Source organism: Cytobacillus sp. OWB-43, from assembly GCF_034651445.1.
GTDB classification, from domain to species: domain Bacteria; phylum Bacillota; class Bacilli; order Bacillales; family Cytobacillaceae; genus Cytobacillus; species Cytobacillus kochii.
In genome coordinates this window covers 172,363-257,098 of the sequence record NZ_JAYEFF010000002.1, presented here as the reverse complement: position 1 = coordinate 257,098, position 84,736 = coordinate 172,363, and the positions used below count along the sequence as shown (strand labels likewise).

General features: G+C 37.9%; 75 protein-coding genes and 1 pseudogene (1 of these 76 cut by a window edge). 57 read left to right on the top strand and 19 right to left on the bottom strand.

Annotation, left to right across the window (positions count from 1 at the left end; genetic code table 11):
- Positions 1-226 precede the first annotated feature (226 nt).
- Positions 227-1,147: an NERD domain-containing protein gene (locus U9M49_RS11070; RefSeq protein ID WP_322909815.1), complete on the bottom strand. Its 921-nt coding sequence runs from the start codon at positions 1,145-1,147 to the stop codon at positions 227-229.
- Between the two features lie 121 nt (positions 1,148-1,268).
- Between U9M49_RS11070 and U9M49_RS11065 the strand changes: the two genes are divergently transcribed.
- The 5 genes from U9M49_RS11065 (at position 1,269) to U9M49_RS11045 (ending at position 10,868) form a co-directional block, all read left to right on the top strand.
- On the top strand, positions 1,269-3,269 hold the full coding sequence (locus U9M49_RS11065; RefSeq protein ID WP_322909814.1) for a hypothetical protein: 2,001 nt from the start codon (positions 1,269-1,271) through the stop codon (positions 3,267-3,269).
- Positions 3,270-3,299: 30 nt separating this feature from the next.
- Positions 3,300-4,676, top strand: coding sequence for an MATE family efflux transporter (locus U9M49_RS11060; protein ID WP_322909813.1), 1,377 nt, complete (start codon positions 3,300-3,302; stop codon positions 4,674-4,676).
- A gap of 102 nt (positions 4,677-4,778) precedes the next feature.
- On the top strand, positions 4,779-6,791 hold the full coding sequence (locus tag U9M49_RS11055; RefSeq protein ID WP_322909812.1) for a penicillin-binding transpeptidase domain-containing protein: 2,013 nt from the start codon (positions 4,779-4,781) through the stop codon (positions 6,789-6,791).
- Between the two features lie 158 nt (positions 6,792-6,949).
- On the top strand, positions 6,950-7,159 hold the full coding sequence (locus U9M49_RS11050) for a hypothetical protein (RefSeq protein ID WP_322909811.1): 210 nt from the start codon (positions 6,950-6,952) through the stop codon (positions 7,157-7,159).
- Positions 7,160-7,673: 514 nt separating this feature from the next.
- A complete protein-coding gene (locus U9M49_RS11045; protein ID WP_322909810.1) occupies positions 7,674-10,868 on the top strand; it encodes a fibronectin type III domain-containing protein in 3,195 nt (1,064 codons plus the stop codon).
- A 363-nt stretch (positions 10,869-11,231) separates the two neighbouring features.
- Here U9M49_RS11045 and U9M49_RS11040 read toward each other — a convergent pair whose 3' ends face one another.
- Positions 11,232-11,657, bottom strand: a complete 426-nt coding sequence (locus U9M49_RS11040; protein WP_322909809.1) for a hypothetical protein — start codon at positions 11,655-11,657, stop codon at positions 11,232-11,234.
- Between the two features lie 315 nt (positions 11,658-11,972).
- Between U9M49_RS11040 and U9M49_RS11035 the strand changes: the two genes are divergently transcribed.
- The 6 genes from U9M49_RS11035 to U9M49_RS11010 all read left to right on the top strand — a co-directional run bounded on the left by U9M49_RS11035 (position 11,973) and on the right by U9M49_RS11010 (position 18,352).
- Entirely contained in the window at positions 11,973-12,668 is a 696-nt protein-coding gene (locus tag U9M49_RS11035) for a response regulator transcription factor (protein ID WP_322909808.1), read from the top strand.
- The gene (locus tag U9M49_RS11030) at positions 12,665-14,047 is read left to right on the top strand and encodes a HAMP domain-containing sensor histidine kinase (protein WP_322909807.1); all 1,383 of its coding nucleotides are present in this window, start codon (positions 12,665-12,667) and stop codon (positions 14,045-14,047) included. Before U9M49_RS11035 ends, U9M49_RS11030 begins: the two co-directional genes overlap by 4 nt.
- Positions 14,048-14,124: 77 nt before the next feature.
- Positions 14,125-14,865 carry a PepSY domain-containing protein gene (locus tag U9M49_RS11025; protein ID WP_322909806.1) on the top strand — a complete coding sequence of 247 codons (741 nt, stop codon included), beginning with the start codon at positions 14,125-14,127 and terminating at the stop codon, positions 14,863-14,865.
- Between the two features lie 97 nt (positions 14,866-14,962).
- Positions 14,963-15,502, top strand: coding sequence for a PepSY domain-containing protein (locus U9M49_RS11020; protein WP_322909805.1), 540 nt, complete (start codon positions 14,963-14,965; stop codon positions 15,500-15,502).
- A 232-nt stretch (positions 15,503-15,734) separates the two neighbouring features.
- Positions 15,735-16,913, top strand: coding sequence for a glycerate kinase (locus tag U9M49_RS11015; RefSeq protein WP_322909804.1), 1,179 nt, complete (start codon positions 15,735-15,737; stop codon positions 16,911-16,913).
- Positions 16,910-18,352: an SLC13 family permease gene (locus U9M49_RS11010; protein WP_322909802.1), complete on the top strand. Its 1,443-nt coding sequence runs from the start codon at positions 16,910-16,912 to the stop codon at positions 18,350-18,352. The genes U9M49_RS11015 and U9M49_RS11010 overlap by 4 nt, the downstream gene beginning before the upstream one ends.
- Positions 18,353-18,441: 89 nt before the next feature.
- Here the strand turns inward: U9M49_RS11010 and U9M49_RS11005 are convergent, their stop codons facing one another.
- Complete coding sequence (locus U9M49_RS11005; RefSeq protein ID WP_322909801.1) at positions 18,442-19,209, bottom strand: SGNH/GDSL hydrolase family protein; 768 nt, start codon at positions 19,207-19,209, stop codon at positions 18,442-18,444.
- 222 nt (positions 19,210-19,431) lie between these two features.
- Here U9M49_RS11005 and U9M49_RS11000 point away from each other — a divergent pair, with 222 nt between their 5' ends.
- From U9M49_RS11000 to U9M49_RS10940, 13 genes and pseudogenes are all read left to right on the top strand, one after another.
- Entirely contained in the window at positions 19,432-20,184 is a 753-nt protein-coding gene (locus U9M49_RS11000; protein ID WP_322909800.1) for a YveK family protein, read from the top strand.
- Complete coding sequence (locus U9M49_RS10995; RefSeq protein ID WP_322909799.1) at positions 20,159-20,854, top strand: CpsD/CapB family tyrosine-protein kinase; 696 nt, start codon at positions 20,159-20,161, stop codon at positions 20,852-20,854. The genes U9M49_RS11000 and U9M49_RS10995 overlap by 26 nt, the downstream gene beginning before the upstream one ends.
- Positions 20,855-20,952: 98 nt before the next feature.
- Entirely contained in the window at positions 20,953-21,714 is a 762-nt protein-coding gene (locus tag U9M49_RS10990) for a tyrosine-protein phosphatase (RefSeq protein WP_322909798.1), read from the top strand.
- 196 nt (positions 21,715-21,910) lie between these two features.
- Positions 21,911-23,731 (top strand): nucleoside-diphosphate sugar epimerase/dehydratase, encoded by a 1,821-nt coding sequence (locus U9M49_RS10985; RefSeq protein WP_322909797.1) that lies wholly within the window; start codon positions 21,911-21,913, stop codon positions 23,729-23,731.
- Positions 23,732-23,747: 16 nt separating this feature from the next.
- A pseudogene (gene galU / locus U9M49_RS10980) lies at positions 23,748-24,587 on the top strand (UTP--glucose-1-phosphate uridylyltransferase GalU).
- A gap of 490 nt (positions 24,588-25,077) precedes the next feature.
- A complete protein-coding gene (locus U9M49_RS10975) occupies positions 25,078-26,193 on the top strand; it encodes a DegT/DnrJ/EryC1/StrS family aminotransferase (RefSeq protein WP_322909914.1) in 1,116 nt (371 codons plus the stop codon).
- A complete protein-coding gene (locus tag U9M49_RS10970) occupies positions 26,193-26,837 on the top strand; it encodes a sugar transferase (protein ID WP_322909796.1) in 645 nt (214 codons plus the stop codon). The genes U9M49_RS10975 and U9M49_RS10970 overlap by 1 nt, the downstream gene beginning before the upstream one ends.
- Positions 26,834-27,451 (top strand): acetyltransferase, encoded by a 618-nt coding sequence (locus tag U9M49_RS10965; protein WP_322909795.1) that lies wholly within the window; start codon positions 26,834-26,836, stop codon positions 27,449-27,451. Before U9M49_RS10970 ends, U9M49_RS10965 begins: the two co-directional genes overlap by 4 nt.
- A gap of 3 nt (positions 27,452-27,454) precedes the next feature.
- Positions 27,455-28,747, top strand: a complete 1,293-nt coding sequence (locus tag U9M49_RS10960; protein WP_322909794.1) for a glycosyltransferase family 4 protein — start codon at positions 27,455-27,457, stop codon at positions 28,745-28,747.
- Positions 28,722-30,041, top strand: coding sequence for a nucleotide sugar dehydrogenase (locus tag U9M49_RS10955; RefSeq protein WP_322909793.1), 1,320 nt, complete (start codon positions 28,722-28,724; stop codon positions 30,039-30,041). The genes U9M49_RS10960 and U9M49_RS10955 overlap by 26 nt, the downstream gene beginning before the upstream one ends.
- Before the next feature lie 23 nt (positions 30,042-30,064).
- Complete coding sequence (locus tag U9M49_RS10950) at positions 30,065-31,174, top strand: glycosyltransferase family 4 protein (protein ID WP_322909792.1); 1,110 nt, start codon at positions 30,065-30,067, stop codon at positions 31,172-31,174.
- A 157-nt stretch (positions 31,175-31,331) separates the two neighbouring features.
- Positions 31,332-32,633: an O-antigen polymerase gene (locus U9M49_RS10945; RefSeq protein WP_322909791.1), complete on the top strand. Its 1,302-nt coding sequence runs from the start codon at positions 31,332-31,334 to the stop codon at positions 32,631-32,633.
- A gap of 335 nt (positions 32,634-32,968) precedes the next feature.
- The gene (locus U9M49_RS10940) at positions 32,969-34,180 is read left to right on the top strand and encodes a hypothetical protein (RefSeq protein ID WP_322909790.1); all 1,212 of its coding nucleotides are present in this window, start codon (positions 32,969-32,971) and stop codon (positions 34,178-34,180) included.
- Positions 34,181-34,541: 361 nt separating this feature from the next.
- Here U9M49_RS10940 and U9M49_RS10935 read toward each other — a convergent pair whose 3' ends face one another.
- The 3 genes from U9M49_RS10935 to U9M49_RS10925 all read right to left on the bottom strand — a co-directional run bounded on the left by U9M49_RS10935 (position 34,542) and on the right by U9M49_RS10925 (position 37,138).
- Positions 34,542-34,862: a DUF4387 domain-containing protein gene (locus tag U9M49_RS10935; RefSeq protein WP_095371666.1), complete on the bottom strand. Its 321-nt coding sequence runs from the start codon at positions 34,860-34,862 to the stop codon at positions 34,542-34,544.
- A 20-nt stretch (positions 34,863-34,882) separates the two neighbouring features.
- Entirely contained in the window at positions 34,883-36,265 is a 1,383-nt protein-coding gene (locus U9M49_RS10930; protein ID WP_322909789.1) for an acyclic terpene utilization AtuA family protein, read from the bottom strand.
- A gap of 129 nt (positions 36,266-36,394) precedes the next feature.
- Positions 36,395-37,138, bottom strand: a complete 744-nt coding sequence (locus tag U9M49_RS10925) for a GntR family transcriptional regulator (RefSeq protein ID WP_322909788.1) — start codon at positions 37,136-37,138, stop codon at positions 36,395-36,397.
- A gap of 181 nt (positions 37,139-37,319) precedes the next feature.
- Between U9M49_RS10925 and U9M49_RS10920 the strand changes: the two genes are divergently transcribed.
- Positions 37,320-38,681, top strand: a complete 1,362-nt coding sequence (locus U9M49_RS10920; RefSeq protein WP_233435189.1) for a TRAP transporter large permease subunit — start codon at positions 37,320-37,322, stop codon at positions 38,679-38,681.
- A gap of 10 nt (positions 38,682-38,691) precedes the next feature.
- Positions 38,692-38,961 carry a hypothetical protein gene (locus U9M49_RS10915; protein WP_095371670.1) on the top strand — a complete coding sequence of 90 codons (270 nt, stop codon included), beginning with the start codon at positions 38,692-38,694 and terminating at the stop codon, positions 38,959-38,961.
- Positions 38,962-39,331: 370 nt separating this feature from the next.
- On the opposite strand, the gene U9M49_RS10910 is transcribed toward U9M49_RS10915, so the two are convergent.
- A complete protein-coding gene (locus U9M49_RS10910; RefSeq protein ID WP_322909787.1) occupies positions 39,332-40,018 on the bottom strand; it encodes a metalloregulator ArsR/SmtB family transcription factor in 687 nt (228 codons plus the stop codon).
- Positions 40,019-40,136: 118 nt separating this feature from the next.
- Between U9M49_RS10910 and U9M49_RS10905 the strand changes: the two genes are divergently transcribed.
- Complete coding sequence (locus U9M49_RS10905; protein ID WP_322909786.1) at positions 40,137-41,042, top strand: DMT family transporter; 906 nt, start codon at positions 40,137-40,139, stop codon at positions 41,040-41,042.
- A gap of 44 nt (positions 41,043-41,086) precedes the next feature.
- On the opposite strand, the gene U9M49_RS10900 is transcribed toward U9M49_RS10905, so the two are convergent.
- Entirely contained in the window at positions 41,087-41,911 is an 825-nt protein-coding gene (locus tag U9M49_RS10900; RefSeq protein ID WP_322909785.1) for a hypothetical protein, read from the bottom strand.
- Between the two features lie 386 nt (positions 41,912-42,297).
- Here U9M49_RS10900 and U9M49_RS10895 point away from each other — a divergent pair, with 386 nt between their 5' ends.
- From U9M49_RS10895 to U9M49_RS10865, 7 genes are all read left to right on the top strand, one after another.
- Positions 42,298-43,500: an acyl-CoA dehydrogenase family protein gene (locus U9M49_RS10895; protein ID WP_322909784.1), complete on the top strand. Its 1,203-nt coding sequence runs from the start codon at positions 42,298-42,300 to the stop codon at positions 43,498-43,500.
- A 106-nt stretch (positions 43,501-43,606) separates the two neighbouring features.
- A complete protein-coding gene (locus tag U9M49_RS10890; RefSeq protein ID WP_095371675.1) occupies positions 43,607-44,629 on the top strand; it encodes a methionine ABC transporter ATP-binding protein in 1,023 nt (340 codons plus the stop codon).
- On the top strand, positions 44,619-45,281 hold the full coding sequence (locus U9M49_RS10885; RefSeq protein ID WP_322909783.1) for a methionine ABC transporter permease: 663 nt from the start codon (positions 44,619-44,621) through the stop codon (positions 45,279-45,281). The genes U9M49_RS10890 and U9M49_RS10885 overlap by 11 nt, the downstream gene beginning before the upstream one ends.
- Before the next feature lie 13 nt (positions 45,282-45,294).
- Positions 45,295-46,176, top strand: coding sequence for a MetQ/NlpA family ABC transporter substrate-binding protein (locus U9M49_RS10880; RefSeq protein WP_322909782.1), 882 nt, complete (start codon positions 45,295-45,297; stop codon positions 46,174-46,176).
- Between the two features lie 14 nt (positions 46,177-46,190).
- Positions 46,191-47,576, top strand: coding sequence for an LLM class flavin-dependent oxidoreductase (locus tag U9M49_RS10875; RefSeq protein ID WP_322909781.1), 1,386 nt, complete (start codon positions 46,191-46,193; stop codon positions 47,574-47,576).
- A gap of 12 nt (positions 47,577-47,588) precedes the next feature.
- Positions 47,589-48,581 (top strand): aldo/keto reductase, encoded by a 993-nt coding sequence (locus U9M49_RS10870; RefSeq protein WP_322909780.1) that lies wholly within the window; start codon positions 47,589-47,591, stop codon positions 48,579-48,581.
- Positions 48,582-49,754: an acyl-CoA dehydrogenase family protein gene (locus U9M49_RS10865; RefSeq protein WP_322909779.1), complete on the top strand. Its 1,173-nt coding sequence runs from the start codon at positions 48,582-48,584 to the stop codon at positions 49,752-49,754.
- A gap of 108 nt (positions 49,755-49,862) precedes the next feature.
- On the opposite strand, the gene U9M49_RS10860 is transcribed toward U9M49_RS10865, so the two are convergent.
- On the bottom strand, positions 49,863-50,321 hold the full coding sequence (locus U9M49_RS10860) for a hypothetical protein (RefSeq protein WP_322909778.1): 459 nt from the start codon (positions 50,319-50,321) through the stop codon (positions 49,863-49,865).
- Between the two features lie 172 nt (positions 50,322-50,493).
- On the opposite strand from U9M49_RS10860, the gene U9M49_RS10855 reads away from it, so the two are divergent.
- From U9M49_RS10855 to U9M49_RS10795, 13 genes are all read left to right on the top strand, one after another.
- The gene (locus tag U9M49_RS10855; RefSeq protein ID WP_322909777.1) at positions 50,494-51,216 is read left to right on the top strand and encodes a GntR family transcriptional regulator; all 723 of its coding nucleotides are present in this window, start codon (positions 50,494-50,496) and stop codon (positions 51,214-51,216) included.
- 171 nt (positions 51,217-51,387) lie between these two features.
- Complete coding sequence (locus U9M49_RS10850) at positions 51,388-52,452, top strand: ABC transporter substrate-binding protein (protein WP_322909776.1); 1,065 nt, start codon at positions 51,388-51,390, stop codon at positions 52,450-52,452.
- Between the two features lie 15 nt (positions 52,453-52,467).
- Positions 52,468-53,535 carry an ABC transporter ATP-binding protein gene (locus tag U9M49_RS10845; RefSeq protein WP_224936671.1) on the top strand — a complete coding sequence of 356 codons (1,068 nt, stop codon included), beginning with the start codon at positions 52,468-52,470 and terminating at the stop codon, positions 53,533-53,535.
- 4 nt (positions 53,536-53,539) lie between these two features.
- On the top strand, positions 53,540-54,454 hold the full coding sequence (locus U9M49_RS10840; protein WP_322909775.1) for an ABC transporter permease: 915 nt from the start codon (positions 53,540-53,542) through the stop codon (positions 54,452-54,454).
- Positions 54,451-55,251: an ABC transporter permease gene (locus U9M49_RS10835; RefSeq protein ID WP_224936669.1), complete on the top strand. Its 801-nt coding sequence runs from the start codon at positions 54,451-54,453 to the stop codon at positions 55,249-55,251. The genes U9M49_RS10840 and U9M49_RS10835 overlap by 4 nt, the downstream gene beginning before the upstream one ends.
- Positions 55,252-55,264: 13 nt before the next feature.
- A complete protein-coding gene (locus U9M49_RS10830) occupies positions 55,265-55,588 on the top strand; it encodes a (2Fe-2S)-binding protein (RefSeq protein ID WP_224936668.1) in 324 nt (107 codons plus the stop codon).
- On the top strand, positions 55,578-56,636 hold the full coding sequence (locus tag U9M49_RS10825; protein ID WP_322909774.1) for an NAD(P)/FAD-dependent oxidoreductase: 1,059 nt from the start codon (positions 55,578-55,580) through the stop codon (positions 56,634-56,636). The genes U9M49_RS10830 and U9M49_RS10825 overlap by 11 nt, the downstream gene beginning before the upstream one ends.
- Before the next feature lie 32 nt (positions 56,637-56,668).
- Positions 56,669-56,998 carry a (2Fe-2S)-binding protein gene (locus U9M49_RS10820; RefSeq protein ID WP_251162254.1) on the top strand — a complete coding sequence of 110 codons (330 nt, stop codon included), beginning with the start codon at positions 56,669-56,671 and terminating at the stop codon, positions 56,996-56,998.
- On the top strand, positions 56,998-58,071 hold the full coding sequence (locus U9M49_RS10815; protein WP_322909773.1) for an FAD-dependent oxidoreductase: 1,074 nt from the start codon (positions 56,998-57,000) through the stop codon (positions 58,069-58,071). Before U9M49_RS10820 ends, U9M49_RS10815 begins: the two co-directional genes overlap by 1 nt.
- Before the next feature lie 966 nt (positions 58,072-59,037).
- Positions 59,038-60,054 carry a LytTR family transcriptional regulator DNA-binding domain-containing protein gene (locus U9M49_RS10810; RefSeq protein ID WP_322909772.1) on the top strand — a complete coding sequence of 339 codons (1,017 nt, stop codon included), beginning with the start codon at positions 59,038-59,040 and terminating at the stop codon, positions 60,052-60,054.
- A gap of 14 nt (positions 60,055-60,068) precedes the next feature.
- A complete protein-coding gene (locus U9M49_RS10805; RefSeq protein WP_322909771.1) occupies positions 60,069-60,794 on the top strand; it encodes a hypothetical protein in 726 nt (241 codons plus the stop codon).
- A gap of 106 nt (positions 60,795-60,900) precedes the next feature.
- Positions 60,901-61,389 carry a small multi-drug export protein gene (locus tag U9M49_RS10800; RefSeq protein WP_233435191.1) on the top strand — a complete coding sequence of 163 codons (489 nt, stop codon included), beginning with the start codon at positions 60,901-60,903 and terminating at the stop codon, positions 61,387-61,389.
- 110 nt (positions 61,390-61,499) lie between these two features.
- Positions 61,500-61,688: a DUF6440 family protein gene (locus U9M49_RS10795; protein ID WP_095371690.1), complete on the top strand. Its 189-nt coding sequence runs from the start codon at positions 61,500-61,502 to the stop codon at positions 61,686-61,688.
- Between the two features lie 48 nt (positions 61,689-61,736).
- On the opposite strand, the gene U9M49_RS10790 is transcribed toward U9M49_RS10795, so the two are convergent.
- The 4 genes from U9M49_RS10790 to U9M49_RS10775 all read right to left on the bottom strand — a co-directional run bounded on the left by U9M49_RS10790 (position 61,737) and on the right by U9M49_RS10775 (position 66,257).
- On the bottom strand, positions 61,737-62,051 hold the full coding sequence (locus U9M49_RS10790) for a hypothetical protein (RefSeq protein WP_095371691.1): 315 nt from the start codon (positions 62,049-62,051) through the stop codon (positions 61,737-61,739).
- 4 nt (positions 62,052-62,055) lie between these two features.
- Positions 62,056-63,372, bottom strand: coding sequence for an acyclic terpene utilization AtuA family protein (locus U9M49_RS10785; protein ID WP_180316917.1), 1,317 nt, complete (start codon positions 63,370-63,372; stop codon positions 62,056-62,058).
- A 16-nt stretch (positions 63,373-63,388) separates the two neighbouring features.
- Positions 63,389-64,681 (bottom strand): CitMHS family transporter, encoded by a 1,293-nt coding sequence (locus U9M49_RS10780; protein ID WP_095371693.1) that lies wholly within the window; start codon positions 64,679-64,681, stop codon positions 63,389-63,391.
- A gap of 220 nt (positions 64,682-64,901) precedes the next feature.
- Complete coding sequence (locus U9M49_RS10775; protein WP_322909770.1) at positions 64,902-66,257, bottom strand: sigma-54 interaction domain-containing protein; 1,356 nt, start codon at positions 66,255-66,257, stop codon at positions 64,902-64,904.
- Positions 66,258-66,545: 288 nt separating this feature from the next.
- On the opposite strand from U9M49_RS10775, the gene U9M49_RS10770 reads away from it, so the two are divergent.
- Positions 66,546-66,995: a GNAT family N-acetyltransferase gene (locus U9M49_RS10770; protein ID WP_095371695.1), complete on the top strand. Its 450-nt coding sequence runs from the start codon at positions 66,546-66,548 to the stop codon at positions 66,993-66,995.
- A 142-nt stretch (positions 66,996-67,137) separates the two neighbouring features.
- Here the strand turns inward: U9M49_RS10770 and U9M49_RS10765 are convergent, their stop codons facing one another.
- From U9M49_RS10765 to U9M49_RS10750, 4 genes are all read right to left on the bottom strand, one after another.
- Positions 67,138-67,533 (bottom strand): 5-carboxymethyl-2-hydroxymuconate Delta-isomerase, encoded by a 396-nt coding sequence (locus U9M49_RS10765; RefSeq protein ID WP_322909769.1) that lies wholly within the window; start codon positions 67,531-67,533, stop codon positions 67,138-67,140.
- Between the two features lie 13 nt (positions 67,534-67,546).
- Entirely contained in the window at positions 67,547-68,299 is a 753-nt protein-coding gene (locus U9M49_RS10760) for a fumarylacetoacetate hydrolase family protein (RefSeq protein ID WP_251162244.1), read from the bottom strand.
- Positions 68,296-69,087, bottom strand: coding sequence for a fumarylacetoacetate hydrolase family protein (locus U9M49_RS10755; protein WP_416337096.1), 792 nt, complete (start codon positions 69,085-69,087; stop codon positions 68,296-68,298). The genes U9M49_RS10760 and U9M49_RS10755 overlap by 4 nt, the downstream gene beginning before the upstream one ends.
- 298 nt (positions 69,088-69,385) lie before the next feature.
- The gene (locus tag U9M49_RS10750) at positions 69,386-70,273 is read right to left on the bottom strand and encodes a LysR family transcriptional regulator (protein WP_224937288.1); all 888 of its coding nucleotides are present in this window, start codon (positions 70,271-70,273) and stop codon (positions 69,386-69,388) included.
- A 156-nt stretch (positions 70,274-70,429) separates the two neighbouring features.
- Between U9M49_RS10750 and hpaI the strand changes: the two genes are divergently transcribed.
- The 5 genes from hpaI (at position 70,430) to U9M49_RS10725 (ending at position 75,859) form a co-directional block, all read left to right on the top strand.
- Positions 70,430-71,359 (top strand): 2,4-dihydroxyhept-2-ene-1,7-dioic acid aldolase, encoded by a 930-nt coding sequence (hpaI, locus tag U9M49_RS10745; protein WP_322909768.1) that lies wholly within the window; start codon positions 70,430-70,432, stop codon positions 71,357-71,359.
- Between the two features lie 27 nt (positions 71,360-71,386).
- A complete protein-coding gene (hpaE, locus tag U9M49_RS10740; RefSeq protein WP_095371700.1) occupies positions 71,387-72,907 on the top strand; it encodes a 5-carboxymethyl-2-hydroxymuconate semialdehyde dehydrogenase in 1,521 nt (506 codons plus the stop codon).
- A 12-nt stretch (positions 72,908-72,919) separates the two neighbouring features.
- Positions 72,920-74,392 carry a 4-hydroxyphenylacetate 3-monooxygenase, oxygenase component gene (gene hpaB / locus U9M49_RS10735; protein WP_322909767.1) on the top strand — a complete coding sequence of 491 codons (1,473 nt, stop codon included), beginning with the start codon at positions 72,920-72,922 and terminating at the stop codon, positions 74,390-74,392.
- A gap of 13 nt (positions 74,393-74,405) precedes the next feature.
- Positions 74,406-75,395, top strand: a complete 990-nt coding sequence (gene hpaD, locus U9M49_RS10730; protein ID WP_095371702.1) for a 3,4-dihydroxyphenylacetate 2,3-dioxygenase — start codon at positions 74,406-74,408, stop codon at positions 75,393-75,395.
- Between the two features lie 227 nt (positions 75,396-75,622).
- Positions 75,623-75,859: a hypothetical protein gene (locus tag U9M49_RS10725; protein WP_322909766.1), complete on the top strand. Its 237-nt coding sequence runs from the start codon at positions 75,623-75,625 to the stop codon at positions 75,857-75,859.
- Between the two features lie 109 nt (positions 75,860-75,968).
- Here U9M49_RS10725 and U9M49_RS10720 read toward each other — a convergent pair whose 3' ends face one another.
- Positions 75,969-76,886 carry a nuclease-related domain-containing protein gene (locus U9M49_RS10720; RefSeq protein ID WP_233435370.1) on the bottom strand — a complete coding sequence of 306 codons (918 nt, stop codon included), beginning with the start codon at positions 76,884-76,886 and terminating at the stop codon, positions 75,969-75,971.
- Positions 76,887-77,124: 238 nt separating this feature from the next.
- On the opposite strand from U9M49_RS10720, the gene U9M49_RS10715 reads away from it, so the two are divergent.
- Positions 77,125-78,435 (top strand): short-chain fatty acid transporter, encoded by a 1,311-nt coding sequence (locus U9M49_RS10715; protein WP_322909765.1) that lies wholly within the window; start codon positions 77,125-77,127, stop codon positions 78,433-78,435.
- 46 nt (positions 78,436-78,481) lie between these two features.
- Here U9M49_RS10715 and U9M49_RS10710 read toward each other — a convergent pair whose 3' ends face one another.
- Complete coding sequence (locus tag U9M49_RS10710; protein ID WP_322909764.1) at positions 78,482-80,239, bottom strand: ABC transporter ATP-binding protein; 1,758 nt, start codon at positions 80,237-80,239, stop codon at positions 78,482-78,484.
- A gap of 120 nt (positions 80,240-80,359) precedes the next feature.
- Between U9M49_RS10710 and U9M49_RS10705 the strand changes: the two genes are divergently transcribed.
- The 3 genes in view from U9M49_RS10705 to U9M49_RS10695 are tightly spaced (at most 30 nt apart) and all read left to right on the top strand, a layout consistent with a single transcriptional unit that may run on beyond the window.
- Positions 80,360-81,820: an ABC transporter permease gene (locus U9M49_RS10705; RefSeq protein WP_322909763.1), complete on the top strand. Its 1,461-nt coding sequence runs from the start codon at positions 80,360-80,362 to the stop codon at positions 81,818-81,820.
- 13 nt (positions 81,821-81,833) lie between these two features.
- On the top strand, positions 81,834-83,333 hold the full coding sequence (locus U9M49_RS10700) for an ABC transporter permease (protein ID WP_095371708.1): 1,500 nt from the start codon (positions 81,834-81,836) through the stop codon (positions 83,331-83,333).
- A gap of 30 nt (positions 83,334-83,363) precedes the next feature.
- Positions 83,364-84,736, top strand: partial view of an ABC transporter substrate-binding protein gene (locus U9M49_RS10695; RefSeq protein ID WP_322909762.1) — the 5' portion only. It continues 427 nt past the right edge of the window; the window shows 1,373 of its 1,800 coding nt (coding positions 1-1,373); its start codon is at positions 83,364-83,366; its stop codon lies off the right edge, out of view.

Here is an 84,736-nt window from a genome sequence, read left to right as displayed (position 1 = left end):
CGTAAAAGGCAGATACGCGCAAAAGGGAAAGGAAAGAAAACCGGAATTGCGCGCAATAGGCAGATACGCGCAAAAGAGAAAGAAAAGAAGCCGAGAAATGCGCGTAAATGGTGGATACGCGCAAAAGGGAAAGGAAAGAAAACGGGAATTGCGCGCGTGTAAGATATCAAAAAGGTAGATGCGTAATCGTAACAAATGGTTTTTCCTCTTAGATCCTAAGTTACAGTCAATATTTGTTTTGTTTATAATAAGTAGATTTTCCTAAGCCATGACTTTCAAATTTGTTAAGCATGAAATAGTTAATGAATCTCTTACTAACCTCTTCATCAATCCAGTCAAAAATATTAGCCGTAGTTACCTTACGTTCTGGAAAAAGTGCCATATAATCTTGAATATTGTTTAAGACAGTATCGTTGACTGTAGCAGAGTGATGACATTTCATGCAGGAAAATGTCTTTTTATGTTTTCTTTTCATCTTCCCTCCACAAACCCCGCAAAATAGCCCTTTCGCCATCTGATCAAAGTGATATTCAGGTTTATGGAGCAAGTGGATATTGTTTATGTGATTTGTTAATAAGGTATCAATGATTTTTGTGTGCATCCGTTGGGGTGAAAAGGTTTGTTGTTTGAGACCATCCGAGAATTCAGGGATTTGTCCTGGAAGAATGAGTTGTTCTTGATGAGAGGCACCGTAGAGGATAAAAGTAGGGTGGACGAAAATAAGGTAATAGTCAAACGGCATGTTAAGTTGGTACTTTTTTAAGAATTGATGGAATAAGGGTTCGGCACGTTTGATCTGGTTGAGGGGATTCTTCATTTCTTTGTGAGAGGGACTATACCACTTATCTCCATTTACTGAAAAATTTCCTTGGAAGTTTTTTACTTCAAAAAGTACTAGTTTGTTTTGGAGAATACAGAGGGCATCAATTTGAATAGTAGATTGGTTCACTTCAAATTGAAGATCATATAGAATCGGGATGTTCTTCGGGAGTTCATTCAGATAGGTGGCCCAATTCTTCTCACCATTATAGCCTTTTTGTAAAGATTGAAGATAGTACGCAGATTCTGGAGGTAATTCGGTGCGACTGTGGATTGCTCGATAAAAACGGAGAGTAGTCGAAGCTTCGAGTGGTTTATAAACAGTCAAAAACATCATCCTTTCTTTTCCAAAATTATAACCGATAAGAGTGCCACTGTCATTCTTTTTCACCAGTAAGTCCAGTCCTTCATATGTTATAAAAGGACATGCTCAGATAGGAGTGAACATGATGGTTTCGGTTTCAACTTTTGCAGAACTGCAAACGGCAATTAGTAATCAAGAGGATGTTATTACGGTTACGGATAGTTTTGATCTTGAAACAACTCTATCAATTAACTACACAGTGGAGATAAGTGGGGAAAATACATCTATTATCTTGACCAGACTTACGGGGTTTACAGGATACCTTTTTAATGTTGCTACAAATGGGAACCTACTTTTGCAAGGTTTAACTATAGATGGTAATAAACAAAATACTGTCGCCTCTTCGATTGTTTTTTGTACAGGTACGGGTATTGTAACGCTTAACGATTCATCCTTGCAAAATTCTTCTGTGCCAAGGGGAGGTGCCTTCTATCTAACTGGATCTGCTATTTGTAATGTAAACAATTCAACCATTTATAATTGTGATGCCTCAGAGTTTGGTGGAGGTATATATATTGCTTCAAGTGCACATGCGAATATCACCGATTCAATGTTAGTGCAGAATGTTTGTGCTAGCTTTGGTGGAGCTATTTTTGTGAACCAAGGAAGTGCCACTATTAATGGGTCAGTTATCTCCAATAATATCGCGACCGTTGGTGGGGGCATTTACTTTAATACAGGTACAAGTTTTACTATTGCTGATACGGATATTATCGGGAATCAATCAACAGAACCAACTGATACGAGGGGGGCAGGTGGGGTCTTAATCAACCCGGACGTTATTGGAAGCTTCATGAGAGGTAGCATCGCAAACAATACTGCGTTAAAAAATGGAGGCGGCTTGTATATTAACCAGCGATCTCAAATCGCCTTTAACGATGTTTTGCTAACTGGAAATTCGACATCAAGTAATGGTGGAGCTTTCTTTGCTAACATTAATAGTGTGATAAATATCGTTAACTGTGAAGTGGCGGACAATATTGCCAGTAATGGAGCTGGTTTATTTATCAATTCAAATGCAACGATTACTCTATCTCTTTGCCGTATTTTCTCTAATCAAGCCAACCTTAATGGCGGTGGGGTATACTTTAATAATGAAACAAGTACGATATTCGACCAATGCACGATATTCGAAAATATTGCTGCTAATGGTGGAGGTGTGTTTGTCAATTTAAATGCGGGGCTTCAAATCATGGAGAGTATCATAAGAAATAATCGGGTAACTGAAAGTGGCGGCGGTGTGTTTGTTAATGATATTACAGAAGTCGTTCTCACTAATATTCAAGTAACTGATAACTATGCTGGTGAAACAGGTGGAGGCATATTTACGAATACAAATAGCCAAACAAGGATAACAGAATCTCTAGTTGAACGTAATGAAGCTGCCCTAGTTGGCGGAGGTATTTTTAATACAGGTGAAATTTCTTTTGTAGGTAGTAATAGTGTTGGGGATATTGGTGTGAATATGGCTGAAACTGCACCAGGTATATATAATGGTGGTATTCTACTCATGCAAGATCAGCTTGGGGATGCGAACGGGCTTTATATTGTTGGTCGAAGTAACGTAGCCTACATTACCGCACCGCTTATCCAAGGGACTGTTGTGCAATTAGATTTAACCAATTATGTCACACCAAATGATGCTGGTACACCAATCGTAGTTGCTGAATCGACCGCAACTTATCCGATCTTAGTACAATCAGATGCGGATAAATTTTTTAAGCCGACAACCGAGTTTGAGGATTGGGTGATTCGTTTAAGTGATGACAATACGCAAGTCCTGTTGGTCAGATTACCTAATGATACAATTACTTATCAAAATATATTTAGAACGGTGAGTCCAAACCCACAAACGTACACAGCCTCAGAACTGCCAATTATATTAAATCCACCAGGACCAGTACGTGGTTACCGATTTGTGAATTGGTATAATACTGCGGGGCAGGTGGTAACGGTTATTCCAGCAGGGACAACAGGGGATCTTATTCTTTATGCAAGGTGGGCTCCAGCTAGTGATATGTTATCATCCACTTCTGATGTTCGATTGAAACAACATCATTCCAGTGCTAAAATAAATAATCGTTAAAATCAGACGAAACAGGAGATAGAATACAAGATGTATCATGCAGAAACGTGGAATGAGAAAATTAAGCTATTTTTGCAAGTGCTATGGCCGATTATGGTGACGCAAATAGGGCTATATGCAATGAATTTAACGGATACGATGATGTCTGGCCGCGTTGGAACGGATGATTTGGCTGGAGTGGCAATTGGGTCCAATATATGGATGCCGGTATTTACAGGGATTAATGGGATTATGCTTGCTATAACTCCTATTGTGTCGCATTTACTAGGACAAGGTAAAAAGGAGAAAATATCCTATAGTGTGACACAAGCGTTATACTTAGCTGCTATTATTGCTGTTATTATACTTTTAATCGGTATTTTTTTCCTGGAGCCGATTTTAAGTTTAATGAGCTTGGCTCCAAATGTTGAATATATTGCTTTTCATTATTTACTTGGCTTATCAATCGGGATTGTGCCGTTATTTTTATACAATGTGCTAAGGAACTTCTTTGATGCACAAGGATTCACACAAATCACGATGATCATTACCATATTAGCGGTACCAGTAAATATATTCTTGAACTACTGCTTAGTGTTTGGTCACTTTGGTTTTCCAAGGCTCGGCGGAGTTGGTGCAGGTTATACAACGGGCTTTACGTATTGGTTCATTCTAATTATTAGTATATTGATCAGTTTTAAAATCGGTAAAATAAGAAACTACAAAATTGGGAAAGTTTGGTTTAAGCCATCAATAAAAGCATGGAGAGAACAATTATCCATTGGAATTCCAATAGGATTAACAATTTTCTTTGAATCTAGTATTTTTGCGGTTGTGACCCTTTTAGTTGGTATGATGTTTTCAACGATTACAGTAGCAGCCAACCAAGTGGCGTTTAGTTTCACTTCCTTATTATTTATGATCCCTCTTAGTCTATCAATGGCGATGACAATTATGATCGGGTACTCTGTTGGGGGCAGACGTTTAGACAACGCAAAAAAATACAGTTTGCTTGGTGTTATAGGTGGAATGGCATTTATGGGCTTTGCTTCTATCTTCTTGTTGTTCTTCAAAGAACAAATTGCCGCCATCTATTCGAATGATCCACAAGTGATTTTACTTGCGGCTAACTTTTTTGTGATTGCTATTTTTTATCAGATTTCAGATGCTGCTCAAGCGGGGTTACAAGGTGTCTTACGAGGCTATAAAGATGTGAAAATACCATTTATCATTGCTTTTATATCCTATTGGGTGATTGGTATTCCAGTTGGCTATGGTTTAGCTGCCTTTACAGAGCTTGAGGCATACGGTTTTTGGATTGGTATTTCCGTAGGGCTAACTGCAGCGGCAATCGGTTTCTACATTCGTTTGAAAACCATTCATCATAAGGAAAAGGAAAAACAAGTAGGAATATCCGAGCTGTCATAAAGGCTCGGTTTTTTTGTTCATAAAATGTTCTCATGAAACCGTTGTTCTATATATGGTATGAAAGTGACCGTAGTGTTAAAATGGTTGATGAGGGGGAGAGACATGAAAAAGATAGTCTATTTATTTGTGGCCATTACGGTTTTAGCCATTCTTAGCGCATGCAATAAAGAGGTTGATCCAGAACAACGGTTATCTCAATATATAGAATATTGGAATAAAGAAGAGTTCGCAAAAATGTATGGCATGCTCTCAAAAGAGGCAAAGGAATCAGTTAGTGAAGAAGACTTTGTCAGTCGCTATGAAAAAGTATATACAGATTTAGGCATTGCTAACTTAGACATTTCACATAAAAAATCAGAGAAAGAACAAGATACAGATCAGCAATCATTACAACTACCCTTTTCGGCAAAAATGGATAGTTTAGCAGGAGAGATTGCCTTTGATCATCAAGCAACATTAGTTAAAGAAGAGAGAGACGATGAGGAAAATTGGTATATTGAATGGGATACGACTTATATTTTCCCTGAACTTGGCCCGAATGATGAAATTACATACAACACAGTGAAGGCAAAACGGGGAGAAATTGTCGATCGTTCAGGCGATCCACTTGCTTTCAATGGGACGATTTTAGAAATCGGCATTGTCCCAGAACAAATGGACTCTGAAGATGAAACGGTTAAGCAAGTGGCAAAATTACTTGAGATCTCAGAGAACTCTGTTAAGGATAAACTAGGCGCGAGTTGGGTACAGGCAAATCAATTTGTGCCAATCAAGAAAATTGCGACGAATCAAGAAGAACTATTAAATAACTTGATGAGCATACCAGGTGTATTAAAAAAGGATATTGAAGGTCGAGTATACCCTGGCGGCGAGGCGGCCTCACACTTAATTGGTAATGTCGCTCAAGTGACGGCTGACGACTTAGAGGAACACGAAGGAAAAGGATATGGCAGTAATGATGTCATCGGACGCCGTGGCTTAGAGAAAGTATATGAGGAAAAGCTGCGTGGTTCAAATGGTGTCTTAATTGGGATTAAGAAAGAGGACGGTTCAGAGGTAGTAGTGGCCGAAACACCAGTAGAAAATGGTAGCAACGTTCAGTTAACCATTGACCTCACATTACAAGAGGACTTGTATAAAGAACTGGATCATAAGCCAGCCACTGCGGCCGCCATTGACCCTGTTACTGGTGAAACATTGGCCCTTGTCTCTAGTCCAGGGTTCGATCCGAATCAAGCAACACTTGGATACTCTGCCTCGCAATTAGAAGAACTAGAAGAGAGTGGTGATAATCCATTCTTGAACCGTTTTCAACACACGTATGCACCAGGTTCCGTGATTAAACCAATTACAGGTGCGCTTGCACTAAAAGAAGGAGCCATTAAACCTGAAGATACAATAGAAGTGAAGGGCTTGCAGTGGCCGGATGATAATCGCTGGGGTGATTACCGAATCACAAGGGTAAGCGATCCTGGAAAGCCAGTCAATTTCGATTTGGCGATGATGTATTCGGATAATATTTACTTTGCAAGGGCAGCATTAGAGCTAGGAAAAGACAAATTAACTGCTGGGTTAAAAGAATTTGGCTTTACAGAGGATATTCCCTTTGCCTATCCACTCGAATCTTCTACAATCGGCGAGCTGGATAAAGAAACATTAATTGCCGATTCCGGTTACGGGCAAGGACATGTTGAAATGAGCATCCTTCACTTGGCTACTTCTTATACACCTTTTATCAATAATGGGTCAATGATTAAACCGATCTTGCTCCTGAATGATGAAGAAAAGAGCCAAGTGTGGAAGGAAAATATAATTGATGAAGCTACCGTTAAAACTGTAGCTGAATCGATGAATAAAGTAGTGAACGAACCAGGCGGTACAGCACGTACGGCACGTATTGAAGGCTACCCGCTAGCAGGGAAAACGGGGACAGCGGAACTGAAACAAACCGCTGATGAAGAGGGTAAAGAAAACGGCTGGTTTGTTGCCTATAACCCGGATGACCCTCGTCTCCTTATCTCAATGATGGTTGAAGGTGTCGAAGAACAAGGTGGCAGTAAAATCGTCATCGAAAAAGTGAAAGATACATTTGAGAAAAACAAAGATCGTTTCTAATAAAGAACAAAGTTGAAGGTTGGGACTCGGTGGTTCCAGCCTTTTGTTATTTTTAGATGCTTGATGTAATAACATGGGGGTGTAGTGGAAAAGAGAGGGGTGCTGCGTTGAGGGGGGGTGTGTGGAAATGTACTAAAAACCGGAGAGAGCAAGAAAAGATGGTAGGAAAAGCCGAGAAGCGAACCAAAAATCAGAGAGAGCAAGAAAATATCGTAGGGAAAGACGAGAAGCGAACCAAAAACCAGAGCGAGCCAAAAAATATGGAAGGAAAAGCCGAGAAGCGAACCAAAAATCAGAGAGAGCAAGAAAATATGGTAGGAAACAGCGAGAAGCATACCAAAACCGGAGCAAGCAAGAAGAAATGGTAGGGTACGACGAGAAGCGAACCAAAAACCAGAGCGAGCATGAAAATATGGTAGGAAACGCCGAGAAACATACCAAAAATCAAAGTAAGCCAAAAAAAATGGTAGGATAACGGACAGAATCGCCTCAACAGAGCTTATCCCAATGGCTACCAACCCGATCCACGATTCTCCTTTCTCGAGGAGTTACCTTTCAAAAAATTTTATCACTCCTATAACCACCCCCAACCGATCAAATCTTCGAGAGAGATAAGCAGCACATGCCGTGACTACATCGTAAATCAACGATCAAAACATCCTCTGACGTATCCCGCGCAATCGCTTATCAAACAAGTACTCCGGTGATTGGGATAGCAACCTAGCCAAGTCATGTTTCGACAAAAACCTTTATTTTCCTCAAGGGATGATGTCGAAAAATATTTTATCGTAAGTATCTATACAAGCCCATCTATTCGTTATATGATACATCTGTATTGAAAGGAATATATTTCTAAAAATAGAGAGAATAGGGGAATTGGGAATGAAAAAAGCTATCCATCTACTTTTATCCATGATGCTCGTTTTTTCTTTCATCCCTGCATCCGTTCTAGCGGAGACAGAGAGTACGGAGGAAACACCGACTTCACCAGGAACAACTGATGTGGAAAAACCATTAGATATTCAATTGCAAAATCCAGAATATATTGATGGGCAAGTGAAATTGAAATGGCGAGTGAAATATGAAGAATCTGCAAATGAGAATGCAGAATTGTTCACCCTCGTTAAAAACGGAGAACGTTCGGTTCTTGCCAGCCAACCAGAAATGAGTCAAGAACAAACTGGGGAAGATGGCGTTTATCGTATATATGAATTGATTGATTCTGAGGTGAAACCTGGAGATACAGTGACTTATGCGATTGCGCAAGGTAAGGCGCAAAGTAACGAAACAACGTTAACGGTTGAAATGCCGGTTGTAGAAGAGGAAGCTAGCGAAGAGTCACCAAAAGAAGATGAAACAGTTGTTGAGGAAGAAGAACAAGTTGCGGATGAAGAAGCAGCAGTAAAAGATGAAACTGTCCCTTCCTTAAATATTGTTGCTCATAAGATAACTGATACAACAGCTGACATTTCGTGGAGTTTAGTGGATGTTGATGAATTTAGATTATACGTTGATGGCAATTTAAAAGAAGTCGTTTCACCAAATAAAACAACCTATGCATTAACGAAATTAGCCCCTGCTACTACATATAAAGTGAAAGTAGAAGGTGTTCAAAAAGGTAGTGTAGTATCTTCAGCAGAGGTAGAAGTAACAACATCGGCAGTACCTACAGGAGAAGTTATTCCATTCGAAGACAGTACTCTTGAGCAAGCAATTAAAGATGAATTAGGGTTAAAGCGCGCTATTTATCAAGCTGACTTAGACCGTTTAACCAGTCTATCAATCTCGAATTTATGGGTAACATCTATTGAAGGATTACAATTTGCGACAAATTTAGAAACATTGCATCTCGGTTATAATGACATTGCTGATTTAACACCAATCAAAGCATTAACAAAGTTAAAAGACCTTGATGTCACAGGATTAGCTATTAAAGATACAAGTATTTTTAGTAAAAGTTTAGTGGAATTAAATATCTCTCATACTTCACTAGCCAACCTGGATTTCCTAAAAAAATTAACGAATCTTCAAACAGTTTATGCTTATGGTCTGCCTTGGATTGGTGAAAATGCTGGGGCACAAGCTGTACTGAAAGATTTAACTGCAAAAGGCGTAACCGTGTACAGCAATGAAGCAGATGATGTAAATATGATGGTAGAGCGTGGATTTGTCAATGAATCAAGTATCCAAGTGTATTGGAGTTACTGGCCTGAAGCCAATTTCAATTTGTACCCAGATCATTATATTGTTTCTATTGACGGGAAAGAAACGAAAGTATCTGGTTTAGAAGAACATGTATTTAAGAACTTAAAGGCAGATACAACCTATAATATCGTTATTAAGGCTTACGACGGTAAACAATTAATTGGTCGGGCAACAATGGATGTGAAAACGGCAAAATTACCTGAAGGAAAAAAAGTGTCGATTAAGGATAAAGGGTTAAGAGACATGATTAAGATGACTCTTGGCATTAGCCGTGACATATATGAAAGTGATATGAAAAATTTAACTTCACTGTATGTTGATTATGAAGGTGTTCGGAATTTAGCTGGACTAGAGCTGGCTACAAACCTTGAAGAGCTATCGATAACAGGGAACCCAGTCAGTGATCTAACAGCGATTAAAGGCTTGAGTAAGTTATCGGTATTATTTATTGATGACACGAAAGTGAAAGATTTAAAACCATTGTCGGGCTTAACAAACTTGAATATGCTTGTTGCTTCCTACAATCCTGGACTCGATTTATCACCAATACAAGGTTTACCTAACTTACAATCGCTTTCAGCAGATAGCAATGGATATAAGAAGCTCCCTGTTTTGCCAAGTAGCTTAATCGAATTATCACTATATGATAATGAACTAACAAGTCTTAAAGGAATCGAAAAAGCAGCCAATCTGCAATACTTAATCGTATCGGATAATCCAATTAGTGATTTCAAATCACTAGCGAAATTACAGTTACTATTCTTACTTGCAGATTATACAAATATGACGAATCTTGATTGGTTAAATTCTGAGAATGCTCATGTTTTACAAGGTCTTATTATTTCGGGTAATGCTATTACTGACATTACGCCACTTAAGAATGGTAATAATCTATTATTCTTAGCAATGGATGAAACAGCTATTACGGATATTTCGCCATTACTAGATTTACCTTACTTAGCTATTGTCTCTTTCATCTCGGTCCCAACGCTTGACATTTCGGAAGGATCGAAAGCGATGGAAGTGATTAAAGAATTAAGAATGCGCGGTGTGGAAGTTTTCTATGAAGAAGAAATGGGGAACTTAAGCTTTACCTCTTTAACAGCGACGCATGATTCAATCTATGCAGAATGGGAATATATTGGGGAAGAAGAAGTAGCAGATTATGAATTGTATATAGATGGTGAATTAGTAGATACAGTACCTGGAACAGAATCTAGTTATGTATTTACTGGACTATCTCCGGGAACGCCGTATGAAGTTGCTATTGCAGCACTAAATGCGGATGGAGAAGAAATTGAAATTTATTTCGATTATGTATTCACGATTAGTGAAGATCTTTACTTCACAAAAGTAGAAGCAACAGAGGACTCTATTGAAACAGAATGGATATACGATGGTGAAGGAGCAGTCTATGAATATGAAATCTCTCTAAATGGAGAAGAGTATGAAATCGTGGATGCAGATACACTCTCGCATATTTGGACAGAACTTGAGAAAGACACAACATACACTATTGAATTGATGGCCTATGACGAAGAATATGAAATCCTTGGTTATACTTATGCAGAAGCAACAACAACAGTAGATGAAGACGGAACGGGCGAGGGCAACACCCCTCCTCCACCAACGAAAAAACCAGACCCAGGCAATGGTAATAAAAAACCAACTGATGGTAAAACACCATCAGATGTCATCAAAGGGAAAAAAGAACAAATGAAATCTGGCGCCAAACCAGAGGAGAAAACAGGTAAGTCTCTACCAAATACGTCAACCAACAGCTATAACTATTTAGCAATGGGTATGACGATCTTACTAGCAGGTACCATCATGTTATTCCTTGCAAGGAAAAAACACCCGTCAGTGAAATGATGAACAAAGAGTGACCCTAAAATGGTGTCACTCTTTATTAAGTTCCGGCGAACAATGTGAGGAAAATTAGTTTCTATTGTGTTTGTTTTGCTCTAGCCTCTTTACAACCAAACACATGAGCATAAGTTATACCTATACCTTTGGGGAAAAGGTATGGGCAAAGCCAAAATGCGAACAACAGGTATGAAGATGTGCAAGTTACCTAGAAACAATTGGTTTGAATCGGATAGGAAATCATGGCGCGAATTTCCTTAAACTTCTTTCATGCCATAGAAATGTATAAATACTTAAAGAATAACCTCAAAGGGTCCGGTCGACTTTCATTACTTCCACCTGCTATTAGTGTCTTTTCTGTCATTCTTTTTATGGTAATATTTGGTTGAAAACTTCTCCGCCATTACCGTGAATTTTTATCACTTTAAGTCGATTTGTTTTCTTGATGAAGATAGTTTTATATTGTTTTTCACCATTTTGCTCAATAATAAACACGCGTTTACTTCCAGTATCTGACTCTTTTGTGAAGAGATAATCTTGATCACCGATTAGTTCTATGATTTTGCCGTATTCTGGTAATGAAGACAAATACTTTTCGTTAGAAATCTTATCATTTGCTATGTTTTGTACAGGGACTGAATGGTTACCTGATTTTGAGTTTGCCTCTTTTTCATCAGATGATTGAGACACTTCATGGGTCTTCTCTTTATTCATGTCCGATTCCTCACCGGAATTACTGTTACAAGCAGAGAGGAGCAGTATCCCAGTAATTAGTGCAAGTTGCCATTTATACATGATGCAATTTCATCTCCTGTAAATATAATTTTAATTAACCATAACAAATGCTCCGGTTAAATTCATCCAATAAAAGTCTCAATTCAAAAACAAACGATTGTACTAGATAAGTCCTTTCAAAAAAAGAAAGCTCATATTTAATTGCCTCTTTTAAAAAATGATGAGAAATGAGCCATTTGGCCGTTTAATAAACACGGATTTTAACAGAAACTGGGGTTGAAAGGTATTAATATAAATATATTCATAAAGTAATAGAATCTTAATAAAAAGAATCTACAATCAATCATAAAGTGGATTGTAAAGGGTGGGTATTTAATGGACAAAAAATCAATTCTCGTCATTGAAGACGAAGAAAAAATTGCACGGTTATTAGAATTAGAGCTGGAATATGAAGGATATGAAGTGACGAAAGCGCTTGATGGGTTAGAAGGATTCCATACTTATAAAAGCAAAATATGGGATCTCGTATTATTAGATATTATGCTTCCGGGGATTAGCGGAATAGAGTTGTTAAGAAGAATTAGGGCTAATGATAACCATACACCGGTCATACTTTTAACTGCGAAAAGCTCAGTTGAAGACAAAGTCTCTGGATTAGATTTAGGTGCGAATGATTATATAACAAAGCCTTTTCAAATAGAAGAGTTGCTGGCCAGAGTCCGTGTGGCATTCCGAAATAAAGTCACTGAGGAAGTAGAAAATGAAGAAGATGTGCTTACGATTGCTAATTTAAAAGTGAATGAGAAAACAAGAGAAGTTTTTCGTGGGGATACATTTATTGAATTGACACCGAGGGAGTTTGATTTGCTTGTTTATTTATTGGTAAATAAACGACAAGTACTGAATCGTGATCAAATTGTTGAAGCAGTCTGGGGATATGATTTTATTGGTGATACAAATGTTGTTGATGTTTATATTCGATATATAAGGAAGAAAATTGACGTTGAAAATCTCCCTGCGCTTATCCATACGGTACGAGGTGTAGGTTATGTAATAAGGGAGATGAAATGAAGTTAAAAAACAAAATCAATCTATATACTTCTATCTTGTTCCTCATATTACTAATCGTCATGAATATCTCTATTTATTTGCTGTTTAGCAATATGATGATGAATAGTGAACTTGACCGTGGGAAACTGGAATTGGAAAGAAATGCTGCTGAAATCGATCAGTCACTTGCCACGGTACCAATGGACACGTTACTTCGGGCTTATATTCCTATCGACGGTATGGTTCGTATCGTTTATGAGGATAGCCAAAAAGCAGCTAGTACATTTGTGGATCCTTCTTTTAATAAAGAGGCTCATAACATAGAGAAATCATTTAGTTCCTCATTAAATGTCGAGATTAAAGAGGGTGAAACCTCATATACTTTTGGTTCGATTCCGATTATTTTGAGCAATGGTGAAATAGCTAACCTGCAAATCGCCAAAAGCATTGTAAGAACGACAGAAAATTTAAAAGTATTACGGTTGGTTTTAATCATTGTAACCTTAGTTGCGATGATTCCAGTTATTATTTCTAGTAGGTTATTAGGCAACCTTATTATTGCGCCGATTACTTCAATGATTAAGACGATGAGTGAAATTAGAGAAAGTGGGAAATTTAAACGGCTGCCATTAAATAAAGATTCCAATGACGAATTGCATGAAATGGGTACGACTTTTAATCATATGATTGATTTACTCGAGGTCAACTTTGATAAGCAAAAACAATTTGCTTCAAGTGCTTCCCATGAACTAAAAACACCACTAACTGTAATTGAAAGCTATACCAGTCTTTTAAAAAGACGAGGATTGCATGATGAGGAACTTTTTAAAGAATCAATTGAAGCGATTCATTCTGAAGCCATTAGAATGAAAAATTTGACAGAACAACTATTACTCCTAGCACAACATAATCAACAATGGAATATAGAAACAACCAAAATTAGCCTAAGCGACTTTTTGGTAGATTCAGCAAAAGCTTTCCAGAACGGCTACAATCGAAGGATTATTTTTGAAAGTGAAATTGATGGCAATGCGTCCATTTACTCAGATGAACAAAAGTTAAAGCAATTACTTTTTATATTCCTTGATAACGCAAGAAAGTATAGTAATGATGAAATTACAATCACTTTGAGTGAGAATAGTAACGAAGAAATACTTATTCATGTTTCTGACCGTGGAATAGGTATAGATGAGAATGAGCTTCCCAAAATATTTGAACGTTTTTACCGTATTGATAAAGCAAGGTCCAGAAAAACAGGAGGAGTCGGACTTGGACTTTCTTTAGCGAAGGAAATTGCCGAGGCTTTAGCCATTGAGATAAAATTACAAAGTGTTGAAAATCTAGGAACAACGGTTACCATGGTGTTTAATAACGAACATAGGAAAACAAAAATTAATTAATCGATCAGTGCTTTCTCATTTTCTTTTAATTTTTTTATTAGATAATAAAGGAAAGGGATATAGAATGGAGGATAATAATGAGAAGAAAAGGGTTATGGATTACTCTTGGGTTAGTTGTCATCGCAACCTTTATTATTATTGTTACATGGCAAGGAGTAACTACTTCTGCGAAAACAATTACTAAAGATGACGCCCTTGCCTTAATTGAGGAAAGGTATAAAGGCAGCAAAGTAACAAATATCGAATTACAACAAAGTGCTTATCACATAAAAATGACGAGAGAAAGCGGAATATATGAAGTTTCTTTAAATGCAGAAAATGGAGATATAATATCTTTAAAGAAACTTGGAGATAACTCAAGTGGCGGTGATGATCGTAATAAAACGATAAAGAATGAAAAGGAAATAGAAAGTATCTTATTACTGTCAAGCGATGATATTTTATCTATTAGTAAAAAAACCGAAAATCAGAAAGATGTTTATGTAGCTAAAGTTCTGGAGAATAAAGAGGAGTATATTGTTAAAGTAGATGCAGTAACAGGTTCAATTGTTTCAAAAGATAAAGCTGAAAAACCTAAAGAAGAAAACCCGGAAGAAGGCAAACAAAAAGAAGAAGATCGTCCAGTGGCTATTTCTAAAGATGAAGCAATTAAAATCGCGTTGGAACATGTAAAAGGGGCAGTCGATGATGATATCGAAATTGAAAATATTGGAGGCCAAACTTATTATCTCATTGAAATTGAAACCGATGATGATAATGAGGCAACCGTACAAGTTCATACTTTAACAGGGAAAGCTACTATTTCATTTGATGATTAATCTTACTTTTTAGCAAATTCTAATGTTACTCACCTCATTCCTTAATCTTACGCAATTATATTATAAGTAATCAGAAGATTAAAGGAGGATATTAATCATGAAAAATAAAATTTTTGTTGGTTTAATCATAACTGGTGTAATTATGGGTGGAGCGGTTGCTGTTGGGGCTACAAATAATGATGAAACAAATGCTACTTCTATCAATACAGAATTAGATGAAAAAGTATCTCAGGCCGGAGAGGCGGATGTCATTGCCATCAGTAAACAAGATGATGGGGAGAATCAATCTGACGATAGGGGATACGATGACGATAACGATGATGTACAGGACGTAAAAGTAGATGCCTCTTCAGGTGATTCTATCCAAAGGGATCAAGGTAATGAAGATGATGATATCGAAAGAGATAGAGACGACGCTAACGATGATGATAAGCAATTAATCAAGCAACGGATCATACAAGAAAAAGATGCGATAGCAATTGCAGAAAAGGCGTCTAACGGTAAAGTGAATGAAATTGAACTGGATGAAGAAGATGGTCTCATTGTTTATGAAATTGAAGCTGATTCCAAAAAAGGCGAAGTGGAAATAGAGATGAATGCAAAAACTGGAGAGATAATAAAAAAAGAGTTGGATTAATGAGGCCTGGCATGTATTTGGTGAGAACCATTTACATGTCTTTTTTATTTCGGTTGATTATTTGGGTTCATTCTTATTGATTTCTAATCTAACTATCATGGTTCTTACATAGAGTTCTCATCTTCAAAAACTAGTATAGAAGATAACAAGGAAAGTGAAAAAGCTTAGAAGTGACGGATTTAAATGGAAATGGCTCATTTTCCTAATAAAAAAATGACTTGGAGGCAGTAAAATGAAAATAGTGATTATCCCATCTGGTTTTAAGGAGTGTTTGGAAGCTGAGGAAGTAGCGAGTGCGATTGATAAAGGGATCAGGCGTTTTGATTCCGCTGTGGATACGCATGTTATTCCAATGGTTGATGGTGGAGAAGGTTTTGTCAAAACAATTATTAAAATTAAGAAAGGTGAACTTAAATTTATTGACGCCACAAATCCTGTAGGTGAAAAAGTACAGACATACTTTGGGTTGTATGAGGAAAACAACGTAAAAACAGCCGTAATTGAAATGGCCGCTATTGCTGGGCTTAGAATGGTTCCTCTTCACAAACGTAACCCTTTAAATACTCATACTTATGGTGTAGGAGAATTAATTTTAGCTGCCTTAGAATCAGGAGCGACTCATATTTTATTTGGCTGTGGTGATTCGGGTACATCCGATGGTGGGGCGGGTATGGCACAAGCGTTGGGTGCTAAATTTTATTCTCAAAATCATCAACCAATAGAAATAACGGGAGGGGGCTGCTTAAGTGATATTGCATATATGGATTTAACCAATATAGACCCAAGATTATCTCAAGTACAAATGCATGTCGCGTGTAATTGGCATAATGTACTTTGTGGTCCAAAGGGGGTGGCGCACGTATTTGCACCCCAAAAAGGAGCTTCCTTACTAGAGGTAGAGATATTGGCTAATGGTTTATCGCACTTTGCTAATTTAATAGAGAAGGCTACGGGGCATGATGTGAAAACGCTACCAGGTAGTGGCGCATCTGGGGGGTTAGGGGCAGGGTTAGTGGCATTTGCAGGTGCAAAACTATTTCCACGTTATGAAATTATTATGAAATATATTCAAATTGAAGAACATCTAGAAGGTGCTGACCTTGTATTAACTGCGGAAGGGTGTATAGATAGACAGACACCAAACGGGAAGATTCCTGCGGAAGTTGCTAGATTAGCAAAACAATTGGGCATACCGGTGATTGCAATTACTGGGTCCATTGGAAAGGATGCATGGGTAAACTATACAAGTGGGATTGATGCTTATATGAGCATTATTCAGAAGCCAACTTCATTAGAAAAGGCGATGGAAGACGCAGCAAATTTAATTGCTGATTGTGCAGAGGCAGCTGTACGTCAAATTCAGGTTGGCTATCGTATTGCTGAAAGGAAATTGGGTAAAGGTATCATATGAAATCTAATCGTTTACTAGAAAACAAGCAACAATCTACTAAAACATACTTAACTAAGCTGCCAAATGTAACACAAATCATCGTCATTCTTCTCTCATTTGTGTGTTCATTTATTGTTTTCACAGACAATATAGCTTATGATGCAAAGGTTTCTATGATTGTTTTCATTATTACACTAGCTTTATGGGTATGTACAAAACTTCCTGCCGCTTATGTGGCTTTAGGTGCATTACTATTACTCATTTTATTAAATGGTGCAAATACAGATGTGCTCTATTCGTCCTTTTCTTCGGAGATCATTTGGTTGATGATTGGTGCTTTTATTATTGGAGAAGCATTTAGTTCTTCTGGTCTATCTCTTCGAATGACACGAGTGATTATTCATAAAGCTAAAAACACAAACCAACTATTATTGTATTTGATGTTGTCTCTGTTTCCATTGGCTATCTTTATTCCTTCCACTTCCGGCAGGGCGGTACTCATGTTGCCAATTGTAAGAGAAATAGCGAATCTTGTTAAGAATAAGCAACAAAGAGAAATCATTGCATTGTTCGTACCAGTCATTATTTTAATGACAACCTCTTCAACTTTATTAGGAGCGGGTTCACATTTAATCGGGATTGAAATATTAGAGAAGACCACAGGAGATAGTATCTCTTATATAAATTGGTTGATATGGGGGCTCCCTTTTACCTTGATCATCAGTTTCATCACATATTTTGTTTTTAAATTATTTTTTTCAAAGGAATTAACTGCAGCCCCATTTGACGCGAACAATATCAACAATATATATGAAGTAAAGCCTGTTTCCAAAAAGGAGAAGCAAACCCTTATTCTTTTAACTGTCTTGATTTTGTTGTGGCTAACAGAAGCACTTCATGGATATGAAATAGGTTTGATTACAATTGTAGGTGCCTTTATTTTTATGCTGCCTAAGTATGGCGTCATTACCTGGAAGAAGGGTTTACAGGCTGTATCGTGGAATTTGATTTTATTTGTCGCTGCTGCAACAGCATTAGGTAAGAACCTGGTGGAAACAGGTGCGGTAAGCTGGATAGAGCAGGAAGTATTCAAGCTAATTGGTGCTTTTCCACCTATCCCTGCATGGGGTCTTGTGAGTCTTATCATCCTTATCGCTATTACCAGTCACATTTATATTACCTCTCATACGACAAGGGCTGTAGTGATGGTGCCAGGTATATTAATGCTTAGTATGACACTTAATTTAGAGCCATCCTCCATGCTCTTTTTAAGCTTAGTAGGGATGAACTATTGCTTAACTTTCCCGGTCAGTTCGAAGGCATTATTAGTATACTATGAGCATGACACGATGAGTTATCGTGCCAATATTTTATTAAAGTTAAATATGTTCTTAATGCCGATTTATTTTATATTGATGATTTTGTTTTACTTTACTTATTGGAACTGGACAGGGTTATAAGTGTAAAAAAAGGAGCCTTTATTCGGCTCCTTTTGCATTATATTAGTAAAGCTATAATCATTGAGCGTGAGATGTATGTGCAGTTTTAATCACTCTTCTGCTATAAAATATTCTCGTAAATATTCTACCCATAGATGATGACCTTGTTCATTCGGGTAGTAATCTTCCTCCAAGTACTCTCGTATGAATGGATCATTAGTATCTGGCCAAGCTTCCCAATGGTTAATATAAGTTAATCCTTGTACAGAAGCATACGTTTCTAACGCATCCACTTGCTGCATATATTTTTGCGGTAAATAAAATGGATTGGCAGGCTGCAACATCACGGTTACTTCTGGATTCATTTCTGAAAGTGTTTCTCTCCAGTTGTCGATATTCTCAAGCGGTGCAGTCACGTCCTCATACCAATCATTATCTTTCATTAAGAACGGTTCAATTAATACTAGATCCGGTGAAAACCGGACTACTTCATCAATATTAAAGTCACCTGAAAAACGATCAAAATGAACGGTTTCTACCTTCATTGTTTCTTGATAATGTTCGTGTAATTCAGCTGATAACTGCGCAGCCCAACTGTCTTCTTCACCAGTGGTAGAAGTAGAACCAACGAGCACAACGTTATATGGGACGTTGTTTTCTAATGTATTTGCATAAGATTGGATGGCACCTTCTGGCCAATTAGCAGCCATTCCTAAATAGTGTGACTGGTTTGCTTTATCCTCGTTTTGTCTCTCTTTTTCTCCCATACTTACATTCGTATTTCCATTGACGCTTGTTCTTTCCACCCAAGTAACGTGGCTCACCACGATAATTACTAGACTGAGTAATCCAGCTAATGTGATGGATATTATTTTCATATAAACACTCCTTTCAACCTATTTAGTCAGAAAAATCAACAAAACATGACAATTCCGAAATAATATACCTAAAAACCTACATTTTTATTGTGGGATACTAGATTATATAGTCAATAGTACCAAAAAATTATAAATTTTTTCCTTAAAAATAACATAATGTAACAAATGTTGCATTTTATATGATATAATCAATTTTGCTTAGTTCTTAACTGGGAGGGTCAAATGGAAGAAACTATTAGTCTAAAAGAACTGTATGATACATTAAAAAAGAGAATCGTCTTAATCCTGTCAATTACTATCGCGGCGGCCCTTATTAGTGGGGTGGTCAGTTACTTTGTATTAACTCCGGTCTATCAATCGTCTACACAAATTTTAGTGAACCAAGCAAAAGATAATCAAGAAATAACAAAAAGTGATTTGGATGGTAATTTACAATTAATTAATACATATAACGTCATCATCAAGAGCCCAGCGATACTAGATATCGTTAAGGAAGAGCTAAACTTAAATGTTTCAACAAGTGCATTAAATGAAAAAATATCCGTCCAAAGTGAACAAAACTCTCAAGTTGTAAAGATCTCAGTGGAGGATGAAAGTGCTGAACAAGCGGCGCTCATTGCAAATAAAACAGCTGAAGTGTTCAGAAGTGAGATACCAGACATTATGAATATAGATAATGTCTCGATTTTAGCCAATGCTGAGGTAACGGAGAATCAATCACCAATCAAACCCAACCCGTTATTGAATATTGCCATTGCATTTATAGTTGGTTTAATGGCTGGTGTGGGTCTAGCGTTTTTACTTGAGTATATGGATAACACAATAAAGAATGAAGAAGATATTGAAAAAGCCGTTGGTTTACCGGTCCTTGGATTAGTGGCAAACATTGAAGAAGGAAATGAGAAAGGTAAAGACATTCAAAAAAATCCAAAGACGAGGAGGAGTAACGTTGGCTCTAAAACGGAACAAGCTTAATAATCAGCTGAAACGAAATATCATTACGAGACATCAACCAAAGTCACCGATATCAGAGCAATACCGTACGATTCGAACAAATATTGAATTCTCCTCGCTCGACGAAGATGTTCGTACAATGATGATCACCTCAGCAGGACCAGGGGAAGGAAAGTCGACAACTACTGCTAATCTTGCTGTTGTTTTTGCTCAACAAGGTAAAAGAGTACTTCTTATTGATGCCGATTTAAGAAAACCAACTGTGCAATACACCTTTAATGTCTTGAATACAAGAGGTTTAGCTAATGTTATCTCTCAACAGACGGTCCTTGCAGATGCTGTCCAAGAATCAGAAGTAGAGAATCTCTTTATTCTAACAAGCGGTCCCATTCCACCGAACCCATCGGAGATGCTTGGCTCACGGGCGATGGATCGCGTGATTGCAGAAGCGACAACGCTATTCGACATCGTGATATTTGATACACCACCATTATTAGCTGTAACGGATGCACAAATTCTTTCGAATAAATGTGATGGCACTGTGCTCGTTGCCCAGAGTAAAAAGACTGAGAGAGAACAACTATTAAAAGCGAAGGAACTATTGCAGTCTGCAAAGGGGAAAATCCTCGGGGTTGTTCTAAATAAGATGAATATGAAAAAATCAAATTACTATTATTACTATGGGTCGTAAAAACCATACCCTTTTTACGAGACTATATAAACTATCATTTTGTCATTTTTAATAATCAGTCAATTTATAATATTTAAATTATTAAAAGGAGGAAAGTAATGATTGATATCCATTGCCACATCCTACCCCATTTAGATGATGGCGCACAAACATTCGAAGAATCATACAACATGGCAAAGCAGGCAATAAATGAAGGAATCACTGCAATCATTGCCACACCTCACTATCAAGAGAAGTATAGAAATGACAAACAAACGATTGTTAGAGAGGCATATCGTCTAAACGAAAGATTGCAAGCAGAGGATTTCCCGCTGTCTATCCATCCAGGACAAGAAGTGCGGATATTTGGGGAAGTATTGCAGGAATGGCAAGAAGGGAAAATTCAAACATTAGCAGACACCAACTATATGTTTATTGAATTTCCTTCAAATCATGTACCGAAATACACAGAAAGATTGTTTTATGACATGCAGCTAGAAGGGCTTATACCCATTATCGTCCACCCAGAACGAAACCAGCAGCTGATTGAACAACCGGAACTATTATATCGCCTTGTTAAAAAGGGCGCACTCACCCAAGTGACCGCCGGAAGTCTCGTCGGCCACTTTGGCAAAAATGTAAAAAAATTTACACAGCAAATCATCGAAGCGAATCTCACCCATTTCATCGCTTCTGATGCACACAATACAACAACCAGACCTTTCCATTTCAACAAAGCAATCGACACCCTCGACAAGCTTTACGGAACAGAAATCGTCTACCTCTTCACAGAAAATGCCGAGCTACTCCTTAACGGGGAAAACGTTATGAAGGAAATGCCCGAAAAAATCAAGCGTAAGAGGGTATTTGGGTTGTTTTAAATTGAAAATAGGACGGACCTATCTTCTTATCGTGTTTTGCTATGTCTATTATCGGTGAAGCTGTTTGGTTTTTATATAGGTATATAATACTAAAACTTTTACCTTATTAAGAACGGTGTTCACTGATAAATGATTTACATAATAAGTAGGCCCGATCCTAAAGGAAGAAATCATTTAGGTAAGAGGGAGATGGCTAATGACTTATCAAAAAAGGATGACTTTTTGGGTGGCACTTGATTCCATTATTGTGCTATCAGCTATATATATAAGTTATTTTACTTTGCATCCTAGTTTGCAGTTATTAAGTTCTAAATTATTACTCGTAACGTCTATTAGCCTGCTCGTGAGTCATCACGTATTTGCTTTTATTTATAAGTTATATGATAAAGCTTGGGAGTACGCTAGTATCGGAGAGCTACTTGCTATTGTCAGAGCAGTAACCTTTTCCATCGTCGTTACGATTATTCTTCAACAACTGCTAGTAGGTCATGTGGGCTATCGTGCCATGATTATGACTTGGATGTTACATGTCCTCCTGATTGGTGGATCAAGATTTTCTTGGCGTATTTATCGTGATCGATACATTAAGCCACAAAACCAAATGGAACGAGCACTAATTATTGGCGCAGGTGCTGCTGGTACAATGCTTGTTAAACAATTAAAGAATCACCCAGAAACCGGAATATTGCCGGTTGCCTTTATCGATGACAATCGAACGAAATATAAGCTGCAAATACATAATGTGCCTGTCGTTGGTCAGTCTCATCAAATCATCGAAAAGGTAGACACCTTGCTGATTGATAAGATCATAATCGCAATCCCTTCTTTAAAAAAAGAAGAAATGCAAATAATCTTTGATGCGTGTGCACAAACGAGTGCCAAAACCGTTATCATGCCAAGAATTGAAGACATTATGGTAGGTAATCTATCCGTTAATCAATTCCGTGATGTACAGGTTGAGGATTTACTTGGGAGAGATCCAGTTCAATTAGATATGGAGAGCATTTCAAAAAAAATAACCAATAAAGTCGTGCTCGTTACGGGTGCAGGTGGTTCCATTGGCTCTGAAGTATCAAGGCAAATATGCAAATTTTCACCAAGTAAAATTCTTCTCCTCGGTCACGGGGAAAACTCGATTTACCAGATTGATATCGAGCTAAGAAAAATGTATGAACAAACAATTGAAATCGTACCGATCATTGCTGATATTCAAGACCGCGATCGCATCTTTGAAATCATGGAGATCCATCAGCCTGACGTCATCTATCATGCAGCTGCACATAAACATGTGCCACTAATGGAATTCAACCCAAAAGAGGCAGTAAAAAATAATATTCTAGGGACGAGAAATGTAGCTGAAGCAGCCGATACTTTTTCCGTAGGCACATTTGTTATGATTTCTTCCGATAAGGCAGTGAATCCAACAAATGTCATGGGCTCAACTAAACGAATTGCCGAGATGATTGTCCAGCAACTCGACCGACAAAGTGATACGAAATTTGTTGCTGTACGATTTGGTAATGTTCTTGGTAGCCGAGGCAGTGTCATTCCATTATTTAAGAAGCAAATTCAACAAGGTGGTCCCGTAACAGTGACACACCCTGATATGACTCGTTACTTTATGACGATTCCTGAAGCATCAAGATTGGTTTTGCAAGCAGGTTCGTTAGCGAAGGGCGGAGAAATCTTCGTTCTTGATATGGGACAACCGGTAAAAATTGTAGACCTTGCCAAAAATTTAATCCAACTATCCGGATATAATATTGAGGATATAGGGATCCGTTATACAGGAATCCGCCCTGGTGAAAAAATGTATGAAGAACTACTAGGCGAGAAAGAAGTGCATGATGAGGCCGTTTTCCCAAAAATCTTCATTGGCAAAGCCATCTTAGAACAAGAGAACGAAATTCAATATCTAATCAGTGAATTTACAAAAATGAACCAGCAAGAAATCAGCGAGTTTGTCGTGAATCTAGCTAATCGTAGAAAGAATAAAATGTTATCTCTAGTCGAATAAATGAGGAGTGGTAGAAATGAAAAAAGTAAAAAAAGCGATTATCCCTGCAGCAGGCTTAGGTACAAGATTTCTACCTGTAACAAAAGCTATGCCAAAAGAGATGTATTGAATCGTCGAAGAAGCAGTGGCATCAGGTATTGAAGACATTATTATCGTCACTGGAAAAGGCAAAAGAGCGATCGAGGATCACTTCGACCATTCCTATGATCTAGAAGAAAACTTGTTACAGAAACAAAAATTCGACTTGCTCGAAAAAGTGAAAGAACCATCAAAAGTCGATATTCACTATATTCGCCAAAAAGAACCGAAAGGGCTAGGACATGCTGTTTGGTGTGCCCGCAAATTCATCGGCGACGAACCATTCGCCGTCCTTCTTGGTGACGATATTGTTGAAGTAGAAACACCATGTCTGAAACAGCTCATCAATGAATACGATATCGGTGTGCAAACTGTCCCTATGGAAGAAACGCATCGTTATGGCATTATTGACCCGGCGATACAAAGCCATCGTCGCTACCAAGTCAATCACTTTGTTGAAAAACCAGCAGAAGGAACGGCTCCTTCTAATCTAGCAATCATGGGAAGATACGTGCTCACGCCAGAAATCTTTATGTTCCTTGAAAAACAACAACGAGGAGCAGGCGGTGAAATCTAACTAACCGACGCCATCCAGGAATTAAATCAAATCCAACGCGTCTTCGCCTACGACTTCGAAGGCAGGCGCCATGACGTCGGCGAAAAACTCGGATTCATCAAAACAACAATCGAAATGGCACTCAAAAACAAAGCACTACAACCAGAACTATTAACCTTCCTAGACGAAAAATTAAAAGAACACAAAAACAGCACTATATAATAGTAGATTCTCGGATTTTTTTTCAAAAATCGGTCAAAGAAACGAAAAAGGTGATGTCTTCTAACCTTTATCAATGAAGGCACTCGGTTATGCTGTGGGTCTTGGATAGACCTTAGACTTGGTTGTCGGTAGTGTGGTGTGAGGTGGGGTTGGATGCCCTGTTTAATTTATATGAAGTAACTTCATATGTTGAGAAAAGTTATTAGTAGTTTCAAGGTAAAAGCGTTTATGGCTATTACGCTGTAACTGCTTTTTCTTTGTGTTTAAAGATGATAAGAATCTCACAGTCAGGTCTTTGCAATGGTTTTATCAATCATTTTTGTAAGAAATAGAGATGGATTGAATAGATTTTCCAAGGTCTTCGGATTAGATAACGTTTAGTGGGTTAGTAGTTGATTGGAATGGAAGAATAACTAATTTTAATCAAGTACTAATCTACTAATATTTAACTTAACAAGGGAAGGAAGTCTAGAAGATGAAGTCGACAAAAGTGAAAGAAAGAATATCCCTCTCTTCACCACATATGAGTGAGGAAGGTTATGAAATGCAATATATAAAGGAAGCTTTTGATACAAACTGGATTGCACCCCTTGGTGAAAACGTAAATGGATTTGAAAGAGAGCTTGCTGAGAAGGTTGGTTCTAAAGCTGCTGCAGCACTGTCTTCAGGAACAGCTGCTATTCACTTGGCTCTTAAAGCAGCAGGAGTTGGGGAAGGGGATATTGTTTTCTGTCCAACACTTACTTTCTCGGCTACTACAAATCCAATTATCTATCAAAATGCTATTCCTGTATTTATTGATAGTGATTATGAAACTTGGAATATGAGTCCGAGTGCTTTGGAAGAAGCATTTGACAAGTATCCAGAAGTGAAGGCCGTAATTGTTGTTCATTTATATGGTTTGTCCGCAGATATGGATAAGATTATGGAGATTTGTAAGAAACATAATGTAGCGGTTATAGAAGATGCTGCGGAGTCTTTAGGTACTTACTACAAAGGAAAGCATACAGGGACTTTTGGTGATTATGGCATATTTTCTTTTAATGGGAACAAGATTATCACGACTTCAGGTGGTGGGATGCTTGTTTCTGATAATGAAGAACGAATTGCAAAGGCGAGATTTTGGGCTACTCAATCAAGGGATCAAGCAAGACATTATCAACATAGCGAAATAGGATTTAATTATCGAATGAGTAATGTGGTTGCAGGGATTGGTAGAGGGCAGCTTAAAGTGTTAAATCAAAGAGTTGCCAAAAAGAACTACATTTTTGAGTTTTATAAAAGAGAACTTGGTGGTCTTGAAGGTGTTGAATTTATGCCTAGTAATGAATGGGATGAACCAAATTACTGGTTAAGTTCGATGACGTTGACTGGTAAAGTAAGACCGATTGATATTTTTGAAGCATTGGAAACTGAAAACATCGAGTCAAGACCAGTATGGAAACCTATGCATTTGCAACCCTTTTTTGAGAAGTATGATTTTGTAGGTGCAGGCGTTTCGGAGAATTTGTTTGAGAATGGTGTATGTTTGCCTTCTGATACGAAGATGTCGGATGAGGAATTGGAAATAGTTGTTAAAACTATTAAAAGGTTGTGGTTAGAATAATGAAGAATTCCAAAGGTAGTATTTATAGAATGTTTGTAAAAAGACCGATGGATTTTACACTTTCATTAATGGCTATTATTGTTCTTAGTCCAGTATTTTTAATAGTTGCTTTACTTGTGAGAACGAAGTTAGGTAGCCCTGTGCTATTTAAGCAGAAACGACCTGGGCTTAATGGAGAGATTTTTCTGATGTATAAATTTAGGACCATGACGGATGGAAGAGATGATAATGGGGAGTTACTACCTGATAGCATTAGGCTAACAAAGTTTGGTAGGTCACTACGCTCTACATCTCTTGATGAACTACCGGAGCTTTTTAATATTATGAAGGGAGATATGTCCATTATTGGTCCCAGGCCATTATTGGTGCAGTATTTACCCCTGTATAACAATTATCAAAAACGACGTCATGAAGTCAGACCAGGGCTATCTGGTTTAGCGCAGGTTAGTGGTAGAAATGCGATTAGTTGGGAAGATAAATTTAATCTCGATGTAGAGTATGTGGACAATGTAAGTTTCATTGATGATTGGAAGATAATATTACTGACTATAAAAAAGGTGTTCATTAGAGAGGGCATTAATTCAGAAACTGCTGCAACAATTGAGCCGTTCAAGGGAACCAAAAAGGAAAGAATGGAAATATGAAAAGCAAACTTTTAATAATTGGTGCTAGTGGCCACGGGAAAGTTGTTGCGGACATTGCAATAAAAATGAATAAATGGCAGAGTATTGCTTTTTTAGATGACGACAAAAGCCTTAGATCATCGATGGGTTTAGAAGTAATTGGCACTTCAGATGATGTTTTTACACATATAGATGATTACGACATCTTTGTTGGTATTGGTAATAATGATACAAGGAAAAGAATTCATGAAGTGCTAGAGACTGTAGGAGCTAGTATTCCTATACTAATTCACCCTAATGCGATAATCGGGAATCAAGTTGAAATAGGGGACGGGACAGCTGTAATGGCAGGAACAGTAGTTAACTGTTGTACTAAAATAGGGAAAAGTTGCATCGTTAATACCGGCTCAACAATTGATCACGATAACTGTATTGGGAATTTTGTTCATATTTCACCTGGTGCTCATTTAGCAGGTTCGGTCAAGGTTGGCCAAGGATCTTGGTTAGGTATTGGCAGTGTAGTTAGTAATAATATAGCCATCACTAACGGATGTATAGTTGGAGCAGGTTCTGTTGTGGTTAAGGACATATCTAAACCTGGGATTTATGTAGGAATCCCGGTTAGGAGAGTATAGAGTATGAAAAAGAATATTTGGATCTGGAATCATTATGCTACAAACATGTATAAAGACCGAGCGGGAAGACATTATTGGTTTGCAGAAAATTTAGTGAAACAAGGATATAACCCTACTGTTTTTTGTGCATCTACAGTTCATAATTCAAATGGAAATATTGATACTGGTAGTAATATTTATACTTCAGATATGAGTAATGGAATCCCCTTTGTATTTGTGAAAACACCTCAATATATTGGTAATGGACGACAAAGGATTAAAAACATGTTTTCATTTTATAAAAATCTTTTTTGTGTATCGAAAGAATTTGCAGAACAATATGGTAAGCCGGATATAATAGTAGCTTCAAGTGTGCACCCTCTTACCTTAGTTGCAGGAATAAAAATAGCAAGAAAGTTAGGAGTGCCATGCATTTGTGAAGTAAGAGATCTTTGGCCAGAAAGTATTGTTGCGTATGGTGCCTTAAAAAGAAATAGTGTAATTGCTAAAATATTATACCAAGGCGAGAAATGGATATATAAGAATGCCGACTCTATCATTATGACATGGGAGGGAGGCAAACAATATATTATGGATAAAAAATGGAATAATCAGATAGATTTAAATAAAGTAAAACATATAAGTAATGGTGTAGTAATTAATACATTTGATAAAAACAGCGAAGAACATAAGGTAATAGATTCAGATTTAGATAATAAAGACTATAAAAATGTTGTATATGCTGGTTCTATCAGGAAAGTAAATAACATTGGAATGTTGTTGGATGCTGCAAAAATAATTCAAAATCAGGGTCAGAAAGATATTAGATTCTTAATATATGGTTCAGGTGATGAGAGTGAGCCACTTCAAAAACGCTGTAAAGAGGAAGGTATTAATAATGTCATATTTAAAGGACGAGTAGAGAAGATGTATGTACCTTCTATTCTTAAAAAGTCTTATATTAATATACTTCACAATTCAAGTACATCACTTGATAAGTATGGTCAAAGCCAGAATAAATTTTTTGAATATTTGGCAGCAGGTAAATGTATCGTACAAACATATACAACTGGTTATAGTATTTGTGAAAAATTCAAATGTGGAGTAAGTGCCCCGGTACAAAACGCAGAAGAAATCGCTAAAGCTATAATTTCAGCTAGTAGTGATGAAAGAAAAAATAGTTTAATGGGGAAAAATGCACGAGAAGCAGCTTATCAATTTGATTTTAATAGATTAACAGAGAAACTGATTAATATTATTGAAAGTATAGATGAAAGTGAGGAATTAACTAATGAACCTGTACGACAAACTAGTTAATAAAGAGGAAAAAATAGCAGTCATTGGATTAGGGTATGTAGGAATGCCTATAGCGGTTGCTTTTGCTAAGAAGGTTAATGTTATCGGATTCGACCTTAATACCGAAAAGATTGAGCAGTATAAGATTGGAATAGACCCAACCAATGAAGTTGGTGATGAAGCTATAAGACATACTACAGTAGATTTTACCTCAGATCCAACTAAGTTACAGGAGGCAAAATTCCATGTTGTGGCTGTTCCCACACCTGTAAAGGCAGATAAAACGCCCGACTTGACTCCTATAGAAGGTGTAAGTAGAACAATTGGAAAAAATCTTATTAAAGGGTCAATTGTAGTGTATGAATCTACAGTGTATCCAGGAGTAACAGAAGATATTTGTATTCCTATTCTTGAAAGAGAGTCAGGCCTTAAATGTGGAGTGGATTTTAAAGTAGGTTATTCTCCAGAACGTATTAACCCTGGTGATAAAGTGCATCGATTAGAGAATATTACAAAGATTGTTTCCGGCATGGATAAGGAATCTTTAGAGGAAATTGCTAATGTTTATGAGTTGGTTGTAGAGGTTGGAGTACATCGTGCCGGTTCTATTAAAGTAGCTGAAGCAGCAAAAGTTGTAGAGAATAGTCAACGTGATATAAATATTGCATTTATGAATGAATTAGCTATTGTTTTTGATCGTATGGGTATAGATACGCAAGAAGTTGTAGAAGCAATGAATACTAAATGGAATGCTTTGAAATTCCAACCCGGATTAGTAGGAGGACATTGTATTGGAGTTGATCCTTACTATTTTATTTACGAAGCAGAAAGACTAGGTTATCACTCACAGATTATTTTATCTGGTCGACAAATAAATGATGGTATGGGTTCATTTGTTGCAGATGTAATAATAAAAAAATTGATTCAAACTAATAAAGTTGTTAAACAATCCAATGTAGTAATTCTGGGTATTACATTTAAAGAGAACTGTCCTGATACCAGAAATTCCAAAATTGAGGATATTATAAAGCGGCTAAATGAATATGAAATAGATCCAGTCATTATTGATCCTTATGCTGACCCTGCTGAAGCAAAACGGGAATACGGAATAGATTTAGTTCCATTTGATATGATAAATAATGCAGATTGTGTTGTATTTGCTGTTGGTCACGATTATTTTAAAGATTTGACTGCAGTGCAGATTGACGGAATGTTTAAGGATTTACCGAACAAAGAAAAAGTAATTATTGATGTTAAAAGTATTTTAGATAAAAAAGAATTACAAGAAGAAAATTACTCTTATTGGCGTTTATAATTCTGAATTATAAGGAGTTAAAGATGAAGGTACTGCATATTAATTCATATTTTAATGGAAGTATGTTTTATAAAAATTTGTATGATAAGCAAATTGAAAAAGGAATTGACTTAAAAGTATATGTACCAGTGAATTATTCTACGAATGTATCAAACCTAAATCTAGGTGAATATACAACTATTAGTTCTAATCACGGAAGGAATGAAAGGTATATATTTCAGGTGAAACATTCTAAGATATATAAGGATATTATTCGAAAGTTAGATGTAGAAAACTATGAATTGATTCATGCACATTCTTTATTTTCCAATGGATATATAGCTGAAAAAATATACGAAAAATATAAAATACCATATATTGTTGCAGTTAGAAATACAGATGTATATACTTTTTTTAAATATATGGTTCATTTAAGAAAAATAGGTATAGATATCTTAAGGAAAGCTCAAAAAGTAATATTCCTTTCTACTGGATATCGAAATTATATTATTGATAATTATATTCCAGAAGAACTCAAAGAACAGATCAAAAGTAAGTCAATTGTAATTCCAAATGGAATTGAAGACTTCTGGTATGATAATAAAACAGGAAATAAAATACTTAATAAAAAGAAAATTAAATTAATTTATGTTGGTAAAATTAATAAAAATAAAAATATATCCGCAACTATCAAATCAATTGAGATTCTAATAAGAGAGGGTTTTGAAGTTTATTATACAATTGTTGGTAAGATTGAGGATGAAAAAATTTATAATAAGATTAAAGAATTACCTTTTGTTGAGTATTTGGGGGCTATGACAAAAGAAGAGTTATTAGAAGTATATAGGAATCACGATATTTTTATCATGCCTTCAATACATGAAAGTTTTGGTTTAGTATATGCAGAAGCAATAAGTCAGGGACTGCCTGTGGTTTATTCCGAGGGCCAAGGGTTTGATGGTCAATTTGAAGAAGGTCTAGTGGGTAATTCTGTAAATCCGAGGTCTCCAGAAGATATTGCTCAGAAAATTAATTCAATTATAAATAAATATGATGCAATTTCTAAGAACTGTTTTAAATTATCACATAAATTTAAATGGGAATTTATCGAGCAGGAATACAATAATATTTATTCGAATATTATCAAAAATTAAAATTAAATTAGGTTTATATAATTAACAGAAAATATTAGTATAATTCAGCTCAGATTAATATTAGTTATGTTTGAAAATATATAAGGTGTATAAAACATAACATCCCTAATAATTCTCTTCGAGTAATAAATTTTTGGTAACGGATTGAGGGGAAAATATGTTTAGTCAAAGTTCAAACAATAAATCAAATTCGTACTTTTTTAATAGAAGTATTAAATCGATTATTTTATTATGCTTTATTTATATATTTCTGTTAATGAATTATTATTATGTAATAGCTGATGTTTATAGTTATCTAGGCCATACAGATAAATATTTTTCATTTAATAAATTATTTATTAGTCTTTTAATAACATTTATATTAATAAATTTATCACTCTTTATAAGGCGAGATTTCTATAAGATAATTTATAGTGTAACCATTGTACTTTATTTTTTTGGGCAATCAATTAATTATATCTATAATGATTCTGCATTTGTAGTTCTTCTCTCTATGACTGTTCCTTTAATAGGTATTTTTATTGCGGACAAGATCGATGGAAATCGAACTATAAAAAGAACAGTAATAGATTTAAATGATAAAATTACTAGGATTTTTATAGTCGTATTGATAATAATTACTGTAGTTCCCTTTTTTAAATATATAGGTACGGTGAATCTAAGTAATCTATTATTAATTGACATATATTCGACGAGGGAAGAAATGCGACAATATGATAGAGGGATATTAGGTTATCTATTCTCACCTCTATCTCGAATAGTACTCCCGTTTTTATTCGTATACGGGATTATAAAAAAGCGAATGATATTAATCGCTATTTCTTTACTTTGTATGATTTCGATGTTTTTACTTAACGGTGCAGTTAAAAGTATTTTTTTTGGGATACTTTGTGCGGCTTTCTTTATTAAAGGTAACTATAAAGCGAAGGAAAAAAGGTTCCTTCATTTAATCCTATGGATTAATGTAGTAGGTTTTATGTCTTTCTTTATTTTTAATTCAACAATGATTAATGATTATATTAGAAGACTATTTATTACACCTGCAAGTTTGTTTGACATATACTATAAATATTTTAATGGAAATTACACCTATTACACTCATTCAGATATTTACTCTATTTTAACTAGAACTGAAAATAATATATCTATTAGTCGTTATATTGGTGAATATGTAATGGGTAGAGAGGGGCTAAATGCTAATACTGGTATATTCGTAGAAGGATTTATTAGTTTTGGAATACTTGGTGTGATAATATTTTCCTTGATTTTTATGCTTATTTTAATTTTCCTTAGAAAGATGAATTTTATAAGTAGTTATTTCGGGATAATATTTGTTTATATTTATGTTATTAATACCTCATTCTTTGAAACGTTATTAATAACTCATGGTTTAATGTTCTTTTTAATCTTCTCCTTTCTATTTTTCCAAGAGAATGGTAAAGGAATCCAGAAGGAATAACTAGGAGAATTAAAGTTTATTGATTTTACACACAGAATTGCTGCTCTAGTCCATTCAGGGAACACAAAGGTTGATTTTGGTGAAGCCCTTTTAACTATGGTGGGGAGTATGTCCCTAGTCTGAATATTAACGCATTATATTTCCGGTTATTCCCTATCCCTATTCAATACAGATATTGTTGCCTTAAAGGATTAAAATTTATATGGATTAGCCAGAACATATGTGCCTTCGCATAGTAAGAAAGCGAAAAAATATAATTTTAATAATTAGCAAAATTAGTAGTTGACAAGTCTTACATTTCACTTGGCATGTGTATATTTTAAGGAGTACCCTCTATGAGAAAAAAGTTAATTTATGATTCTATTCTGAATATAATTGCAACGTCACTACCATTAATAATTCTTCAATTAATAATATTGCCTATTACAGGAAATATAATAGGAGACGCAAATTATGGATTAATGGTAACGCTGGTCAGTTTATCAACTCTACTAAGCCATCCACTTGGTAACGTGCTAAATAATGTAAGATTACTTGTAAATGAGGACTATCAAAAGAATAGACACATTGGTGATTTTAATATTTTACTAGTTAATAGTATTATTATAAATTCAATTTTAGTTATTGTTGGAACAATATATTATGAGGGACAGACTTCTTTTATTAATATAGTACTAATCTGGGGGATTTCTTGTTTAAATTTAGTTAGGGAATACCTTATAGTAAGTTTTAGACTGTCTCTAAATTACAAAGGGATTTTAGTAAATAACATTATTTTGGGTATAGGTTATTTGGTTGGTATGCTTCTTTTCTATATATATGAGTACTGGCAATTTATTTATATTGTAGGAGCCCTTTTTAGCCTTTTGTATATTATTATGAGATCAAATCTATTAAAGGAAGGATTTACTACTACTATCCTGTTTAAAAATACGTCATACAAAGCTGTAATTTTATTTTTGTCGACTTTTATGAATACTGTTCTTTCGTATGCTGATAAACTTATATTATTTCCATTACTCGGCCCAGCTGCTGTATCTGTTTATTATACTGCGACTGTTCTCAGTAAATTAATTACAAGGGTAATAACACCTGTAACTAGCGTAATGTTAAGTTATCTTGTTAAAATGCAAGAATTTAAAATAAAACACTTTTCCTTACTTATAGGTTTAATGACTGGTATAGGTCTAGTTGGGTATTATATTATCGTTGTAATCAGTGAACCAATGTTATATTTTTTATATCCACAGTGGGCATCTGAATCGATGCAATTAATTTATATTACAGCTGCAACGACTGTAGTAGGTTTAATAAGTTCTGTAATTAATCCAATAATATTAAGGTTTAAGAATATTACCTGGCAATTGGGAATTAGTGGGGTAAATTTAATAATTACCATTATATCTGTATTTATATTTTATTATTTGTACGGATTATTAGGTTTTTGTATTGGTATGTTGATTTCTAGCATTTTAAAATTAATAATGATGATCTTTATATTCTTTTTAAATAATGGAGAAATTAAGAAAGAATCATTGAATGTTTGAAGAGTATTCTTATAATGTTCTTTTTGAGATATAGCATAAGGGAATTTATAAAGAAATTATATAATCAACTGCTTTCTTGTAAGTCTAATGTGAGAAGGGTTTAATTATCTTGGTTATATCTTATCATAGAAAGTAACTTCTTTTTGTAAAACAAATTTTTGGAAAAGGGTTATATTTTGAATAATTTTGCTGAATTGAATCTAAGGGGAATACTAGTTTCATTCATTCTCTTTAATAGGAGATAAGAAGTAAATTTATTATAAAAGGGTAAAGTATGTACAATGCCTCATTACAGAGTGGTTATGAACTATAGAAAAAGGAGGATTTCTCCTCCCTTTTTGATAAGGTTTAGATAAGAGTTTTACACCGGCACCTCCACCCCCAACAAAGGAGGATACTGCTGACACCCAAATATATCTCCTTCACCTGGACTACCACTCGGGGCGGTTCTGCTGATTGTAAATTTAATGGCGTAGGCAGGGTCAAACTCTACTAAATCAGTGATGCGATCTTTGTTGATATGGAAGAGTGCGGCAATGCTTTCTTTGTTTATGACACCGCTTTTTTTGACTAAATCATAGTTTTCTTGTTCTCGAAAAATAATGTCAAATGTGATGCGATCGGTTCCTGCGTTTTTACTTCGAATGGTCTTGGCTAATTCAGCTAAGGGTTTTGTGTTCATGTTATACTCACTCCTCTTCATTACACTTTAATGGTTTCTTGTATTGTTTCAATGTTTAGTTCGAAAAGAGACATAGGGTCTTTAACTGGTAACGTATGATTAATGGTCCATGAATAAGAAGCAGTGGAAGGAAGGACCTCGTCTACAATAAATGCAGCTGTACCAGCCGTTCCCTTTACTTCTGGTAAGCGTGCGTAGAAGATTTGTCTTGTGCCCATGAGTGTAATCGCTTCGGCTAGTTCTTTTGTGTCTGCGATCCCTTCGACTACAATGCCGAGTTCATGTGATTGAATATCTCGAATAGGTTCCATTTCACCCATCACCCCATTTTTGCCGAATATACGGTAGTTCAGATGATAATTTGTAGTTGGGAATTCTTCTTTTACTTGTTCTTTGCTTAACTGTATGACTTTATCAATATGTTGAATGGTATAAGGGTCACGAACTCCTGCTATACCAATATATTTTTCTCCGATTTTACCAGAGCCTTCTATTTTTATTTTTGTGTCTCCTTGAATAGGTATATATTTTTGACCCGTAATTCTGGTGGTCTTTTCATCGTATTGTTCGTATTTGCAATGGGTCATGTCAAGCATACCCCCGGCAAAGTATTCAAAATAAGGATTTGACCTCTCATACATTGCATGGCCCGCAACGCTAGCAATGGTACATTTTTGATGCGGTGCCATTGCAGTGACCTTTACATCATTATGTGTAATCGTACCAATTACACTTTCTTTCGCCCCGTAAGGTTCTGCACAAAATGATGCACATTCGAGAACTTTACCTAAATAATAGGCATGTTCCTCTGGGAATCCTTCGAAAATAGCTGGCGCTGCGAAAACAGCGCAATCGCTTGAGCGGCCACCAATAATAACATCTGCCCCCATTTCTAAAGCCTTTACATAAGGGTGGATGCCTGCTACTGCTACCGCCCTAGTTGTCTTTTCAACATCTACTTTTGTTAAATCCTCTCGATTATCTAAACCTTCAATTCTAGTACCTTCTTTGATTCTGTCAGCTAAATATACTGTGTCTACATCAGAGTAGAAGTAGGCAATCTTGAAAGGTGGAAGTTGATGTTCCTTAGCTAAATCCTTTATGATCTCTACATATAAATCTACTCTGCTTTTCGTACCGCAATCACCCGCAGAACCGACAATCATTGGTACATTTTGTTCACGTGAGGCGAGCAACATTAGTTCAAGATCATGCTTTTGCCATTGGTACATACTTACTGACCGGTCTGCACCTAAAGCTGCAGCTCCAATATCGTCGCTTCCTGAATCGCAACAATAATAATCAGGTTTTGTAGCAGCTGCAATATGAAAGCTCTCCTCTTTTGTTGGGGCAAATCCTAAATGTCCATTTGGACTAACAATTCTTAATTGTTCTTTTGTCATAAAAATTCCTCCTTGAGCAAAATTGTTATAACCACTTAATACAATATAATACACTGATAAAATTATTTGTCAATTCAGAATATAATCAACAAATAAAAAAAGCCAACAAAAAAGTTGGCTAGGGAGGTTTCACAGTTTTCTTTTTATAAAAAAGCGATATTGGTCACCGCGATAGTAGGCTTCCCTATATTCTAAAGGATAAGCATCTTTATACATGATAGAAGTTACTTGGAAAATGGGCCAACCTTCTTCAATTTGCATTGTAGATGCAAGTTCCTTATTTGCTGTATGAGCTTCAAATGTTTGTTCTAAGTGAGTCGGCTGATATGTATTTGTTAACTGATAGAGATCCAATGTTGAAAAAGGTTTACCTTGTGTTTCCATTGCTTGTGCATTTGGCATGATGGTTTGACCGACAGGTATAGAAAAATAACTATTATAATAGACCATTGGTTGCTCATCACCGTATCCGATGAGTTGAAGATTACTTACATAATCGGTCGGTTGAAGATTAAGTATTTTAGCCATTTGGACAGAACTGAGTACTTGTTTGTTTGCTAATATTTTGGTTGAAGCAATAACCCCTTGTTGCTCTAACATTTGTTGAAAACTATTGATTTGCTCTAAAGGTTGTTGTAACTTGGTTTTTCGTGAAATAAAAGTGCCCACTCCATGTGTTCTATAAAGAATACCTTGGTCTTCCAATTGTTTAATAGCTTGACGAATGGTAATGCGGCTTACAGCAAAAAGTTCGCAAAGTTCCCTTTCGGAAGGGAGTTTTTTACCGGCCTGCCAAGTTTCTTCATTTACTTTTTCCTGAATAAGCTGTGCAACTTGTTCGTAGAGTGGTGTAGAACTATGACGATTAAGCATTTTTAACACCTTCCTGATCCAACTTAGTTTATGTGATTATAACATCTAAAGGGAAATAACTACCATATTTTAATAAGATTTAGAAACTTCTGAATACTTGTTGAAAAATTGAAAATACCTGCTATAATATCAAATAAATTGATATAACCACTTATGACAAATTGGGGAGAGAGGGATGTTAATGCCTGCTGCTTTATGGATACTATTAGCATTATTAGTCTTTGTAGCTGTATTTTTCGTGGTTTTCAAGCGACCTATGTATGAAATAATGGCTCTTACCTTTGTTTTTATCATTGCGATTACAGGACAGTGGAATAAGTTTTTAGAGTATTTATTGTACCCTTCCACAAGTAGTTTATTTTATGTGATTTTTGCCTTTATGGTTATTGCTGTACTTTTCGATGCAACAAATGTTGTTAATAGAATTGTGCAGATTATGATTTCCTTAGTTGGGAGATTTAGAGGAGGAGCAGGCTATGTTGCCTTATTAGGGAGTACATTTATGGCATCATTGTCGGGGACAGGTCCAGGTAATGTTGCAACAACCGGTGTGTTTACGATTCCAATGATGAAAAGGACAGGGTTTCCTCCGCATTTTGCAGCAACAACAGAGATGTCAGCAAGTATGTTAGGTAATATTATCCCTCCAGCTGGAATTATTGTTTTGACATATGGTGTGCTTGAAAAAGTTTCGCCTGGTAGTATCACATTAAGTGGATGGATGGTGGCAGCATATAGTATTGGTGTTTGGTTCTTCGTCCAAAGATGGTTAACGTTGTATGTGCTTTGTCGCGTTTATAAAGTACAGCCGATTCCTGCTACAGAAATTCCTTCATTCAGTAAAAGTTTAAAGTCAGGTTGGGCTACTTTATTTATTCCAATCATCATATTCCTCCCCCTTTTCTTAGATGCACAGGCAAAAGATTGGTTATTAGGTAGAATTGGGGAAAGTGGTAGTGGGGCCTATTCTAGTTCCGTATTAATGTTTACCCCTGGTTTAGCTGGAGCTTATGCTGTTTTTATCGGTAGAAAGTCGTTTGCTAAAAGAAAAGAATTTCTATCAAAAATGTTTTCAACTTTTTCAGGCTCACTTCAACAAGTAGTACCTATTGCGGTTACCATTTATTTTGCTTATGCTACTTCACAGGCTTTCTCTGGAATTGGTGCAGAAAAAGCAATTGAAGAATGGTTTGTCTCATTAGGTTTAAACATTACGCTCCTTATTATTATTATTCCAATATTCTTTATGGTTCTTGGAATGGTGTTACCTGGAACTGCGCAAGTAGCTATTCTTGGTGGTGCCGTAATTGCAGCCGCCAGTGCACTTGGAGGCGACCCTATTCTATTTGCAGCATTATTACCAGCTATGACAGGTGCGCTTGAGGGAATGACTCCTCCACTCGCATTAGGCATGTATGTGGCGATGGGGATAGCAAACTCTGATTTTACAAAAACGGTCAAACTCTCAGTAATATGGGTTATTCTTCATTTAATATTGTGTATGATCTTACTAACTGGCATACTACCAATCTTAGGGTTATAGGGGTGTTGATATGAGTCTATTTAAAAAGATATATGGAATGATTGCATTGATTACATTAACTTTGGGGTTCATTGTGGCAATCCTTTTTCTAATAGCTATTGTTATGGGTGGGAATCAGGGAGAATTAATAGCCAGTTTTGCTGGTGAAGTTATGAATTGGTGCATTAAGTTAGCGGCGATTGCAGTATTGTTCGGCATTATTGATATATATATACGAAAAGAACACTCATTAACGATGAAGAGTGAGGGGAAGAAGGAGGAGGAAAAGTTATATATGTAAGGTTTGATATGAAGCCTATAAGCAGAGCCAACAAACCATATGAGATTTTGTCTTTCTTACCTTGATAGTATAGTAGGAAAGGAACGTTCAATAATATTTTACAAGAGGCTGCCAACCAGCAGCCTCTTTCATTTTATTCTCCGCAACTGGTATTGTGATGTTTAGATGTTTACCGTAATTCTCTTTACAACTATCACTTTTTTTATTGCTGAAGCTGCGCTTAGTTGTATAAGTGATTAGTTATATAAATGGGAGCTGTATTTGACAAATTTTTTCCTTATTTCCCGAGAAATGATTAATGATGTCGTAATTTGTTTAGAAGTTAGTGTCTATTTAGAACATAATATGAGAAATAGTACTTGAAAAGAAGTCATATTGATAGTCCAAAAAATTCTTTAAAGCCAGATTTTCCCTCGCTAGTTATAACAATCTCCCTCGAGTTTTCTCTAGATTCTAACCACCCCAATTCGATATATCTTTCAAATAGACCATTCCCTAAAGCGCCGCCTAAATGGTGTGTACGTTCACTCCAATCAAGACAAGCATGGCAGAAGGAGCGGCGTTTTCTAGATAGAGCAATTAAATCTATTCCTAATTCTTTGAAAAAGTGCTCGCCTTTTGTTGTTATGATGAACCTCTTATTGGATTTCTCAATATATCCTTCTTCTTGCATGATATTGGTTAAATTCACACTCAGACGTCCGGCTAAATGGTCGTAACAAGTTCGGGCGTTTTCTAATCTTTTTAGTTGGCTTGATTGTTTTAAAGAGCGAACTTCAGGTGGAGGGGAGATGGACATAAATATTTCTAGTGTGTTGGCCACTTCCTCGTTTGCTAAGCGGAAATAGCGAAATCGGCCATTTTTTTCACTGATTACGAGATTGTTTTCTACTAGTTTGGCAAGATGAAAGCTGGCTGTCTGGGGTTTAATGGTGGCCATATAAGCTAGTTCGCTTGCTGTATGGAATTTTCCATCCATTAAAGCTGCCAGTATAGTGGCTCTAGATTTTTCAGCAAGTAGCGCTGTTAGTGCCGTAATATTCGGATGTATACTCATTTTTTCACACCTCTGTAATCCATACTTCGATAATTATCGTATGATATAGGTTTTATAATAATACGAAGAAAACCTATTTACAAGGTAGGTGGGAGTATTTATTGGGAGGATAGTATACATGAAGAAATTCAACTTTTTTACTTTAATTATGTTGACTACAGCACTAATGGGTTCGTCTTTTGCGATAGGGAAAATAGGGCTAGGTTACTCATCCCCTTTGTTATTGGCAGGTTTACGTTTTTTTCTAGCTGGTTTAATCATGATGGTGATTGTGTTGATACAGAAGAGGGAGCACCCTAGTAGCATGAAAAATTGGGGGAGAGTGCTATTAATAGGTTCTTTTCAAACAGCTGGGGTCATGGGATGCATATTTATCAGTTTAAGAACGATAACAGCAAGTGAATCTTCTATTTTAACTTTTATGAACCCGCTATTAGTCATCATTTTTGGCACTATTTTATTGGGTCACCGTTATAAATGGTATCAGTGGAGTGGTGTTGTCTTAGGTTTCGTAGGCGTAGGAATTACATTAGGGGGCATTAATGATTTTAGGATTGGTCTAGTGTTTGGCGCTTTTTCTGCTGTTTTTTGGGCTATTTCTACTTTATTAGTTAATCGCTGGAGTGAGCGTTTCGATACATGGGTGCTTTCTGCTTATCAGATGTTGTTTGGTGGCGGCATTCTCCTATTTTTTAGTAGCGTATTTGAAGAACCATTCTTTCATGTGACGAAGCATTCAGTGCTTATTTTGTTATGGCTAAGTATCATGTCCTCTATTGTGCAATTTGCGGTTTGGTATTTCCTTTTACAAAAAGGCAATCCAGGGAGGACGAGTTCCTATTTATTTTTAGCTCCATTCTTTGGTGTTTTGACTGGATACGTCTTGCTTGATGAACCTATTTCTTTTTCACTTTTAGTTGGGGGTTCATTTATTTTATTAGGCATCTATCTGGTAAATAATAGCTTCAAAAAAGAAGTTGTAGGCGAGACTCCTTTCGTACAAAATAAAACAAAAAGTGGATAATAGATAAACAAAGAGGTCGCCATCCTGAGGCGACCTTTATTCACTCATTCTCTGCAACTATACCCTGAAATATCACTACTACCAAATGCACCATACCGGCCAGATGGCCAAAATACGCCTTGTGTTTGCCCGTTTGCGTCGTGCCCTGTAATATGCATTAATAGTATTTGCCCGTCTGTTAATTGGATGATGCTCCATTTGTTTACACAGGCGGAACCTTTGCTTTGTAGAATGTTTTTGGCGGTTTGTGGATTTTTTAGTAGAGAGTGATATTTGTTGACGGTATAGTGTGATGGTGGTGCGGGTAAGGCAGGTGCTGTTGATCCTTCCTCACCAGCGTTTTCATCCGATTGTCCGTTGCCATTTGTCCCACTATTGCCTTCTGATTGCCCGTTTTGTCCGTTTGACTCGTTCGGTTGTGGGATGAGTTCGGTTAGGTCCTCTAAGCTTGGCATGCCGCCATTTGATCCAGACTCTCCCTGTCCAGGAAGGATGTCTTGTAAGTTTGGTAAACCTCCACCATTACTGTTGGATCCGTTTTGTCCTGGTAATAATTCTTGGAGGTTTGGCATGCCCCCTCCATTCCCATTTTGCCCTGGTAGGAAGTCAGCTGGATTGGGTATACCGCCACCATTATTTTGTCCGGGCATAAAGTTACCTAAGTTTGGCATGCCGCCACCGTTATTTGGTGAGCCTTGGCCAGGCATGAAATCATCTAAGTGTGGGGCACCGCCTGATGGGGGCCCATCTCCTCCTGAAAAGCCGCCAGCTCCAGGAAATCCCCCCGGTAAGCCGCGAACGTTATGGTTGTTATAGCTCTGAGGTTGATAATAAGGTTGTGGCCCGAACGGACCGTAATAATAATACATGTTGTGCCTCCTCATGCAAATCTCCGTATAGTGTCTAGATAATTTATGATGAAATTACCTATTTGTGAATGATTTTGCATCTGTATGAGGTATTTTAATGATATTACTATTTCCCTGTACTTTCTATAGTATGGAGGGCTATTTGTATAAGGGGTTGAATGGTTTGAAATAATGAATAATTCAATATTATCTAAAAATGATGTTGACATCTTTACTGTAACCGTATAAGATATGATTAATTTATTAAAAAGATCGGTTGCCGACTGGGACACTAGAGGCTCTCTACACAGCGTGTTAAAAGCTGTATGGGGAGTCTTTTTATTTTTATAATTCCTACTAAATACATAAGAATAAATGGATTAAAACATTAAAGAGGAGTCGTGATGATGACAGAAAAAGAGCTAGTAACATCAGATGTAGCAATTGCAATAGATTCCTGTGATATGGAGGACCTGTTAACAGCTATTGCGCAAGATGCGAAAAAGAGAAGAAATGATGATAGTGATGCCAGACCTTTTTATGCGATGAGATTAATTAAAGAGAACAAAATAGGGGCATTGAGGGTACCTAAAGCGCTTGGCGGAGGCGGCATTCAATTGAAGGAATTAATGCAATTTGTCATCCGCTTGGCCGAAGCGGATCCAGATGTTGCTCATTTATTAAGGTCTCATTTCTCACACGTGGAACGGTTGATCCAGCTAGGGGACAAAACGAAACGCGAACAAGCGTTAGAGAAAATTGTCAATGGCGAGATCATCGGTAATGCTTATACGGAAATCTCAAAAAATGCGGCAGGCAGCTCAAAATTCGAAACCACCTTATCCGAAAACGGAGAGAATTTTCGATTAAACGGTACAAAGTATTTTTGCACTGGAACGATGTACGCTGATTGGGTTAGCGTCATGGCAGAAACGTCGGCAGGTAAAATTGTCTCTGCTTTTATACCGACAGATAGAGAGGGCGTCATCATCAAGGATGATTGGGATGGATTTGGTCAAAAAGGCACAGGAAGTGGAACGACCATCTTCAAAGATGTCACGGTCTATCCTGAAGAAATTAAGGAATTTCAAGAAGATAAAAAATCATTTAATGCTTTTCTGCAACTGATTTTACAAGCCGTGATTGCTGGTATTGTCCGTAATGTGGTGACAGATGCAAAGGAATTGGTACATAAACGAAAACGAACATTTAGTTATGCACCGGCAGAACAACCGAAGGACGATCCATTGTTGCAACATAAAATCGGTGAGATTGCGAGTATTGCCTTTGCTGTAGAAGCAACGGTGCTAGCGGCTGCGGAGTCGTTAGAACTGGCGACGAATAGAACAGGTGATTACGAGCTTGACCATGATGCGTCTTTACGGGCAGCACAGGCAAAAGTAGTTGTGGATGAATTAGCCTTAAAGGCAGCGACCCTTCTTTTTGAGGTAGGAGGTGCATCAGCAACGAAACAGTCAGCCTATTTAGACCGCCATTGGCGCAATATCCGTACAATTTCTTCCCATAATCCAACTGTTTATAAAGCCCAAGCGATTGGTAGGTACATCATTAACGATGAAAAACTCCCAGTAGGGGTTGTTTATTTTTAATTACAACTAAAGTAAGCCGACTAGACTAACTAAAGGCAGACTTCTTCTATAGAGGGCTGTCTTTTTTGTTATATAAAGAATTGAGTTTGTAAGAGGGGGAAATGGTTTGATTCGATTTACAAATGTAAGTAAAACATTTGGTACAAAGGAGAACGTCGTAAAAGCCGTTCAAGATGTGAGTTTAGAAGTAGAAAAAGGGGAAATTTTTGGGGTGATTGGCTTCAGTGGCGCAGGGAAAAGCACATTATTGCGTCTAGTTAATCTGCTTGAGCGGCCAACTTCAGGGGAAATCGTAGTCAATGAAAAGAGAATAGATGCACTCTCCCAGAAGGAGCTGCGCCAACTTAGAAGTGGCATTGGGATGATCTTTCAATCTTTTAATCTTTTTAGTTCGAGAACGGTGTATGGCAATATTGCATACCCACTTAAGCTTGCCGGTTGGCCAAAAGCAAAACTAGATCAAAGAGTAAAGGAAATGCTGAAGTTCGTTGGTTTAGAGGATAAGGCAAATAAATATCCGGAAAGCCTATCAGGGGGGCAAAAGCAAAGGGTAGGCATCGCACGTGCTTTAGCAACATCACCAGACATTCTCATTTGTGATGAAGCCACATCTGCTCTTGATCCAGAAACAACTGAGGAAATTCTCCAGCTACTATTGAAGGTGAATAAAGAGTATAACATTACGATTATGCTGATTACCCATGAGATGCATGTGATTAAGAGAGTTTGTAATCGTGTGGCTGTCATGGAGGATGGCAGAGTGATAGAAGAAGGTCAAGTATTTAATGTGTTTACGAAACCACAGCACGAGACGACCAAGAATTTTATTCGCTCCGTCCAGAATGACCAACTTTCCTCACATCTATTAGAAAAATTACAAGAGAGCAAGCGAGGGAAACTGTATCGCATTATTTATAAAGAGGGGGTCAGTAATCAGCCCATCCTATCAAAAATTAGTAAGAAATATCAGGTGGAATTCAATATCCTCTATGGCAATATTAGTGAACTGCAAGAAAGATTGTTTGGTAGTTTAATAGTCGAATTCATTGGTGAGGAAGCAGAAGTAAATCAGGTGATTGAGGAATTAGAAAAAATAGTTGAGTTGAAGGAGGTACATTATGCAAGTTGATTGGGCGACATTTTGGCCAAGAATTATCGAAGCCACTGGGGAAACGATTTTGATGGTAATTCTGACTTTAATCTTTGCTACCATTCTCGGCCTCGTAATTGGTTTGTTACTCTTTGTCTCGCGGAAAGGCAATATTTTAGAGAATCGCTGGGTTTTCTATTCATTGAACTTATTGATTAATATTATCAGACCGATTCCATTTATCATTTTTCTCGTTGCCATTAGTCCATTTACGAGAATGGTTATGGGAACAACGATAGGGACGGCAGCGGCGGTATTGCCGATGACGATTGCCGCAGCTTTTGCCGTTGCTAGAATTGTTGAGAATAACCTCGTCTCAATAGATCCCGGAATTATTGAAGCGGCACAGGCAATGGGCGCGAGTCCTATACGAATTATCTTTACGGTTCTTATCCCGGAAGCGCTTGGACCACTCATTCTTGGTATTACATTCATCACTGTTGGGCTAATCGACTTCTCTGCTATGGCTGGTACAGTTGGTGGCGGCGGATTGGGTGATTTAGCGATGACGTATGGATATCAACGATTTGATACTTCAGTCATGATTGTCACGGTTGTCATCCTTATTTTACTTGTGCAAATCGCGCAGTTCTTAGGAAATATGCTTTCAAGATTCTTTTTAAGAAGATAAAGGGGTGTTTTGAATGAAGAAAAGAAAGTTTGTTTTCATATTAGTACTATTACTTGCAACATTTTTAAGTGGGTGTGGTTCCGATTCAGCTTCGGGTGATACGAAGCATGTCAAAATCGGTGTTACAGGATCAGACGGTCAATATTGGCAAATTATTCAGGAGAGAGCGAAGGAAGAAGGTATTGAAGTGGAGTTGGTCGAGTTTTCCGATTATACATTACCGAATAATGCCTTAATAAACGGGGAAATTGACGTGAACTCCTTCCAACATTTAGCGTTCTTAAGTCAGTTTATTGTTGAAAATGACGATGCAGATATCAAACCGATTGGCTCAACGGTCGTTGCACCGATGGGATTATACTCAGAAAAATATGAGAGCCCAGAAGATATACCTGATGGTGCGACAATTGCCATTCCGAATGACCCTGCTAACACAGGCAGAGGATTAAAAGTATTAGAAGAAGCTGGCTTGATAACATTGAAGGAGGATGTTGGCTTATATCCAACACCTGATGATATTGTAGACAATCCACGCAATATAGAGATTTTGACAGTTGTCGCTCAACAAACACCGAGAGTCTTACCTGACGTTGCCGCTTCAATTATTAATAGTGGGATTGCTGGTCAAGCAGGCTATCTACTAGAGGATGCGATTTATCATGATGATCCACATAGCGAAGAAACAAGACCTTACTTAAATGTTTTTGCGGTTCGTGGGGAGGATGCGGAGGATAAGACATATCAAACGATTGCCAGAATTTATCAAGAAGAAAAAGTAGTTGAGGCTGTAAAGGAAGATTCCAATGGCGGGAATGTTGTCGTTGATATTCCTATTCCTGAATTACAGGATACGCTTGATCAATTATTAGAAGATATCAAATCTGGTAAACAGTAGAAAGGAGAGAGTCGATGAGTAAGCAAATCCAATTGAATGCATTTGAAATGGCAGGTGCGATGCATAATTCACATGGGTTATGGAAGCACCCGCAAAGTAAAAGGCATCTCCATTACAATGATTTGTCTTATTGGACAGATTTAGCAAAGCTATTAGAAAGGGGCAAGTTTGACGCCCTTTTCTTTGCTGATGTGGCAGGTGTATATGATGTGTATCAAGATAGTAAAGAACCAGCTATAAGAGACGGTTTGCAATTTCCCTTAAATGATCCAGCGATGATCATTTCGGCGATGGCAAGTGTGACAACTGACTTATCATTTGCTGTGACAGTTAGTACGACATATGAACATCCTTTTAGTCATGCCCGCCGGTTTTCGACTTTAGATCATCTAACAAAAGGAAGAATTGCGTGGAACATCGTGACTTCTTATTTGCCAAATGCAGCGAGAAATTATGGTTTGAAAAATATGGTCAAACATGATGAACGCTACGAGCGGGCAGATGAATTTTTACAGGTAGTCTATCAATTATGGGAAGGTAGTTGGGAAGATGGAGCTGTTATTGCAGATGTCGAACGAGGGATATTAGTTGAACCTGATAAAGTCCACCCTATTAACCATGAGGGTCAGTATTATCAAGTAGAGGGCCCACATATGACAGACCCTTCTTTACAAAGAACACCAGTGATTTATCAAGCAGGTACATCTGTAAGAGGAAAAGAATTCGCTGCTACGCATGCAGAGTGTGTTTTTATTGGTGGCCCAACAAATGAGAAAATACGTGAGCATATTAAGGATATAAAAGCACGTGCAGAAAGACACGGTAGAAATCCTGAACATATAAAGTTTTATACCTTTTTAAATGTGATTGTTGCGGAAACGAACGAAGAAGCGGAAGCGAAATATGAAACGTATCAAAAACTGTGGAGTGCGGAGGCTGCAAAGGCACAGTATGGTGGTTCGAGTGGCTATGATTTATCACAATATACCGATTTAGATGGTTATTTTGAATACAAGCATACGGAACATGGACAATCGCGAGCAGCGTCACTAACAAAGGATGCGCCGAAAAAATTGACGGTGCGGGAAGTGTTGAACCGTTTTGAAACAATCAATCGTGATCATGTAATTGTCGGTAATCCTCAGGAAGTAGCTGATGCTATCCAATTTTTCTTTGAAGATACGGGGATTGATGGCTTTAACTTAGCACATTTTGTCACTCCGCAAGATTTACAGGAGTTCATTGATTTAGTGGTTCCTGAGTTGCAAGCGAGAGGATTGTATAAAAAAGATTATACAGAAGGAACTTTCCGTGAAAAAATATTTGGTAATGGGCAGCGGTTATTACCTAGCGGACATCCGGGGAGTAAATATCGACGAACGTATACAACAAAACTTTAAGGGGCGATAACCGTGACGGAACGATTTGTAGGGAAGACGGGTATAAAGGTGTCCAATCTTTGTTTTGGCACAATGTCTTTCGGTGGAAATGCAGATGAACAGACATCGAAAGAAATGTTTCATTTAACGAGAGAGGCAGGCATTAATTTTTTTGATACAGCCAACGTATATAGCCAGGGAAGATCAGAAGAAATCTTAGGAGAATGTATCGCTAATTGTCGCAATGAGGTCATTATTTCTTCTAAAGTAGGTTTTCCCGTTGGTAAGGATATGAATAGTAAAGGAGCCTCCAGACGCCATATTTTTCAAGCAGTGGAAGGTAGTTTAAGGAGACTAAAGACGGATAGGATTGAATTTTATTTCATCCATTTGTTTGACCCTCATACAGATATAGAAGAAACCGTTCGGGCGCTTGACGATTTACAAAGGCAAGGAAAGATCCTATATCCGGCGGTAAGTAATTGGTCAGCATGGCAAATAATGAAGGCCCTTGGTATTTCGGCGAGAAAAGAGCTTGCCCGATTTGAACTTATTCAACCGATGTACAATTTAGTGAAGCGCCAAGCGGAAGTGGAACTCTTACCGTTAGCTAAGGAGGAGCAGTTAGGGGTTATTTCCTACAGCCCTTTAGGTGGTGGATTATTGACTGGAAAGTATAATCATGACAACTTACCAACGCAAGGAAGATTGATTGAACAAAAAAATTATGCAAGAAGGTATGGAACAAAGCAATACTATACGACGACCGATCAGTTTATAAAATTGGCACACGAATACGGTTATCATCCAGCATCATTAGCCGTAGCTTGGGTGCTGAGGAATCCAGCGATTACGGCCCCCATCATCGGCGCACGGAATGTGGAACAATTACAGAATGGCATCTGTGCACGAGAGATTCACTTAAGTGATGAATTATATGAAGCGATTACTCAATTATCAGACACGCCACCCCTTTCAACAGACCATAGTCGTGAGGAAGATTTATTTAAGGGGGTGAGACAATAAATGCTTCAAACGAAAATAAAGGATGTGCATATTCGTAATGAACGAGAAGCAGCTATAGCGGAGAAATACGATAAAATTGCAGAGAGACTGGAGGAATACGCAGACGAAAATGATGAAAAAGGTATGTTCCCTTATGCTTCTTTTGCCATTTTAAGAGAGGCAGGCTTCTTTTCGTTGACCGTTCCACAGAAATACGGTGGATATGAGGCTTCATTATATGAAATGGCGATTGCTTTAGAGCGGTTAGCTAAAGGTGATGGTGCGGTTGCCCTTGCGGCAGGTTGGCAATCTTGTTTATTCCTGAATTATCGGGAAGGGAATCGTTGGAGAGAAGAGGTGTTTGCGAAGGTCTGTCAAGATGTGGTACAAAACGGAGACATTCTAAATATATTTGCCACTGAGAAGAAAGGTGGAAATATTTTTAGAGGAAGCCAGCCAGAGACGATTGCGAGAAGAACGGCAGGTGGATACCTCATTTCAGGGGAAAAAACGTTTGCAACATTAGCACCAATTGCTGATCCTTTGATTGTGATGGCTTGGGTCGAGGATGAAGGTGTACTTGGGGAATTCCTCATTCGCAAATCAGATAAAGTAGTAGTGAAAGAAACCTGGAATACAATTGGCATGCGTTCGACAGGCAGTGATACGATTGTATTAAATGAAGTATTCGTATCAGAGGAGTCACTGCTAGCAAAAGCAACTGGCAAGGACGGAGGCTTAAAAAACCGCTCCACCTTTCTGTTTATCGCCTCAGTCTTTCTTGGTGTTGCCCATGCAGCCAGAGATTTTATTATCGACTTTGCCAAACATCAACAAGCAGGCAGTTTAAATAAACCCATAGCCGAAGTCCCCCACATTCAGCAAAAAATCGGTGAAATCGAAATTAACTTAACCACATCCCGTACATTACTATATTCACTAGCAGACAAATGGGATCGTTTTCCCCAACAAAGAGATCACTTACTAAATGACTTTCAAGCAGCGAAATATACCATCTGTCATCAAGCTATACGAATTGTGGAAATCGCCATGAGAATTGCAGGTGGAAGAGGATTGTCGAAAGACTTTAAATTAGAACGACTTTTCCGAGATGTGCAATGTGGCCTGTCCATGCATCCGGCTGATGATATGATTGTGCAGGGGTTGGCGAGATCTGTATTATATTCTGAGTAACGGATTCTTCAAAAAGAAAATAAGGCACCAAGTGGGAGGGGAAAATGCGAGACAAGTAAAAAAACGCGACCAGCCCTTAATGTTAAAGGGATAGTCGCTTTTTGCATCTCATTGACAATAAGGGTGCCACGGCATATATGCACACCAAGGTGGTTTTCCACCAGGTGTTCCGCCACCTGTTCCGCCACCTGGATTAGGCATCCCGCCACCGCCGCCAGGTGCACCGCCTCCCGGTTGTCCGGTTGGTCCACCAGGTGTTCCGCCACCGCCGCCTGCACCACCAGTTACTTCAGGTGGTGGGGTAAATCCGAGTGGTGTTAATCCAGTTAGTTCTGCGCGATTAATCCTCATAAATTCTGGCACATGACTACCAGGGCGATAAACATTGAGCGTCACCACTCCTGTAGCTGCATCAAAACCTAATAATTGAGCAACAACCCATCCAAGCCCGGTGATGTGCACTCGAATATATTGATTTTGAAATTGATTAAGATTCTGAGTGGCTTCACCTGGTGACCAAAGAGTGGGTTGTGTTCTATACACATGATAATAATTATATGGATACATACCTAATCTCCCCAATCCATTTTTCTTCAGCATAGTGTATGCCTAGATAGCTAGTATGGTGAGGAGGGATTTTGTAAGGTTTAATTATCAGAAAACATTGACAAATGAAACGAGTCAGCTTAAACTTATGATTTATAAAGTTATAATATTATAATCTGAGGAGTATACATATATGGAAATTAATAAAGATTCACATCTCCCATTATATCGCCAAGTGGAGCAGGTGTTGGAGTATAAAATAAGTTCAGGTCAGTGGGATGAGGGTTTTCAATTGCCCACTGAACAGGAGTTGGCTACATTATTTAATATTAGTACGATAACAGTAAAGAGGGCAATTATTGAGCTGGTCAATAAAGGCTTTTTGATGAGACAACGAGGGAAAGGGACATTTGTTTTAGGGAAAAGAAAAGAACAAGATATTAATCAATTAATCTCGTTAACAACTGACCAATCGGAGTCGCATCCCCATGAGTTGTTACACTTTGCTATAGAGATAGCTTCTAGTGAAATGGTTGAGAAGATGAAGTTGAATCATGGTGATCAGGTGGTAAGAATTGAACGTTTAAAGCTTGTTGATGGTGAACCGATATCGTTGGAATATACATATTTACCATATGTTCATTGTCTTGGAATAACAAGTGAAGATATTAATAATGATTTAATTTACAACATGTTACGCCATAAGTTTCATATCAATTTAGGAAAAGCTAAGCTTTTTATAAAGCCTTATATAGCTACAGGTAAACAAGCAGAGGTATTAGGTATTTCTGAGAATACAGCAGTATTTGAGTGGGAACGTTTTACATACTCTAAGGAAAAGGAAATCGTGGAATACTCAATGTTTTATGTAAGACCGGACAAAGAAACTTATTTTACAGAAGTTGATTTTAATTAATGGAGAGAGACGTTTGCATGTTTCTCCTCCTTCACATTTTAAAAGTTATAATATCATATTATTATATTTTTATTATTAAATTACTGAATATTTAAAATTAAAAATCTATTATAGGTAATTAGGCAATCTAATTATAAATGAAGTCAATCTAATGATGGGGGTATGGAAGTGATGAAGAAATGGATGGTTATCGTAATCGTTGGACTGTTACTTTTGGTTGCAGGATGTGGTGAATCGACTGAGTCAAGTGGTGAGGAGAAACAACAAACACTTGTATTAGCTGCATATGGTGGTAGCTATGAACAAAAGATGAAGGAAGTGTTGATTCCAAAATTTGAAAAAGAAAATAATGTAAAAGTGACTTACATTACAGGTAGCTCTGTTGATACGCTATCCAAAATTCAGGCACAAAAGGATAATCCACAAATTGATGTCGTTTTTCTTGATGATGGACCACAGGCACAAGCAAAATCATTTGGGTTATTAGCTCCTTTAGATGAAGAAATCGTTACGAATTTAGCTCATTTATATGATATTGCTAAGGACAAAGATAATATTGGGGTTGGGTTTGGATTTATTACTACAGGTCTTGCATATAACAAAAAGTATTTTGATGAAAATGGCTGGGAACCCCCAACTTCATGGAATGATTTAGCTGATCCTAAGTATAAAGGCAAGTTAGTATTGCCTTCAATTGCGAATACTTATGGCGTTCACACATTATTAATGGCTTCACTTGCCAATGGCGGAAGTATAGAAGACATGGAGCCAGGTTTTGAGAAGATGAAAGAAATCGCGCAAAACACTATTACTTTTGACAAAACAGCCGATGTTTCTAATTACTTCTTACAAGGGCAAGCGGTAGCGAGTGCCTGGGGGAGTAGTCGTGTCCTAACATTACAAGATTCGGGTTTTCCAATTGAATATATTACCCCGAAAGAAGGGGCGCCAGCCTTAATGGCAACTGTTAGTGTTGTGAAAGATGCCCCAAATCAAGAGTTAGCACAGAAGTTTGTTAATTTCGTTTTAGATGAGGATGCGCAGCAATTATTTGCAGCTGAGTTATTCGATGGCCCAGCTAATAAAGAAGTTGAGTTAGATGAAGAGGTAGCAAGTAAAGTCGTGTACGGCGAAGAAGAGATTGCTAAGCTCATTAAAGTTGATTGGGAAGTAGTGAATAGTAAGCGTGCTGAATGGACAGAGCGTGCGAATAAAGAAATTGAAGTATCACATTAAGGAGGTGAATCAATTATGGGTTACTTGCGGATAAACAATTTAGTGAAAACATTCAATCGTACAGAAGTAGTGAAGGATCTAACCTTAGAAATTAGTAAGGGGGAGTTAATTTCTTTTCTTGGTCCATCTGGATGTGGGAAAACAACGACATTAAATATGATTGCTGGCTTTCTGGATGTCGATGGAGGACGAATAGAGGTAGATGGACAAGCCGTTCATCTGCTTCCTGCTAACAAAAGAGAAATGGGGATGGTATTTCAGAATTATGCGTTATTCCCACATATGACTGTGTTTGACAATATTGCATATGGGCTCAAATTGAGAAAAGTATCAAAGGTAGAAGCAAAAAAAAGAGTGTTAGAAGCATTAGACATGGTTCGGTTAGCTGGCTATGAAAAAAGGTATCCTAAGGAATTATCAGGTGGGCAACAGCAACGGGTATCATTAGCCCGCGCATTAGTAATCAAGCCAAAAGTTTTGTTGCTTGATGAACCTTTAAGTAATCTGGATGCGAAGCTACGACAAGAAATGCGTGAAGAGATAGTGGATATTCAAAAGCAAGTAGGTATCACGACTATTTTTGTTACACATGACCAAGAAGAGGCCTTAGCCATATCTGACCGGATTGCCGTGATGTATGAAGGGCGAATTGAACAAGTCGATGATCCAATAACCATCTATAATCAACCTAAAACGGACTTTGTCTCTCAATTTATTGGAGAAGTTAATAAAATACAAGGCGTAGTAGTAGGCGGGGAGAATGGGAATGAAAGTAGAGTTAATTTCTACGGAGATGAACAGTTACTTCCTTTCCAACTCCGAACGAATGAGAAACTTGATTTTTTTGTTCGACCAGAAAAAATTGTCATTACTCAAAAACATGAGGGAGAGGGATTTCAATCGATCGTAATGAAGAAAATGTTCTTAGGTGCTAAAACAAGGTATTTCCTTAAAGTAGAAGATAAAGATTTAATTGCAGACATTCCGAATACAGCTTTAAATCCACACTCAATTATAGAAGGCAGTAAAGTGCAAACCTTCTGGCAAGCAGAGGATATCCTGCCTTCTAGGAATGTGAGGTAAGGAAATGGAGTTAAATACACGCGTAGATAATGAAATCGTCCTTATGCAAAAGAAAAAGAACCTTAAAAAACGGAGAGATACATGGTTGCTGCTCATTCCTACACTAGCTATCTTTCTTTTCTTTTTCTTGCTCCCCTTGTTCTTTTTATTTGTTACTAGCTTTAAAACGTTTGATGCTGGTACTGGGATTGGCAATCAGTGGACGCTAGCGAATTATATTCAATTTTTGTCTGATCCTTTTTATATAAGTGTGCTTTGGCGAACAATAAAAATTGGTTTGATTACGACAATCATTACAATTATTATTTCTTATCCTGTTGCCTACCAAATAACGAAGGCCAAGCCTCGGATGAAAAATTATTTAACATTGCTGGTTCTGTCTCCTTTGTTAATTAGTATGGTTATTCGTTGTTATGGTTGGGTCATCTTACTATCGAATAATGGGGTGATTAATCAAACCCTAATGACAACGGGATTGATTAATGAACCGGCTCCCTTACTTTATAGTGAATTTAGTGTAATTGTCGGAATGGTACATGTGCTGTTTCCTTATATGGTGTTAAGTATTATGGGGGCTTTAGAGAGAATTGATCCTTCTATTATTCGCGCTTCAAAAAACTTAGGGGCAAGTAACTTAAGAACGTTTGTGTCGATTGTATTGCCATTAACTTTACCCGGCATTTTCGCAGGCTCGGTAATGGTCTTTAGTTTAAGCGTTAGTTCCTTCGTTACTCCATCTATTCTAGGGGGACCACAAGTGAAAGTGATGTCCTATATTACTTATGAACAGGTGGCTGTTATGATGAACTGGCCTTATGGTGGGGCGATTGGCTTCTTATTGATCTTAGTTGCTACCATCACCATCCTTATATACAGTAAAGTCCTTAGCAAATCGGAAAAAGGGGTGGCGATCCAATGAAGAAAAAGTTACCGAGCATATTACTAAGTCTTTCTTGTTTAATAGTGTATTTATTCTTATTGGCACCCATTGTCGTCGTTTTATTATCATCTTTAACCACGACAGAATATATCGTTTTTCCACCTGAAGGCGTTACTTTGAGATGGTATATAGAGCTAATCGAACATCCGGAATTTATCGATTCCTTCATCTTAAGTATCAGTGTAGCTTTTGGCACAGCAATCATTGCAACAATCATTGGTACCATGTCTGCTTTAGCAGTTGTTCGAAGGGAGTTTAAGGGGAAAAATGCGATTGTACAGTTAATTGGTTCACCCTTACTTATACCTTCAGTTGTCTTTGGTGTGGCGCTATTACAATTTTACTCATGGATTGGACTAGCAACAAGCCCACTGTCATTAATCCTTGGACATATTATATTAACTGTTCCATTCGTAATGAGATTAGTTGTTGCTAGTTTAGTAGGGTTTGACCGAGTGATTGAACAGGCCGCAATGAATCTAGGCGCCAGTTCTATTCGAGTGTTTTTTGAAATCACTTTACCGGTGATTAAGTCCGGGGTTATTGCGGGAGCCATCTTTGCATTCATTACATCGTTTGACGACTTAACCGTAGCCCTCTTTATCGTAAGTACGGATGTAGTGACATTACCGGTACGAATCTATACGTATATGCAATATCAATATGATCCCATTATCGCCTCGGTGTCCAGCATCATGATCATTATGACGGTCGTTCTAATGATTATAATTGAGCGGGTGATGGGAGTAGGGAAAATATTCTCTTCTAAAAATTAGAGAGGTGAAAGTCGTGCATATAAAAGAGCATCCAATATTAGGTGAGCAATTGAACAAACCCATTACTATTTATTTGAATGAGCAACCTCTTGAAGCCTATGATAACCAATCGATTGCTGGTGCATTAATGGCCAATAATGTGAAGAAGCTAGGGCAAAGTAGGAAGCTCGTTCAAGCAAGGGGAATGTTTTGTTCAAAGGGTAGATGTTGTAGTTGTTATATGACTGTGGACGGAGAAGATCACGTGAAAACCTGTATGAGGAAAGTTAGAGATGGGATGAAAATAAGTGAAGGGCTAGAAGACCCCGAATTAAGGAGAGATATTGATGAAGGCTGACGTATTAATTATTGGAGCTGGTCCCGCCGGTTTAACGGCAGCCTATGAAGTAGCCAAGACAGGTCTATGTGTTCTAATCATCGATGAACATCAACAAGCAGGCGGGCAATTATGGCAACAAAGCCAAATGTTAGCTTTACCCGATACATTCCCAAACATGAGAGGTTTTGAGCTTGCTCAATTTTTAGTGGAACGGTTAGAAGGACTGGCAGTGGAGTGGTTGTTAGGTCATCGTGTCATTGGTGTATATGAAGATGGACAGATTGGTGTGACAAATGATAAAGATGTTTTCCCGGTATTTGCTGAAAAAATCATCATCGCAACAGGGGCAGCTGAAAATGCGATACCTTTTCCTAAATGGACCTTACCAGGTGTGATGACGATAGGAGCAGCACAAAGTGTAGTGAATCGGGATCGAGTAAAACCAGGATCTTCAGCAGTGATTTATGGTGATAACTCCTTTGCCAGTGATGTTTGTGAACTTCTGCTTAGTGTAGAAGTAAATATCGTCGCTATAGTAAAACAAAACAAACAGTTAGGAAACCCCACTTTCGGGGATATGAATATACCGTTGTATGAAAATAGCTCAATTATGGAGGCTAGAGGCAATGGGAAGCTAGAAGAAATTGACATACAAACTCCTCATGGGATGATCACCTTAAAGCCTGACATCGTTCTAATAGATGGGGGACAATCTCCTATATTAGATATCGTGTATCAATTGGACTGTGCCCTTAGATATCAAGCAGAACTCGGGGGCTGGCTTCCTGTTTACAATCATCAACTTCAAACAAGTAAGGATCATGTATATGTCACAGGAAATGCAGCTGGAGTCAGTAATCATTCCGCACTTATTCTAACGGGAATGTTAGCGGCTGCTAGCGTGTGTGAAGCGCTTCAATCATTACCGCCAGAAGAAACTGAAGTAGTAAGGAATTCGCTATATAGTAAGTTAGAGAATGAAGAAGAGAGCGATACATTTTCAGCAAGAAAAGAGCATATTAAACAATTTTCCACACCACAATTAAAAGATCAATTTATTTCTTAGATTATTAAAATTGAAGATAAGAAGGGGATTGAATGGATAAGTCAGTAATTGTCTGCAGATGTGAAGAAATAAGCTATGAAGAAATAGAAGAAGTAATCACCCAGGGCGGAAGAACATTTGATGATATTAAAAGAATAACTCGTTGTGGTATGGGTGCATGTCAGTCAAAAATATGCAGTAAATTAGTAGCTGAAGTGATACACAAGCAAACAGGGTTGTCCATGGAACAAATTTATCCACCTCGTTTTCGGATGCCAATTTCGCCTGTCAGTTTGGAGGCATTAGCGACAGATAGCCAACAGTTTTCTACAGTCAAGTCTGTACTTGATGAAATAGAGCTGACAGATGGGAAGGTGAAGTGATGAACACTCAATTCGATACAATTGTGATAGGTGGAGGAGTCGTGGGTAGCGGGATTGCCTATCATCTTTCAGAAAGAAGCCAAGAAAGTATATTAGTCATTGATCGAAAATACCCTTTAGCAGGTACTTCTGGCTCTACTCAGGCATGGGTATGGGTGCATAATAAAACACCTTCATGGTATGCAGAATTGAATTATTATAGTGCTGAGTTATATCCTTATCTATCGAAAAAAATTGGTGATGTCGAATATAAACGAACAGGCGGACTATCACCATTTTTTCATGAAAAGGATAGAGTGAAGGCAATGAAACTAGCAGAAGCATATAAAGAAATTGGCATAGATATTAAAGTATTATCAAAAGAAGAGGTATTGGAAAAAGAGCCATTCATGAATCCGGATGTCGAAGGAGCCACCTATAGCTCCATAGATGGAAATGTAAATCCTTTTCGACTCATAGATATGTATATGAGAGCAGCTAAAAGAAAAGGAGTGCAATACTCAACGTATAACCCTGTTCATGACCTTCAGAAAATCAATGGTGGGTTTATCGTAGCAACAACGAAGGACACTTATCGATGTAAAAGGCTTATTCTAGCTGGGGGAACATGGTCCAGAGAATTGGGGAAAATGATTGATGTTCATATTCCAATGAATCAAGTAAGGGGACAAATTTTAGTTTCCGAACCGCTTAAACCTTTTCTGAATCATACAGTGAGCGGTCTTAGACAAGCAAATAATGGTGAGGTTTTGATGGGGTATTCCATGGAAAATAAAGGCTTTGATCGCTCCACCACACTTAATGTAATGCAAGAAACAGCCAATATGGCCATCCGTTATGTGCCAGCCATTAAAAAAGCAAAAATTGTTCGTGCTTTCTCTGGCATACGTGCCATGCCGGAAGATGGATTTCCTATCATTGGTGCCGTTCCTAATATAGAGAACCTATATGTAGCAGCTACCCACAGTGGTGTAACCCTATCACCGCTTATAGGCACATTAATTACGGAGTTAATAATTGATAAGGAAACTTCAATTCCGATTGAGAGGTATGGGATTAGTCGGTTTGACTGAAGAGAAGAAACGGAACAACAACGGTTACTTTTGTCGCAATCAAAGTTGTGATTACCATATTTTTTCCTGATTCCCTAAGGCGTTTTTCCTTTTTGCACATGATGTGTGAAATATATTTAATTTCTTGCTTCTTATCTTACGGAAAATAATTGTTTCTAGTCGAATGCTTATCTTATTTCCCGGAAAATGATTGGAAATGTAGAATTTTGTTGAAGAGAGGAGGGAGACTCTCAAAGTAGCTTTGAAGGAGTTTATGAGTACGCGACTAAATAGGGGGGTGTGATTGAGGTAGTCGCGCATATCGCAATATTCCTCTTAAAATATAATGAAACAATTCTTAATCATTGGATTTTCTTACGTAATATTTCCCCGGGGAAGGCTGTGAGAAAAGTAACCACGTTTCTCTAGTTAATCCATAGCCACTATCAGGTTCTAATTGTAGGGAGTCAGCGTTCGCGAAGCTGAGACCTGGGAACAATTAACGGTTATTTTTAAATATTGTTTATTTCCTTAATCAAATGTGGTGAGATAGTAAATCAATCTTGCCACATGGTATTTCAAAATGTCCCTTTTCTCTCTTGATCGTTATAATATTAGCCATCTTCTGTACCCCATTTTTATTCTTTCCCGGAAGGAGTCAAAATTTCCCTACTTCTCCAATCATATTATGGTGAATTTTCGGCTGAATGATCGCGTACTCCCCTTTAGACGACTAGTATGTCTCACAGCTTTCATCAAGATGAAAAAACAGTTCATTCCTTATAATTTCCTTCAATATAATAAAGTATCAGTTTTATACACCGGGATAAAATGAATGGCCACTCGTTGAGGCGTAAATAATAAAAGGATGAGTTTAACCAAGATTTGCTCCCTTTTCGTTTGCTTTTTCCTCTTTTTCGTTCATTATGAAGGTACCACTTCTAGAAATCCGTCATAATAAATAGGTTCAGAAGGAGAAGAGTGTATATGTCATTAATTTTTGAAGGTTTTGGGAAGGTCGCTGGCAATACAGTTGTCTTGCCTTCTATACAATTGACCATTGAAAAAAAAGATGTGGTTGCGATTCAAGCAGACATGGAGTATATGCATGCATTTTTATCCTTAATGGAGGAAGATAGAAGTTATATGACAAATGAAATCCGTCTCTCAGACAGTGTTCTCCGTGGGGCGGAGGATTTATTCTTTTACCGGACGAATATGGGCGAATATAAACGTTTAACCCCCGAGCAAACGATTCGTTTTTGGTGTGACTTGTATGGTGTAAGAGTAGATATAGAGAGGATTTTAGCGCTTGCTGAATTAAATGAAGTCCGTAATAAGAAAAACAAAGGACTAACATTCTCAGAGAAAAAACGATTACAATTTGCACGCAGTTTGATTCAACCTACGACCATTTATATTTTTCAAGAACCTACTTATCACATTGATCTCCAATCGAAGCAGGTATTGAATCGTATTCTTAATGAATTGTTGAAAAAGGATAGTTTCATTATTATTCTTACATCCTCTTTAGAAGAGAGCATTCGTATAGGGACAAAAGTATTCCGATTGACAGATAGAGGACTACAGCGGCTTGAATATAAAGAGGAAGCTGAAGAAGAAGTTGAGGAAAAGGAAGCTAGTGGCACAGAGGACGAAACGATTTACCAACAAAGATTCGAGAAAATATCAGCTAAATCAGACGATAAATTTATTCTATTTGATCCATTAGAGATTGATTTTGTGGAAACGCGAGATAGACAAACTATTCTCCATGTGAATAATGAAGAGTTTATATCAACTGTTTCAATGAAGGACATTGAAACGAGATTACATATTTACGGTTTTTTTCGCTGTCATCGCTCCTACTTAGTTAATTTGCAGCGTGTTAGGGAAGTTGTGGTATGGAGTAAGAATAGTTATAGCCTCACATTGGAAAATGAAAAGACGGTTCCTTTATCCAAATCACGATATGGGGAGTTAAAAGAACTGTTGAACTGGTAAAAGGGGTGATTCGCATGAATGTACAGCAAATTAAGGTTTTAATGATAAGGGAACTAAAAGATTTGCGCTTTAATGGGCAAGTATTATTACTCTTTTTCACTGCCTTCGCGATGATTTTTTTCATTTATGTATTAAATAATTTGACCATCACCTTTTCAAATGAACAGATTACCTTTTTCAAAGGCATGACTTCATTACTTAGTTTTATTAGTATATTGGTGACAATGTATACACAAGGGAACTTAATGGTTGAAGAAAAAGAGCAGGGGACAGGCATATTATATCGTTTGATGAAGATAAGGCGAATAAATATTTTCTTAGCTAAATCCATCGTTACCTATAGTATGTCTTATCTTTTGTTCACTATTGGTATGATTATTTATGGCTATAGTTTAGCGCAAATACTGATGGCCAGTATATTTACCATCCCAATTTTCAGTATGTGGCTTTTAATAGGGACTGCTATCGCTGAATATGCAAAAAATACAATCGATGTAAGTTTATATGGATGGCCAATTATGATTGTTTATTTCTTAATAGAAGGATTTGTTTATTCTTCGCTCCTGAATAAGTTAACGATTCTTTTTCCCAATTATCATATCGAACGTGGTCTTACTCTGATTGAAAATGATGACTTTACCTCTGTATTGAAGTTTATGATTGTGCCATTCATTTGGGGTGGCATTGCTTTGCTATTCCTCATAAAGAAAAGGGAAAAAAAGGCCTCCATTGAGGCATAAATCGTCTCCACTCGGAATGAATTTCCCTCCTTTCGTGCAGAAGTTGCTGATATAGAAGGGATTATCCTTCATACTAAAAGTAGGCAAACATGAGAGGGGAGAAATGATGCAAGACATACAAGAATTCTATTTGAATTTAATGCCGGCACTAGAAGATAATTTATTTCTACAGTTACTAAGTATTTTTGTTTTATCGCTCATCCCATTTTTTGAATCATACGGTGCCATTCCATTTGGGTTTCTTTTAGGATTTCCTGGAATCCCTGTTATTTTAGTAGCGATACTAGGGAACTGGGTTTCAGTCATGGCTTTTATCTGGGTGATCAATGCGCTGAGGTCAAAGTTGATGAAAGGAAAGAAAAAGGAGAAAGAACCAAGTAAACGCATGATGAAAGCAAAGAAATATTTTGAAAAATACGGTGTACCTGGCGTTTCTTTAGCAGGTCTTCTATGGGGATTTCATATTTCGGCAGCAATCGGCTTAGCAGGAGGAGCAAAGAAAAGCTATGTCAGTTTATGGGCAACCATTGCTATCATAGCACAGGCACTTGTTATTGGAATTTTAATCATGTCTGGTATAAATTTGTTCTCCTAAAATGAAATACTTCCACTTACTATTACAAATACTTTTATCAGTATGCTTTGTATTATGGTCAATCATCTTACTAAATACGATGATAATGAATTTTTGTAAGGAGTGTTGATGTGTTTAAAAAAAGAGAGACCCGTTTTGTAGAAATATTGAAAGAAAGTTACTCATCAGGGCTGCTTTCTATCCTCGTTGATCGTGAAACCGGGGTCCATTATGTTCATACATGGGCAAGTACAGGCGGAAGTGGACTTACACCGTTGTTAGATGAAAACGGGAAGGTTGTTGTAAAGAAACCAGAGTAATCTCTTATGCGAAAAAGAGTTAGAAACAGTCGTTTCTAACTCTTTCATTTAAATATTTATTTCCATTTCTAATAGGGCACTACTGATGCTTTTTCCGTGAGCATCCCATGCGATGGAAGTCGTCACACCACCGAGAAGGGCATTTGTGCAAACGAAATTAAAAGCATGTAAGTTGGGGAGGTCATATCTGATTACTTCGCCCTTGATGATTGCTTGTAAATGGTCTTTCACTTTCTCACTTGTCACCTGTTCGGCGATAGAAGCGTAATCTTTTTCGTTATAGGGGATGAGGGAGAAGTTCAGTGTATCCCCTTTATCCCCTGTTCGACTATGTGCAATGTGCAATAATTTAACTGTTGCCATCTTATCACTCCATTATTTCAGTATGAATTGTAATTGCTGAGCGATCAATAAAGGTAGAAACGATTCCTATCACTTCTTCTGTTTTTTTCCGTGCCCCGCCCCCTCCAGCAGGTCCGTTTGTATAGAGTGCTTCAACTTCATGTCCAATCATTTTGGCTGTCTGCTCTTCTTTACATAAAGCGGCAGCTCTCACAGTGACTTCGTAAGGTGTTGTGTGAGTATAAGTTGTATGATGAAGAGCCGTTAAGCCGATTAGGTCTGTTCGTAATTGAGGTACATTGGCACGTAATCTCTCGTTTATCACCCATTCTGCCAGTTTGGCGCGATTGACGGCAGTTGATCCGGCATAAGAAATCATACCTTCTCCAAGGTAACCTGCATGGTAACCGATAGATACTTTCAGTGTATCTGGTTTTCTTTTACCTGTAGCTCCCCAAACAAGCACTTCGTTTGGTTTTATTTCTTCCATTTGTGTTGTACTAAAATTCGCAATACAATCAGGGGTATAGTACTGACTTGGGTCATGCACCTCATAAAGTAATTGCTCTTTTACTGTTTGAGTATTGACGACACCACCACTATTAGGGAGTTTTGTAATTATCGCCTTGCCATCTTCAGCTACGATGGCGAAGGGGAATCCAAGATCTGCTAGGTTATTTACTTCTTTCAGGCCAGGGTCAGCAAAATATCCACCTGTCACTTGCCCTGCACATTCAAGTAAATGTCCAATTAAAGTCCCTTGCCCCATCAAGTCAAAGTCATTTTGATTCCATTGAAAGTGATGGACGAGTGGCGCTAAAAAAAGTGAAGGGTCAGCCACTCTACCTGTAATAATCACATCTACATCTGCTTCTAAAGCAGGTAAGATCGCTTCAATGCCAAGGTAGGCATTAGCCGAAACAATGGGTTCAAATGTCATTAAATTTTCTCCATTTTCTGTTTCGAATTGATGAAAGTTTAAATCGTTTAAGACATCGTCGCCTGAAACCGCTGCAACTTTACATGTAAGGTTTAAATCTCGAGCCATTTGTAAAATAGTTTTTGCTGCGGCAATTGGATTAGCCGCCCCCATATTTGTGATAAGTTTGACTTTGTTTTTTAAAAGAGAAGGGAGTAGTGGGCGAACTCTGTCTTCGAGATATTCGTTATACCCTTTGTTGGCATCCTTCTGTTTCTGTTTTTGAGATAGCGCAATGGTTCGCTCTGCTAATCCTTCTAATACTAGGTAGTCGAGTTGTGCATTTTCTATTAAAGAGATGGCAGGATCAATACGATCACCCGCAAATCCTGCTCCTGATCCAATTCGAAGCAAGTTGAACACTCCTTTTTATATATAATTAGATGGCAATTGCACCTGTAATAAGAGCAACAATTGTCATTACAATGGTTGTGCCAAAAGCCCAGATGAAAATAAATCGTTGATGATCAGCTAACTCTACTCTGGCTAATCCTAAAAGTAAAAAGGTAGCGGCAGTTAATGGACTGAGAGGGAATCCAGTTGTCATCTGCCCTAATATAGCTGCACGACCAATATTTTCAGCGGCTACCCCGTAGTTGGCGGCTGTTTCACTCAGAACTGGCAAAACTCCGAAATAATAAGCATCTGGTGTAAAGACGAGACTGAGAGGCATGCTTGTAACCGCAACTATTAGGCCCATAAAGGAACCCGTGCTCTCAGGAATAATAGATACAAGTGTATTGGCCATTGCTTCAATCATACCTGTGCCTGAAAGAACACCAGTGAAGATACCTGCTGCAAAAATAATTGAAACTACTGTAACCATCCCTGTAGCCTGTTCGGTAATTCGTTCTTGCTGTTCTTTTGGGTTCGGATAATTCATAACTAATGCAAGGGCGAAGGCGACCATGAAAACAACTGGGAGAGGGAGCCATACCTTTACTAATGCAACAATGGTTAAAATAGTAAGAAGTAAGTTGAGCCAAAGAAGTTTAGGTCTTCTTGCCTTTTTTTCCTCTTCGCTTAATTCCTGATTAAAATCATATTGAAAGTTCTGAATACCGATGCGATTCCTTTCCTTCTTACCAAAGTAATAACTAACAAATAGCACCCAAATAAGCCCAGCGATCATAGCGGGAATCAGGGGATTGAATAATGTTGCCGTATCTATACCAAGTGCGCTTGATGCGCGTGCAGTTGGACCACCCCATGGAACGATATTCATTGTCCCAGCACTAAGGGCCACCACACCTGCGAGCACAAGTCGGCTCATTCCTAAACGTTCGTATAAAGGAAGTAAAGCAGGAATCGTGATAAGGAATGTAGAAGCACCCGAGCCATCTAAATGTGTGACCATTCCAATAATGGCTGTACCGATGACAATTTTTAACGGATCCCCTTTTACAAGCTTTAATATTCTAGAAATAATGGGATCGAAAAGGCCCGCTTTACTCATGAGACCAAAGAAAAGAATGGCAAAAGCAAGCATAATCCCTGTTGGTGCAACTGAAGTGACCCCTTCAAGAATCATCGCGCCGAGACTGTTCAAGTCAGTTGTGAAAAGCCCAAAGAAAACGGGGACTAATATTAAAGCGACAATCACAGACACTTTTTTCGATAAAATTAAATAAAGAAAAATTGCGATGGTTAAGAACCCCATGATGGATAACAAATAAAAACCTCCTTAACTGTATTAAGCGCTTACATTTCGTTATGCATGATTTATGCCAAAAAATAAGCCTTGATAGGAAAGAGATTTTTTAAAATGATAAATTGTCATTTCTAAAGAATTAGAAACATGAAGGTCTAAGAAGTCCTTCTATACAGGTGATGGCGTTGTTTCTAGAAAATTAGAAATGGGATGATGATTTCTAATTCCTTAGAAAGCAGGCTTAAATATGATATTTAGTTAATTTGTTATATAAGGAAGCAAGTGATATACCTAAGATTTTTGCCGCTTTCTTTTTTCCTTTCACTGTCGTTCCTGTTTGATTAAGTACACTTTGTATGGCTGTTCTCTCTGTGTCATTCAGTATTTTTTCTAGTGGCTGGAGCGTTATTGATTGTTGTTGAGTTGCATTAAACGCTTTCTTTATTGTGTCAGGTAGATGTTCCTGGCGAATGACTTGATGATCACACATACTAATGGCGTATTGAATCGCGTTCTTCAGTTCTCTGATATTCCCTGGCCAATGGTAGTGTTGGAGGATAAATATGGTTTCTGGATCAAAAGTAATGTCTGCTTCATTTTTTAATAAAAAGGCGATGATTTCTGTAATATCATTTCTTCTTTCCCTAAGAGGAGGTATGGTTAAATGAACCGTATTAATTCGATAAAAAAGATCTTCACGGAATCGTTCTTTTTCTACCATGCTTTGTAATTCTTTATTCGTTGCTGCAATTACTCGAACATCAACCGTTTGTTCCTCGAGACCACCAATTTTTCTAAAAGAGCCCTCTTGTAAGACCCGCAAAAGCTTGGCCTGAAGCTCAAATGACATATCACCGATTTCATCGAGAAATAGCGTGCCGTGATTGGCAAGCTCAAATAACCCAATCTTTCCGTCGCGGTTAGAGTCAGTAAAAGCTCCCTCCTCATAGCCAAAAAGCTCGCTTTCTAATAAGGAGCTTGGGATAGCAGCGCAATTAACTGGAACAAAGGGTGCTACACGTCTTTTACTTTCATTATGGATGGCCTGTGCGAAAAGCTCTTTGCCAGTACCAGATTCACCGGATAATAAAATATTCATATCTGTTTGTGCGGTTCTTTTGGCTTGTTCTATCGTCTGCTTTAATTGCACATCACTACCGATAATATTTGCAAAGGTGTATTTTGCCTGATGAATTCTACCAACGGCTCTCTCAAGCATAGTGACTCGTTTACGACTTTTTTTCAGCTCTTTATTTAACCGATAAACTTCAGGAATACTTTTACAAACAGAAACGGCACCAATGATTTTCCCTTGATCCCAAATGGGAGCCATATCAACAACATATTCCATTGTCATTTCTTTTCGGAATACACCTTCTCGTGCCAAGCCGTCTTTTAAAACAGTGGGCAGAAGTGCTCCTGGTCGTACCTCTTGTAATAGCTTTCCTACTATCTGTTCTGCACTGACACCTGTAATATGTGTATACTCCTCATTTATTAATTGCACCACACCAACGTGATCGATTACCAGAATCCCATCATGAATGGCCTCAATAATCCCTTCAAGCCAGCCAATCTTATTATTTTGTAATTGCATAATTCTCAACTCCTTAAAAAATACGGAATATTTAAATTATATGGCAATTGAAGAGTTTGTACTACCTACGAATCCAGTTGTTTAAAACACCATAGTAAATTCCCTGAGAATGAGATGAAGTGATATTTGCAGACTTAAAATAGCAACCTGTAAATGAGGGTACTATTTGAATAGTGATGGGGATGTCAGGTGAGAAAATACAAAGGTTTGTGATACTTATGGTAAGATTTCAACATACGGAAGTAAATTTTAAAAATTAGATTTAAGTGTTGGAGGATTAATTTATACATGAGTAAACTGCATTTTAAAGATATAGATGTTACAAATGAATACAACGTTAGAAATATAAAATTAAAGTCTGGACAAGAAAAGTTCATTGAAACCGTAGATGAATGTTTAAATGAAGCGAATGCCCATCGAGAGTGGCATCCAGTAGCTATATATTTGGATGAAGAAATGATCGGATTTGCTATGTACGGTTCTTTTGGTCCTAATAAAGAGACTTGGATTGATAGAATAATGATCGATGAAAACTATCAAGGCAAAGGCTATGGGAAAACTGCGATGAAGAAACTTATTGATATCGTGTCAAAAGAATATGGGGTAAACGTGATATATTTAAGTATCATTGATGAAAATAAAACGGCCTATCGCTTATACGAAAGTATTGGGTTCGAATGTATGAATGAAAGGGACCCTAATAATGGGGAACTCTTATTTAAGTACACAATTAAATGAGAGTAAATAAAATCTAAACCCTTTGCTTTAAATGTAGAACAACTTATTAAAGACACCAAAAAGCTATGAAATCCAAGCTTTTTGGTGTACTAAATATTTTGTTGTTTTAATTGATATTTTTTCTTTGTCCTCATAATAATGCCTATCTCGGTTGCTGTTTAAACCGACCATGAATATTATTCCACTTATACGTACCAGCTTCGCTAAATTCATACAGTTCCATTGATAAAGCAAAATAGCGTTGATTATATAGTTCCTTGAAGTGATCCTTCATCATAGTAAAGAGTTCGTCACATACAGATGCCTTTACCTGCTCACTTCGTCCGGAGCCGATTTTGAGTGTTGCATGAACGAAGGCATCGTCTGCCTGACCATCTGCAATATAATAGTCTTCTAGTTCAATGGCCCTTGAACGGATCCCACCTATTGGAAAAGTAGGCGATTTACTGATGAGGATTTTGTTCGCTTTCTCTAATAAGGCGGGAATATGTGCAGCGCTTTTGATGTTGCTCGTATATTCAATAATGAAATGTGGCATGAAAATCCTCCTTTCACTGATAGACAGGTTCGCTTATAATGGTGTTCTTGAGTCGGCCGATGCCTTCGATTTCAGTGATGACCGTGTCGCCCACTTTCGTATCGACTGAACCTTTTGGTGTCCCAGTGAGAATGATATCGTTTTTATTGAGTGTCATGAAACTGCTTAAATAGGCGATGAGCTTTGGAATACTAAAAATCATATCTTTCGTTGTTCCTTCTTGGACGACACTGTCATTTACATAGGTGCGTAAAGTGAGATTCATTGGATTTTTTATCTCATCTGCACTGACAAACCAGGGGCCGATGGGTGTCAATGTATCACGATTTTTCACACGTAGGTTCGGGCGATAGTAGTTTTCCAAATAATCGCGGATGGCGTAATCATTGGCCACAGTATATCCAGCGACATAGTTATAAGCATCCTTTTCTTGAATATTTTTACCAGATTGACCAATGACAACTGCTAATTCACATTCATAATGCATATAGGTAACATCGGCAGGGCGGAAAGTTTCCCCGTTATGGCCGATAAGTGTATTAGGTCCTTTTAAAAAAACGAGGGGCTCTTTCGGTGCGTTAAAAGAAAGCTCTGCCGCATGATCGGCGTAGTTGAGTCCTAATGCAAAAATCGTTTGTGGCACAATTGGAGGGAGCCAAACAACATCATCCTCTGAAACGATGGCGCCCGTATCTAATTGTAGCTTACCGTACCATTCTATTGCCTCATGGATATTCCCTTTATAGGCGACACGTGCGGTTTTCATATCGTATTCTCCTTTACTTGTTGTTTTGTGATAACAACTTGGTTTTCAAGTGAGCCGATGCCAGCAATCGTTATTCTGACAATATCCCCATTACGAGCAAGTGGCGGGCTTTCTGGTACACCGACTAGTAATGTATCGCCTTCAAATAAGGTCATAAAGGAAGTAACCTCTGCGATCAGCTCAGCGACGGGGCGGATTAAGTTTCTAGTTGTTTGCTGTTGCTTTAACTCTCCGTTGATATGGACGGTAATGTCTAAGTCGTCAGGATTCGCCACCTCTTTTTGATCAACAATCCATGGACCGATTGGGCAGAATCCATCTTGCGCTTTTTCTTTGATGGCAGGACGGTAAACACTGCTATGTGGAATACTGACATCATTAGCAATTGTGTAGCCCAAAATGTAATTTTGTACTTCATCTTTTGATACTTTGCTTGCTTTTTTACCGATGACTACTGCAAGGGCAGCGCCTATTTGTAAGGTATCTTCTTCTTTTGGCATAGGAATGCTCGCTTGATGGTAATTGATTGTATTGACTGGTTTGATATAAAGAATGGGTGCTTTCGGTGGTTGTTGGTAAGGGCTTTCATAAACAGCTGAACCAATTGCTTCTAACTCACCTTTGTAATTAAGTAATGTTCCGTAAATCGTTCCAGATACTGGAGGATGGACGACAAGCTGTTCAATTGGGGTTGTCTCTTCTCCTCGGGTTATTAGTTGTTTAGTAGAATCGACATAAACCTCTTGTAAAAAGAATTGTCCATTATATCTCATCATTGCTTTCATCAATGTGATCAACACTCCTTTAACAAAATAATGATTAAATCATAATTTATTATTTTAAATATTTCAAATAATGTAAAATAAATTGCATCCTTTTCTACAAAATATCCTAATGGGCCAAGTGGAATCACCCATTACGGTAAAATCTATCCTTTTTTATATTTGAAATCTCTGAAATTTGTCTTTTGATTACTTCAAATCTAGTGGTAAGAGAGGGAATCGAGTCAGACATACAAAAAAACATAATATACCAAACTTCACTTTAGAAGGTGTTCTCTTCTAATTGCTGTTAGAAAATATTCAATCAAACGTTTGTTTGAAAGGTCTCTATCATCCGACGGGCACTTTTGGAGAGGTAACGATTTTTCAACCAAATAATGGCCGATTCCGATTGGATGGTTGCATCTTCTAGCTCTATGACAATCGCTTTATCTGCATAATAGGATTGCAATGTAGATTTAGGTACTATTGTTGCACCAACCCCAGCAGTAACAAGAGATAAAAGCATAGAGGCATCGGGACATTCCAAAATCACTTTCGGTTCAAAGCCATGACGACGGCATTCATTTGTGACGATTTCGAATTGACCTTTGCCATTGATGCGATGGAGTAAGAGTAATGGGAAGTTTTTGATATCTATCATTTTGATGGAGGTCTTGTTGTGGATATGTTGTTGCCATGATTCTGGAATGACTAGTACGTAAGGTTCTGTCGGAAAGCGAATCATCTCAATATCATCCATCTCTAGCGGAAGGCGAGTGACAGCTAGTTCGATTTCGCGATTTTTCAATAGCTCGCCAATGTAGTAAGTATCACCTTCTCTTAACTGAAAGGTAACAAGAGGATATTTTTCACGAAACGCCCGTAAGCGGTCTGGTAAAAAGGCGAAACAAGATTTGCTCGCACCAATAGAAAGCTTTCCTTTCACGCCTTCATTTGTTTCTTTGACTTCGTTTTTAGCTTCATCTAACTCAGATAATATTTGTAAGGCACGTTCATAAAGGACGCTACCTGATTTGGTCAGTTCCATTTTCCTACCAATGCGATCGAATAATTTAACGTCGAGTTCTTCTTCTAGTTGTTTCAGTTGGTGGCTAAGTGGTGGTTGTGCCATATGTAACTTCTTTGCTGCACGTGTGATTTGCCCTTCCTGAACAATTGTACAAAAGTATTGCAGCTGCTTTATGTCCATCTTGCTCCTCCTTGAAACGATACTTTTTTTATATCCAAAACAAACAAAAACAATATTTTTTATATAATCTAACACATGTTAAACTGCAAATGAAAGAGCTTACAATAAAAATATTCAAAAATTTCAGAAATAACTTTAAAGAAGGAGTGTTTGTAAATGACGAAGTTTGCTGAAGTAAAACAAAGATTAAGAGGTTCGATTGCACCGATTATTACACCATTTCATGAAGATGAATCGATAGACTTTGACTCATTTAAAAAGCTCATCCATTGGCATATTGAAAGCGGAAGTCATGGTATTTCTGTTACAGGAACAACTGGAGAACCAAGTTCATTAACAATCGATGAACGATTGAAAGTGATGGAAGTGGCGAAAGAAACAATTAACGGAAGAGTACCATTTGTACCAGGTACAGGCTCAACAAACCATCAAGAAACATTGTACTTAACGAAAAAAGCAGCGGAGATGGGTGCAGATGCTGCCCTTATCATCGTTCCTTATTATAATAAACCTTCGCAACATGCGCTATATAAGCACTTTAAACTTGTCGCTGAATCCGTACCAGATCTCCCCCTCATCGTTTATAACATCCCAGGTCGAACAGGCACAAATATGCATGTGGAAACACTTGCGAAGTTGAGTAAAGATTGCCCGAATATTATTGGTGTAAAAGAATCGAATAAGGACTTCGAACATGTGAACCGTGTACTACTGAATTGCGGTCGTGATTTCCTACTTTATTCAGGAATTGAACTGTTATGTTATCCGATGCTAGCCATTGGTGGCGCAGGACATATTAGCGCAACAGCAAATATAGTCCCAGATAAAGTGGCAGCGATTTATGATGCATGGAAAGCTGGCGATGTAGAACAATCGCAAAACTTGCATTACGAACTCATGAAGTTGAATGATGTTTTGTTCAAAGATACGAATCCTGCACCATTAAAAGCAGCACTTGGTCAAATGGGCAAAATTAAGCCGGTACTTAGACTGCCGATGGATTTACCTACGCAGAGCTTGCAAGATGAAATTGCAGAAGTCTTAAAACATTATGTGGACCTTCCTGGCGGTGTCGTGCGGAAGTAAAGTGATTTAAACAAGGAGTGAAACAATATGACTAATCATGTGACCGAGACGAATCAATCAAAGCAAAATTTCGCAGTTGAGGATGTATCCCTATTTATCAATGGTGAATTTGTTGATAGTGTTTCAAAGAAAACATTTGCCAATCTAAGTCCCTTTTCAAATGAAACGATTAATCTTGTAGCTGAAGGCGATAAGGAAGATATTAATGTTGCAGTGGAGAGTGCGAAAACAGCTTTCGAGACAATTTGGAAAACGATGAAAATCTCAGAGCGGATGGTATATATTAACCGCATTGCTGACCTTATTGATGAAGAAGCGGAAGAGATTGCGAGATTAGAAGCGATTGATACAGGGTTGCCAATCAGCCAAACGAAAAAACAAGCGGCACGTGCAGCGATGAACTTCCGATTTTACGCGAAAATGGTTGAATCGACCTTGCATGGTGAAGCCTACCAAGTGGACGATGAATTTATCAATTATACGATCTACAAACCGCTTGGGGTTGTGGGGTTAATTACGCCATGGAATGCCCCATTTATGTTAGAGACATGGAAGGTGGCGCCGGCATTAGCGACTGGGAATACGGTCGTCCTTAAACCTGCGGAGCTATCTCCATTAACGGCGAATAAACTGGCTGAAGTGATTCAAAAAGCAGGTTTACCTAAAGGGGTATTCAATATTGTCCATGGTTTCGGGGAAACAGCAGGTGATGCCCTTGTTCGTCATCCTGATGTGGAAGCGATTTCATTTACGGGTGAAACAACGACTGGTTCAACCATTATTAAAAATGCTGCCGATACGTTGAAGAAAACCTCAATGGAATTAGGAGGGAAATCACCGTTGATTGTTTTTGAGGATGCCGATTTAGATCGCGCCCTTGATGCAGCTGTTTGGGGGATATTCTCCTTTAACGGTGAACGCTGTACATCGAACTCCCGCGTGTTTTTGCACAAAAATATTAAAGAAAAGTTCGTTGCAGCACTTAAAGAGCGGGTGAAGAATATCGTCGTTGGTGATCCCATGGATAAGGCCACTGAACTTGGCCCGCTGATTGAAACAGCCCATTATAACAAAGTGAAAAAATATATTGAAATCGCGGGAGAAGAAGGCTGTGACGTTTTCCAAGGGGATGTGCCAGCAGCATTCTCTGCCGGTAATTATGTTCCACCAACTTTATTATTAAACGCGACGAATGATATGAAAGTTTGCCAGGAAGAAATCTTCGGACCAGTGATGGCTGTGATTGAATTTGAAACAGAAGAAGAGGTCATCAAAGTGGCAAACGACGTAAAATACGGCTTAGCTGGCTTCGTTTGGACGAATGATATTAAGCGTGGTCATCGTGTGGCCCAAGCTGTAGAGGCAGGAATGATTTGGATTAATTCGCAAAATACACGGGATTTACGAATTCCGTTTGGTGGAACGAAGGCGAGTGGTATCGGACGAGAAGGTGGACATTATGCCATTTTCGAATTTTATACAGAACCTAAGGTCATTCATGTCGCCATCAGTGATCACCATATTCCACAATTCGGTAAGAAAAAATAAGGAGGGGAATAGATGGGGGCAAAGAATGGAAAGCAATATATCGAGCGGCTAAAAAAGGCGAGCAATAATATTTATTTGCACGGCGAAAGAGTGCAAGACGTAACAGCACATCCTGGTTTAAAAGGTGTCGTGAAATCAATGGCAGATCTATATGATTTGCAGTTTGAGAAACCGGCAAAAATGCTTTACACATCACCGACAACAGGTGAACAAGTAGGAATGACTTGGTTGCAACCAAAAACGATTGAAGATGTAATAAAAAGACGAGAAGCCATTCAAGAGTGGGCCCTTACATCAGGTGGTATGATGGGCCGCTCACCCGATTACTTGAATGCAGAAGTGATGGCTATGGGTGTATCAAATGAATTATTTGCTGAAGCAGATCCGATGTTCGCAGAAAACGCACGTAAGTATTACGAATTTGCTAGGGAAAATGATATTAGTTTGACACATACATTGATTCATCCACAAGTGAACAGGGCTAAGGCACAACATGAACAGAAGGATGCCAATGTCGCTCTCCATTTAGTGAAGAAAACAGATGAAGGGATATATGTGGATGGTATCCGTTTATTAGCAACGCAAGGCGGTATCACTGATGAAATTCTTGTATTTCCATCGACTGTGAAAAAAGCAGGTGAATTGGATGATCCGTATTCTTTAGCGTTCGCCATTCCGAATAATACCCCAGGATTGAAGTTTATTAGTAGGGAATCATTCGATTATGGGAGGAATGGTTATGACCATCCACTTAGCTCCCGTTTTGAAGAAGGAGATGCGATTGTTTCATTTGAAAATGTATTTGTTCCGTGGGAGCGTGTATTTGTGTGCGGGAATTCATCAATTTGTAACCGCACCTTCCGCGAAACAAATGCGGTCGTGCATATGTCGCACCAAGTCGTTTCAAAAAATATCATTAAAACAGAATTTTTACTTGGAGTAGCTTTGTCGATGATGGATGCCATTGGTATTGATAGTTTCCAACATGTGAAAGACAAAGGAACAGAAATCATGTTGGCACTTGAAACGATGAAATCTCATATGTACCGTGCTGAACATAATGCAAAGCTCGATAAGTGGGGGACCATGACACCTGATTACGAGGCACTCGATGCTGCACGTAACTGGTACCCAAGAGTTTATCCTCGTCTCATAGAAATTCTGCGTGTACTAGGTGCATCAGGATTAATGGGAATTCCAACACAAGCTGATTTTCAAAATGAAGAAATTGGTAATATTATTCACCGTGGATTACAAGGGAAGAATCTAGAAGGTTACGAGAGAGTTCAACTATTTAGGTTGGCTTGGGATATCACGATGAGTGCATTTGGCAGTAGGCAAATGCATTATGAATACTACTTCTTCGGCGATCCTATCCGTATGGGGATGACCTACTTTGATCATTATCAAGCGAAGGATGAGCTAAAGGCCAGAGTACAAGACTTTTTAGGCAAAGCGTCCAATTCAAAGTTTTTAAACGTTTAAGGGGGAGCGCGTGATGAGTGTAGATTTTGATATTATTCGCACGGCTAGAGCGATTTTACATGTGACCGATTTAGAACGATCTCGTGATTTTTATATCAAAGGACTTGGTTTAGTAGAAACCGAATCGGATGAAAATACGATTTATTTAAGAGGCTTAGAGGAACATGTTCATCATAGTCTAGTGTTGAAGAAAGCAGACGCACCACATGTTGAAGTCACAAGCTATAAAGTAAGGTCAGATGCCGATTTAGATGCATTGGCAGCTATGTTTGAAAAGCACGGTATGAAGACAAAGTGGTTAGAAGAGGGGAGCCAGCATGCCATTGGCAGGGCTTTACGGGTACAGGATGTCTCAGGAATCCCGTTAGAATTTTTTGCGAAAATGGATACAGTTGAGCGCCTATTACAACGCTACGATTTATATCAAGGCGCAAAGGCCCAACGGATTGACCATTTCAATAATATGGTCTCTGATGTGGAAGCCGCTTATGATTTTTATACAAAAGAACTCGGTTTCTCTTGTTCAGAATACACGGCAACTGAAGAGGATAAAATCTGGGCAGCCTGGATTCATCGAAAACCATCCGTCCATGATGTCGCCTTTATGAATGGGGAAGGCCCTCGTGTACATCACGTCGCCTATTGGCTCAGCGATCCGATGAGTTTAATTCATGGTTGTGATGTGCTAGCAGCACTAGGTTATGCAGAAAATATTGAACGTGGCCCAGCAAGACACGGCTTATCCAATGCCTTTTTCCTTTATTTAAGAGACCCAGATGGCCACCGTATCGAGCTATACAATGGCGATTATTTAACGAGCGACCCCGACTTCAAACCAATCCGTTGGGAGCTCAACGACAAGCGCCGCCAAACATTCTGGGGTGCAGCGGCACCGGACTGTTGGTTTAATGAAGCATCAACCGTTTTAGATGTACACACTGGCAAACCGCTTGAAACTGTGGCAGGGAAATTGAAGCAGGCTAAACCGATATTTATTGTGTAATGGGAGTGAGTGAGTCTTCATTGGAAGCACTCCCTCTATTTCTAGTAAGAAAGCTAATTTTTTTGAAAATAGAATGACTGCGAGTCGTTTCATCTAAAAAAGGAATAGTCGCGACTGATCTGGATGGGAAAGAAAAGAAAAGTAGAGGAAAAGAGAGAGTCGCGACTAATCTCGTTGGGAAGGAAAAGATAAGTAGGGTAAAGGGAAGAATCGCGACTAATCTAGTTGTGAAGGAAAAGATAAGTAGGGAAAAAGAAAGAATCGCGACTAATCTCGTTGTGAAAGAAAAGATAAGAGGGGCAAAGGGAAGAATCGCGACTAATCTCGTTGTGAAAGAAAAGATAAGTAGGGTAAAAGGAAGAATCGCGACTAATCTGGCTGTGAAAGAAAAGATAAGTAGGGCAAAGGGAAGAATCGCGACTGATCTCGTTGTGAAAGAAAAGATAAGCCGGGAAAAAAGGTAAAGCCACGACTTTTCCTCCTTCCGGTCATTTGTTTATGGCTTTGCCCCAAATCGTCAAAAAAGTGTTTAGTCTCTTGTATAATCAAGGAATTTCATGACCTGAGGTACGGTTAAAAATAGCTATTTATGAGTTCGTAATAGGTTGCTCGGCCATTTCCGAGTCTTTTAGCGTTTTTCTGCAATATTCTATGAATAATGGCAGTGCTTACTTGCTTCCCAATCCACTCGTACATATCTAATGTTTTAATTTTCCTCTCAGGAAATAGGATTGAATAGTCTTTAATATTGTTTAAGATGATGTCATTTACAAATCCCGAATGGGAGCATTTCTTGCATTTAAACCTTTTTTTACTCAATCGCTCCATCCTCCCACAACACTTACTACAAAACACGCCCTTCGCTAATTCTTCATAATGATATTCTGGTTTAACAAGCATGTTTAGTTTGTTTTTGTGGTTGTTTAATAATGTCTCGATGATTTTAGTGTGAAGTAATGTTGGAGAGATAGTTTGTTTTTTTAATGAGTCAAGGTATTGAGGAATTTGTCCAGGAAAAATGATACTTTCATTTGGTTTTGCACCATATAAAATAAATTTGGGATTAACGAATATGAGGTGGTATTCAAAGGGAATGGGGAGCTGGTACCTCTTAAGAAACTGGTGAATGAGTGGTTCATTTCGTTTGATTTGGATGAGTGGACTTTTCATTTCTTTTTTTGAAGGACTAAGCCATTGGTCACCAACCAGTGTATAATTTCCACTGAAATTTTTAATTTCGAAAATTACTATTTTATTCTGCAGAATACAAAGAGCATCCAATTGAATAATGGATTGGTTAATCTCTAAATTGAGATCATAAAGAATGGGAATGTCATCTGGCAGTTCGCTTAAGAGGGTTGTCCAACGTATTTCACCATCTGCTCCTTTTTTCATTGCTTGTAGGTGATGAAGGTGGTCTGACGATAATTCCTTTCGAGCATGGAGTGCAAGAAGAAAACGGAGTTGTTGAGGAGGGTATAGAGGTTTCATAATGGGCAATCAAAATCATCCTTTCCTACTTTTTCTTATATTATAAAGGAGAAAGTTCGCCATGTTAACTATTACATTAGAGCATGTGAAAGATTCTTAAGTGTGTTACATAATTAAAGTTTTGTAACCAAATAGAGTTTGGACAAACTTTTTGGGAAAATAAAGCGTATATCCCTTTTCTCTCGTTCATACCATGTACTACAGCCTAGTGCTGACGAGCATGTTAGGGGGGTAGGGAATGAATCGATTAGCACACCGTTTTTCAAAAATGGTTGAGAGATTTTTACCGGATGCCTTTGTCATTGCTGTTATCCTGATGTTACTCATGATGGGTCTTGCTTTAATCATGAATCCAAGTGAGCCATTGGTGATTGTGGAGTCTTTCGGTGATGGCTTTTGGACTTATTTAACCTTTACTATGCAAATGGTTTTATTATTAATGACGGGAATGGCATTAGCTAAAGTCCCTTTTATCCAACGTTTTCTCAGCCGTGTAGCATCATTAGCCAAAAGTGCAAATCAAGCTTATATTCTCACCTTTCTCGTATCCTCATTTGCCTATTATATTAACTGGGGATTGGCGGTCATTGTCGGTGCAATCATCGCCCGAGAGGTTGGTAAAAGAAATCAGCAGGCGCATTTTCCATTACTGGTATCAGCTGCATATGCACCCACGGTATTGTACACAGCTGGTTTATCGAGTTCAATTGGATTATCAGTGGCAACAGAAGGTCATTTTCTTCAAAGTGTTATTGGTGTCATTCCAACTTCCGAGACAATATTTCATCCAGGTACAATGACGATTCTTATTGCCTTAGTGATAACGATGCCACTATTCATCATATTAATGGCACCAAAAAAAGACATTATTCCTTTTGTAGAAAAAGAAAAAAAGGTCACTTCTCGACAAAAGGAACAGAAAATAGATAGTCCGGCTATGAAGTTAGAGCGATCGAAGGTTTGGGGAACGGTAACAGGTTTGATTGGACTCATTTATTTACTGGTTTCATTTTGGAATGGTAAAGATTTAGATTTAAATATTATTAATCTTGCGTTTCTATCTTTAGGTTTATTATTTCATCAGTCGCTTACTCAATATGCAGAAGCGTTTAAGGACGCAGCCTCATCGATATCACCGATTATTTTGCAATTTCCGTTCTATGCTGGCATTATTGCGGTACTCGGTAGTTCAGGGATAGCCGAGTCTATTATCAATTGGATAACCAATGTGGCCACATCAGATACTTTTGGTGTTTTTACTTATTGGACTGCAGGCGTGGTGAACCTACTCGCCCCGTCTGGTGGAGGACAATGGGCATTACAAGGTCCATTACAAGTAGCGGCAGGAGCACAACTAGGAGTAAATCATGCCATCACTGCAATGGCTGTCGGTTGGGGAGATGGTTGGACGAATCTCATTCAACCCTTTTGGGCTCTACCTATATTAAGTGTTGTTGGTCTGCATATTCGCCATATAATGGGTTATTGTATTTTGTTGAGTGTTTGGGTGGGCGTGATTACTACTATTCTTATCTATTTTGTCTACTAGAGAATCCCCTATAAGAAAAGCCGACCGAAAATGGCCGGCTTTTCATTTATATTCCCACTGTTACCTTCGGCTGAGCAACCCAATGCCCAGGCGTTACTTCCACAAGTTCAGCATTATCGAGTTGATATTCCTCACGTCGCTCTTCTTGTGCGGACAAAGTTTCGCGTTTTTTCTGCCGTTCAATCGCTGGGTCAGGGATTGGGATGGCAGCGAGTAGCGATTTTGTATATGGGTGCTGCGGGTTAGCATAGAGTTCTTCACTTTCTGCGAGTTCGACGATTTTTCCCCCGAACATGACGGCTACACGGTCACTAATATGTTTAACCATGGAGAGGTCGTGGGCAATAAATAGGTAAGTCAATCCAAGCTTTTGCTGTAAGTCTTCAAGTAATTTAACGACTTGTGCTTGGATGGATACGTCTAGTGCAGAGAGTGGTTCATCACAGACGATGAATTTTGGTTCGACGGCGAGTGCGCGGGCAATCCCGATTCGCTGTCTTTGTCCCCCTGAAAATTCATGGGGATAACGCATTGCATGCTCCTTTTCTAAACCTACCATTTCTAGTAATTCTTCTACGCGTTTCCGGCGTTCTTGCTTATTTTTTACAAGTTTATGAATATCTAGTGCTTGCCCGATAATATCAATTATTTTAAAGCGCGGGTTTAACGAAGCATAAGGATCTTGAAAAATCATTTGCATATGTCTGCGCATCATCTTCATTTCCTTTGCTGTTAGTTGATTCACAGGAATACCCTGGTACAACACTTCACCAGCAGTTGGTTCATTTAATCTTAAAATCGCACGCCCGGTGGTGGACTTTCCTGAACCAGACTCTCCGACAAGACCAAGTGTTTCACCAGGTTTAATATAGAAGCTAATATCATCAACAGCCTTCAACACTTGGCCTTTGCCTAAATCGAAGTGTTGTTTCAATGCTTTTACTTCGAGAAGGGGTTCTTTTGCATTGATCTCTTCACTAATACGCGGTGCTGGTTTTGCTTTCTTTTTCTCATGAAGCTTTGGTAAAGCATTGAGTAATCGTAATGTATAAGGGTGAGTGGCTTGCTCAAAAATTTCTTCTGTGGTGCCTTTTTCAACGATTTCCCCGTCTTTCATTACGACAACACGGTCACACATGCCCGCAACAACGCCAAGGTCATGGGTGATTAAAATAATCGCAGTGCCAAATTTTTCTTGCATATGCTTCATTAGGTTCAGTATTTGCGCTTGTATCGTTACATCAAGTGCTGTTGTTGGTTCGTCAGCGATGAGTAGCTTAGGACGACAAGCAAGAGCGATAGCAATCATTGCCCGTTGCCGCATCCCGCCAGAAAACTCATGTGGGTATTGGGCAAAACGAACTTCTGGCTTTGGAATCCCTACTAATCTTAAAAGCTCAATGGCTTCAGCCTTTGCTTGTGTTTTACCTAGTCCTTTTGTATGTTTTAGCATCGTTTCAGTTAATTGTTGACCAATACGCATCGTCGGATTCAACGAGGTCATTGGATCTTGGAAGATCATGCTAATATCTTTCCCTCTAATTGCTTCCATTTCTTGATCACTTGCATTGACCAAATCTTTACCGAGAAACATAATCTCGCCGTCTTTTAAAAGGGAAGGAGGAGACGGGAGCAGTCTCATAATCGAGCGGGCAGTGACACTCTTGCCACTGCCTGATTCACCGACAATGCCTAATGTTTCTCCTTTATTGACAGTAAAGCTGACACCTTTGACAGCTTCAAATTCCTTCTCTCGAGACATAAAGGATACTTGTAAATTTTCTATTTTTAATAACGGTTCCACATTCTCCACCTACCAAACTTTGATGTTTACTCTCGAACAATATTGACAGTCATATTATACTAGAATTAAAATATAGTATACAACTAGGAATTATCGGGACTAAAGGGGGTGAACGGATGAATGAATACAGTCAATAATGCGCCACAGAGACATTCATCTAGCGTTCCTAATGTGCTTTCGACACTCAGTCAAACCTTTGGGAAAATGAACCAATACCCATTTTTAAAATGGGTGATGTTGATTATAGGATTACCAGTTTATGTGATTAGCTTCATTATTTACCTAATAAAGAGAAAAGATGACGCTTATCAGCGGTTATGGCGTGAGCTCCATCAAGCATGCACAGAAGCCGGTTTAAAGGAAAAATTAATTACGAAGCATATAGAACAGCAATGGCGAAAGCAAACGTTCTTTCAGCAAAAGATAGATGAGTTGAAAATGAAACAAGTGGCTGAAAAGAGAGCAGAAGATGAGTTTCTTCAGGTAGTAGAGGATAAAGTTCAGGAGGAATTAGCGCAGCGAGGAGATGATCAATTAACTTTTGCAAGTATCATGCGATCATTATTAGAACATCCAGTATTTGTTGTTCTAACGTTCATACCGGGATTATTGTTCTATATCCTCCTTTTCTTGTATATGAATCCGTATATCAAGTATATTTTTGAAAGGCTTGTTTCCACCCTATTTGTTATTGTTGGGGTCGCTTTTTTTGTGTTTACGATTTTGTATATTTCACCGTTTGATCCAGCTGCCAATATTTTGGGAGTAACGGCTACAAAGGAACAGATCGCGACATTTAACCAAATTTACGGGTTAGATCAACCGTATTGGATTCAATTATGGCAAGCAATTCAAGGTATTTTCACATTTGATTTAGGTGCTTCTTTTGCCGGAAATGAAAATGTTGTGGATGCCATCGCTAGAAAAATTCCAATTACATTATTACTAACGTTTATTGCCTTAATTTTAGCGATTGTTATTGCCATTCCTATTGGAATCATTTCCGCTACAAGGTCAAATACTTTTTTAGATTATACGCTTATGTTCGTAGCTTTAATTGGGTTATCGATTCCGAATTTTTGGCAAGGTTTAATCTTTATTTTAACATTTTCGATTGAGTTACAGTGGCTGCCGGCTACTTTTACACCAGGTAATTTGCTTTCGATTATCATGCCAGCGGTTGTCCTGGGAACCGGTTTAATGGCTTCCATTGCTCGGATGACTCGCTCATCTACGCTAGAAGTCATCCATGAAGATTATATTATTACAGCAAGAGCAAAAGGTCTTAATGAACGCCGAATACTTTGGCGCCATGCTTTTGGAAATGCTTTGATACCAATTATTACTGTAATTGGTTTAATGTTTGGCGGTATGCTCGGTGGAGCTGCTGTTACAGAAAAAGTTTTTAATATTAGTGGAATTGGAAGTTATATTGTTGATAAACAATTTATCCCTGATATTCCCGCTATTATGGGCGGTGTTGTATACATTGCCATTACAATCTCATTAGTGAACTTATTGATTGATATTTTATATGCATTTATCGATCCAAGAATTCGTTCAAAAATGAAACAATATTAAAAGTAGGTGCAGCATGTCTACTCATAAAGATAGCTTGTTAAAAAAATTCGCCTTAAAGGCGACATCTGAATATGCGCAGGCCAACTTTGCCCTTGTTGTCTCTATTGCCTTAACGCTGATCTTTTTGCTTGCAGGTATTGATTTTTCAACAGGGGCAATCAAGCCAGTTTTCTTTTCATTATTTATTGCTTATGCCGTTTTCTCTATCATTCAAGCTTTTATTGCTTATCAAGTGAAGCGGGATTTGAAAAGGGATGGCGTTATACGCTCGTCGACAAGAATGTGGGGTTATATCCAACTATTAAGTGTATTGGTCGGTAATATTTTCACAACCGCTTTTGCATTTGGTCTTATTAAAAAGAAAAAAACCCCACAATACTTATTTACTATGTTTATGTTGATGACGCAATTCTACGTGATTGCGGTATCTTCATTAAACTTGTTTAAACCTTACGTAGCGAATACATTCCTCATGGGTATGTTTTTGTTACTGGCCATTTTCGTTTTTCAGTTGGTTGTACTCCTTTTAGTAATAAAAGATAACGGACAATTATCGAAATGGAAGTTGTATGTAGGAATCCTATTAATACTTACTTCTTTAACCGGTAATTTATTTGCCCTTGCCTTAGGTTTATTTATGCTATTGGAAGTGCTCAGCAAAACGCCATCTACTGTTGCTAAATGGTATGCGATGTGGGAGAAAATTGCGAGTAATATGACAGCGATGCTAGGATTATTTTTCATTCTGTTTATTTTTTCTTTATCGATTTGCAGTTATTGGACCTTCGATTATGGTATGGCTGTTGATAATAATTATGGTGCTACATTACAAATGCCAAGTCTTGCCTATCCTTTAGGTACAGATAATTTTGGTCGCGATGTGTTCTCACGCATTGTCTTTGGGGCCAGAATCTCTCTGATTGTAGGGGTTTTATCGACCTTCATTCCGTTTGTGGTTGGTGGGATTCTAGGTGCTATTTCTGGTTATTATGGGAAACGCACGGATAATATTTTAATGCGATTATTAGATGTATTATATGCTATTCCAGGTATTTTACTTGCGATCGTCATCATCGCAGCTTTCGGGGCAAGCACAACGACACTAGTGATTGCCTTAAGTGTTGGTTCAATTCCAACGTATGCAAGAACGATGCGAGCAAATGTGCTGATGATTTCCAATATGGAATATGTTATGTCGGCTCGTGCGCTCGGAGCAAGTAATCTATCGATTATTTTTAAACAAATTGTCCCAAATAGTATGGCACCAATGATTGTAAAGGCAACGTTAACAATTGGAGGAGCAGTAATTGCTACAAGTAGTTTAAGTTACTTAGGATTAGGAATTGAGCCGCATATACCGGAGTGGGGTAATATCTTAAAAGTAGGTAGTGCTTATCTAGAATCACATTCCTACTTAGCGATTTATCCTGGTATTGCTATTATTGCATTAGTTTTATCGTTTAACTTTCTTGGGGACGGGTTGCGTGATGCGCTTGACCCTAAGCTTGATTAATAAATAAAAGACTTTCAGGGGGGAAAGCAGATGAAAAAGGCGGTACTATCATTCTTGTTAATATTTACATTGATTCTAACAGGATGTGTGAATACAAAATCTGATGTTGAGAATGAAGGTTCAGGTAGTGGTGATGGCTCTAAGCCAACAATAGAGATTCTGGGCATGAGCAGTAGTGAAGAGGACATGAACATTGTTCGTGACCAATTAACGAAAAACGGTTTTGATGTAAAATTAAACATCCAACCTGACTATGGTAGCTTTAAAGCACAACAAGATGCAGGAAACTATGATGTTGCTTTATCAAGTTGGACGACTGTAACAGGAAACCCAGATTACGCTGTGCGTTCATTGTTTATTAGCGGTGGAGATTACAGCATTATGGCTGATAAAGAGATTGATGAGTTAATAGATAAAGCAAGTACTGAAACACCAGAAGAATACGCAAAAACATATAAGGAATTCGAGGAAAAACTTGTATTTGATAAAGCTTATATTGCACCATTATATAGCTCTTACAAAACACAAGCATTGAATAAAGATGTGTTAGTACCAGATTCTGTTCGCCTTTCTAAATCGCGCTCTTTAGCATGGGAAACGATTGATTTCCAAGATGAAGCGAAGAGAGAATCAGATTCACTCGTATTATCGCAAACACTTTCAACACTGACTTCCCTTGACCCAATTAAAGGGAACGATGGTTCTATTAATATGTTGAATTCGAATATGTATATTCGCCTTGTAAACTTAACAGATGATGATGTTGTGACGGCTGATGGTTCCCTATCTCGTAATTTTAGTATTGCAGATGGCAATTCTGAGTATTATTTCTTATTAAGAGATGACGTTAATTTTGCCAAAGTTACTGATAAAAAAGCAGAAGAAACAGATGACCTTGTTGGTGCAGAGGATGTTGTCTTCTCACTAGAACGTGCGAAGGATAAAAATTCTGTACCAGATCACCGCACATATAGCTTACATGAGCATATTGAGACAGCTGAAGTTGTGACAGATGTTTCAGAATTAGAGAAAGTACAAACTTCAGGTGGCGAGGGAACGGTTAAAGAAGCACTTGAAGAAGGATTAGATACAAAGATTGCCGAGTTAGTTGCTGAAGATGATGCAGCAGATAACGCAGCAGGTAAATACCAAGTGGTGAAAGTAACAACTACAGAACCATTCCCACAAGTATTAAACTACCTTGCGCACCAATCTGCAGGTATTGTATCAAAAGAACAAGTCGAATCAATCAACACGTATAAAGTGGAAGACTTTGATGTGAACAAGGACATCGCTTATGGTGACCAAAACACAGTAACTGAAGGCGATAGCTATGACAATACGTTATATGCAAGTGGCCCATACATCTTATCTCATAAAAATGATTATGAAGCTGTATTCTA

What these genes read in the sequence shown, in the direction of transcription:
- U9M49_RS11065 (WP_322909814.1), top strand. Translation starts at nt 1,269, where the DNA reads ATGGTTTCGGTTTCAACTTTTGCAGAACTGCAAACGGCAATTAGTAAT.
- U9M49_RS11060 (WP_322909813.1), top strand. Translation starts at nt 3,300, where the DNA reads ATGTATCATGCAGAAACGTGGAATGAGAAAATTAAGCTATTTTTGCAA.
- U9M49_RS11055 (WP_322909812.1), top strand. Translation starts at nt 4,779, where the DNA reads ATGAAAAAGATAGTCTATTTATTTGTGGCCATTACGGTTTTAGCCATT.
- U9M49_RS11050 (WP_322909811.1), top strand. Translation starts at nt 6,950, where the DNA reads ATGGTAGGAAAAGCCGAGAAGCGAACCAAAAATCAGAGAGAGCAAGAA.
- U9M49_RS11045 (WP_322909810.1), top strand. Translation starts at nt 7,674, where the DNA reads ATGAAAAAAGCTATCCATCTACTTTTATCCATGATGCTCGTTTTTTCT.
- U9M49_RS11040 (WP_322909809.1), bottom strand. Translation starts at nt 11,657, where the DNA reads ATGTATAAATGGCAACTTGCACTAATTACTGGGATACTGCTCCTCTCT.
- U9M49_RS11035 (WP_322909808.1), top strand. Translation starts at nt 11,973, where the DNA reads ATGGACAAAAAATCAATTCTCGTCATTGAAGACGAAGAAAAAATTGCA.
- U9M49_RS11030 (WP_322909807.1), top strand. Translation starts at nt 12,665, where the DNA reads ATGAAGTTAAAAAACAAAATCAATCTATATACTTCTATCTTGTTCCTC.
- U9M49_RS11025 (WP_322909806.1), top strand. Translation starts at nt 14,125, where the DNA reads ATGAGAAGAAAAGGGTTATGGATTACTCTTGGGTTAGTTGTCATCGCA.
- U9M49_RS11020 (WP_322909805.1), top strand. Translation starts at nt 14,963, where the DNA reads ATGAAAAATAAAATTTTTGTTGGTTTAATCATAACTGGTGTAATTATG.
- U9M49_RS11015 (WP_322909804.1), top strand. Translation starts at nt 15,735, where the DNA reads ATGAAAATAGTGATTATCCCATCTGGTTTTAAGGAGTGTTTGGAAGCT.
- U9M49_RS11010 (WP_322909802.1), top strand. Translation starts at nt 16,910, where the DNA reads ATGAAATCTAATCGTTTACTAGAAAACAAGCAACAATCTACTAAAACA.
- U9M49_RS11005 (WP_322909801.1), bottom strand. Translation starts at nt 19,209, where the DNA reads ATGAAAATAATATCCATCACATTAGCTGGATTACTCAGTCTAGTAATT.
- U9M49_RS11000 (WP_322909800.1), top strand. Translation starts at nt 19,432, where the DNA reads ATGGAAGAAACTATTAGTCTAAAAGAACTGTATGATACATTAAAAAAG.
- U9M49_RS10990 (WP_322909798.1), top strand. Translation starts at nt 20,953, where the DNA reads ATGATTGATATCCATTGCCACATCCTACCCCATTTAGATGATGGCGCA.
- U9M49_RS10985 (WP_322909797.1), top strand. Translation starts at nt 21,911, where the DNA reads ATGACTTATCAAAAAAGGATGACTTTTTGGGTGGCACTTGATTCCATT.
- U9M49_RS10970 (WP_322909796.1), top strand. Translation starts at nt 26,193, where the DNA reads ATGAAGAATTCCAAAGGTAGTATTTATAGAATGTTTGTAAAAAGACCG.
- U9M49_RS10965 (WP_322909795.1), top strand. Translation starts at nt 26,834, where the DNA reads ATGAAAAGCAAACTTTTAATAATTGGTGCTAGTGGCCACGGGAAAGTT.
- U9M49_RS10960 (WP_322909794.1), top strand. Translation starts at nt 27,455, where the DNA reads ATGAAAAAGAATATTTGGATCTGGAATCATTATGCTACAAACATGTAT.
- U9M49_RS10955 (WP_322909793.1), top strand. Translation starts at nt 28,722, where the DNA reads ATGAACCTGTACGACAAACTAGTTAATAAAGAGGAAAAAATAGCAGTC.
- U9M49_RS10950 (WP_322909792.1), top strand. Translation starts at nt 30,065, where the DNA reads ATGAAGGTACTGCATATTAATTCATATTTTAATGGAAGTATGTTTTAT.
- U9M49_RS10945 (WP_322909791.1), top strand. Translation starts at nt 31,332, where the DNA reads ATGTTTAGTCAAAGTTCAAACAATAAATCAAATTCGTACTTTTTTAAT.
- U9M49_RS10940 (WP_322909790.1), top strand. Translation starts at nt 32,969, where the DNA reads ATGAGAAAAAAGTTAATTTATGATTCTATTCTGAATATAATTGCAACG.
- U9M49_RS10935 (WP_095371666.1), bottom strand. Translation starts at nt 34,862, where the DNA reads ATGAACACAAAACCCTTAGCTGAATTAGCCAAGACCATTCGAAGTAAA.
- U9M49_RS10930 (WP_322909789.1), bottom strand. Translation starts at nt 36,265, where the DNA reads ATGACAAAAGAACAATTAAGAATTGTTAGTCCAAATGGACATTTAGGA.
- U9M49_RS10925 (WP_322909788.1), bottom strand. Translation starts at nt 37,138, where the DNA reads ATGCTTAATCGTCATAGTTCTACACCACTCTACGAACAAGTTGCACAG.
- U9M49_RS10920 (WP_233435189.1), top strand. Translation starts at nt 37,320, where the DNA reads ATGCCTGCTGCTTTATGGATACTATTAGCATTATTAGTCTTTGTAGCT.
- U9M49_RS10915 (WP_095371670.1), top strand. Translation starts at nt 38,692, where the DNA reads ATGAGTCTATTTAAAAAGATATATGGAATGATTGCATTGATTACATTA.
- U9M49_RS10910 (WP_322909787.1), bottom strand. Translation starts at nt 40,018, where the DNA reads ATGAGTATACATCCGAATATTACGGCACTAACAGCGCTACTTGCTGAA.
- U9M49_RS10905 (WP_322909786.1), top strand. Translation starts at nt 40,137, where the DNA reads ATGAAGAAATTCAACTTTTTTACTTTAATTATGTTGACTACAGCACTA.
- U9M49_RS10900 (WP_322909785.1), bottom strand. Translation starts at nt 41,911, where the DNA reads ATGTATTATTATTACGGTCCGTTCGGGCCACAACCTTATTATCAACCT.
- U9M49_RS10895 (WP_322909784.1), top strand. Translation starts at nt 42,298, where the DNA reads ATGACAGAAAAAGAGCTAGTAACATCAGATGTAGCAATTGCAATAGAT.
- U9M49_RS10885 (WP_322909783.1), top strand. Translation starts at nt 44,619, where the DNA reads ATGCAAGTTGATTGGGCGACATTTTGGCCAAGAATTATCGAAGCCACT.
- U9M49_RS10880 (WP_322909782.1), top strand. Translation starts at nt 45,295, where the DNA reads ATGAAGAAAAGAAAGTTTGTTTTCATATTAGTACTATTACTTGCAACA.
- U9M49_RS10875 (WP_322909781.1), top strand. Translation starts at nt 46,191, where the DNA reads ATGAGTAAGCAAATCCAATTGAATGCATTTGAAATGGCAGGTGCGATG.
- U9M49_RS10865 (WP_322909779.1), top strand. Translation starts at nt 48,582, where the DNA reads ATGCTTCAAACGAAAATAAAGGATGTGCATATTCGTAATGAACGAGAA.
- U9M49_RS10860 (WP_322909778.1), bottom strand. Translation starts at nt 50,321, where the DNA reads ATGTATCCATATAATTATTATCATGTGTATAGAACACAACCCACTCTT.
- U9M49_RS10855 (WP_322909777.1), top strand. Translation starts at nt 50,494, where the DNA reads ATGGAAATTAATAAAGATTCACATCTCCCATTATATCGCCAAGTGGAG.
- U9M49_RS10850 (WP_322909776.1), top strand. Translation starts at nt 51,388, where the DNA reads ATGAAGAAATGGATGGTTATCGTAATCGTTGGACTGTTACTTTTGGTT.
- U9M49_RS10845 (WP_224936671.1), top strand. Translation starts at nt 52,468, where the DNA reads ATGGGTTACTTGCGGATAAACAATTTAGTGAAAACATTCAATCGTACA.
- U9M49_RS10840 (WP_322909775.1), top strand. Translation starts at nt 53,540, where the DNA reads ATGGAGTTAAATACACGCGTAGATAATGAAATCGTCCTTATGCAAAAG.
- U9M49_RS10835 (WP_224936669.1), top strand. Translation starts at nt 54,451, where the DNA reads ATGAAGAAAAAGTTACCGAGCATATTACTAAGTCTTTCTTGTTTAATA.
- U9M49_RS10825 (WP_322909774.1), top strand. Translation starts at nt 55,578, where the DNA reads ATGAAGGCTGACGTATTAATTATTGGAGCTGGTCCCGCCGGTTTAACG.
- U9M49_RS10820 (WP_251162254.1), top strand. Translation starts at nt 56,669, where the DNA reads ATGGATAAGTCAGTAATTGTCTGCAGATGTGAAGAAATAAGCTATGAA.
- U9M49_RS10815 (WP_322909773.1), top strand. Translation starts at nt 56,998, where the DNA reads ATGAACACTCAATTCGATACAATTGTGATAGGTGGAGGAGTCGTGGGT.
- U9M49_RS10810 (WP_322909772.1), top strand. Translation starts at nt 59,038, where the DNA reads ATGTCATTAATTTTTGAAGGTTTTGGGAAGGTCGCTGGCAATACAGTT.
- U9M49_RS10805 (WP_322909771.1), top strand. Translation starts at nt 60,069, where the DNA reads ATGAATGTACAGCAAATTAAGGTTTTAATGATAAGGGAACTAAAAGAT.
- U9M49_RS10800 (WP_233435191.1), top strand. Translation starts at nt 60,901, where the DNA reads ATGCAAGACATACAAGAATTCTATTTGAATTTAATGCCGGCACTAGAA.
- U9M49_RS10790 (WP_095371691.1), bottom strand. Translation starts at nt 62,051, where the DNA reads ATGGCAACAGTTAAATTATTGCACATTGCACATAGTCGAACAGGGGAT.
- U9M49_RS10775 (WP_322909770.1), bottom strand. Translation starts at nt 66,257, where the DNA reads ATGCAATTACAAAATAATAAGATTGGCTGGCTTGAAGGGATTATTGAG.
- U9M49_RS10770 (WP_095371695.1), top strand. Translation starts at nt 66,546, where the DNA reads ATGAGTAAACTGCATTTTAAAGATATAGATGTTACAAATGAATACAAC.
- U9M49_RS10765 (WP_322909769.1), bottom strand. Translation starts at nt 67,533, where the DNA reads ATGCCACATTTCATTATTGAATATACGAGCAACATCAAAAGCGCTGCA.
- U9M49_RS10760 (WP_251162244.1), bottom strand. Translation starts at nt 68,299, where the DNA reads ATGAAAACCGCACGTGTCGCCTATAAAGGGAATATCCATGAGGCAATA.
- U9M49_RS10750 (WP_224937288.1), bottom strand. Translation starts at nt 70,273, where the DNA reads ATGGACATAAAGCAGCTGCAATACTTTTGTACAATTGTTCAGGAAGGG.
- hpaI (WP_322909768.1), top strand. Translation starts at nt 70,430, where the DNA reads ATGACGAAGTTTGCTGAAGTAAAACAAAGATTAAGAGGTTCGATTGCA.
- hpaE (WP_095371700.1), top strand. Translation starts at nt 71,387, where the DNA reads ATGACTAATCATGTGACCGAGACGAATCAATCAAAGCAAAATTTCGCA.
- hpaB (WP_322909767.1), top strand. Translation starts at nt 72,920, where the DNA reads ATGGGGGCAAAGAATGGAAAGCAATATATCGAGCGGCTAAAAAAGGCG.
- hpaD (WP_095371702.1), top strand. Translation starts at nt 74,406, where the DNA reads ATGAGTGTAGATTTTGATATTATTCGCACGGCTAGAGCGATTTTACAT.
- U9M49_RS10720 (WP_233435370.1), bottom strand. Translation starts at nt 76,886, where the DNA reads ATGAAACCTCTATACCCTCCTCAACAACTCCGTTTTCTTCTTGCACTC.
- U9M49_RS10715 (WP_322909765.1), top strand. Translation starts at nt 77,125, where the DNA reads ATGAATCGATTAGCACACCGTTTTTCAAAAATGGTTGAGAGATTTTTA.
- U9M49_RS10705 (WP_322909763.1), top strand. Translation starts at nt 80,360, where the DNA reads ATGAATACAGTCAATAATGCGCCACAGAGACATTCATCTAGCGTTCCT.
- U9M49_RS10700 (WP_095371708.1), top strand. Translation starts at nt 81,834, where the DNA reads ATGTCTACTCATAAAGATAGCTTGTTAAAAAAATTCGCCTTAAAGGCG.